Source organism: Opitutaceae bacterium TAV5 (genome assembly GCA_000242935.3).
Lineage (GTDB): Bacteria > Verrucomicrobiota > Verrucomicrobiia > Opitutales > Opitutaceae > Geminisphaera.
In genome coordinates this window covers 1,375,823-1,490,285 of record CP007053.1, presented here as the reverse complement: position 1 = coordinate 1,490,285, position 114,463 = coordinate 1,375,823, and the positions used below count along the sequence as shown (strand labels likewise).

100 protein-coding genes and 1 tRNA gene (2 of these 101 cut by a window edge) are annotated in these 114,463 nt (G+C 63.8%); 47 read left to right on the top strand and 54 right to left on the bottom strand.

Features of this window, described 5'->3' with window-relative positions; genetic code table 11:
- Nucleotides 1-937 carry the 5' portion of a signal recognition particle gene (locus OPIT5_06825; protein ID AHF89976.1) on the bottom strand. Its footprint begins 425 nt before the window's first position, so the window shows 937 of its 1,362 coding nt (coding positions 1-937); it begins with the start codon at nt 935-937; its stop codon lies beyond the left edge, outside the window.
- Between OPIT5_06825 and OPIT5_06820 the strand changes: the two genes are divergently transcribed.
- Nucleotides 936-1,316, top strand: a complete 381-nt coding sequence (locus tag OPIT5_06820) for a hypothetical protein (GenBank protein ID AHF94156.1) — start codon at nt 936-938, stop codon at nt 1,314-1,316. The two genes, OPIT5_06825 and OPIT5_06820, sit on opposite strands and share 2 nt — an antisense overlap.
- Here OPIT5_06820 and OPIT5_06815 read toward each other — a convergent pair.
- Genes OPIT5_06815 through OPIT5_06805 form a run of 3 tightly spaced genes read right to left on the bottom strand, consistent with a single transcriptional unit; the run spans nt 1,304 to nt 3,549 of the window.
- Nucleotides 1,304-1,960, bottom strand: a complete 657-nt coding sequence (locus tag OPIT5_06815; GenBank protein ID AHF89975.1) for a glycerol acyltransferase — start codon at nt 1,958-1,960, stop codon at nt 1,304-1,306. The genes OPIT5_06820 and OPIT5_06815 overlap by 13 nt on opposite strands.
- 36 nt (nt 1,961-1,996) lie before the next feature.
- A complete protein-coding gene (locus OPIT5_06810; protein AHF89974.1) occupies nt 1,997-2,935 on the bottom strand; it encodes a phosphatidate cytidylyltransferase in 939 nt (312 codons plus the stop codon).
- Nucleotides 2,932-3,549, bottom strand: a complete 618-nt coding sequence (locus tag OPIT5_06805; GenBank protein ID AHF89973.1) for a membrane protein — start codon at nt 3,547-3,549, stop codon at nt 2,932-2,934. Before OPIT5_06805 ends, OPIT5_06810 begins: the two co-directional genes overlap by 4 nt.
- 287 nt (nt 3,550-3,836) lie before the next feature.
- Between OPIT5_06805 and OPIT5_06800 the strand changes: the two genes are divergently transcribed.
- From OPIT5_06800 to OPIT5_06785, 4 genes are all read left to right on the top strand, one after another.
- Nucleotides 3,837-6,515: a hypothetical protein gene (locus tag OPIT5_06800; GenBank protein AHF89972.1), complete on the top strand. Its 2,679-nt coding sequence runs from the start codon at nt 3,837-3,839 to the stop codon at nt 6,513-6,515.
- 66 nt (nt 6,516-6,581) lie between these two features.
- Nucleotides 6,582-7,379 carry a flagellar motor protein MotA gene (locus tag OPIT5_06795; GenBank protein AHF89971.1) on the top strand — a complete coding sequence of 266 codons (798 nt, stop codon included), beginning with the start codon at nt 6,582-6,584 and terminating at the stop codon, nt 7,377-7,379.
- The gene (locus OPIT5_06790) at nt 7,376-7,849 is read left to right on the top strand and encodes a hypothetical protein (protein AHF89970.1); all 474 of its coding nucleotides are present in this window, start codon (nt 7,376-7,378) and stop codon (nt 7,847-7,849) included. Before OPIT5_06795 ends, OPIT5_06790 begins: the two co-directional genes overlap by 4 nt.
- A 124-nt stretch (nt 7,850-7,973) precedes the next feature.
- Nucleotides 7,974-8,873: a hypothetical protein gene (locus tag OPIT5_06785; GenBank protein AHF89969.1), complete on the top strand. Its 900-nt coding sequence runs from the start codon at nt 7,974-7,976 to the stop codon at nt 8,871-8,873.
- 41 nt (nt 8,874-8,914) lie between these two features.
- Here the strand turns inward: OPIT5_06785 and OPIT5_06780 are convergent, their stop codons facing one another.
- On the bottom strand, nt 8,915-9,493 hold the full coding sequence (locus tag OPIT5_06780; protein ID AHF89968.1) for a hypothetical protein: 579 nt from the start codon (nt 9,491-9,493) through the stop codon (nt 8,915-8,917).
- A 119-nt stretch (nt 9,494-9,612) separates the two neighbouring features.
- Complete coding sequence (locus OPIT5_06775; GenBank protein ID AHF89967.1) at nt 9,613-9,984, bottom strand: dUTPase; 372 nt, start codon at nt 9,982-9,984, stop codon at nt 9,613-9,615.
- 211 nt (nt 9,985-10,195) lie between these two features.
- Between OPIT5_06775 and OPIT5_06770 the strand changes: the two genes are divergently transcribed.
- The 5 genes from OPIT5_06770 (at nt 10,196) to OPIT5_06750 (ending at nt 15,275) form a co-directional block, all read left to right on the top strand.
- A complete protein-coding gene (locus tag OPIT5_06770; protein AHF89966.1) occupies nt 10,196-11,437 on the top strand; it encodes a hypothetical protein in 1,242 nt (413 codons plus the stop codon).
- Nucleotides 11,438-11,506: 69 nt separating this feature from the next.
- Complete coding sequence (locus OPIT5_06765) at nt 11,507-12,424, top strand: hypothetical protein (GenBank protein ID AHF89965.1); 918 nt, start codon at nt 11,507-11,509, stop codon at nt 12,422-12,424.
- 134 nt (nt 12,425-12,558) lie between these two features.
- Nucleotides 12,559-14,013, top strand: coding sequence for a hypothetical protein (locus OPIT5_06760; GenBank protein ID AHF89964.1), 1,455 nt, complete (start codon nt 12,559-12,561; stop codon nt 14,011-14,013).
- Nucleotides 14,014-14,123: 110 nt separating this feature from the next.
- Nucleotides 14,124-14,555 (top strand): hypothetical protein, encoded by a 432-nt coding sequence (locus tag OPIT5_06755; protein AHF89963.1) that lies wholly within the window; start codon nt 14,124-14,126, stop codon nt 14,553-14,555.
- A 117-nt stretch (nt 14,556-14,672) separates the two neighbouring features.
- A complete protein-coding gene (locus tag OPIT5_06750; GenBank protein AHF89962.1) occupies nt 14,673-15,275 on the top strand; it encodes a membrane protein in 603 nt (200 codons plus the stop codon).
- 123 nt (nt 15,276-15,398) lie between these two features.
- On the opposite strand, the gene OPIT5_06745 is transcribed toward OPIT5_06750, so the two are convergent.
- Nucleotides 15,399-15,815, bottom strand: coding sequence for an NUDIX hydrolase (locus OPIT5_06745; GenBank protein AHF89961.1), 417 nt, complete (start codon nt 15,813-15,815; stop codon nt 15,399-15,401).
- Nucleotides 15,816-16,355: 540 nt separating this feature from the next.
- Here OPIT5_06745 and OPIT5_06740 point away from each other — a divergent pair.
- A complete protein-coding gene (locus OPIT5_06740; GenBank protein ID AHF89960.1) occupies nt 16,356-17,090 on the top strand; it encodes a hypothetical protein in 735 nt (244 codons plus the stop codon).
- A gap of 294 nt (nt 17,091-17,384) precedes the next feature.
- Here OPIT5_06740 and OPIT5_06735 read toward each other — a convergent pair whose 3' ends face one another.
- Nucleotides 17,385-17,705: a hypothetical protein gene (locus OPIT5_06735; protein ID AHF89959.1), complete on the bottom strand. Its 321-nt coding sequence runs from the start codon at nt 17,703-17,705 to the stop codon at nt 17,385-17,387.
- 352 nt (nt 17,706-18,057) lie between these two features.
- Between OPIT5_06735 and OPIT5_06730 the strand changes: the two genes are divergently transcribed.
- The 6 genes from OPIT5_06730 to OPIT5_06705 all read left to right on the top strand — a co-directional run bounded on the left by OPIT5_06730 (nt 18,058) and on the right by OPIT5_06705 (nt 23,815).
- Entirely contained in the window at nt 18,058-19,383 is a 1,326-nt protein-coding gene (locus tag OPIT5_06730; protein ID AHF89958.1) for an ammonium transporter, read from the top strand.
- A gap of 48 nt (nt 19,384-19,431) precedes the next feature.
- Nucleotides 19,432-19,770 (top strand): nitrogen regulatory protein P-II 1, encoded by a 339-nt coding sequence (locus OPIT5_06725; GenBank protein ID AHF89957.1) that lies wholly within the window; start codon nt 19,432-19,434, stop codon nt 19,768-19,770.
- Nucleotides 19,771-19,796: 26 nt separating this feature from the next.
- The gene (locus OPIT5_06720; protein ID AHF94155.1) at nt 19,797-19,919 is read left to right on the top strand and encodes a hypothetical protein; all 123 of its coding nucleotides are present in this window, start codon (nt 19,797-19,799) and stop codon (nt 19,917-19,919) included.
- 83 nt (nt 19,920-20,002) lie between these two features.
- Complete coding sequence (locus OPIT5_06715; GenBank protein AHF89956.1) at nt 20,003-21,433, top strand: ammonium transporter; 1,431 nt, start codon at nt 20,003-20,005, stop codon at nt 21,431-21,433.
- Nucleotides 21,434-21,481: 48 nt separating this feature from the next.
- Nucleotides 21,482-21,820, top strand: a complete 339-nt coding sequence (locus OPIT5_06710) for a nitrogen regulatory protein P-II 1 (GenBank protein AHF89955.1) — start codon at nt 21,482-21,484, stop codon at nt 21,818-21,820.
- Nucleotides 21,821-21,925: 105 nt separating this feature from the next.
- On the top strand, nt 21,926-23,815 hold the full coding sequence (locus OPIT5_06705) for a sodium/hydrogen exchanger (GenBank protein ID AHF89954.1): 1,890 nt from the start codon (nt 21,926-21,928) through the stop codon (nt 23,813-23,815).
- A 106-nt stretch (nt 23,816-23,921) separates the two neighbouring features.
- On the opposite strand, the gene OPIT5_06700 is transcribed toward OPIT5_06705, so the two are convergent.
- Together OPIT5_06700 and OPIT5_06695 are read right to left on the bottom strand one after the other, a co-directional pair.
- The gene (locus OPIT5_06700; GenBank protein ID AHF89953.1) at nt 23,922-24,323 is read right to left on the bottom strand and encodes a pilus biogenesis protein; all 402 of its coding nucleotides are present in this window, start codon (nt 24,321-24,323) and stop codon (nt 23,922-23,924) included.
- A 5-nt stretch (nt 24,324-24,328) separates the two neighbouring features.
- Entirely contained in the window at nt 24,329-24,574 is a 246-nt protein-coding gene (locus OPIT5_06695) for a hypothetical protein (protein ID AHF89952.1), read from the bottom strand.
- A 190-nt stretch (nt 24,575-24,764) separates the two neighbouring features.
- Here OPIT5_06695 and OPIT5_06690 point away from each other — a divergent pair, with 190 nt between their 5' ends.
- Entirely contained in the window at nt 24,765-24,926 is a 162-nt protein-coding gene (locus tag OPIT5_06690) for a hypothetical protein (GenBank protein ID AHF89951.1), read from the top strand.
- Nucleotides 24,927-25,074: 148 nt separating this feature from the next.
- Here OPIT5_06690 and OPIT5_06685 read toward each other — a convergent pair whose 3' ends face one another.
- The 4 genes from OPIT5_06685 to OPIT5_06670 form a co-directional block, all read right to left on the bottom strand.
- Nucleotides 25,075-25,797 (bottom strand): phosphoglycerate kinase, encoded by a 723-nt coding sequence (locus tag OPIT5_06685; protein AHF89950.1) that lies wholly within the window; start codon nt 25,795-25,797, stop codon nt 25,075-25,077.
- Nucleotides 25,798-25,870: 73 nt separating this feature from the next.
- The gene (locus OPIT5_06680; GenBank protein AHF89949.1) at nt 25,871-27,598 is read right to left on the bottom strand and encodes a single-stranded DNA exonuclease RecJ; all 1,728 of its coding nucleotides are present in this window, start codon (nt 27,596-27,598) and stop codon (nt 25,871-25,873) included.
- A 268-nt stretch (nt 27,599-27,866) separates the two neighbouring features.
- A complete protein-coding gene (locus tag OPIT5_06675) occupies nt 27,867-30,416 on the bottom strand; it encodes a protein-export membrane protein SecD (protein AHF89948.1) in 2,550 nt (849 codons plus the stop codon).
- Between the two features lie 130 nt (nt 30,417-30,546).
- Nucleotides 30,547-30,921 carry a preprotein translocase subunit YajC gene (locus tag OPIT5_06670; GenBank protein AHF89947.1) on the bottom strand — a complete coding sequence of 125 codons (375 nt, stop codon included), beginning with the start codon at nt 30,919-30,921 and terminating at the stop codon, nt 30,547-30,549.
- Between the two features lie 100 nt (nt 30,922-31,021).
- Here OPIT5_06670 and OPIT5_06660 point away from each other — a divergent pair, with 100 nt between their 5' ends.
- Nucleotides 31,022-33,004 carry an arginine decarboxylase gene (locus OPIT5_06660; protein ID AHF89946.1) on the top strand — a complete coding sequence of 661 codons (1,983 nt, stop codon included), beginning with the start codon at nt 31,022-31,024 and terminating at the stop codon, nt 33,002-33,004.
- Nucleotides 33,005-33,196: 192 nt separating this feature from the next.
- Here OPIT5_06660 and OPIT5_06655 read toward each other — a convergent pair whose 3' ends face one another.
- The gene (locus OPIT5_06655) at nt 33,197-33,967 is read right to left on the bottom strand and encodes a hypothetical protein (protein AHF89945.1); all 771 of its coding nucleotides are present in this window, start codon (nt 33,965-33,967) and stop codon (nt 33,197-33,199) included.
- Here OPIT5_06655 and OPIT5_06650 point away from each other — a divergent pair.
- A complete protein-coding gene (locus OPIT5_06650) occupies nt 33,951-34,055 on the top strand; it encodes a hypothetical protein (GenBank protein AHF94154.1) in 105 nt (34 codons plus the stop codon). The two genes, OPIT5_06655 and OPIT5_06650, sit on opposite strands and share 17 nt — an antisense overlap.
- Before the next feature lie 333 nt (nt 34,056-34,388).
- Nucleotides 34,389-34,796 carry a hypothetical protein gene (locus OPIT5_06645; GenBank protein AHF89944.1) on the top strand — a complete coding sequence of 136 codons (408 nt, stop codon included), beginning with the start codon at nt 34,389-34,391 and terminating at the stop codon, nt 34,794-34,796.
- Nucleotides 34,797-35,016: 220 nt separating this feature from the next.
- On the opposite strand, the gene OPIT5_06640 is transcribed toward OPIT5_06645, so the two are convergent.
- The 4 genes from OPIT5_06640 to OPIT5_06625 form a co-directional block, all read right to left on the bottom strand.
- Nucleotides 35,017-35,139: a hypothetical protein gene (locus OPIT5_06640; protein ID AHF89943.1), complete on the bottom strand. Its 123-nt coding sequence runs from the start codon at nt 35,137-35,139 to the stop codon at nt 35,017-35,019.
- 109 nt (nt 35,140-35,248) lie between these two features.
- Entirely contained in the window at nt 35,249-36,052 is an 804-nt protein-coding gene (locus OPIT5_06635) for a hypothetical protein (protein ID AHF89942.1), read from the bottom strand.
- Nucleotides 36,053-36,181: 129 nt separating this feature from the next.
- The gene (locus OPIT5_06630; GenBank protein ID AHF89941.1) at nt 36,182-37,903 is read right to left on the bottom strand and encodes an ABC transporter substrate-binding protein; all 1,722 of its coding nucleotides are present in this window, start codon (nt 37,901-37,903) and stop codon (nt 36,182-36,184) included.
- A gap of 130 nt (nt 37,904-38,033) precedes the next feature.
- Complete coding sequence (locus OPIT5_06625) at nt 38,034-38,882, bottom strand: hypothetical protein (GenBank protein ID AHF89940.1); 849 nt, start codon at nt 38,880-38,882, stop codon at nt 38,034-38,036.
- A gap of 155 nt (nt 38,883-39,037) precedes the next feature.
- Here OPIT5_06625 and OPIT5_06620 point away from each other — a divergent pair, with 155 nt between their 5' ends.
- The 3 genes from OPIT5_06620 (at nt 39,038) to OPIT5_06610 (ending at nt 42,624) form a co-directional block, all read left to right on the top strand.
- Nucleotides 39,038-39,817, top strand: coding sequence for a beta-lactamase (locus OPIT5_06620; protein ID AHF89939.1), 780 nt, complete (start codon nt 39,038-39,040; stop codon nt 39,815-39,817).
- A 256-nt stretch (nt 39,818-40,073) separates the two neighbouring features.
- Nucleotides 40,074-42,413: a sodium/hydrogen exchanger gene (locus OPIT5_06615; protein AHF89938.1), complete on the top strand. Its 2,340-nt coding sequence runs from the start codon at nt 40,074-40,076 to the stop codon at nt 42,411-42,413.
- Nucleotides 42,414-42,547: 134 nt separating this feature from the next.
- A tRNA-Arg gene (locus tag OPIT5_06610) sits at nt 42,548-42,624 on the top strand.
- Nucleotides 42,625-42,675: 51 nt separating this feature from the next.
- Here OPIT5_06610 and OPIT5_06605 read toward each other — a convergent pair.
- The 9 genes from OPIT5_06605 to OPIT5_06565 all read right to left on the bottom strand — a co-directional run bounded on the left by OPIT5_06605 (nt 42,676) and on the right by OPIT5_06565 (nt 55,874).
- Nucleotides 42,676-44,745: a protein-xanthan lyase gene (locus OPIT5_06605; GenBank protein ID AHF89937.1), complete on the bottom strand. Its 2,070-nt coding sequence runs from the start codon at nt 44,743-44,745 to the stop codon at nt 42,676-42,678.
- Between the two features lie 17 nt (nt 44,746-44,762).
- On the bottom strand, nt 44,763-45,797 hold the full coding sequence (locus tag OPIT5_06600) for a lysophospholipase (GenBank protein ID AHF89936.1): 1,035 nt from the start codon (nt 45,795-45,797) through the stop codon (nt 44,763-44,765).
- Between the two features lie 31 nt (nt 45,798-45,828).
- Nucleotides 45,829-47,319, bottom strand: coding sequence for a protein-xanthan lyase (locus OPIT5_06595; GenBank protein AHF89935.1), 1,491 nt, complete (start codon nt 47,317-47,319; stop codon nt 45,829-45,831).
- Nucleotides 47,316-48,287 carry an N-acetylneuraminate lyase gene (locus tag OPIT5_06590; GenBank protein AHF89934.1) on the bottom strand — a complete coding sequence of 324 codons (972 nt, stop codon included), beginning with the start codon at nt 48,285-48,287 and terminating at the stop codon, nt 47,316-47,318. Before OPIT5_06590 ends, OPIT5_06595 begins: the two co-directional genes overlap by 4 nt.
- A gap of 23 nt (nt 48,288-48,310) precedes the next feature.
- Nucleotides 48,311-49,429 (bottom strand): hypothetical protein, encoded by a 1,119-nt coding sequence (locus OPIT5_06585; protein AHF89933.1) that lies wholly within the window; start codon nt 49,427-49,429, stop codon nt 48,311-48,313.
- Nucleotides 49,430-49,434: 5 nt separating this feature from the next.
- On the bottom strand, nt 49,435-50,718 hold the full coding sequence (locus OPIT5_06580) for a hypothetical protein (GenBank protein ID AHF94153.1): 1,284 nt from the start codon (nt 50,716-50,718) through the stop codon (nt 49,435-49,437).
- A gap of 89 nt (nt 50,719-50,807) precedes the next feature.
- Complete coding sequence (locus OPIT5_06575) at nt 50,808-52,976, bottom strand: hypothetical protein (protein ID AHF94152.1); 2,169 nt, start codon at nt 52,974-52,976, stop codon at nt 50,808-50,810.
- Between the two features lie 46 nt (nt 52,977-53,022).
- Nucleotides 53,023-55,242: a hypothetical protein gene (locus OPIT5_06570; protein AHF94151.1), complete on the bottom strand. Its 2,220-nt coding sequence runs from the start codon at nt 55,240-55,242 to the stop codon at nt 53,023-53,025.
- A 62-nt stretch (nt 55,243-55,304) separates the two neighbouring features.
- Nucleotides 55,305-55,874, bottom strand: a complete 570-nt coding sequence (locus tag OPIT5_06565; protein AHF94150.1) for a hypothetical protein — start codon at nt 55,872-55,874, stop codon at nt 55,305-55,307.
- A gap of 176 nt (nt 55,875-56,050) precedes the next feature.
- Between OPIT5_06565 and OPIT5_06560 the strand changes: the two genes are divergently transcribed.
- The 3 genes from OPIT5_06560 to OPIT5_06550 all read left to right on the top strand — a co-directional run bounded on the left by OPIT5_06560 (nt 56,051) and on the right by OPIT5_06550 (nt 59,735).
- On the top strand, nt 56,051-57,217 hold the full coding sequence (locus OPIT5_06560) for a hypothetical protein (GenBank protein ID AHF94149.1): 1,167 nt from the start codon (nt 56,051-56,053) through the stop codon (nt 57,215-57,217).
- 137 nt (nt 57,218-57,354) lie between these two features.
- Nucleotides 57,355-58,704 (top strand): cytochrome BD ubiquinol oxidase subunit I, encoded by a 1,350-nt coding sequence (locus OPIT5_06555; GenBank protein AHF89932.1) that lies wholly within the window; start codon nt 57,355-57,357, stop codon nt 58,702-58,704.
- A 2-nt stretch (nt 58,705-58,706) separates the two neighbouring features.
- On the top strand, nt 58,707-59,735 hold the full coding sequence (locus tag OPIT5_06550; protein ID AHF89931.1) for a cytochrome BD ubiquinol oxidase subunit II: 1,029 nt from the start codon (nt 58,707-58,709) through the stop codon (nt 59,733-59,735).
- A 383-nt stretch (nt 59,736-60,118) separates the two neighbouring features.
- Here the strand turns inward: OPIT5_06550 and OPIT5_06545 are convergent, their stop codons facing one another.
- The 3 genes from OPIT5_06545 to OPIT5_06535 form a co-directional block, all read right to left on the bottom strand.
- On the bottom strand, nt 60,119-61,093 hold the full coding sequence (locus OPIT5_06545; protein AHF89930.1) for an alcohol dehydrogenase: 975 nt from the start codon (nt 61,091-61,093) through the stop codon (nt 60,119-60,121).
- A gap of 156 nt (nt 61,094-61,249) precedes the next feature.
- A complete protein-coding gene (locus OPIT5_06540; protein AHF89929.1) occupies nt 61,250-61,882 on the bottom strand; it encodes a superoxide dismutase in 633 nt (210 codons plus the stop codon).
- A gap of 70 nt (nt 61,883-61,952) precedes the next feature.
- Nucleotides 61,953-62,522: a dCMP deaminase gene (locus tag OPIT5_06535; GenBank protein AHF89928.1), complete on the bottom strand. Its 570-nt coding sequence runs from the start codon at nt 62,520-62,522 to the stop codon at nt 61,953-61,955.
- A 158-nt stretch (nt 62,523-62,680) separates the two neighbouring features.
- Here OPIT5_06535 and OPIT5_06530 point away from each other — a divergent pair, with 158 nt between their 5' ends.
- Both OPIT5_06530 and OPIT5_06525 read left to right on the top strand, forming a co-directional pair.
- Nucleotides 62,681-62,950: a translation initiation factor IF-1 gene (locus OPIT5_06530; GenBank protein ID AHF89927.1), complete on the top strand. Its 270-nt coding sequence runs from the start codon at nt 62,681-62,683 to the stop codon at nt 62,948-62,950.
- Between the two features lie 28 nt (nt 62,951-62,978).
- On the top strand, nt 62,979-63,962 hold the full coding sequence (locus tag OPIT5_06525) for a tyrosine recombinase XerD (protein AHF89926.1): 984 nt from the start codon (nt 62,979-62,981) through the stop codon (nt 63,960-63,962).
- A gap of 248 nt (nt 63,963-64,210) precedes the next feature.
- On the opposite strand, the gene OPIT5_06520 is transcribed toward OPIT5_06525, so the two are convergent.
- Nucleotides 64,211-65,470, bottom strand: coding sequence for a 6-phosphofructokinase (locus OPIT5_06520; protein ID AHF89925.1), 1,260 nt, complete (start codon nt 65,468-65,470; stop codon nt 64,211-64,213).
- A gap of 229 nt (nt 65,471-65,699) precedes the next feature.
- Between OPIT5_06520 and OPIT5_06515 the strand changes: the two genes are divergently transcribed.
- Nucleotides 65,700-65,882 carry a hypothetical protein gene (locus OPIT5_06515; GenBank protein ID AHF89924.1) on the top strand — a complete coding sequence of 61 codons (183 nt, stop codon included), beginning with the start codon at nt 65,700-65,702 and terminating at the stop codon, nt 65,880-65,882.
- Here OPIT5_06515 and OPIT5_06510 read toward each other — a convergent pair.
- Genes OPIT5_06510 through OPIT5_06500 form a run of 3 tightly spaced genes read right to left on the bottom strand, consistent with a single transcriptional unit; the run spans nt 65,840 to nt 67,755 of the window.
- On the bottom strand, nt 65,840-66,280 hold the full coding sequence (locus tag OPIT5_06510; GenBank protein ID AHF89923.1) for a protein tyrosine phosphatase: 441 nt from the start codon (nt 66,278-66,280) through the stop codon (nt 65,840-65,842). The two genes, OPIT5_06515 and OPIT5_06510, sit on opposite strands and share 43 nt — an antisense overlap.
- Nucleotides 66,281-66,298: 18 nt before the next feature.
- Nucleotides 66,299-67,357 (bottom strand): arsenic resistance protein ArsB, encoded by a 1,059-nt coding sequence (locus OPIT5_06505; protein AHF89922.1) that lies wholly within the window; start codon nt 67,355-67,357, stop codon nt 66,299-66,301.
- On the bottom strand, nt 67,354-67,755 hold the full coding sequence (locus OPIT5_06500; GenBank protein ID AHF89921.1) for an ArsR family transcriptional regulator: 402 nt from the start codon (nt 67,753-67,755) through the stop codon (nt 67,354-67,356). The genes OPIT5_06505 and OPIT5_06500 overlap by 4 nt, the downstream gene beginning before the upstream one ends.
- A gap of 235 nt (nt 67,756-67,990) precedes the next feature.
- Between OPIT5_06500 and OPIT5_06495 the strand changes: the two genes are divergently transcribed.
- Genes OPIT5_06495 through OPIT5_06485 form a run of 3 tightly spaced genes read left to right on the top strand, consistent with a single transcriptional unit; the run spans nt 67,991 to nt 70,172 of the window.
- The gene (locus OPIT5_06495) at nt 67,991-68,944 is read left to right on the top strand and encodes a transcriptional regulator (protein ID AHF89920.1); all 954 of its coding nucleotides are present in this window, start codon (nt 67,991-67,993) and stop codon (nt 68,942-68,944) included.
- A 36-nt stretch (nt 68,945-68,980) separates the two neighbouring features.
- Nucleotides 68,981-69,316, top strand: coding sequence for a hypothetical protein (locus OPIT5_06490; protein ID AHF89919.1), 336 nt, complete (start codon nt 68,981-68,983; stop codon nt 69,314-69,316).
- A gap of 49 nt (nt 69,317-69,365) precedes the next feature.
- A complete protein-coding gene (locus OPIT5_06485) occupies nt 69,366-70,172 on the top strand; it encodes a short-chain dehydrogenase (protein AHF89918.1) in 807 nt (268 codons plus the stop codon).
- A 285-nt stretch (nt 70,173-70,457) separates the two neighbouring features.
- Here the strand turns inward: OPIT5_06485 and OPIT5_06480 are convergent, their stop codons facing one another.
- Nucleotides 70,458-71,015: a TetR family transcriptional regulator gene (locus tag OPIT5_06480; protein AHF89917.1), complete on the bottom strand. Its 558-nt coding sequence runs from the start codon at nt 71,013-71,015 to the stop codon at nt 70,458-70,460.
- 107 nt (nt 71,016-71,122) lie between these two features.
- Between OPIT5_06480 and OPIT5_06475 the strand changes: the two genes are divergently transcribed.
- The 3 genes from OPIT5_06475 to OPIT5_06465 all read left to right on the top strand — a co-directional run bounded on the left by OPIT5_06475 (nt 71,123) and on the right by OPIT5_06465 (nt 74,407).
- Nucleotides 71,123-72,154: a hemolysin D gene (locus OPIT5_06475; protein ID AHF89916.1), complete on the top strand. Its 1,032-nt coding sequence runs from the start codon at nt 71,123-71,125 to the stop codon at nt 72,152-72,154.
- Between the two features lie 7 nt (nt 72,155-72,161).
- Entirely contained in the window at nt 72,162-73,790 is a 1,629-nt protein-coding gene (locus tag OPIT5_06470) for a DSBA oxidoreductase (protein ID AHF89915.1), read from the top strand.
- 344 nt (nt 73,791-74,134) lie between these two features.
- Complete coding sequence (locus OPIT5_06465; GenBank protein ID AHF94148.1) at nt 74,135-74,407, top strand: hypothetical protein; 273 nt, start codon at nt 74,135-74,137, stop codon at nt 74,405-74,407.
- Nucleotides 74,408-74,518: 111 nt separating this feature from the next.
- On the opposite strand, the gene OPIT5_06460 is transcribed toward OPIT5_06465, so the two are convergent.
- On the bottom strand, nt 74,519-75,688 hold the full coding sequence (locus OPIT5_06460; GenBank protein ID AHF89914.1) for an AraC family transcriptional regulator: 1,170 nt from the start codon (nt 75,686-75,688) through the stop codon (nt 74,519-74,521).
- Between the two features lie 148 nt (nt 75,689-75,836).
- Here OPIT5_06460 and OPIT5_06455 point away from each other — a divergent pair, with 148 nt between their 5' ends.
- From OPIT5_06455 to OPIT5_06425, 7 genes are all read left to right on the top strand, one after another.
- Complete coding sequence (locus OPIT5_06455; GenBank protein AHF89913.1) at nt 75,837-77,336, top strand: hypothetical protein; 1,500 nt, start codon at nt 75,837-75,839, stop codon at nt 77,334-77,336.
- 32 nt (nt 77,337-77,368) lie between these two features.
- The gene (locus tag OPIT5_06450) at nt 77,369-78,061 is read left to right on the top strand and encodes a hypothetical protein (GenBank protein AHF89912.1); all 693 of its coding nucleotides are present in this window, start codon (nt 77,369-77,371) and stop codon (nt 78,059-78,061) included.
- Between the two features lie 11 nt (nt 78,062-78,072).
- Nucleotides 78,073-78,942: a hypothetical protein gene (locus OPIT5_06445; protein ID AHF89911.1), complete on the top strand. Its 870-nt coding sequence runs from the start codon at nt 78,073-78,075 to the stop codon at nt 78,940-78,942.
- Nucleotides 78,943-79,016: 74 nt separating this feature from the next.
- On the top strand, nt 79,017-81,491 hold the full coding sequence (locus OPIT5_06440) for a hypothetical protein (GenBank protein ID AHF89910.1): 2,475 nt from the start codon (nt 79,017-79,019) through the stop codon (nt 81,489-81,491).
- A 126-nt stretch (nt 81,492-81,617) separates the two neighbouring features.
- The gene (locus OPIT5_06435) at nt 81,618-82,427 is read left to right on the top strand and encodes an anchor protein (protein ID AHF89909.1); all 810 of its coding nucleotides are present in this window, start codon (nt 81,618-81,620) and stop codon (nt 82,425-82,427) included.
- Nucleotides 82,428-82,485: 58 nt separating this feature from the next.
- Complete coding sequence (locus OPIT5_06430; GenBank protein ID AHF89908.1) at nt 82,486-83,886, top strand: hypothetical protein; 1,401 nt, start codon at nt 82,486-82,488, stop codon at nt 83,884-83,886.
- 426 nt (nt 83,887-84,312) lie between these two features.
- Nucleotides 84,313-85,746, top strand: coding sequence for an integrase (locus tag OPIT5_06425; protein AHF89907.1), 1,434 nt, complete (start codon nt 84,313-84,315; stop codon nt 85,744-85,746).
- A gap of 44 nt (nt 85,747-85,790) precedes the next feature.
- Here the strand turns inward: OPIT5_06425 and OPIT5_06420 are convergent, their stop codons facing one another.
- Nucleotides 85,791-86,012: a hypothetical protein gene (locus tag OPIT5_06420; protein ID AHF94147.1), complete on the bottom strand. Its 222-nt coding sequence runs from the start codon at nt 86,010-86,012 to the stop codon at nt 85,791-85,793.
- A 139-nt stretch (nt 86,013-86,151) separates the two neighbouring features.
- Between OPIT5_06420 and OPIT5_06415 the strand changes: the two genes are divergently transcribed.
- Nucleotides 86,152-86,880, top strand: coding sequence for a hypothetical protein (locus OPIT5_06415; GenBank protein ID AHF94146.1), 729 nt, complete (start codon nt 86,152-86,154; stop codon nt 86,878-86,880).
- Between the two features lie 18 nt (nt 86,881-86,898).
- Here the strand turns inward: OPIT5_06415 and OPIT5_06410 are convergent, their stop codons facing one another.
- Nucleotides 86,899-87,057, bottom strand: coding sequence for a hypothetical protein (locus OPIT5_06410; GenBank protein ID AHF94145.1), 159 nt, complete (start codon nt 87,055-87,057; stop codon nt 86,899-86,901).
- Between the two features lie 107 nt (nt 87,058-87,164).
- On the opposite strand from OPIT5_06410, the gene OPIT5_06405 reads away from it, so the two are divergent.
- A complete protein-coding gene (locus tag OPIT5_06405) occupies nt 87,165-88,958 on the top strand; it encodes a hypothetical protein (protein ID AHF94144.1) in 1,794 nt (597 codons plus the stop codon).
- Nucleotides 88,955-89,836 (top strand): serine peptidase, encoded by an 882-nt coding sequence (locus OPIT5_06400; GenBank protein AHF89906.1) that lies wholly within the window; start codon nt 88,955-88,957, stop codon nt 89,834-89,836. Before OPIT5_06405 ends, OPIT5_06400 begins: the two co-directional genes overlap by 4 nt.
- Nucleotides 89,837-91,174: 1,338 nt before the next feature.
- On the opposite strand, the gene OPIT5_06395 is transcribed toward OPIT5_06400, so the two are convergent.
- The 4 genes from OPIT5_06395 to OPIT5_06380 all read right to left on the bottom strand — a co-directional run bounded on the left by OPIT5_06395 (nt 91,175) and on the right by OPIT5_06380 (nt 93,628).
- The gene (locus OPIT5_06395; GenBank protein AHF89905.1) at nt 91,175-91,384 is read right to left on the bottom strand and encodes a hypothetical protein; all 210 of its coding nucleotides are present in this window, start codon (nt 91,382-91,384) and stop codon (nt 91,175-91,177) included.
- A 187-nt stretch (nt 91,385-91,571) separates the two neighbouring features.
- Nucleotides 91,572-92,222: a hypothetical protein gene (locus OPIT5_06390; protein AHF94143.1), complete on the bottom strand. Its 651-nt coding sequence runs from the start codon at nt 92,220-92,222 to the stop codon at nt 91,572-91,574.
- 111 nt (nt 92,223-92,333) lie between these two features.
- Complete coding sequence (locus OPIT5_06385) at nt 92,334-92,738, bottom strand: hypothetical protein (GenBank protein AHF89904.1); 405 nt, start codon at nt 92,736-92,738, stop codon at nt 92,334-92,336.
- A gap of 44 nt (nt 92,739-92,782) precedes the next feature.
- Nucleotides 92,783-93,628, bottom strand: a complete 846-nt coding sequence (locus OPIT5_06380) for a hypothetical protein (GenBank protein ID AHF89903.1) — start codon at nt 93,626-93,628, stop codon at nt 92,783-92,785.
- 837 nt (nt 93,629-94,465) lie between these two features.
- On the opposite strand from OPIT5_06380, the gene OPIT5_06375 reads away from it, so the two are divergent.
- Nucleotides 94,466-94,699, top strand: coding sequence for a histone H1 (locus OPIT5_06375; protein ID AHF89902.1), 234 nt, complete (start codon nt 94,466-94,468; stop codon nt 94,697-94,699).
- Here the strand turns inward: OPIT5_06375 and OPIT5_06370 are convergent.
- The 11 genes from OPIT5_06370 to OPIT5_06320 all read right to left on the bottom strand — a co-directional run.
- Nucleotides 94,696-95,508, bottom strand: coding sequence for an integrase (locus tag OPIT5_06370; protein AHF89901.1), 813 nt, complete (start codon nt 95,506-95,508; stop codon nt 94,696-94,698). The genes OPIT5_06375 and OPIT5_06370 overlap by 4 nt on opposite strands.
- Nucleotides 95,509-95,531: 23 nt before the next feature.
- Entirely contained in the window at nt 95,532-95,885 is a 354-nt protein-coding gene (locus OPIT5_06365; GenBank protein ID AHF89900.1) for a transposase IS3, read from the bottom strand.
- 203 nt (nt 95,886-96,088) lie between these two features.
- Nucleotides 96,089-96,499 carry a hypothetical protein gene (locus OPIT5_06360; protein AHF94142.1) on the bottom strand — a complete coding sequence of 137 codons (411 nt, stop codon included), beginning with the start codon at nt 96,497-96,499 and terminating at the stop codon, nt 96,089-96,091.
- A gap of 73 nt (nt 96,500-96,572) precedes the next feature.
- Nucleotides 96,573-97,220, bottom strand: coding sequence for a hypothetical protein (locus OPIT5_06355; GenBank protein AHF94141.1), 648 nt, complete (start codon nt 97,218-97,220; stop codon nt 96,573-96,575).
- Nucleotides 97,217-97,804 (bottom strand): hypothetical protein, encoded by a 588-nt coding sequence (locus OPIT5_06350; protein ID AHF94140.1) that lies wholly within the window; start codon nt 97,802-97,804, stop codon nt 97,217-97,219. Before OPIT5_06350 ends, OPIT5_06355 begins: the two co-directional genes overlap by 4 nt.
- A gap of 214 nt (nt 97,805-98,018) precedes the next feature.
- Nucleotides 98,019-98,459 (bottom strand): response regulator receiver, encoded by a 441-nt coding sequence (locus OPIT5_06345; GenBank protein AHF89899.1) that lies wholly within the window; start codon nt 98,457-98,459, stop codon nt 98,019-98,021.
- Nucleotides 98,459-99,190: a hypothetical protein gene (locus OPIT5_06340; GenBank protein AHF89898.1), complete on the bottom strand. Its 732-nt coding sequence runs from the start codon at nt 99,188-99,190 to the stop codon at nt 98,459-98,461. Before OPIT5_06340 ends, OPIT5_06345 begins: the two co-directional genes overlap by 1 nt.
- Complete coding sequence (locus OPIT5_06335; protein AHF94139.1) at nt 99,160-99,783, bottom strand: hypothetical protein; 624 nt, start codon at nt 99,781-99,783, stop codon at nt 99,160-99,162. Before OPIT5_06335 ends, OPIT5_06340 begins: the two co-directional genes overlap by 31 nt.
- A 25-nt stretch (nt 99,784-99,808) precedes the next feature.
- Nucleotides 99,809-101,566 carry a hemin-binding protein gene (locus OPIT5_06330; protein AHF89897.1) on the bottom strand — a complete coding sequence of 586 codons (1,758 nt, stop codon included), beginning with the start codon at nt 101,564-101,566 and terminating at the stop codon, nt 99,809-99,811.
- Between the two features lie 90 nt (nt 101,567-101,656).
- Nucleotides 101,657-108,325, bottom strand: coding sequence for a hypothetical protein (locus OPIT5_06325; GenBank protein AHF94138.1), 6,669 nt, complete (start codon nt 108,323-108,325; stop codon nt 101,657-101,659).
- 98 nt (nt 108,326-108,423) lie between these two features.
- Nucleotides 108,424-114,463, bottom strand: partial view of a filamentous hemagglutinin gene (locus tag OPIT5_06320; protein AHF89896.1) — the 3' portion only. Its footprint extends 4,961 nt past the window's final position; only the last 6,040 of its 11,001 coding nucleotides appear in the window; the start codon falls outside the window, past its right edge — the gene reads right to left on this strand; it ends in the stop codon at nt 108,424-108,426.

Below are 114,463 nucleotides of genomic sequence, written 5' to 3'. Positions count from 1 at the left end.
CCTTTTCGTCGATGACTTCCTGGGCCTTTTCGACGAGCGAGACGACGTCGCCCATGCCGAGGATGCGGGAGGCGAGCCGGTCGGGATAAAAGGTGTCGAAGTCGGCGGTCTTTTCGCCGGTGCCCACAAACTTGATCGGGACGCCGGTGATGCTTTTGATCGAGAGGGCGGCGCCGCCGCGCGCGTCGCCGTCGAGCTTGGTGAGGATGAGGCCGGTGAGCTGGAGGGCTTCGTGGAAGGTGCGGGCGACGTTGACGGCTTCCTGGCCGAGGGCGCCGTCGGCGACGAGGAGGACTTCGTCGGGCCGGATGCGTTCGCGGAGTTTTTTGACTTCCTCGATGAGGTCGTGGTCGATCTGGAGGCGGCCGGCGGTGTCGAAAATGATGGCGTCGGCGCCGGCATCGCGGGCGGCGGCGAGACCGGCGGCACCGATGGCGGGGACGTCTTTCGAGACGCGGTCGGCGTAAAAACCGAGGTCTTCCTGTCTTGCGAGGATCTCGAGCTGGTCGATGGCGGCGGGACGATAGACGTCGCAGCCGACGACGAAGGGTCTGGCGTAGCCGCGTTTGGCGAGGAGTTTCCCCAGCTTGGCGGTGGAGGTGGTCTTGCCGGAGCCGTGCAGGCCGACCATGAGGATTTTTATCGGGCGGGCGGCGGAGAGCGCGGTGGAGCCTTCGCCGAGGAGGCGGACGAGTTCATCGTGGATGATCTTGACGATCTGCTGGCCGGGCGTGACGCCCTTGAGGACGTCCTGGCCGACGACCTGTTGTTGCGCGCGTTCGACGAATTCGCGCACGACCTTGAAGTGGACGTCGGCGGAGAGGAGCGCGGTGCGGACTTCCTTGAGGGCCTCGGCCATGTTCTCGTCGGTGAGCTTGCCGACACCGCGGAGGTGGCGAAGGGCGTTGGAGAGTTTGTCGGTCAGGGATTCGAACATGATGGAGTGGAATGGATTGGAATTTCTGAAAAATGACTGGGAGCAGAAAAAAACGATCGGGAATGAAACCGGAACGGGTGCCCGCGGCGCGAGGCGGTCGCGGCGAGGCGGGAGATTAAAGGGGCACAAAAACAGGTTCTTTGCGATTTTGGCAACGCTTCAACCGGGGCGGCGGTTATCGGCCAAAAAACAGGGAGGCGGCGAGCGCCACGAGGAGGAGGACGGTTTGCAGGGCGAGGCTGGCGAGGAAGGCACGGACGAGGCGGCGGGTGCCGCGCCAGCGGTCGGCAAGGGTGCGTCCGGGGCGGCGGGTCCTGGCACCGAGGAGGTGCCCCAGCGCGGCGATGCTTTCGTCGAATTTGGAGTTCAGGGCTTGTGAGCCTCGAATGAGTGACGGGTCGCCTGGCTCTGGAGGGTGGCGAAACGGGCCTGGAGGTCGGTCTTGAACGTGGTGCGGTTCTCCTGCCAGGGGAACGGGGTGTCGACAAAAACATCCACGAAAAACGGGACGGGTATCCATTGGCCGCGGGCCATCGAACGGCCGAGGCCGTGCATGTAGACCGGGATGATCGGCACGCCGGGATGCTCGCGCCCCAGGTGCCAGACGCCGGACTTGATGGCGGAGAGCTGTTCGGGTTCGCCGCGCGTGCCTTCGGGAAAAATGATCAGGATGTCGCCGCGCCGGAGCGCTTCGTGGCAACCGGCGAGCGGGTCGAACTGGCGCGAGGCGGCGCCGCGCGGCACGGGAATGATGCCGACGAGGCGCGTGGAAAACCAGGCGAGGAGGCGGTTGCCCGTCAGGAAATAGTCGGCGGCGGCGGCAGGGCGCACGCGCAGCACGCGCGAGACCGGGAACAGGGTGTAGAGGACGAGGATGTCGAGGTGGCTGTTGTGGTTGGCCACGACGATGGCGGGTCCGCGCAGCGGCAGGCGGCGGCGATGGCGGACGTTGAGGCCGAGCCAGACCAGCGTCACCGGCCAGGCGACGCCGAGGATGAAGAGCAGGCGCAGGAGGCGGTTCATCGGATGAGGGGCGACGGACGCGGAGGTGTAGCGAAATCAGTAATACAGATAGCGCAGGAAATGAAAGAAGAGCGGCGCGGTGTAGGTGAGCGAGTCGAGCCGGTCGAGAATGCCGCCGTGGCCGGGGAGGAGGTCGCCGCTGTCCTTGACGCCGATGTCGCGTTTGACGGCGGAGACGACCACGTCGCCGACGAAACCGGTGACGCCGATCAGCAGGCCGGAAGCGAGCGACCATTGCCAGTTCATGGGAGTGAGCACGGGGCCGAGGACGCCGCCGAGCGCGGTGGTGGTGGCCGCGCCTCCGAGGAAGCCGATGGTGGTCTTGCCCGGGCTGACTTTCGGGACGATCTTGCCGCGGCCGAGCGATTTGCCCCAGAGGTACTGGGCGACGTCGTTGGCCTGCGTGAGGACGACGAGGTAGAGGACGAGCAGGGGGCCGTTGCCCGCCGCGCCGCCGACCGCCGTCCCGGGCAGCACGATGAGAAATGCCATGTGGCTGAGGCAGTAGACGGTCGTCATCAGCCCCCAGTGGAGCGTGGCGGCGGAGCGGAGAAAGCCCTGCGTCTCGCCGATGAAGACCATCCGCATGGGCAGGAAGAGGAACATGTAGATGGGGATAAAAATGATGAACATCCCGTACCAGCCGTCGTAAACCCACCAGTATTGCACGGGGATGGCGAGGTAGGCCCAGAGCAGCGTGAGATGGTCGGCGCGGCGCGTGGGGACAAGCGTGAGGTATTCCTTGAACGCGAGGAAACTCACGAAACCGAACACGACGACGGAGACGGTGTTGTTAAACGTGATGGCGACGGCGAACACGGCCACGATGATCCACCAGGTGCGCACGCGCAGGGTAAGTTCGCGCCAGTCGCGCATCGGGTGGCGGCGGGCGAGAAGGGCGATGGTGATCGTGGCCGCGACGAGTACGAGGCCGACGGCGCCGAAGGCGGTCCAGAGGGTTTTTTCGGGTGTCATGAAGAGGAGGGGTTCCGGGCGGCTTCGGCGAGGGCGCGGCGGGCGCGTTTCAGGCAGGTGGCGACGAGCAGCACGCCGACAACGGCAAAGACCCACGGGCTCCACGCGAATGCCCGCGGCCAGCAGGCGATCACGAGGGCATACGCCCCGAAGACGAAGGCGCGGTCGCTCTTGCCCATCGGTCCGTCGTAGCGGCGGCTGGCGCCGAGGGTGAGCCCTTGCAGGCCGATCATTTCCGTGAGGGCGGCGAGCAGGACGCACACGAAGACCAGCCACGGCACGCCGCCCGGCAGCCAGGCAAAGGGGAGATAAAGCGCGGCGTCGGAGGCGACGTCGGTCGTCTCGTTGAGGATGGCGCCGAGCCGGGATTTTTGTCCGAACTCGCGGGCGAGCATGCCGTCGATGGCGTTGAGCGCCATGCGCACGAAAAGCACGACGGGCAGGACGAGCAGCACGAGCGGCCGCGGCTGCCAGACGACGAGCAGCCCGGTGGCGACGGAGAGCGCCATCGCGCCCAGCGTGACATGGTTGGCCGTGACGCCGCTGCGGAAGAGCAGCCGCGCGAGCGGCCGGAGCAGCGCCTGGAAGCGGGGTTTGAGTTCGTAGATGGTCATGGACAGAGGCTGCGGCAAGGAGGCCGGGGACAGGACGAAACCGGGAAGTACAATGACGATGACATGGAGGAGGCGACCATGTGTTTCCCAAAAGCCAGTCGTTCGCAATCACGGGAAACAGGTTTGCCGCGAAAGAGGAGAGGTTGCCTCCCCGGGGTGGCGCTTCCCGGATGCGCGGATGGAGGATGCCCGGGAACGTGCTGCGCCGTTGCGGAGAGGCGGAAAGGGTGCGTATGGTTTCGGCTCGCCGCCGCCGGTTGGGGCGATTTCCTCAAAAAGCCTTTCTCATGATGAATTGCCTCCGCATTGCCGTGTTGTCGTCGCTCCTCGTTTCGGGGATCGGGAGCATGCGCGCGGCCGAACCGCTTTTCAAACCTGTGCCGCTCGTGCCGACGCCGGCCGCGGCGGGGCCTTTGCTGGTGGAGGAATCGGGCGCGCGCCGGGCGCTGGCGATGGGTTTCCCGGCCGTGGCCGCGGCGCTCTACGACGAACTGATCGCCAACACCCCCGACGGGCCCCTGCGGGAATCGTTGCTGCTGGAACTGGCGACGGCCCGGCTCGACGAGGGCCGCGTGGACCTCGCCCGGGAAGCGCTGGCGAAATTCAGGAGCACGCCCACGCCCACGTCCCGGTTTCTCGCGGCTCTCGTGGCGGTGCGGGAGCGGCGCATGACCGAGGCCGGGCAGATGCTGGCCTCGATCAATCCCGCCGATCTTCCCGCCGACGAGCGCGGCTGGTGGCATTATGCCCAGGGCCTCGTGGCCGAGGCGGACAAGGATTTCGACAAGGCGGCGGCGGCCTTCCAGCGCGCGATGGAGGTGGCGGTGTCGGACCAGCAACGCGCGCGTTTTATCCTCTCCCGCGAGCGTTCCCGCCTCGAAGGCGGAGCGAAAGTGACGCAGGAGCAACTCGAGCAACTCGAGGAATCCGTCGAAAAATACCAGGGCCGCTCGATCGGCTACGATTACGCGCGCCAGTACGCGGTGTCGCTCGCCCAGGCCGGCAACAAGTCCGCCGCCCTGGCGTTCCTGCAGACGCAGCTCGCCTCGCTGCCGCTTTCCGAGCCCGCCGTGCGCGACGACTACCTGCTGCTCACCGGGCTGATCGCCGGAGCCTCCGACCGGGCCGGACGCGAGGCCCTCGACAGCCTCGTGACCCGCGGCGTCAACCGCGACAAGCAACGCGTCGCCCTGCAGCTCCTGGCCGCCGCCGCTTCCGATGGCGGCGACGGAAAGTCCGGCGCGGTTTCCACCTCCTTCATTTCGCGGCTCGATGCCTGGATCGCCGCTTCCGGCACGCATCCCATTCTCGAAGACCTCTATCTGGTGCGCGCCGAGGCGGCGCTGGCCATGCAGGACTGGGCGCAGGCCGAGGCCAATGCGAAGGCGCTGGTGGACCGCTTCCGGAATTCTCCGCTCAAGGCCGCCGCGCTCATGCAACTGGCCGCGGTTTCGTGGGATCAACATCGCTACCTCGCCGCTGCCAGCTATGCCGGCCAGGCCCGCGAGGCGACCGCGAAGGACGACACCCCCTCGCGCGCCGCCCTCGGCGTGCTGGTGGCCGAGGCGTACTACCGGGCCCAGGACTATCGCAGCGCAGCCGGCGCCTACGCCGCCGCTCTCGAACAGGTGCCGGCCGGCGTGTCGGCCGGCGGGCTGATTTTCCAGCAGGTGATGTCGGAACTGGAGTCCGACTACCCCGACCGGCTCCGGCGCGCGCAGGACCTCGCCGACCGCATGGCTTCCGATCCGCGTTTTGACTCGCTCAGCCGCTGGCGCACGGAGTGGAATCTCGCTCTCGCCCTCCAGCGCGAAGGCCGCGTGGCCGACGCCCTTGCCCGGGTGACCCGCCTGCGCAAGAGTTACGAGACCGACGACAAGCGCAGCCCCCGGGTCGCCGCCAGTCCCCGCGCCCGCCTGGCCTGGCTCGAAGCCCGGCTCGCGCTCGACGCCGGCCAGCCCGAACTCGCCCTCGAACTGGCGCTCGCCATCCCCAACGCGCTCGACGGCGTGGATGAAACCCTGCGCAACGAAATCCGCGCGCTCGGCCGCCTCCTCCGCGCCGAAGCCCTCTTCGCCCTCGAAAAGCCCGACGAGGCCATCGTGCAACTCGAATGGCTGCGCAAGGACCATCCCGATTCCGACGCCAAGATGCGCTCCTTCATCGTCGAGGCCGATTATTACGCCAGGGTCGGCAAGCTCCAGGATGCGCAGGCCCGCCTCATCCGCCTCGCCGACGATTACCCCAAAAGCCAGAACTACGCGCCGACCGCGCTCTACCAAGCGGCGCTCCTCGCCGCCCGCCGCGGACAGAAAGCCCACATCGAGGAGGCCAGCCGCCTGCTCAAGCGCCTCGTTGACGATTACCCGTCGAGCAATCTCGTTTTTTACGCCTGGATGAAGCAGGGCGACCTCGCCCGCGAGATCAACGCCTTCCCCGTCGCCCAGCTCGCCTATGAAACGCTGATCAACAATTACGGCCAGCATCGCGACGTCCATGCCGCGCAGCTGGCCCTCGCCATCTGCCATCGCGAGCAGGCGGCGTCCACCGATGTGTCGCATTACGAAAGCGCGCTCACGATTTTCGAGCGGCTGCGCGACCTCGTGGCCGCGCCTGCCGACCTGCGCGTCGAAGCCGGATTCCAGCTCGGCGACATGCTCGCCAGCCGCGCGAAAACGGACGAGGACATCGAACGCACGCTCCGCGCCTGGTGGGTGGTCGAGGATGCTTTTCTGCTCAACGAGGAACGCGCCGCCGCGCTCGGCCCCCGCGGCCGTTACTGGATGAGCCGCCTGCTCGATCGCAAGGGGCAGGTGCTCGAAGCCGCCGGCAAGCAGGACGAGGCGCGGCTCGCCTGGCAGATGATCATCGACAAAGGTTTGCCCGGCGCCCGGTTTGCCCGCCAGCGTCTGGACGGCCCGCGCCCCGCGCCACCGTCGCCTTCCGGCGCGGCGTCCTCGTCATAATATGTTCCCGGCCAACTGCCACCTCTCCTCGCGAACCCCGGAATCCGGTCTCAAATTTCCTTAACCATGGATGGTTTTCACCTCAGTCTTCTTGCCCGCGGCGGCCCCATGATGTGGGTGCTCCTGCTGATGGGCGCCCTCGGGCTCGTGCTGTTCATCGAGCGCACGCTGTACCTGCATCGCGGCCAGATCCGCTCCACGGCGTTTGTCGACGGCATCAAGAACATCCTCGCCAAGCGTCGGCTCGTCGAGGCCGTGACGGTGTGCGAGGAGGCGCCCGGCCCGGTCGCCGCCGTGGTCAAGGCCGCGCTGATCCATGCCGACGATGACGAGACGCGGATGCGCTACGCCGTGCAGGATGCCGCCGTCATCGAGCTGCCCGCGCTCGAACGCCGGCTCGGCTCCATCGCGGCCATCGCGCAGATCGCCCCGCTCGTCGGCCTGCTCGGCACGGTGCTCGGGCTCACGGCGACGTTTCACGCCTTCATGCAGGGCGGCGAATACGCCACCGCCCGGGCGCTCGCCGGCGGCATGTGGCAATCGCTCATCACCGCCGGCGCCAGCCTCGCGCTCGCCATCCCCGCGCACCTCGCCTTCCACCTTCTCAACGGCCGCGTGCGCTCCATCGTCCGCGACGTGGAGTGGGCGGGCAACGAAATCATGCGGTATCTGCTGATCGAATACAAACGCGACCAGAGCGCCCCCGTATCCGCGGCCGCCGTACCGGCGTCGCCGGCCGCGTCCGCGCCTTCCGCGGCGTCCGTCCGCTCCGGTGCTCCGTCGGCTCCGGCGGATGCGGCGGATGCGGCTTCTCCAACCCCGAACCCGGCCGGCGGCTCCGCCACCGAGCCTCCCGTGATATGATCACCCGCCCACTCGATCTCGCCAGCCGCATGCGAGGCGTGCCGCGCAGCTTCGATGCGTTTTTCTACGTCAACATCGGGTTGATCCTGCTGTTCTTCGGCCTGTTCGGATCGCGCTTCGTGCTGTCGCCGGGGCTGGCGACGGATTTCCGGCTCCCGGAGGCGGCCAACAGCCTGGCGGGGGCGATGACGACGGATGTCGTCATCGCCGTGCCGCGCGACGACATGGTGCTCGCCGAGGGTGAGGTGCGCAGTTTCGACCAGCAGTTTCGCGGCTGGTTGCGGGCCCGCGTGGGCGACCGCACGGATGCGCGCCTGCTCGTGCAGGCCGGCGCTCCGGTTTCGGCGCATGAGCTGGCGAGGATCTACGCCATCGCCGCCGAGGCCGGTTTCGCCAGCGTCCTCCTCGCCGCCGAGCCTTCGGAGGAAACCGGCGCCCCCGCCGGGTCCGGGTCCGGAGTAAAACCATGAGGAGCGCGCGCCGGCAACGTGGCATGGGCTTCCAGCCCATGAGGTGGCACGGGCTTCCAGCCCGTGATTCCGGAGCACATGGCCAGGAGGGCCATGCCACGCAAACCTCACGGGCAGGAAGCCCGTGCCACGGCAACCCCTGCAAGACAATCCCGTGAGTATCCGGAAAAAAATTACCGGCGCCGCGACTCCGGCCACGGGGGGCATCCGGGCGGATATCCTGCACGAGCGCGGGCTCGTCTGGCCGCGAATCGGCGCCGTGGCGCTGGCGGCGATGGTCCTCGCCGGCATCGCGGCCATGCTGCGGTTTCCCGCCGCCGGCTTGATGACGCCGTTGCCGGCTGATGCGCCGCGCGCGCGTGGCGAACGTGCCGGCACACCCGCCTTCACCCTCCGGTTGCGCGGGGAAGGGGAAGCGCCGGCGCTGCGCGACCAGATCGCGCTTTTCGACCCCACTCCGCTGTTTCTTCCTTCGCCGCTGAGCAGTGCGTACCTCGTGCCGCCGCGGGAAACGGGCGGCGACGAAGACGTGGCGGCCTTCGGGCAGGAGCCTCCGCTGTTTGTCTACAACATGAACGCGCTGAACCTCCCTTTGCCGGGCCGCCAGCCGTTGCCGGCCGATGCCCGCGCCTGGCTCGCCTCGCATCCGGCGCCGGATCTGTACCGCGGTCTCGGCCAGCGCGATGCGAGCGACTTCGGCGGGACCGCGTTCAACGCACCGTTGCCGGAACGGCTGGCCGCGGTGGAAGCGGCAAACGCGAGTGACGGGCGCGTCGTGGCCCGTTTCGATATCCTGCGCGATCCGGGCGCGGGGGTAACGCGTTTCCCGCCCGGAGCGGGTTCCTGGGAACCGGCGGCGTTTCTGGTGAAGGTGGAACCTGCGGGGCTGGCCGGGATGCCGCAGGTGATAAAAAGCTCGGGCAACGCCGAGCGTGACGAGTGGCTGGCCGGTTATCTCGCCAGAACGGCGTTTCTCGGCGCGCGGCTGGCGCCGGGATTTTACGAGGTGAGGGTGGGTCCGTAGAAACCGGAAGCGGCGGCGAGGCCTGCGTCCCCCCCGCGCGCTCAGGAGAGCGCTTCTTTCACGAGGCCGGCGATGGCGGGCGGGAGGTCGAGCCCGAGGGCGGCCTGCTGCGCGGGCGGGCTGAGTTTGCGCCAGCTCTTGCGGAGGATGTCCACGAACTTTTCCCGCGTGTAGTCGGCGTGCTGTTCGGCAAAGGCGCCGATCTCGTTTTCGAGAAACACGAGCACGGCGGCATCCTCGAGGGCCTGGGTGCCGGGGTTGGTTTTCAGGCCGGTCTTGGAGACCCAGGTGCGCACATCATCGGCTTCGGCGGCGGACACCCCGGCGCGAAGCAGCAATTCGCGGGCGCGGTCGGCCTGCTTCACGTAGAGAGAGCGGCGCCAGGCGAGATAACCGGGTTTGTCCATCGGGAAAGAGGCGCGGGGCACGCTCCACCGTTCGAGGTGCTGGCAACGGGCGGCGAGCCGCAGGGCAGGGGAGGCGTCGGCGACGAGGCGGATGACCCAGGCCTCGATCCGGTCGGCATACACCAGCTCGGCGGCGCGCCCGTCGGGCCGCCGGGCCGGGTCGGCGTTGTGGGCCTGGTCAATGAGTTCGCGGGCGTGGTCGTAGGCGGACATGGGAACGTGCAGATTTTCGATTTTCGATTTCTGATTTTCGATTGGGCGCTACCGCGTCGTTTTCCGTCCGGAGCGGCAGCTCCATCAATCGAAAATCCAAAATCCAGAATCGAAAATCCTCAGATGTGTTTCGAGTCGTCGGCGTCCTTTTTCGCGTAGCCGGTTTCCTGGCGCTGGTGATTGACCTGGTTTTTTTTCAGGTAGGCCTGGTAAACGTCGTCGGCGCTCATGCCGAGCGTCTGCGCGAGCGAGACGAGGAAGTGGAACAGGTCAACGACCTCGACGCGGGCGTTCTGCTCGTCGAATTTCTGGTACTTGGCCCACCACTTCCACGGTACGCTGTCGATCAGTTCGGCGGTTTCCTGCTGGAGGGCGCGGGTGTAGTTGAGCACCCATTTGGCCTTTTCCTCGTCGGAGGCGGGCGGGAGTTTGACGCCGATGCGCGTGTTGAGCGCATCCTGCATGTGGAAGATTTCTTCGAGTTTGTCCATGAGTATGAGTGGGTCGCGGGAGAAACGCCGACGCTGCAACGCCGCATCCCCGGTGGCAAGCCCGCGCCCGGTCGTGCAAACGCCTTTCGGATTGAGCCGAGGCCACTTTTCCCGAAAGTCCGTTTCCTGGCATCCCGTTTCACTTCCGGGCGCCATCGACTCTTTTTTGATCAATCCACCATTGCACCCGCTCCGTTTCCATTTTCATACCATGAAGCCCATGCGTTTCCTCGCGTCGCTGCTGACCGCCCTCCCGATCATCTCGTCGGCCGCTTTTGCGCAATCCACCGTGACCACCGAAAAGACCGTGGAGACCGCGCCTCCCCAGGTGCAGACCCGCACCTGGGAAAAGGACGGCAAGACGATCACCGAAACCGTCACCACCTCGACCGTCCGCGAGGCCGTCGGCGCCACGAAGACATACCGCGCCGCCATCATCGCCGCCAACCGCGCGGGGCGCGACTACGACAACAAGCTCCCCGTGCTCGAGGACCTCGTCTCCGCCCGCATCGCCGACCTCGGCATCATCACGATCTCGCGCGAGGTGGCCGTCGATGCCGCCCGCAAGTTCGACCCCGCGCTCGCCTCCTCGCCCCGCCCGGCCGACAGCCTCGACACGCAACTCTCCAACCAGACTTCCGCCCTCCGCCTCGCGCAGGGGCTCGGCGTCGATTACCTCGTGCAGGTATCGCTGACCAGCGTCGGCAAGACGCAGCGCTCCATCAAGGCCTACGGCAACGAACTCAACAGCACCGAGTGGACCGCCCTTGTCACGTACAAGATTCTCGACGGCACCACCGGCGGCGCGCTCACCGGCGACACCGTCCGGGCTACCCGCGCCGAACAGGCCATGGCCAACACCGGCATCGTCATCGACGGCATCCTCGACGGACTGTTGCTCGATGCCTCGCAGCAGATCGCCGAGGGCCTGCGCGCCCGCATCGCTGCCAACCGCATCGCGCCGCCGCGCGCCGCCGCCGGACTCGTCACCCTGACCATCGCGCCGGAAGCCGCCGACGTCTACATCCCCGACGTGCGCATCGGCGAGGAGAACACCGTCACCCTCTCCGGATCGAAATACAAGGTCACCCCGCTCAACGTCACCGTCGAGATTGACGGCGTGACGGTCGGCACCGCCCCCGGCAAGGTCCAGGTGCGTCCCGGTTTCAGCAAGCTGCGCCTCACCCGCGAAGGTTTCCGCCCGTGGGAACGCACGATCAACGCCGTCGACGGGCAGACCCTCACCGCCGCCCTCGCCATGGACGACGCCGGCTACGCCCGCTGGGCCGAGACCACCGCGTTCATCAACGACCTCAAGAACGGCGCGAAACTCACCGACGCCCAGGTCAAGGCCATCGAAGGTCTCGCCAGGATGTTCGAACAAAGCGGCTTCAAGGTGGATACCGACGAAAACTTCAAATTTATCGTTCCCGGCACTTACACCGAACACTGAGCCGCAGGTCGCGTCCCCGGTCACCCGCTTCACTCAAGCCTCGTTCCGAAACCACACTCACCCTTCGCCATGAAGTTATCATCCGTCCTCGCCCGTTTCCCTGCCGCCACCGCCCTGGCCCTGGCGGCAGCGGCGCCGGTTTTCGCGCAAAACGCGCCCGCTGACGCTCCGGCTGCCGCCGTTTCCGCCGCCGTCGCCCAGCCCAAGGTCATTGCCGTCAGCAAGGTCAAGGCCAGTTCCTCCGTCGCGGCGGCTGCCGCCCGCAAGAAGATCTCCATGGATCGTGTGGTGCAGGCGCTCGACAGCCAGCTCATCGACCGTCTCCAGGCCACGCGCAAGTACCAGGTGATCGCCCGTTCCGACGCCGATTCGCTCATCGAGGAAGCCGGCGCCACCGGCCGTGCCTTCGATTTCGGCAACGCCGACTACCTGCTCGTCGTCACGGTCGACGATTTCCAGGACGTGACCCAGGAAGCGCGCTTCGCCGCCCTCGGCACCAGCGCCAAAAAACGCGTCATCCGTCTCTCCGCCGTCGGCAAGGTTTACGATGCCAGAACCAACCGCATCGTCGAAACCGCCAACTTCCAGGAACAGAATCTCGATACCGAGGAAACCGTGGCCAACATCACCACGGACGGCGAACTCTCCGATGCGCTGCTCGTCGGCATGGCCCGCAACATGGCGGAAAAAATCGCCCGCCGCGTGGTCGATATCGGCTACCCGGCGCGCGTCGTGGCCCGCACCGGCAAGATCGTGACGCTCAACCGCGGCGACGGCACCGGCATCGAGCCCGGCCAGCTCTGGGAGGCATTTGCGGTCGGCGACAACCTCGTCGATCCCGACACCGGCGCGAGCCTCGGCCGCGAGGAAGTCCCGGTCGGCAAGCTCCGCATCATCCGCGTCAATCCGCAGACCTCGCTGGGCGAAGTCACCGGGGAAGACCTCGGCATCGCCAAGGGCGCCGTCCTCCGCCGCGTCGAGAACTGAAAACCGGACCGGAAAATCTGCCCACGAAACACGCGAAAGGACACGAAAAGGAAAGAGAGCTGCGAAGACGCAGAGCCAAAATACCTGCCATGCCGAAGTTTTTCCGATCGGGATTCTTTCGTGTTTTTTCGTGTATTTCGTGGGCGCTCTTCCTCGCCGGTTGCAGCACCTACACCGAAAAGTCGTCCGGGCGCGACGCCGCGTACCGCTCCGGCAACCTTGCCTCGGCCGTCTCCCGGGCCGACGCCGACGCCGCCAAAAACAGCGACAACAAGGACACGATCCTCTACCGCCTCGAACAGGGCGCCATCCTCCGCGCCGCCGCGCTCGCGCCCGACGCCGCCCCGGAGGCCGCCCGCGATTACCTCGCCCGCTCCAATGCCGCTCTCGATGCCGCCGAAAAACGCGTCAACGGCTACGAGGCCGCCGCCCGCGTGAAAGTCGGCTCCGAACTCGGCGCCCTCTTCACCAACCAGGCCAACACCCCTTACCGCGGCCGCTCCTACGACAAGGTGATGCTCAACACCCTCAAGGCGCTCAACTGGCTGCAACTCGGCGACAGCGACCGCGCCCGCGTCGAGCTCAACCGCGCCCTCCAGCGCCAGCGCGACGCCGTGGAGGAAAATGCCCGCCGCATCGAGGAAGCCGAATCCGCGGCCCGCGCCGCCGCCCGGGGCCAGACCACCGACGAACAGGGCCGTGCCGCGCCCGCCTACGATGTGGACCGCGCCAAGGCCGACCCCTACACCGGCGCCTCGCTCAACCGCATCGCCGCCTCCGCCGAATCCGCCGCCGCGCTCCAGCCCTACGCCGACTACGTGAATCCGTTTTCCGTGCTCCTCGACGGGCTCTATTTCGCCGCCTGCGGTGTGGACGGCGCCGATCTCGAACGCTCCCGCAAATCCCTCGAACGCGTCGCCGGCATGGCGCCCGGCAACGCCTTCGTGCGCGCAGACCTCGCCGACGTCAGCGCCGGCCGGCGCCCCTCGGGCGTCACGTATGTGGTTTTCGAAACCGGTTCCGGCCCCTGGCGTGACCAGGTGCGCATCGACATCCCGCTCTTCATCGTCACCAACGCGATCTCCTATGTCGGCGCCGCCTTCCCTGAACTCAAGTACAACGGCGGCTACCTGCCCGCGATTTCCGTCGACACGACCGATGCCGCCGGCTCCTCCGTGACGCCCGCGCTCGTGTGCAGCATGGACGCCGTCGTCGCGCGCGACTTCAAAAACGAGTGGCCCGCCATCGTCACCCGCACCCTCATTGCCACCGCCACCCGCGCCACCCTCGACGCCGTCATCCAGAAGCAGGCCAAGGACGAGTTTGGCGACGCCGGCCGGCTCCTCACCCAGCTCTTCACCTCGATCACGCAAATCGCGATCAACATTGCGGATACCCGCACCTGGCGCAGTCTGCCCAAGGAGTTTTATTACGCCCGCCTGACCACGCCCGCCGACCGCGTGCTCGTGATCAAGGCCGGCAACCAGGCGCACCGTATCCAGGTCGGTCCCGGCGACGTCACGGTGGTTTATGTCAAGAGCATCGCCGCCGGCACACCGCTTCTTGTCAGCCAGTTTCAACTGAAGTAGAAAAAATAACCTGAAATAAAAACGATCCGGAGTCTCGCCCTGCTGTCATTCCTGCGTCACAACTTTGCAACGTCTCCCTGCGGAGAACTGTTCCAACGAAACGTAACCTCATGAAACGCATCCCCCTCCTTCCCCTGCTCGCCTCCTCCACGGTGGCCTTTGTCGCGGCCTTTTTCGGGCCCGGCTGCTCCAGCAGCGTCAACACGGTGCAACGCGCCCAGCCCGAAGCCCACCCCGATTACGTGGACGACCAGCGGATCATCACCGATTCCTCGCTCGCGCGCGCCCTTGCCACCGTGTCGGTCAACCAGACCCACGTCAGCGGCAACCTGTTAAAAATCCAGGTCACGCTGGAAAACCGCAAGAACGACCCCCGCACCTTCCGGTACAAATTCGACTGGATCGACGAGAACGGCATGCAGATCGACAGCGTCAGCGGCTGGCGCGTGATCATGTTGCGCGGTCGCGAGGTCAACGCCGTCTCGGCGGTGGCCATCTCGCCCCGCGCCGTGGATTTCCGTCTCAAGCTCGAAGAAACCTGAAGTTTTTTTGCCCACGAAACACACGAAAAGACACGAAAACCAGTCATCTGATTGCAGGTATTTTTTTCGTGTCTTTTCGTGTGTTTCGTGGGCTCCCTTCTGAATTTTTCCATCATCATGAACAAATCCATCCGTCTCCCGCTCGCGTTCACCACGCTGGCCGGCCTGTTCGTTTTCGCCGGCTGCTCCAATAATGCGCATTACGTCGATTCGAAGGGACCCGACACGATCGTCTCGCTCAACCAGATCAACATCCAGGACTTCAACCAGGCGGCGGACGACCTCGTGGCCGACATTCTCGTCTCCGGCGTGCTCGAGCGCGCCCCGACCCAGCCCGCCGTCATGGCCATCTCGCGGATCACCAACGGCACGAGCAACAACTTCGACATGGATTCCCTGACGAAGAAAATCCGCACCTCGCTGCTGCGCTCCGGCAAGGTCATCACGACCACCACCCTGGCTTACGGCGGCGCCGAGGACCCGCTGGCCAAGGACCTCGCGCAGCAGAACCAGTTTCTCGCCGGCGACAAGCAGCAGTCGCCGAAACCGTACTACACGCTTTCGGGCAAGATCATCGAGGACAAGGCCAAGGCCAGCGGCGTCAACCAGGTGACCTACTCCTTCCAGCTCACGCTCACGACCGTGCAGGACGGCCTCGGCGTGTGGGAAGGCGAGAAGCAGATCACCAAGCAGGGCAAACGCGCCTCGGTCGGCTGGTAAAGGGGGAGCGGCGGCATTCCTGCCGCTGCGACGAGGCGCGTCAGCGCCTCGCCGTCCGAACCGGCGACGCGTTGCGTCGTCAGCAGCGGCAGGAATGCCGCCGCTCCGTCGGGATACCCCGGGTTATTGCCGCTTCCGGTACGCGCGGACGATCGGCTCGTCGGCTGCCGGCATGTCGAGCGAGGCGAATTCTTCCGGCAGGATCCAGCGCACCGCGGCGTGCTCGCTGGACTGCGGATCGATGGCCGGCTCCGCCAGCCTGGCCACAAACGGGATCAGGCGAATCACCACCGTGCCGTAATCATGGACGGCTTCCGGCAGACGCTCGCCGGGTACGACCTCGCAACCGAGCTCCTCGCGGCACTCGCGCACCAGCGCCGCTTCGGGTGTCTCGCCCGGCTCGATCTTGCCGCCGGGAAATTCCCACTTGCCGCCCAGGTGCTTGTGCGGCGGCCGTTGTGCGACAAAGACGCGCCCCTCGCGCTCGATCAGCGCGCACACCACGGAAACGACAGAAGAAGCGGAAGCCGGAGCAGACATACCGCATTCGCTATCCCGTCCCGTCCGTATCGCAATTCCGGAAATGTCTTTCGGGGCCGCTGTCGCCGATGTTTTCCAGGGAGGTTCTGAAAATTCATTTTTGAACAGAAGGAAACGAAGAGAACGAAGATGAAACAAAGGAGACTATGAATTATACCAGCGTCCCGAATGTTTTTGATTTTACACCAAGGCCGCAAAGGACGCGAAGAAGGTAACTGGCAATCCTTTGCGCTCTTTGCGGCCTTTGTGTAAAAATCTGAAGGCTTTGGGACTTTGGTATTAAAAGTCATTTACTGAAAATATATTATGAAAATAAGCGACAAACGCCCTTGGTTGTTCTTCGTTTTCTTTGTTACCTTCTGTTCAATTTTCAGGAGTTCCCTCTATTTTAAACAAAAGACCGCGAAGTTTCAGGCAACCTGTCCTTCGCGCTCTTCGTGCAAAAATCCGGAGGCTTTGGGACGTTGATACAAACCCCGGAATTTTTGCTTTTTCTTTCGTGTCCTTTCGTCTGTTTCGTGGGCATCCTTCCCGGCGCACATGGCCAGCAACAGCAGCAAAGATGACTCCCGGAGCTTCGTTTCCCGCATCCAGTTCGTCGGACGCGGCGGTGGTCTGGTCAAGACCCTGCGCGGCTTCGACAAGTCGCGTCACACGGTGCCCGACGCCGTCAACAGCGCGACCCAGGGATTTTTCGCCCGGCTCTGCGTCGCCGAACTTTCCGCGGAGGCCGAGACCTTTTTCCAGCGCACCCGCGCCGCGCTCGGTTACAAGCGCAAGGACCTCGCCCTCGACGTCACTCCGCCCGCCGCCGTGCTTGCCGCCAGGGACTTCACCTTTGAAATCGGCTACGACCTCGCCGCCGACTCGCCCTCCGATTACACGGTTACCCGCACTCTCCACAGCCTGCGCAACAGCGAGCTCGTGCACCTCGCCGAATTCGACGCCCTCTTCGCCGCGCAATTTTCCGCGCTTTCTTTCACGCTGCGCAAGGGTGTGCGTGTGGAGGCTGTGATCGACGCAGTCGAATCGCTCGACGAACCCGACGCCGGCCGGCCGACGGAAGCCGCCGCGTTGCGCGTCGATTATCCCTCCGACTGCGGCCACTGCGTGCTGACGGTGGAGGGCGTGGAAGCCGAAGTCGTCTGTGAAGGCGCCACGCTCGAAATGCGTTTCCCGCGCGCCGGTTCACCGGCCGAGCTCGTCGCCGCCTTTGCCGCCGTGCGCGCCGCTTTCAGCCTTACCCGCAACACCGCGCTCGCCGGCTTGCTGTGATCCGGAAAACCGGGGCGCCTGCGCCCGCAGCCTGTTCCGCGGGGAGGGGGGGAGGCAGGCCCGTGGCGATGCCTGTAAACGAAGGAGGCGGGCCACCACCCACTGGCGACCCGCCCGGAATTCGTAGCAACCGTTGGCTGAGCCTTGCAGGAGCCGGCAAGCGCAGCGTTCACCAGAATCACCGGCAAGTCTCGGCAGTCGTTGCAGAGGTTCAATGGTTAAACAATCTGCTCACACCCTGTTCACCATAATTTATGAGATAACCTGCTTTTTCCGATTAAATTAAAAAGATATTCACATCCCGGATTTTTTCCCGCCGGCGGAGGTCCGGCGAGGTCCGGGCGGAGCATGGATCCGGAGCAGGTATTCGGCCAGATTTCGCAAGCTCGTACGGCGCAAGCCCTCCCGCGCCACAATCTCCCGAAAGGGCGACGCCACTTCCGAGCGTTCGCGGTAATAATCCCACAAGTCGTTATCCAGCAATAATGAGGCGCCATGGATATCGCCGCCGCTCCCGGCGAGGGTCGTCCGCACCCGGTTTTCCCAGTAACGGCGCTCCTCGGGATTGGCCTGCAGGTAATCGAAAACGGTCTGTTCGGTGCGGTTGAGACTCATGACGGCGGCGGTGTGGTACGCGGGAAGCGCCTACCATCCGGTAACCTCCGTCCCGCGTCCATCCCCGGTTGAAGAAATCTGTGGTGCGGCGCGACGGAACCCTGTGATACCGGGCTTCAATCGGGTATTTCCGGGCAGGCAGGAAACAAATTGATCATCCTTCAAGATATTTAAAACAAGCATCTTGCCATATCGTTTCCGGCCACCTCCCGGGGGCAAAACCAATAACCCGTTTCATTTGGCACACCCCCTGCTTTTGGATGCACCGGACAAAGACTCAGAATACCATCTGAACACCTGCCTGCCAACAAACCCAACCTACACACATACTATGAAGCATTGGTCTCTATCCATGACCCGCATCCTCAAGATGGTCTCCGTCTGCGGATTGCTGGCCTTGATCAGTCCGCTCTCCGCACAGGAAGCTGCCGCGGCGGAAGCCCCCGTCCCCATCAGCGCCGGCGATACCGCCTGGATGCTCACCAGCACCGCGCTCGTGCTCTTCATGACACTGCCCGGCCTGGCGCTCTTCTACGGGGGACTCGTCCGAAGAAAGAATGTGCTCTCCGTCCTCGCGCAGTGTCTCGGCATCGCCGGACTGACCGCGGGGCTCTGGTGGGCGGTCGGTTACAGCCTGTCGTTCAGCGGCGACGGCCAGTTTATCGGCAACCTCGACATGGCATTCCTGAAAGGGATCTACGGTCCCGATCCCGGAAAGATCGACATCAACTATTCGAGCACGCTGGCCGGCGTGCCCGAGACCGTCTGGGTGATGTTCCAGTACACGTTCGCGGTCATCACGCCCGCGCTCATCGTCGGCGCCATCGCCGAGCGCATGAAATACGCCGCGGTTCTCGCCTTTGTCACCGGCTGGCTGCTCCTCGTGTATTTCCCGTTTGCCCACATGGTCTGGGGCGGCGGCTACATCGGCGAGACGCTCGGTGCGATCGATTTCGCCGGCGGTCTGGTCGTCCATATGTCTTCCGGTTACTCGGCCCTCGTTCTGGCGATCATCCTCGGCCCGCGCCTCGGCTACGGCAAAGAGAAGATGGCCCCCCACAGCATGGTGCTCTGTATGATCGGCACCGCCATCCTGTGGGTCGGCTGGTATGGTTTCAACGCCGGCAGCGCCGGTGCGGCCGACGGCCTGGCGGGCAGCGCCTTCCTCACGACCACCCTCGCGGCGGCCATCGGCGGCTTCGTCTGGGCCGGCCTTGAATATTTCATCAAGAAACAGCCCTCCGTCCTCGGTTTCTGCTCGGGCATTGTCGCGGGCCTCGTGGTCATCACGCCAGCGGCCGGTTTCGTCAGCGCCAACGGCGCGATCCTCTGCGGTATCGCCGCCGGTGTGATTCCGTTCTTCGCCGTGGTTTATCTCAAGAAGTGGATCGGCTATGACGATGCACTCGACACCTTCGGCGTTCACGCCGTCGGCGGCACGGTCGGCACCCTGCTGACCGGTCTCCTCGCTGTCGAGGACATCAACGGCGCGGCGGGCGGCATGGCATTGCTCGGCAAGCAGTTCATCAGCGTCATCATCGTGCTGGTCTGGAGCGTGGTCGCCACCATCATCATCGCCTACGTCGTCAAGGCCACCATCGGTCTCCGCCCGACGCCCGAAGTCGAAACCACCGGTCTCGATATCAGCGAACACGGCGAAGAAGGCTACGTCGACTGATCTTCACCTCTCACATCACACCCGCATCGAGAATATCACCTGTTCCCAATGAAACTTATCATCGCCATTATCAAGCCGTTCAAGCTCGAGGAAGTGAAGGAAGCCCTGGCCGCCGTCGGCATCGAGGGCATGACCGTAACCGAGGTCAAGGGCTTCGGCCGCCAGAAAGGCCACACCGAAATCTACCGCGGCAGCGAGTACACGGTGGACTTCCTCCCGAAAGTGAAAATCGAAATCGTCGTCGGCGACGATGTGGTCGCCAAGACCGTTGAAGCCGTCGTCAAGGCGGCCAAGACCGGCAAGATCGGCGACGGCAAGGTCTTCGTCGTCCCCGTCGAGGATGCCATCCGCATCCGTACCGACGAACGCGGCGACTCGGCCGTCTGAACTGTTCCCGGCAAATACCGGATAAAATGCACCGGCGGACCTTTCGGGGTCCGCCGGTTTTTTTGCGGGTTTTGCAAGACGCCCCGGTGAAATCCGGAACCGGAAAACGACGGATCCCGGAAACCGGAATTTTCCATCCGATCGCCTGATCCAGGTTCATCTTGCGCAAGTCGGGCCGAAACTCGCCGGCACGCCCAAGTCCTTGGCATCGCAGTTGCTGGAAGTATTGTTGATGAACCTCTCAAACCTCACCTGCAAGCTGCGTCTCGTCCTTGCCGGCGGCTTGCTTGGCCTGGCCGCTCTCGTTTCTCCGGCCGCCGCCGACGAACCTGCCCCGCCGGCAGCCGGTGCGCTTCCGGCTCCGACGCTCGAGCAGCGCATCGCCGACCTCGAAGCCTACGTCAACAACAGCGCCCGCACCGAAGGCGTGGCCTCCAACGTCTCCGGGCCCGGTCCCGGCCACAACGCCTGGCTCATGACGTCGTCGGCCCTCGTTCTCTTCATGACACTGCCCGGTCTGGCGCTTTTCTACGGCGGACTCGTGCGCAGGAAAAACGTCCTTTCCGTCCTCGCGCAGTGCCTGGGCATCGCCGGCATGGTGACGATCCTCTGGTGGGCCGTCGGCTTCAGCCTCTGCTTCGCTCCCGGCAATGCCATTTTCGGCGGGCTCGATTTTGCCTTTTTCAAGGGCGTGGATGGCAACCCGCACACGCTCGACTGGGTGTCGGAAAACGTCTTCGCCATCTTCCAGCTCACGTTCGCCATCATCACGCCCGCGCTCATCGTGGGCGCCATCGCCGAGCGCATGAAGTTCACCGCCATCCTCGCCTTCATCGCCCTGTGGATGTTCGCGGTCTACTTTCCCCTCGCCCACATGGTCTGGGGCGGCGGCCTGATGGCGGGCGCAGACGGCTCGATCAAGGCGATCGACTTCGCCGGCGGCACCGTGGTGCACATGTCCTCCGGCTGGTCCGCGCTCATCCTCTGTATCATCCTCGGCCCCCGCCTCGGGTTCGGTAAGGAAAAGATGGCGCCGCACAGCATGGTGCTCTGCATGGTCGGCACCGGCATGCTCTGGGTCGGCTGGTACGGCTTCAATGCCGGCAGCGCCGGAGCGGCCGACGGCATCGCCGGCAACGCCTTCATGACGACCACGCTCGCGGCCGCCATCGGCGGCTTCACCTGGGCGACGCTCGAATTTTTCACCCGCAAGCATGCGTCCATCCTCGGCTTCTGCTCCGGGATCGTCGCCGGCCTGGTCGTGATCACACCCGCCGCCGGTTTCGTCGATGCGACCGGGGCCGTCATCTGCGGCGTGCTCGCCGGCATCGTGCCCTTCATCTTCTGTGTGAAACTCAAGGCCATCTTCGGTTACGACGACGCGCTCGACACCTTCGGTGTCCATGCCGTCGGCGGCACCCTCGGCTCGATCCTCACCGGCATCCTCGCGACAGACAAAGTCAATCCCGGCATCACCGATCTGCTCCCCGGTCTCGTCGGCGAGCAGATCAAGGCCACCCTCGTCACCATCGTCTGGAGCGTGGCGGCCACGGTCATCATCGCTTTTGTGGTCAAGGCCGCCATCGGTCTGCGCCCGACGCCCGAAGCCGAAACCACCGGTCTCGATATCAGCGAACACGGCGAGGAAGGCTACACCGCCTGATCTCCCGCAATTGCCTCCACACCCGAATCACACATCCGGAATCTTCTGATGAAACTCATCATTGCCATTATCAAACCGTTCAAGCTCGAGGAAGTGAAAGAGGCCCTGGCCGCCGTCGGCGTCGAGGGCATGACCGTAACCGAGGTCAAGGGCTTCGGCCGCCAGAAAGGCCACACCGAAATCTACCGCGGCAGCGAGTACACGGTGGATTTCCTCCCGAAAATCAAGATCGAGATCGTCACCGGCGACGACATCGCCGGCAAGACCATCGACGCCATCGTCAAGGCCGCCAGGTCCGGCAAGATCGGCGACGGCAAGGTCTTCGTCGTCCCCGTCGGTGATGCCGTCCGCATCCGCACCGACGAGCACGGTGATACCGCCATCTGATCCACGCCCTGCGAGTGCAGTTCCGTCGGCGGACCTTTCGGGGGCCGCCGGTTTTTTTTCGTCCGGGTTGCGCTGCGGTTTGACAGCGCGACCGCGCGCAACGTGTTGTGCCTTCTGCCGCTGCCTGCTGTCCGCCCGCACCGGCAATCCCGGCGACGGCCACACTTTTCTCCCGCTTCTCCCGCCCGTTTTATGGAACACGACATCTCGCTTATCACCACCATCGCCTTCGGCTTCGCCGCCGCCCTTTTCTTCGGGTTGCTCGCGAAAAAGGTCGGCCTCTCTCCCATCGTCGGTTACCTGCTCGCCGGCATCGCCGCCGGTCCGCACACGCCCGGTTTTGTCGGCAACGTCCACCTCGCCTCGCAGCTCGCCGAGATCGGCGTCATCCTGCTGATGTTCGGCGTCGGCCTGCACTTCCACCTGAAAGACCTGCTCGCCGTGCGCAACATCGCCATCCCCGGCGCGCTCGGCCAGAGCACGCTCGCCACCCTGGCGATGATCGGCATCGCGGTGCTCGCCGGCTGGTCATGGACGCAGGGGCTGGTCATCGGCATCGCCGTGTCGGTGGCCAGCACCGTCGTGCTGCTGCGCGTGCTCATCGACAGCCACACGCTGGAGACCGCTTCCGGCCATGTCGCCGTCGGCTGGCTCATCGTGGAGGACATCATCACGGTGCTCGTTCTGGTGGTGCTGCCCGCCGTGGCCGTGAAAACCGGGATCGACGGCGCTGTCGATGCCTCCGCCGCCGAAGGCGGCAAGAGCGTCTTCTGGACGGCCGGCATCGCCATCCTCAAACTCGTCGCGCTCGGCGCGCTCGCCGTGGTCGTGGGTTCGCGGTTCGTGCCGTGGGTGCTGATGCGCGTGGCCCGCGTGCGTTCGCGCGAGCTGTTCACGCTGGCCGTGCTGGTGATGTCCATCGCCATGGCCACGGCGGCTTACGCGGCCTTCGGCGCGTCGATGGCGCTGGGCGCGTTCATGGCGGGCATGCTCGTGGGCCAGTCGAAATTCAGCCACCAGGCCGGTTCGGAACTGCTGCCGCTGCGCGATGCGTTCGCGGTGCTGTTTTTCGTCTCCGTCGGCATGCTCTTCGATTTTCGTTCGGTGATGGAAAGCCCGGCGCTGCTCGCGGGCGTGCTTCTCGTGATCCTGGTGGTGAAGCCGGTGGCCGCGTTCATCATCGTGCTGGTCTGCCGGCACACGGTTCACACCGGACTCGTCGTGGCGGGCGGCCTCGCGCAGATCGGCGAATTTTCTTTCATCCTTGCCGAAGTGGCGCGCTCGCACGGGCTCATCCCCGGGCAGGCCTACTCGCTGCTCGTGGCCGGCGCGATCATCTCGATCAGCCTCAATCCGATCCTCTTCAGACAACTGCTCTCGATGGAACCGTGGATCGAAAAACACGCCTCGTGGATGCGCTGGCTCGGGCGGCGCAACGACGCGCACGGCGCCGCGATCAACGCGGCCACTCCGCACGGCGAGCAGGCTCCGGCGGATGCCATTGTCGTCGGCCATGGCCCGGTCGGGCAGGCCGTCACGGAAGTGCTGGGGCAATTCGGGATCAGGCCGCTCATCATCGAGATGAATGTCGATACCGTGGCCGAGCTCCACAACCGCCACCAGCGCGCGCTCTACGGCGACGCCACCCGCAGCGAAATCCTCAAGGAAGCGGGACTGGCCAAGGCGCGCTACCTCGTCATCACCACGCCCGAACCGGCGGTGCGCATCGCCATGATCACGGCGGCCCGCGAAGTGAATCCCGACATCCGGATTTTCACCCGCGCCCGCTATCTCGGCGAACACGTGGCGCTGCGCGAGGCGGGGGCGACGGTGATCTGCTGCGACGAACTCGCCGGCGCGGCCGGTCTCGCCGAGTCGCTGCTCACCGAGATGAAGACCCCGCACGACCAGATCGAGCGCGAGGTCAGCCGCATCCGCGCCGACTGGGGCCCGACGATTCTCACCACGCTCAACAGCGACACGCCGGTGAAATGAGGCGAGGCCGGGTGCGCCCGAAGTGATGTCAGCCAGCCGGGGGGCTACAAGGACCCGGAGGGGTTTGGCCTCGCAGGGGCGTACGTGAACCGCTCCCCGCTTCCGGTCACGTGCGCTTCAGGAATGCTTCGGGAGAAAGCGCGGGCACCGGAGAACGGCGAAAGTCTTTTACATTGCGAGTCACGATATAATCCACGCCGGTCGCTTGTCCGGCTGCGACCTGCAGGGCATCTTCGAAATCCCGGACCGGCAAGGCGAGTGCGACATGAGCCTCCGCAGTCCCGCACGGGCATACCTCCATATGGCGAAGCAACGCCTGCAGGAAATCATGCACGGCAGCGGCATTTCCCGCACGGGCGCCGATGTAGTGAAGATTGGCCAAGGTGTGCCATGCCAGAAATCCGCACCCCGGATTGGCTTCGCACCAGTCGATGACGGCCTGGCTGTCATCGGCCAGATGCGCGCGATCCAGCAAAACATCCAGCAACAGATTGGTATCGATCAACACCCTCATTACCGCACGTGCTTGTCGAGCAGGAAGGCGAGACGGGGATCATCGGCAGCGGCTGCTTTGTGCGGGGTGCGCAGGCTGCCGCGCCAGCGCGCTGCCGTGGAGGGAGAAGCCGAACCGGCCGTCGCAGCCAGCCGTTCGAAATGGGTCTCCACCAGGCCAGACAAGGATACGCCGCGCCGCCGGGCCACTGCCTTTGCGCGTCCGATCACGCGGCTGTCTATGGACAGGGTGAGCTTGGTTTTCATACGTGTAAATCTGTCCTGTACGTAGAGCGAGTCAAGGCAGCGACAGGACGCGCGACGGGGTGCTGCTCAAACCGGTGTCAGCGGCGGTAATACCTGTGACGCGAAGGCTGTTGATTTTACACAAGGATCGCAAAGGCCGCGAAGGAGATAGAGCGATTCAAATAAAGCTGTAGCCGTTTTTTAACCACGGATTTCCTGGAGCACCCGGGCTCCAGCCGAAGGGAGAAGAATGGCCACGAAAAACACGAAAAAACACGCCGCGCATGAAATCCTCCATCGCGCTTATAAGCGCGCGGGAGGTTCCCGCCGGGCAGAAGGGAATTTTGTGCTTTTTGTGGCTATCCCGGTTTGAAAAAGGCCGAAATCGACCGCCAATGAACCGGATTTTTTGCCGCAAAAGAGCGCAAAGGTTTTTTTGGCAGGGAAACTCTCCACGGCGCTTATAAGCGCCACGCAACGCTTCACAAGCATGGGGATCTTTGCGCCCTTTCGCGGCAAAATCAGTCCACGTTGGCCTTGATGCCCGATGGCTGCACCGGCAGCCCGGCGGCGTAGAGGTGCGACACGTCGCCCAGCCCCACGCAGCGCGGCACGGCGAGGCCTTCGCCGCGTTCGTCGAACAGCACCGTGGTCACGCTGCTCGGCGGCAGGAAAAAACCGGCCCACATCACCGGCAGCGGCACCGCCAGCAGGTGCGCCAGCCAGGTGAGCCCGAAGCCGCCGTGGCAAAACACCGCCACCTTCTCGCGGTTGCCCGCCTCCACGCGATACACGCCGCCGGCTGCGCCGCCCGCGTCCTCGCGCCGGTAGCCGAGCCCGGCGACAAACGCATCCGACCCGGCGCCGAGCGTTGCGAAACCTTCGCGATATTCCGCGGCGGAGAGGGGAGGAAATTCCGGCCAGTTGCGCGTGGTCGGCTCTTTCTGCCATTGGCGCAAGGTGTATCCATGAAGGTCCCACGGCGTGCTTTCGCCGAGCACCTCCTGGGTGATGCGCGGCCACGGCAACTCCGCCGTCCAGGGCAGGACAACCGGCTCGATGCCGAGCGCATCGGCGGTGTAGCGGGCGGTGTCGCGCGCGCGGCCGAGCGGCGAAGTGTAGATGCGGTCGAGCCCGAGCCGGGTCATGCGCACCGCCAGCGCCTGCGCCTCGAGATGGCCGGCGGCAGTGATGGTGTTGTTCGGATAATCAGGATCGGCGTGACGGATGATGAAAAGCCTCATGAGGCCAGACAGCGTGGAGGCCGGAAGCGCCGGGCTCCAGCCCGGCTTTCAGGCGGCACACGCCCGCGCTCCGTCACATCGGCTCGGCCTTGCGCCAGTCCACGAGTTCGAGCTGGAGCAGTTTGCGATCGTGAAAATGGTTCCACGCCAGGCGCACCGCGAGGTCGATGGGCTCGCCGGTCGGCGGCAGGTTGTGCGCGAGTTTCCATGCCACGCCGAAGAGGCGCCGGCCGCGGCCGTCCTCGAAATGAAACCGGTAGTGCAGCAGCTTGAACACGTCCGGACGATGCGTGAGCACCACGCCGCGCACGCCGAAAACCGGCTCCGGATTGGCCTGCCCGAAGGGATGCAGTTTTTCCAGTTCGTCCATGAACGTCTCGCGCACCTGCTCGGGCGTGAGCCAGGCGGAGATCGTGAGCTTCGGCTCGGTCAGCGCGCCGCCGACCTGTTGCAGGACGGCTTCGGCAAACTGCGCGCGGAATTCCGGCAGGCGGGTTTTGTCGAGCGCCACGCCCACGGCCATCGGATGGCCGCCCCAACTGGCGAGGTGCTCCGCGCAGACGCCGAGCGCATCGACGAGATTGACGCTGTCGATGCTGCGGCCGGAGCCCTTGGCGAGATCGCCCTCGCTGCCGAGCACGACGCACGGGCGGTTGTACTTGCGCGTCACCCGGCCGGCCACGATGCCGACGACGCCGGGGTGCCAGCTTTCGCCAAAAAGCACGATGCCCGGCGAATCGAGAAAAAGACTCTCGATCATCTGCTCGGCCTCTTCGGTGATCTGGCGCTCGATGTCCTGGCGTTCGCGGTTGAAAGCGTCGAGCTGGCGCGCCGTTTCCTCGCAGAACGCCACGTCTTCGCTGAGCAGGAGCTCGACGGAAAGCGCGGCGTCGGCGAGGCGGCCGCTGGCATTGATCCGGGGGCCGAGGCGGAAGGAAATGTCCACCGGCATGAGCGCCTGTCCGGCGCGGACGCCGGCGACTTCCATGAGCGCGCGAACGCCGGGGCGCGCCGTCTCCTGGAGGATGCGCAGGCCGTGGCGCGCGATGATGCGGTTTTCGCCGGTCAGCGGCACGAGGTCGGCCACCGTGCCCATGGCGGCGAAGTCGAGATAATCGCGCAACCTGACGTCGAGCGCGCCCGGATAGTTCTCCTTGCGGAGGAGTTTCACGAGCCCGTGCGCGAGCTTGAAGACGAGGCCGACGGTGCAGAGGTTGCGCCACGTTTCGTCGTGCGGGGTCGGATACACGTGCGGGTTGATGAGCAGCGCGTTTTCGAGCAGCCGTTCCTTGGTCTGGTGATGGTCGATGACGATCACGTCGGCGCCGAGGCGGGTGAGCCAGGCGACTTCGTCGTGCGAGTTGGTGCCGCAGTCGAGCGCAATGAAGAGCTGCGGCACGCCGCCGGTTTCGATCGCGCGGTCGATGGCGCTGCGCGAGAGGCCGTAGCCGTCCTCCATGCGACGCGGCACGACGAAACGCGGGCTGGCGCCGAAGCGGCGGAGCAGGCTGACGAGGAGCGCGGTGGAGCTGACGCCGTCCACATCGTAATCGCCGAGGACGGTGATCGCGTCGCCATTGACGAGCGCCTGGTGCAGGCGGGCGGCGGCGGCTTCCAGATTATGCAGGAGAAAGGGATCGCCGAAGGATGCGAGCGCGGGGTTGAGAAAACGGTCCGCGGTTTCCGGGTCCGTGATGCCGGAGCGCGCGAGCAATTCGGCGATGACCGGGGAGACCCCGGTTTCGCGGCCGAGCGCGGCGAGTTGCGCGGGGGGGAGGGGGGGGGAGTAGATCCAGCGCATCAGGCGGACGCCTCCTTTCGGGGGGACGTGGCACGGGCATCCTTGCCCGTGGACGGCGCGAAGCGCCGCCTTCCGGAATCACGGGCAGGATGCCCGTGCCACGTTGCAGACGGAGAGGCAACGCACACGGGCTGGAAGCCCGTGCCACGATGCGGGCGTGACGCCCGCGCCGCTGCGGCGCCGGCGGGCACGGGCCTTTCGCCCGTGCTCCGGTGGATCACGGGAGAAGTCATCACTCTCAAGGTTGTTACCCCGGTTGTCGCCGGCCTCACCGGGAGACCTTGCTGGTGGCTTCCCAGTCGTAGGCGGGGCGAGTGTCCTGATGCTTCTCCACGTTCTTGCGGTCCCCCTTGTGCCACCAGTAGAAGACTTGCGACGAGATGAAGATCGCCGAGAAGGTGGCGGTGACAATGCCGACCAGGAAGGTGAACGCGATGTCCTCGAGCACGCCGCCACCGAAGAGGAAGAGCGCGAGCGCGGCCAGGAAGGTCGACGACGCCGTCATGATCGTGCGGGCGAAGACCTTGCTGATGGCGGTGTTGACGATATCGCGCAGGTTGCCGGTGGGATTGAGCTTCAGCTCCTCGCGGATACGGTCGAAGACGACGACGGTTTCATTGATCGAATAGCCGGCGATGGCCAGAATCGCCGCCACCATCGGCGCCGAGAAATGGTGCCCGAAGAGGACGAAGATGCCGACTGTCATGAGAATGTCGTGCAGCGAGGAGAACATCGCGCCGATGCCGAAACCGAACTCGAAACGGAAGGCGATGTAGAGGAGCGTCACCGCCATCGAGGCGAGGATCGCGATCAGGGCGTTTTTCTTGATTTCCGCGCCGATGGAGGCGCCGAGGTGGTTGGTGCCGATCTGCTCCAGCCCGGCCTTCGGGTACTTCTGCACGAGGGCCTGGAAGAGGTCGCCGGATTTGCCTTCGCCGGTCTCGATCTTGAGGATCTCGTTGCCGCCGCCGATGGGGGAGACGTAGGTCGGGATGACCTCGCCGGTGCCGATGGCTGCGGCGACCGTGCGGATTTCACCCTCGTCGATCTTTTCCTTGAAACTGACGCTGATCACGTCACCGCCAACGAAGTCGATGCCGTAGATGTTCTGGCCCTTGTAGAGGACGACCGAGAGGCCGGCCAGCACGATGATCCACGAGCCGACGAAGGCGACCTTGCCGTACTTCACGAAATCCACGTGGATATCCTTGATGATGCGGCCCATCGGGAGCTTCTTGAGGATGCCGCCGTCGACGAGCACTTCCATGACGAAGTGGGCGGTGATGAGCACGGAGAAGAGCGTGGAGCAGACGCCGATGGCGAGCGTGACGCCGAAGCCCTTGATCGGGCCGGTGCCGAGCCAGATCATGATCGCGCAGATGAGAAGCTGCACGAAGTGGGCGTCGAGAATCGTCCAGAGCGCCTTGTAGAAGCCGGCCCGGTTGGCGGCGGCGAGGGATTTGCCGAGTTTCAGCTCCTCGCGCATGCGCTCGAAGATGAGGATGTTGGCGTCCACCGCCATGCCGATGGTGAGCACGATACCGGCGAGGCCGGGCAACGTCAGCGTGGCGCCGATGCTGGCCATGAAGCCGAAGATGATCAGGACGTTGAGCGCCAGCGAGCCGATGGCGATGACGCCGCCGACCGTGTAGAACGTGACCATGAACGCCGCCACGAGGATGACGCCGATGATCGCGGCACGGATGCCGCTGTCGATGGCGTCCTGCGCGAGCGAAGGGCCGACCTCGTACTGCTCCTTCACCTGGAGGGGGAGATCGAGCGGGTTGTTGAGGACGTTGGCGAGTTCGAGCGCCTCGCGCTGGGTAAAGGAACCGCTGATGGAAGCGCGGCCGCCATCGATGGCCTTGGTCACCGAGGGAGCGGAGTAGAGCTTGCCATCGAGCACGATGGCGAGGCGGCCGCCTTCGCGACCGGCGCGCTGGCCGCCTTCGGCGATCTCGCGCGTGACTTGGGCGAACCGCCTGCCGCCCTCGTCGGTGAAGTTGAGCGCGATCTGGAAGCGGCCGATTTCGTCGATCGTGACGAAGGCGCTGGCCACGCCGTCGCCCGTCATGTCGGGGCGCTTCTTGATAAAGAGTCCGTCGGGATCGTAACCGCGGCCGTCGTCCTCGACGTGCATGATCTCGTAGCCGACGGGCGCCTCGACGCCGGGGCCGGGGATGATCGTGGGGTGAACGGTGCGGAACTCGAGAAGCGCGGGCTTTTTCACGCTGTCCACGACTTCGGGATTGTCGCGGGTGTTGACGCCGGCGAGCTGGACCTCGATGCGGCGGTCGCCGACGGCGCGAATGACGGGCTCGGTGACGCCGAGGCCGTTGATGCGGCTGTCGAGAATCTCGATGGCCTTGGCGAGCTTGCTGCCGCGCTCGCTCTCGGGCGACTGCTTGAGCGCGTGCTCGTCGGCCTCGAGGGTGAAGGCGACGCCGCCTTTCAGGTCGAGACCGAGCTGGAGGCGGCTCTTGGACTTCTTGAGCAGATGATCGAGGAGGATGTTGTTACGTTTCTCGACATTGCGGAGCGAACTTTCGAGGCGCACGTCGGGGAAATACTCCGAGGCAAGGTCGATGTTGCGCTGGTTGGCGATGTCGCGCAGGGCCACGAAGACCGAGGCGGCCTGCCCGTCGGCGTGGCGTTTGATCGCCTCGTCGACGAGCTTCCGGAAGTCGGCGTTTTTCGAGGACGCCTGGGTCGGGACGTAGCTCGCGAAGTCGCGGTCCTTGAGCGGTGTGAGCTCGTAAACCGCCCATCCGGCGATGGCGAGGCTGAGGAGAAGCTTCCACAGGTTGTGTTTCAGCATGTTGGTTTTTGGTTTGTTAAAAAGAGCTGCGCCAGCCGCGGAGGGAGGGGGGGGCGATTTAAGTCGATATAAATCGATTTAAGCCGATTTACGCCGGTGGAGGGCGGGAGGCGGGGGGCAGGGGGGCGGGTTATTTGCCGTCCGAAGCGCGGCGGACGACCGTCTGGACAAAACCCTTGGCGATCTCGACCTTGGTGTTGTCGGCGATGCGCACGATGAAGCGGTCTTCCTTCTTGCCGGTGATCTCGCCGTAGATGCCGCCGGAGGTCACGATCTCGTCGCCGGCGCCGAGTTCGGAGATCATTTTCTGATGCTGTTTCTGCTTCTTGCGCTGCGGGGCGATCATCAGGAAGTACATCGCCACGAGCAGGAGAATCGGGAACAGAAGCGTGAAACCGCCGCCGGGACTGGAAGGCTGGCCACCGGGGGCGGCACCGTCGCCGGCGGGGGCGGCGGGAGCGGAAGTCGTCTGGGCGATGAAGAGCGAGTTGGAAAACTGAGTCATTTTCGGCGTTGCGTGTTGATGTGTTTGAAAAAAGAAACGTCGAGATAACCGTGTCCGCCGCTCAGAACGCAAGCCATAACCCAGCCGCCATTTCCCAGCCTTGAAAAGCAAACCCTCTTCCGCCTGGTCAGCCGAACGCTCCGAAGAACTGTACGGCTTCAAACGCTGGGGTGCCGGCCACTTCGGGGTCGATACCGACGGACTCGTCACCGTGCAGCCGCTGGCCGACGCCCGCTCCATCCGCATCCTCGACGTGGTCGATGAAGCCCTCGAAACCGGACTCAAGGCCCCGATGGTCATCCGTTTCCAGGATTTGCTGCGCCACCGCGTCACCCAGCTCAACGACCTCTTCCGCCAGGCCATCAAGGAGGAAGGCTACAAGGGCGAGTACCGCGGCGTCTTCCCGATCAAGGTCAACCAGCTCCGCGAGGTCGTGGACGAGATCATCGATGCCGGCAAGGGCTACAACTATGGCCTCGAAGCCGGCTCCAAACCCGAGCTCATGATCGCCCTCGCCATGCACGAGGGGCACAACCGCCTCATTATCTGCAACGGCTACAAGGACCTCGACTACATCCGGCTCGCGCTGATCGGCCGCAAGATCGGCAAAAAAATCATCATCGTGGTCGAGCAGCTTTCCGAGGTGGATGACATCATCGCCATCGCCGGGGAAGTCGGCGTGAAACCCATGATCGGTTTCCGCGCCAAGCTCCAGACGCGCGGCGAGGGCAAGTGGTCGTCCTCCACCGGCGACAACGCCAAGTTCGGCCTCAACACCGCCGAAATCCTCTTCGCCTGCGAAAAACTCCGGAAAGCCAAACTCTCCTCGGCCCTCCGCCTGGTGCATTTCCACATCGGCTCGCAGGTGCCCAACATCCTCACGATCAAGAACGCCGTCATCGAGGCCTCCCGGTTCTACTGCCAGCTCCACAAGATGGGTTTCCCGATGGGCTACCTCGACGTGGGCGGCGGCCTCGGCATCGACTACGACGGCTCGCGCACCAACTACGAATCATCGATGAACTACACGATGGCCGAGTACGCGCGCGACGTCGTCGCCAACGTCCGCGACATCTGCGACGGCGCCGGCGTGCCCGTGCCCGATCTCGTCAGCGAATCCGGCCGCGCCGTCGTCGCGCCGCACTCGATGCTCGTCGTCGAGGTGTTCGAGCGGATCAACAAGCGCGAAACCCTCGGCCGCCAGCACCAGCCCAAGGAAAAGCACAAGGTCGTCACCGACCTCGAAACCCTCCTCCGCAACCGCAGCAAGCTCGGCAAGCAGGAACGCTTCCATGACGCGGTGCAGGCCAAGGACCAGGCGTTTTCGCTCTTCAACCTCGGCTACCTCGATCTCGAAAACCGCGCCGCCGCCGAGTCCATTTTCTGGCAGATCTGCGAACAGATCGCCGGCGAGCTCAACGAAAACGGCTACATCCCCGAAGACCTCCAGGAACTCAAGACGCTCCTCGCCGACCAGTACGTCTGCAATTTCTCCGTCTTCCAGTCGCTGCTCGATCACTGGGCGCTCAAGCAGCTCTTCCCCATCGCGCCGCTTCACCGGCTCAACGAAAAACCCACCGTCAACGCCACGCTCGTGGACATCACCTGCGACTCCGACGGCAAGATCAACAGCTTCATCGACCTGCAGGATACGCGCGATTACCTGCAACTGCACCCGCTCAACCACAAGCCCTACTACCTCGGCGTCTTCCTGACCGGCGCCTACCAGGACATCATGGGTGACCTGCACAATCTCTTCGGGCGCGTCAACGAGGTGCACGTCTTCCTCGAGGAGGACGAGCCCAACGGATTCTATGTCGAGGAGGCGCTCGCCGGCAGCCGCATCTCCGACGTGATCGAGGGCGTGCAATACCAGTGGGAGGAACTCTGCCGTCGCATGAAGACGCAGATCGACGCCGCCACGAAAAAGGATCTCGTCAAACCCCGGGAAGGCGTGCGCATGACCGAGTACTACGAGGAGCAGATGCGTTCCAAGACGTACCTCAACATCACCCGCTCCCGCCGCAAACCCCCCGGCGCGGTCCTGACGCCGAAAGCGAAAAGCCGGCGCGGGAAAAAATAACGGAGCGGCGGCATTCCTGCCGCTGCATTGGCCGGGCGGGTATTCGAATTGTGGAGACCATCACGCCCGGTGCGGCGCCGCGACGACCGCCTTCCCTGCACTGTGGTGCTGTACAGGGCGAGGCGCGTCGCGCCTCGTCGCAGCGGCAGGTACCGAGGCCGCAGGCCGACAGCCTGCCATGCCGCCGCTCCCTCACTCCGCCGCCGTACTCCCGTCCACGATCCGCAGCCAGACGAGGCTCTCGCGTTTCTGCACCTTCTCCTTGCCGTCGGCAGCCCGGCTCGCCTCCTCCCGCGTGAGGCCGCCGAAGACCATCCATCGACCCGCCGCCATCTGCGCGCGCGAGTCCACTTCCGACGACGCAAACACCCCCTGCACCCCTTCGCCGGTTTCGACAAAACCCGAGAGCACCGCGTGCCACACATTGAAGGCCACGTCGTAAGAGGGCTGTGTCTGCGCAGCTTCTCCCGCGTGGTCCCCTGCCGCCGCCGGCTCCACCCGCCGGGCAAACGCGTACAGGCGTGTGCCCACCTTGCGCGGTGTGCCGGCCAGCGGCACGCCCGCCGGCGTGCGGTCGATCACCGTGACCTGCTCCTGCCCCGCGGCCAGCCCCGGTTGCAGCCGCACGCGCAGCCGCAAACCCGCCGCCAGCATTTCCGGCGTCGGCGCGGATGGCGGCTTTTTCCCGTCAGCCCCGTCCGCCGCCTCCCGGTTGACCAGCAGCGCCTCCAGCCAGAACGCCGGCCCGCCCCACTTCTCGCCCTCTTTCGCGAACCGGCTGGCAAAACGCTCCAGCGTCACCGGCGGCCCGGCAAACGGATCGGCCGCCGCCGGGTTTCCCGCCGTCTCGCCGCCGGCCGCCCTTGTTTCCGGAACCGGCAACAACGCCAGCACGCACATCCCCCACAGCGGGGCAATTTTCAGTTTCATGCCGAAAAGCCTGCGGTTGACCGCCCCCTTCATGCAAGCTCTCCATCCGCCCGCTCCGCATGCGGAAAAAAACACCGCCTGCGCCCGCATTTTTTCGCAAAACCCGCTTGCACCCGCGTGACGGCAGTATCTGGTTAAAGGCGTTCGCCGATCAGTACCGATCAGTAAAACTCGTCAAAGTCTGGGTCAGTTGTGTTTCAGGTCTGAAGACGTCGGGATTGTTGCGAGAGTCTTCCGTGTTTCCGTCAGTGAGTGACTGCAAGGACGCCGGGTAAGGACCAGGCGCTCCTCCAGGCCGGAGAAAGAACGCAGAGGCAGGCCGCCCCGCATGCCTGCGCGCGCGGCTCCGGCCGACGGGGACGGGAAGAGGGCACGCGTTATGCATTACCGACGTCGGGTCACCATCAACCGCAACCGGTGCATCTGCACCAGGTCAGGAAACTTCATCACTATTATGAAACTCTCCGATCTCCTCGCCTCCCGCAAGACACTCATTCGCCTCGCCACCCTCGCCAACATGGCTTGGGCCTGGCAGACGATCAGCCGCTTCGCCGGCCGCATCGCGGTCGCCCGGTTGCAGGGCATCGTGCGCCTGCAAGGCGGTCCGGAAGACGACCCCACCCAGGCCACGCTCACGGCCGTGACCGGCAGCCAGTCGGTGATCGAGGAACATTTCACGGACGGCGATATCATGGAAATGGCCGAAGCCGTCTTTCTCGCCACCGATGGCGGGGAGCACGACATCACCTTCGCGCTCGAGGAATTCGCGGAGCATTTCCTGCCGCCGCTTCGGGAGGCGTTTACCCGGGCCCACGTCGCCATCGATCTCGACGAATCGCCCACCGGATACCAGCCGCACTGAGCGCTGATTCCGGTTTTACACGAAGATCGCAAAGAACGCGAAGATACTGAAAAACAAACCGTTGTGTCCTTCGTGATCTTTGTGTAAAAATCCCGAAACCTTGAGATGCCGATAGTATCCGCGTATCGGGCAAAGCGACAGCCTGGCAGATCCGGAAAACTACCCTGAAAAATTGTGCGCGGAAGCGCATGATTTCCCTCGGTGTCGATGCGTTCCGGATTCAACCCGGGATGGCCACAAAAAACACAAAATTTCCTTCTGTCCGACGAGAATCTCCCGCGCGCTTATAAGCGCGATGAAGGATTTCATGCGCGGTGTGTTTTTTCGTGTTTTTCGTGGCCATTCTTCTCCCTTCGGTTGCGGCACAGCCGCCCCAGGTAACCCGTGGTCAAAAACGTTTTCGGCGGCGACGCGTTCCCGTAAAAAGGTCCGGAAACCCGAAGCGCCGGATTTCACCCGCCGCCGAGCGCCTCGCGCAAGGCGGCCAGTTCCGTGCGCAATCGCGTCACTTCGGCCTCGAGCGCAGCCAGCCGCTGCTCCGTTTCCGGCGGCAAGGCGGCAGGCGACGCTGCGGCTGCGCCTGGCGAAAGGGTGATCCGGGCAGCCGGCATCCCGGCGACATCCGCATCGCTGCCGGAAAAATCGGTGCCGACGCCGGCCGGTTCTCCGGTGAGCAGTTGCGCCCAACGGGCTTCCTTCTGCCCCGGCTGGCGCGGCAAACGACGCACGAGTGGACCGGCCGGACGCGCCGCCATGTCGGCCAGCAACGATTCCACTTCGTCCGCGCCGGAGAGTGGCGGGTGCATCCTCGCGGCGCGGGTGCGCAACTCGGCCGTGGTCTGCGGACCGCGCAGGAGCAGTTCGGCCAGCACCGCCCGCGCCGCCGTTTCGAGCGGGTACACCAGGTCGAGCGTCTGGCGAAATTTCGGCACGCGCGCATCGGCGCCGGCGAAAAGCGCCGCGAGCCGTTTTTGCCGCAAGCCTTCCAGCGCCGCCTCCACTTCGGAGGCCGAAACCGTGAGGACCGGGGCGCGGTTGTTGCGCTGGTTGCAGGCGTTGACCAGGGAGTTGAGCGTCAACGGATAGACGTCGGGCGTGGTCAGTTCCTTTTCGATGAGGCAACCGAGTGCCCGCGCCTCGAGCGGGGCCAGCGGCGGTTCGGAAGGGAGCGCGGCTGCGACTGCCGGCGCCGCGGCAACGTCGGGGGAAGGATCGGCGGGCAAGGAATCGGCGGGCAAGGGCGTGTCGGCGTTCATGCCCGCGATAGTCGCGAGGCGCGCCGGGGCTGCGCAAGCGGCAACGAAACAAAGGCGGGAAAGGAGGCGTAACCCGCGTGATGTCCAACCGGAGCGGCGGCGTCCTCGCCGCCGCTCCGGAAAAACCGGTCAGCGGCCGGTGGGGCGGCCGAGTTCGCCGAGAAGCCAGGCGCGGGTGCCTTCCTGCTGGTTTTGCGCCTCGATGGTTTCACTCAGGCGCTGGCGGAGCGTGGCGTCGTTGCGCGTTTCGGCCGCGAGCAGTCCGGCTTTGTCCGCGGTGGCGGAAACGGCTGGCTTCGGGTCGGCTGCCGTTTCGCTGGCGGCTTCGGCCCCGGCTGCCTTCGCTGCGGCGATCCGTTTGCCGGAATGGTCCACGAGTTCGGCGTAGGCGGCGAGGATGAGATCCTGGCGCCCGATGTTGATACGGGAAATATGGGCGAGGCGGGCGAGGTCCTGGCGGACGGCGCCGTCGAGATCCGGCCGCAGGAGCGCCTTGTACGCATCGACGGAGCCGGAGGGTTGCACGAGGGTGTTGTTGGCGTTGTCGAGGATGCGCTTGGTGTTGGCGCCGATGATGGGGATTTCGAAGCCGTCCACATAACCGACCGTGCGGGGAAGGAAGGGGACGACGAAGGGCGGCGGCGTGACGCCGATGACAGAGGGAAGCCAGTCGCTGAGTTCGGTGAACTTCGTATTGCCGGCTTTCGACGTGATGTAGTGGAGGAAGTCGATGGCGCGTTCGCGGTGTTTCGAGTCGCGGTTGATGCCGAAGGTGAGGCCGACGTTGGTGGCGGCTTCGGAGGGGAGGCCGAGGACGTTGCGACCGTACTTCGAGTGGGAAGGCGAGGGGATGGGGATGTCGAAGACCTTGATTTCGAAGTCGGCCTGCTGGCGGAAGGAGGGAGCGTCCCAGCTGCCGGTGGCGATCATGAGAGCGTGGCTTTGCAGGAAATAGAAGGAGGCGTCCTCGCGGGTGATGGACATGTAGCCGGGCTGGAGGAGGAGGCCGACTTCGCGGTTGATGGTGAAGGCGTCGGTGATGGCGGGGGTGTCGAGGGTCCAGTCGCCACGCAGGTAGCTGATGCCCACGTCGGCGGCCTCGGATTTCATGGAATAGTTGCGCAGGGTGGCGCGGGCCATCTTCTGCGTCTGGCTGGTGACGAATTTCTGGATGAGCTGGGGCCCGTTGGCCTTGGAGCCGGCGACGGGGATGACGTCCACCTTTTTCTCTTTCGCGTAGGTTTCGACCCGGTGGCAGACGTCGAGAAATTCGTTGAAGTTACGGGGCGCGGGCGTGTCGCCGAGAATGCGTTTCCAGAGGGAGACGTTGTAATAGACGCGGACGGTGAACATGGACATGCCCACGCCGTAGTATTCGAGGAGGTTGGGGCGGTAGGCGAAGCCGCCGGTGAGACCATCGACGAAGGTTTCGCGCCAGATGGTGTTCTCGAGTTCGGTGCCCTTGTTGTAGGGGTTGGGGCGCTCGACGAGGTCGGAGAGGGGCTGGAAGAAGCGGGCGAGCATTTCGTCCTCGCCGGCGCTGAGGCGGCCGAGCTGGAGGATGTCGGTGGCGGTGCCGCCGATGAGCTGCGTCTGGATCCACTGGGCGTAGGTGCGCTCGGGGATGGCGAGCTGCTCGACCTTGACGCCGGGATGGAGCTTTTCGTAATCGCGGGCGAGCTGGTCGAGGGCCTTCCGCAGGCCGCCTTCGAGCTGCCAGTGGGCGAAGCGGATGATTTCGCCGCCGGAGGCTTCGGCGCGGTTGCGGGAGAAGACCTTGAAGAGGGCGAAGGTAAAACAGCCGAGGAGAAGGAGGAGGCCGATGAGGTTGGAAATGGAGGAGCGGTTCATTTGAGGGACAAGCTGCCGGAATCAGGCTTCGGCGGCGGGTGGTGCAGGCGGGTTGTCGGTGGCAGGTGGTTTCGAGTGGCGGGTTGTCGCGGCCAGTCCGGAGCGGACAGCCCGTCGGCGTTGCGGCTTTTCAGGCGGATTTTTGCGAAGGGGGGGCGGAGCGCTCTTCGGGCAGCGCGTCGCGGATTTCCTGGATCATGAGACGGCGGTTGTCGCGGAGGAACTCGGCGAGGAACTTGTCGCTGTACTGCCGGGCCACGGGGTTGCGGCCGAGATCGCGGGCGAGCTGCACAATGCTCACGTAGACGTCCGCACGTGTAATGGTGCGGCGGATACCTTCCTTCTCGGAGGCGAGGTAGTGGTTGAGGATGGAGGTCTTGTCGAAACGGTAGCGCTGGCCGACCTGGGCGAGGAGAAAGTGGAGATCGCGGCGGCTGTCGCTCGTGACGAGCTTGTCGGCCTGGCGCCCGTAGTCGTCGTAGAGGGCGCGGCGGCGGTCGTCGTTGATGTCGGGGGCGTAGAGTTCGATGATGCCGAGTTTGACGAGGGCCTGTTCGGCGAGGGGGTGGGAGGGGCTGAGTTCGCGGAGCTTGCGGTAGTGGGCGGTGGCGGCGGACAGGTCGGGCGGGGTGCGGTGGGCCTGTTCGAGCCGGCCGAGGTGATAGCGGGCGATCAGGCCGAGATCGTCGGTTTCGCCGGTCCTGATGATGTCGTTGAGCAGGCGGGCGGCGCGTTCGACGTTGGAATCGGTCTTGGGCTGGACGAGGAGGAGGGTGATGGCTTCGCCGAAACGGGCTTCGCGGCTGTCGGCATGGGTGAAGGCGGCCCGGGCTTCGCTGACCAGGCCCATCGACGCGGCGCGCCAGGCGTTTTCGAGATCGGGGCCGGCGGGGGCGTCGGTATCGGCGCGAAGCGCCTGCGTCCAGGAGCAGGCGGCGGTCAGGAAGACGAGAACGACAAGGGGTGTGCGGGAGCGCATGGTGAGGAAAACAGAAAACTCCGGTGTGCCGGAGGAGGGTCAAGGGGATTTTGCAGGTTGCGATTGTTTGCAGATCGCGGGGAGGGGCGGGGGGAGGGCGCCGGAGGCGTCGTTTCGCTTGCGGGTGACGCCCGGCATGCCTGTCATCCGGAGGCATGGAGATCGTATTTCTGGGCACGGGCACATCGCATGGCATTCCGATGATTGCCTGCGACTGTCCGGTCTGCACCTCGGAGGATCCGCGCAACCGGCGCACGCGTTCCTCGGTGCATGTGGTCATGGACGGGTTGCGCATCCAGGTCGATGCCGCGCCGGAGTTCCGCCTCCAGTGTGTGCGGGAGAACATTACCGATATCGATCTGTTCATCCTCACGCACGGGCACGCCGATCATGTGGTCGGCATGGATGACCTGCGGCGTTTCTGCGACCGGCGCGAGGGCCAGGCATTGCCGGTTTATTCGACCGACGAGGGGTTGTCCCGCGTGCTGGCGATCTTTCCGTACGCGATTGTGGAGCGTCCGGTGACGGCGGGTTATGCCGCCTTCCGTCTCGAGGTGATGCCGCCCGTGCTGGAGTTCCCGCAGGGCACGATTGCGGCGACGCCGTTGCCGCACGGGGGCGTCAACACCCTGGGCCTGGTGTTCACGGAGCGGAGCAGCGGGAAGCGGTTTGCTTACTACACCGATTGCAAGCGCGTGCCGGCGGCGGCGCTGGAGCTGGCGCGGGCGGCGGATGTGGCTGTGCTCGACGGCCTGCGTCCGCAACCGCATCCCACGCACATGAGCATCGGGGAAGCGCTGGCGGCCGCCGGCGAACTGGCGGCGCGGCGGACGTTGCTGACTCATATGGCGCATGCCGTGGAGCATGCCGCCACGGAAGCCTCCCTGCCCGATGGTGTGTCGCTGGCGTACGACGGATTGCGGCTGACGCTGTGACGGCCCGGCCGCCGTGCCCGGGAAAAGAGCAGCCGGAGCGGGGCTGGTCCGGGATCAAAAACGAAGCCGGTTCCGGCCCGCCGGAACCGGAAGGGTTTTTTATACAAAAAAATAACTGCGCGTTGACAGGACCGGCGCGGAGGAGGAGTGCTTTCAGCCTGCCGATGCAGACCTGACATCCAGGGAGCAACAAGAACTGTCCACCGGAGGGGGTCCGCGTAGGTGCGAAACCGCAATTCCGCGTCCTTTTTTCCGCATGGAGCATTACAATCTTATAAAAGACCTCGGTACCGTGCTGCTGGCCGGCGGCTTGGCCGGCATCATCTGCAAGCGGCTCGGGTTGTCTGCCATTGTCGGCTACCTGGTGGCCGGCATGGTGATCGGCCCGCACACGCCGCCGTTTTCGCTGATCGCGGAGGAGGAGCGGATCCGGGAGCTTTCGGAGGTGGGCCTGGTGTTCGTGATGTTCGCCATCGGCCTTCACCTGAGCCTGAGCAAGCTGGGCAAACTGGGCCTGGCCACGATCGGGGCGACGTTCCTCGGAGCGTTTTTCATGCTCAACTTCACGCTCATCCTCGGGCACTTCCTCGACTGGACGGCCATGCAGAGCATGTTCGTGGCGGCGATGCTCATGGTGTCGAGCTCGGCGGTGATCGCGAAGCTGATGCAGGAGTACAACCTCAATCACGACCGGGCGGCGCAGATGGCGCTGGCGATCACGATCGTGGAGGACGTGGTGGCGGTCATCATGCTGACGCTTCTCGTCAGCCACGAGACGGGCGGCGGCGGCGTGGGCGGCGTGGTGGGAGTCCTCGGTGCGTTTGTGGTGCTGCTGATCGGCGGCGGCCTGCTCCTGATGCCGCGCCTGCTGCGGCGTCTGGAGGCGAAGGGCGACCCGGAAATCCAGACGGTGGTGGTGGCCGGGTTGTTGCTGATCATGGCATTCCTGACGATCAAGGCCGGCTATTCGCTGGCGCTGGGTGCGTTCTTGTTCGGGGCCGTGGTTGCCGAGATGCGGCAGAAAAACGCCATCGAAAAATCGTTCGAGAGCATCCGTTATCTGTTCAGCAGCGTGTTTTTCGTCTCGATCGGCATGATGATCAACCTCGAGCAGCTCAAGGAGGTGTGGCTGACGGTGCTGATCCTGTGCACCTTTTCGCTCGTGTTCCGGCCCATCGCCTGCGGGTTCGCGCTCATCCTCGTGGGCATCTCTCCGCGGGAGGCCCGGCGCGGCGGCCTGTTGCTGACGCCGCTGGGCGAGTTTACGTTCATCATCGCGGCGGCCGGCATCGGCGCGTCGATCCTGCCGAGCACGTTTTATCCGCTGGCGGTGTCGCTCTCCGTGCTCACGGTGCTGGTGACGCCGATCCTCAACCGTTACGCGGAGCCGATCCTGAAATTTGCCGACTGGGTGGAGCCGCGGTGGGTGACACGCGCCATCACGGCCTATCACGGCTGGCTGAAACAGCTCCAGTCGCGCCCGTCGCCCGCGCTGGCGTGGAAACTGATCCGGGGCCGCGCCTTCCAGGTGGGCATCGAGGTGATGTTCGTTTCCGGGCTCCTGATCTTTTCCGGACAGATCCTCGCCGCGCTGGAAAAGTCGGTGGTCTCGGAATGGCTTTCCGAACGGACGTTCCGTTACGTCTTCTGGAGCGTGATCGGCATCGCGGTGCTGGTGCCGCTGGTGGCGGTGTGGCGCAATCTTTCCGCGATGGCGCTGATCCTTGCCGAGGCGCTCGGTGGCACGGGAAGCGACCGCAGCCTGCCCAAGCGCGTGCTCGAGCACGGTTTCAAGGGCGCCGCCGGGCTGGGCATGCTGTACTGGCTGTACGCCATCCTGCCGGTTGCGGCGCTGCCGGGCTGGGGCTGGGCGGTCATTGCCTGCGTCGCGGTGGTGCTGGCGGTGGTGTTTTCCAACCGGCTCATCTACTGGCACAGTTCGTGGGAACATTCCGTGCAGGAAGTGCTGGCGGAGGATTCGCGCCGGCCCGAGGAGGTGCGTGCGGATGCCCGCGTGGCGCTGGACGAGAGCCTGGGCGCCTGGAAGCTGCGGCTGGAGGAATGCGTGGTGCCCGACGCCGCGAGCTACGCGGGTCACACCCTGGCGCAGCTCTCCATCCCGGCGCGCTTCGGCTGCTCGGTGCTGGAAGTGGAGCGCAACGGCCACCTGATCACCGGGGCGGGGCCGGACCTGCGGCTCTATCCCGGCGACAAGATCCTGCTGCTGGGCGCGCGCGAATCGCTCGATGCGGTGCATGTGTTTTTGCAGGCGCGCAAACCGCACGCATCTGCCGACGACGAGTTTGGCGGTTCCGTGCTGGAGACATGCGTAGTGCCGACGACGTTACGGGGAGGGCGGACGTTGGCCGAATGGCAGTTCGCGCGGGATACGGGCGTGCGCATCGCGGGTATCCGGCGGGGGGGCGAGCAGATCCTCACCCCGGGCGGTTCGCAGACGCTGGAGCCGGGAGACGACCTGCTGGTGGTCGGCTCGTTGGGCGAGTTGCGGGCGTTCCGCCAATGGCTGAAAAGTGCGGCCAGCCCGGCTCCGGTTGCCGAAGCCGGAGGCGCGACGGAAGTGGCGACTGCCGGTTAGGGAGTGTGGAGAGGCACGGCCAGGCCGGCGCGGGTTGATCCGGAGAGCTTCCTGCTGTCCGGGCCAACTTCGGCTTGCCGCCGCCGCCCGCACATGGCCTCTTTGTCGGCGTGCCGTAGGGCACCTGCCAAGATGCACCCGTAGCTCAGTTGGATAGAGCATCCGCCTTCTAAGCGGATGGTCGTGGGTTCGAGTCCCGCCGGGTGCGCCAGGGTTTTTCAGACCAAGCCACATCACGCTTCCTCCTTTTTTGGAAAAACAGTCACATCGGAAAAGGAAGAAACGCGCCCAGCGTTTCATAAATCAGCTGGCAGGCGGCGGCGCGCGGAAGAGGTTCGGAGCAGCGCAGACCGAGAGCGCGCTTGGCGGATTCGAGGGGATGTGTCGCCAGGTTACGCCCGCGAAGGATTGTCCGCAGTTTTGCGGCAAATTCGGCCAAGGTGACGATGGTGGATGATTCCGGATCGTCCGCGGGCAAGGCATGGACGACCGTAGAGGCGGCAAGGGAAGCGTCGTGTGCACCGGCTCCGGCGAGAAGACTTTCGAACGACTTCACCCAGCAGGTCGCCGTGGCCGGGGTCAGCGGTGCATGGGGGCGGGCATCGTAGGTGGCAAAAAATCCCTTCGTTCCGAGGTATTGCACGGCGGGTATCCACGGTTCGGGCGAGGCAGGGTCCACGTCGTTGAAAAACGAGATCATCACGCGGCGGTCGGCGAGTCCGCGCAGGAGCTGATCGGGATCGAGTGCGGCGGGGGTGGTGTCATGTTTTTGCGCGAGCGCGGCGGCGAGGCCGGCGGCCTCACCGGTTTGCATCCAGACGGGTTCGAGGCGTATTGGTCCCCAACCTACATGCGAGGCGGAGAGCGCGACGGGAACGAGGAGATTGTCCAGACCTTGGGGCAGTAGCGTGCGGTAGGGGACTTGCGCAGGGCGCGATTCTTCGGCGAGGAAAAAAATGCCGTCGGGATGCGCTCCGGGACCGGAACTGCGTTCGAGGCAGGCAACAGAATCGATTGGCCAGTCGGTGGTAGCGATGCTGTCGGGGTGAACCGGCGTGCGTGCGTTGGCATGGATGCGGGCCAGGGCGGGAACGGGAAGCGCGTCATGCTCGGTGAACACGTAACGGCCGACGAGTCGGCGGGCTTCGCGGACGTAGATTTCGTAGGGGAGGTTTTGGTTGTCGATGAACTCGTCGGCGGCAAGGCCGTAGTCTTTCCAGTAGTCGCGGTCGCATTCGCGGGCGGCGGGATCGTTTTGGTAAAACCAGAGGAGGCTCAACATGGTGTCGAGGTAGTGGCGCGAGATGCGTTCGCGTTCGGGCCAGTCGGCGGCGGGGTATGCGTTGTGCGGACCGATGAGGCGTCCGCCGTTCCAGCCGATTTTTTCGTTGGGGATGTTGGGAACGACGTTGGGGCGGTCGGCAATGACGTTGGGCAGGCTGGGGACGTAGCTGCCGTTGCCGGCTTTTTTGTGGGCGTCGGGGTCGTAGTTTTTGGGTTTTTCGATGGGGATGCGGTTGGCCGGATTTTTGGTGAGAATGAGTCGGTAGTTGTAGGCCATGACAGCGGAGTCGCCTTCGCCGGTGCTGTCTGGCTGGCGGAGGGGGCCGGTGGCGTGGGGGAAGCTGCGGAGGTTGAGGCGTCCGGCGACAGCGTCTTGCGGGAAACGGGTATGTTCGGGTGTGTGCGGGCGTTCCGTGGAGTAGATGACGCCGGCGTGGGGTTCGTTGTAGTGGGAGCGCGGTTCGCGTCCGATCTGACAGGGCGCGCCCGCGGCGGCGGCGAGGTCGCCTTCATAGGTGGCGTCGGCAAAGGCGTGGGCGGTGATGCGGAGATTCTGTGGCGCGGGCGTCTCGCCCGCACCACTTTTCGGATGTAGTTCTGTTATCGTTACAGAGACGAGGTGCGTGTTTTTGCGTTCGGCATCGGATACGTAAAAACCTTTGAGCACGGTAAGATTTTTTTCACGGGCGACCATTTGCTCGAAGAGCATTTCGGCGACGCGAGGTTCGACCTTGGGGCGTTCGATGTGCGCGCGGCTGTCGGGATTGGGCAGTGCGGCGCGGTGTTGCGGCGAGTTTTCGCCGTAGGTGTTGCGGTAGTATTCGGCGGCTCCTGTAATCATCTCGGCATAGAGCGGGGACCGCAGGTAATCACATGGCGTTTCCCAACCGCCCGCACCGCTGGTGATGAAGCCGCCGAGGTGTTGCGTGTGATTGACGAGCACGACGCGCAATCCTTCACGAGCGGCGCGAACGGCGCAGGCGATGCCGCCAGGCGTGCCGCCGATAACGGCGAGGTCGCAAGACTCGGTAATCCTTTCGGGTTTCATACTATTCATGATCAGATTTATTGGACATGGTCATTCCGGGCATTCCAGATAACCGACAGGCGTTGTGCTAGTAGATGCCCCATCACGGCATGGCCGGAGGGTGAAGGGTGCAGCAGGTCGGTCGAAAGGAGCGTGATATCGGGGAGCAGGTCAGCTCCTTCGATGATGTGAAGATCAGGATCACCAGCGTTGGCGACGAGTTCTCGAAGAGCAGCGTCGAAACCGCGCATGCGCTCAAAAATCTCATTTACGCCACGGGCATGGTGAGAACCGTTGCGGAAGCAAGTGATGAGCACAACCGGCTTGTCCGGATGTCCGGCACGCAGCGTCCGGATGAAGACTCCGGCCCGGCGTCTGAAGTCGTCGAGGGTGAAACAATGCCGCATGTTTACGCCCAGTTCAGCGGTAATGATGCGGATATTTTTTCCCGATACGAAATATGCCGCCGCCTCGGGTTCGATATGGCAGGCACCGGCCAGACCTTTGCCGAAAACATCCCAGTGAAGAAGGCGCGCGGCGTGATAGATGTAGCCGGCATGGTGTGCGTGAGTGATCGACGATCCGTAGGCCAGCCAACTCATTGACGGCTTTTCATTGGCGGCGGGGGGACGAACAGGATGGCCGAAGGTTTCTATGTGGTGGAACAGATAAGAGCCGCGTCCTGGTATGATGCGCCATACGCGAGGAGAAAAGCCCCCGGAGTTCAGGGCGTCGTCGGTCGCTTCCGCCATGCGTTCGGACGGAGTGAGATGAAGCGTGGTCGGGACTCCTTTGGGAAGGCGGTGGGCAGGCTGCATGAAGGGTGCCCGTTGCAGAAATGATCCCTGGAACACCGCAACCTCGCCATCGGCTTCCTCGCACGAAAGCGTGAGGAAAACATTGGTTGCGGGAGTGACAAAGCGGAGTTCCATGCCGCATGAGTCCGAGGCCACCATGCGACCGTGTTCGTTCAGGGCATGGCGGACTGTGACCGGATAACGCGGGAGTTGCCAGCCGTTGGCCCGGGCCTCGGGAAAGGCGTTGTGAAATTCGATATCAGGGAGCGTGGTCATCGATGTCGTGGGATGGTGAGGACGCAGACGGCTACGCGGGCATCAAAGAGACTCCCTGTTGTTCGAGAAATTCCTTAAGCGAGTTTACCGCGAGACTGGTAAGTGAACGATTGTGACGGCGGGCCAAGCTCAACGCGAAGCCGGCGCTTTCGCCGATGTGCATCCAGACGGGTTCCAGACGAATGGTGCCCCAGCCGACGTGGCTGGCGGAGAGGCAGGTGGTGACGAGAAGGTTGTCGAACTCGTGCGGGAGCAGGCATCGGAAGGGGATTTGCGCGGGACGGGTTTCGGCGGCGAGTAGCAGTTTGCCCTCGTGGTCGCTGCCGGGGACGGTGGCCGTGGTGCAGGCGTGGGAATCGAGCGGCCATTCGGTGAAGGCGATGGCATCGTCATGCATGCGACCTTCGAGAGCGTCATGCTCGGTGAATACATAACGGCCAACGAGGCGACGGGCCTCGCGGACATACATTTCCCAGGGGAAGTGATCATTGTCGCTAAACTCGTCGCGCGGCAGTCCCCAGCGGCGGGCTTCGTCGCGGATGCCGACGGGCACTTCGGTGTCGTTTTGCAGGAACCAGAGGAGACCGAGCGCGAGGTCGCGGTGGCGCTCCGCGATGGTCTGGCGCACGGGCCAGTTTGCGTCGGGGTAGCCGTGATTGCCACCGATGAGGAGCGGGGCGTTCCAGCTTGTTTTGTGATTGGGGAGTCGGTTGGTGAAACGCCAGCGGTCGCGCAGATCGAGGAAAATGTCGCGTTCGTAGCGCGCGGGTTTTTCGACGGGAATCGAGTTGGCCGGGTCGCAGGTGAGACAGACGCGGAAGTTGTAGGCTTGAATGGCGCGGTCGCCTTCGCCCGTGCTGCCGGGAAGCAGCGGGCCGCTCGTCAGCGGGAAATGGCGAAGGACGGGAGGGGGCGAGGAAGACGTGTCGGGCGCAGGTGGATGCGGGAGAGTTTTGGTGTAAATGAGTCCGGCGTGGGGTTCGTTGTAGTGAGCGCGGCTTTCGCGTCCGGTGGTCATTGTTGCACCTGCGAGCGCGGCGAGGTCGCCTTCGTAGGAGGCATCGACGAAGGTTAAGGCGATAATTGTCTGATGCGGGGTGGGCGGGGTGCGATTTTCAGAAAGGGGGGCAATGGTAACGGCGTGGATTAGCCGATTGTTACTCAAGGTATATTCAACGGAAACCGGGATTTTCCCGCGAATGAGTGTGATGTTGTCTTCGGCAGCAACGAGAGATTCGAAGGTGGATTCCGCCATATGAGGTTCATAGCCATGGGAACCAGATGGATAGTTCCCTTTAATGCGTTGGCGGATTTTGTCGAAGAGAGGGGATCGGGAGCCGTCATACAGTGTATCGAAAACTCCGAGACCGTTGCTCATCATTCCTCCGATGTGATGGTGGTGATGGACGAGCACGACGCGAAGTCCTTCGCGCGCGGAACGGATGGCGCAAGTTAAGCCGCCGGGTGTGGCACCAAAAATGAGTAAATCCGTGGTAATTGAGATCGGATTGGCAGGGGTCACGACGTGAGTGCAGCAGAAACGGGAATAGCGCTGCTGGACGATTGTTGTTGGTCGCAAATGAAGGTGGTTTCCTTCCACTGGGGCCAAGTGGCGTCGAGTTCGGCATGGAGCCGTGGAATATCGGATACAGGAACAGTGGCAAGCGGGAGGCGCATGGGGCCGAGATCAAGATCGAGTGCGAGGGCGGCGGCTTTGAGAGCGGCGAGTCCACCGAATCGTCCAAAGATCGAAATGCAGTCGATGAGCATGTCTTGCGCCCGCCGGGCTTCGTCAAGTTGACCATCATCCCAACACTGGAGGACTTGGCGGAGGAGCGGGCAGAGGATATTATAGGAGCCGCCAATGAAGCCACGCGCGCCCATGGCAAGCGCACCGAGAGACATTTCATCCTTGCCGTAGAGGACGGCGTAACGGCCTCCGTCGAAACGGAGAGCGCGACTGTAATCCATGAGATCAGCGTCGGTATATTTGATGCCGCCGAGCGTCGGGATCTTTTTCTGTGCTGCGGCGAGGAAATCGACGGCTTTGATTTTCAGTCCGGGCGAGGCGGAGTTGTGGTAGTAGTAAAACGGCAGCGCAGGCGCGGCGGCAGCAATGGCGGCAAAGTGTGCGACGAGCGCGTTCATGTCGCGCGCGGCGTAGGGCGAGGGTGTGACGGACGACACGCCACTCGCGCCGATTGCCTGCGCATGGCGTGCGAGGTCAATGGCGTCCATCGGACTGCCTGAGCCGACGTGGACGATCATGGGAACGTCGGCAGGGAGGATGTCGCGCCAGGCTTCAGCGATTTGTTTGCGTTCGGCGACAGTGAGGAGCTGGCCTTCGCCCGTGCCACCGCAGAGATAGAATCCTTGGGCACCGCGGCGACGAAGAATGTCTGCCTGGCGACTGATGAGCGCAGTGTTGAGCGTGCCATCAGCATGCAGCGGCGTGAGCGGAGCGACCATTCGGATGTCGAGTGTGTTCATTGGGAAAAGTGTTTGGTGATGGTTTAGCCGAAGGGAATCTCGGCGATGCGGGCGCACATGAGGTGCGACGCTTCAGGGCCACCGAAGCTGCGAGTGTGGTTGTGCAGGAAGTTGTAGCCGCTGTAGAAAAGCCACCAGGCGTTGTCGTGGCGGACGAGACTGCGGGCTGGCATAATGATACAACAATCGGCTTCGCCCTCGCGACCGCGCGGGAGCCAGGGCGTATTCCGGTAGGGTCGCCGCCAGGTGACGCCGTCATCCGAAAAACAAAGCTCCACGTCGATGGTCTGCGCGGCGCAACGGTAGTGGCCGAGCAAGCCCACCCTGCCGCGGTCCGTGTGCGTGACCGTGAGATAATAGAACTGGAGATCAGCCGGGTCGGAGGCGTCGGGCCGGATCTCGCCGACCGGGCCGTTCCATGTCAGCCCGTCGGCGCTGACGAAACGACGGATGAACCGTCGGTAACCGACGGCGTTGTCATAGGCGACATAGCCGGGGTCATTTTTGCCGCCCGGCATCGGCTCGACGACGGCGGTGTAGGCTTCGAAGCTGCCGTCAGGGAGCTGATAGACGGTGGTGGCGTCGTTGACGACTTCGTGCGGAAGCGCGGCGGGTTCGTTGGCGGGCCGCTCCGCGTGGAGGTTGCCCGCGACGGTGAGGCCGTGCGGCACGTCGTTGGGCGCGACGGCACGGTCGTGCGGGTGGTAGAAGCAGGCGCGGTGTGGGTTGATCACCATGTAGTGGCGACCGTCCGCACTGTCGGCTGCGAGGTAGCGAGTGACACCAGGAAATCGGGTCCAAAAGTAAATGCGATGGGCGCCGTCCTTGAGCCGGAGATGCTGGGGCTGGCGCGGATTCCATCCATCGGGGAAATTGCCGACCGAAAACGGCGCGGCGGTATCCGCCGGACCGGAGGAAAGGACGGCGCGCGTGTGCCGCATGGCCGCCGGCTCGCGCACGGGTCCGTCGGCGAAACAGATGTTGCGGCCGCCGTTCTCCTGGATGTCGAACCAGAGACGCCACTCGTCGCCGCTCCCGGCCGGCTCCGCATCGGCGCTGAAGTTGATGATGCGGCCGGGAATGGTCTCGGGAGAGATGATGTTTCCGAATTTTTCCCAAGCGGATGGAGAGAATGAGGACATCGGGTTTACGAACGAAGCGACGCGCGCCGGCGGCGCAGGCGGCAGGCGGGGACGGCCGCGCACAGGGCGATCAGCAGAACCACCGCCGAAGGCTCGGGAATGGCGACCGCCAGCAATCCGTCGCCGCTGAAGATGTTGCCGCCGAAGATGTCGTTGAGCTGGCTGGCGGTGTAAATGCCGGCGGTGGCGCTGACACTGGTGGTCTCGTTGGTCAGCGCGCCGATGAACTCGGTGCCGGCGAAACTCAGATCGACCGTGGAGTTGTTGGTGAAGAAAAGCGTGGCGGCGTCCGCGATGGACGCGGCGTTGCCCAGGAAGAGCGTGGCGGTCTGCACCCGGACGTTGCCGGTGCCGAAGTTGCCGGTGATGCCGGTCGCCATGATTCCCGCCTGGACTTCGGTGCCCCCGGTGTAGGTGTTGCTCCCGGTAAGGATCTGCTCGGCGGCTCCGGTCTTTTGGATGGCCAGGGTCGCATTGACGCCATCGGCGACGAGGCCGCCGTAGCTCGTGCTGCCGCTGGCCGCGTTGAGGGTGAGGACGCCATTTACGATAACGTCTGGGGTCGCATGCGTCTTCGTCTGCACCGTGCCGGAGGCACCGGCGAGGCTGGCCGCGGTGATACCGGTGGTCAGCGATCCGCTGGGCGTGGTGGCCGAGGTCGCATTCATCTGCGCGATGTTGAGCGTGCCTCCGTTGAGCGTGATGGTGTTCAAGGTGGCACTGGGCGTGCCCAGCCCGCTGCCGGTGCCGCTTCGCACGTTCAGGTTGAGCGTTGAGTTTGCGGCGATGGTGGTCGCGCCGGTGACGTTAAGGGACCGCAGGCGACCGGCCGCGCCGTAAATGGCTTCGCCAAAATTCAGCGTGCCGCCTTGCAGATCGATGCCGCCGATGACGAGGCCTAGAGTGAAATTGTTATCGCTTGTATGGCCACGGAAGGTCAGCGCGGCGCTACCTGATTTTGTCAGGGTGCCGTTGATGTTATAGGTGTAGGTGCCGGAGCCAGCGCGCCACAGCCAGTCTTGGTCAAGGGCAACGTTGAAATGGCGCACATGGCGGTTTACGTTGATGAGAACATCACCGTAACCCGATGGAGTGACGATGTCGTCGGTGGTGTCGGAGCTGGTCGACGATGGGGCCACGTTGCCCGCCCAGTTGGTGCCGGCGTTATAAGCGGCTCCGACTGAAGCGGTCCACTGGAAGTCCGCCGCCCGTCCGACGGTGGTTCCTGATACGAGAACCGAGGCAAGGGCGACAATGGGAGCCGCCCGATGGATATATGGTGTTTTCATGGTATGCGTTGATTTGGGATTGGGATGCCGGGGCCGGGATTCACAGTCGCTGGAGTATGCGGTATCTTTCCTTCATGACGGCTGAATGCTCAGGGCTTAACTTCAAGCTGGGTGATCGAATAAGGCTCGATTTTGATTTCGATTCGGCCGCCTTCGACTCGCGTGTTGCCGCTCGACTCAATCGGCGGCCGGGGCAATCCGGCCAGTTCCGGCCAGCGAATGCCACCGATCCGGACCACACCCCGGTCGCCCCAGGATGAAACATCCAGCGTCAAGGGCCGCGCCACCGCGCCGCGATTGACCAAAGTGACCAGCAGGTGCGCGCCGTCCTGGGAGGCGAGCAGGTCGAAGAGGGGGCGTTGCGAGGCGGCGGCGGGCGCGGTGATCCCGGTGGCGAGCATGTTGAGACCGGCGTGGCGGGAGAGTTGCTTCATGGCGTGGCCCGAGGGGCGCACCACGTAGCGGTCCCGGTAGATGTGTTGCTCCGGCAGGCCGGCGGGCGGCGTCTCGCTTTTTTTCCAGATACGGAAGCGACCGGTCTTCTCGTCAAAATACTGGTCGTAGGAAATCATGCCAAAAAAGGGCGACTCCAGATCGTGGAATGTGAGGTTGTCCATGTCGGGAACCTTCATGCCTTCCATCCAGTTGGCGGCGAAGAGCAGGCCGTGGGCGGGGGTGTGGATCACGTTGTGATTCCAGGTGTGATACTTGAAGACGCTGGTCTCGTTGCCCGACATCCTGATCTTGTCGAAGCCGGCCGAGCGGATAAGCTTCAGGTGCGCCTGGGTGTTCATCGCCCAGTTGAGGGTGCCGCAGATGAAGCGTTCGAGGTCGCGTTCGCCGCCTTTTTCGGGACGCCAGTGGTTGCCCCACGGGTAGTGGGCGGAGAGGTAGTCAACGTGATCGATGACGCCGTTCTTCGCCAGTTCCCGGCACAACTCGACGGTCCACTTGTTGCCGGTGACGGTGATGACGGCGTCGGGGTTGTAGGCTTTGATGACGGGGATGAACGCGCCGGCGATGGCCGCGTAGTTTTCGACGCTCAGCAGCGAAAAATCCTCGTTGCCGATCTCCCAGTAATGGATCGCGCCGGGGGGCAGGGTCGCCACGAAGCGTTCGAACGCGGCCTTGGCCTCGGGCACGCGGTTTTCCCCGTAGAGGGCCGGGTTTTCCGCTTTTCGGCGGTTGTCGGTGATCGGGCGAATCTCGCCGTCGGCGTCCTGAAAGAACTGGGTGTTGACCTGAAAGTTCATCTCGAAGCCGTAGGAGAGGCAAAAATCGAGCACGTCATTGAAACGTGGATACCACATGTCGCCATAGTAGGCGCGGCGTCCGGGGAACGCCTTGATCAGCTTCGCCAGGGCCTCGGGACCCTCGGTAAAATACTGGTGGGTGGGCATACCGCCGGGGAAGCGGAGCACGCGCACGCCGGATTCATGGAGCGCGGCGGCGAATTCGCGGCGGCGGCTGTCGGGGTCGCTCTCCGGCAGGGTGCCCTTGTAAATGCCCGCATAGCGGAACTCGGCGTTCAGGCCGAAGAGTTGTTCGGAGAGATGGGGCTTGGCGACGGCGGAGGTGATGACGGCTTCGATCGGGCTGGCCTCGGCCAGCATCTCCAGGACGGTGGGACGCGCCGTCACGATGATGCGGTCGAACTCGGCGTTGCCCGCCGCCTTGAACAGGCCGCACTCGACGCGGAAGGCGACGGCCCCGGGCGGCAGGGTGAAGGAGAGTTCATGGCTGTCCCAATTGCCGTCCTTGATGCGCTCGATCTCCTGCCACTGGTTGAGCGTTTCCTTGACGCGGAGCAGGTGCCCGTCGGCGGTGCGTCCGAGCGTTTGGCCGTCGGCGTCGAGGAAGCTGACCATCACGCCCGCGCCGCCCTGGTCGTCGCTCAGCACCTTGTGTCGGAGCCAGTAGGTGACGCGGTAGCTGCGCGAGGGTTCGGCGGGGTCAACCCGCACGGTCTGCGCCAGAAAATTCTCCGCCTGGCGCAGCCCGGCGGGCACCGTGACGGAGAGGAGGCTGGCGGATTCGAAGCCACCGGGGACGATCCTGGCCTCGACGTCAGGACGGACGTGCGGGATGTAGTGGCTGGCGCCGTCTTCGAAGTCTCCGTTTTTGAGGAGATTGTCCGGCAGCAGGTCGAACTTCGCGGCGAGCGCCGGGTCGGCGGGAACCTGTCCGGAGACGGAGCAGGCCAGCGGGAGCACGGCGAGCAGCGCGGAGCGGAGGAGGCACGAGGCCCGGGAGGACAAGGGACGGCGAACGGACATGAATGCGGTGGTGAGGGTGGTTACGTGCTCAGTTGAGCGGGAGAGTCAGGTGGCTGAACGAGTAGCCGGGGGCCCGGACGGTGAGGGTGTTTTGGGCGAGCGTCGCGGCGCTCCCGAATTCGACATGCTCGGGCGTGCCGAGGGAGGGGGCGGCGAGGGTTTTCCAGCGGACCGTTTCGGCGTCCCCGCTCCGGAGACGGCCTTCGAGGCCGTTCAGGCGAATCTCGTGGGTCTGGCCGACGCCGCTCTCGTTGGCGACGCTGACGAGCAGCGAGTCGGGCCGCTGCGAGACGACCACGGCGTGGTCGGCGTGGAGAATCTGCCCGGTCGCGTGGCGGTGCATGACGGCCATGACCTTTCCGTCGAGCGGCAGGACGTAGCGGTGGCCCTCGGGGTTGTCCGCCATGTAGTAAATCCGCGCAAACCAGGTGCCGTGGCCGTAGCCGTTGCGGATGAGGTCGTGAAACACGATGTGGTTGAAGCGGGTGATGAGTTCGGGCCAGACGGCGGCCTCACCGAGCGCACGGCCCATGGAGTGTTCGAGCGGGATGCCGGTGATGCCTCGTTTGCCGCCTTGGGTGATGTTGTATTCGGTGAGGGAGAGGCGGGTGTTCACGAGGCCGGCCTCGGCGAGGCGCCGCCGCCAACTGTTGTGCATTTGGCGGAGATTGCCCCACGCGGCGATGGTGGCCTTGTAGAGGTTTTCGCCGGTGTCGCGCGGACCGCCGCCGCCGCCGGTGAGATACATGTGGGTGGAGGCCTCGGCCATGTCACCCATGCCGTTTTTGACGAGTTCGGCAAAAACGGCGTCGGCCCAGGAGTGGTCGCGCCAGGTGTCACCGTCGGCGCAGAAGGCGAAGCGTGCGTCGGGCGTGACCGCGCGAATGGCATCGTAAAAGGAGCGGCATTGGCGGACGTAGGTGGCGGGCCTGAATTTACTGCGGTCCTCGTTGCCGAATTCCCAGAGGACGTCGATGCCGAGCGCCCTGGCCTTGAGCGCCAGCCGGGCGGCGTGGGCGGTGGCCGCGCTCATAAAGGAGGCGTCCACGTCCTTCATCTCCGGCGCGATGTCGATGGCGTCGGCGCCGCCATCCAGTGACTGCGCGATCTGCTCGGCGGAGAGGGAGGAGTCCTTCACCCGCCGGTCGAAGGGCGCGAGCTTGTAGGCGCGGTCGGTCGCGGCATCATACCAGGTGCCGATGTTCAACTGGTAGATGGCGGTGACGCCGAGTTCCTTGCAGATGCCGAGAAAGTAGTCGTCGTTGGACCAGCGGTATTCCGCCGCCCTCGGGCCCCTGGCGAAGTAGGGGGCTTTGTCCATCTTGGCGAAGGCGGCGATGGATTTGGGCGAGATGTCGCTATACCAGTAAACCCAACTGCCGCCGGGGAAGCGCAGCGAGGAGGGGTTGAGCGAGCGCAGGGTCGAGACGAGCTCGGCGCGGCGGGCGGGGTCAGTCATGCCGTCGGAGTAGCCGCGCTCGAAGTAGGCGATCTGGTAGCCGTTGGCGTTGGGATTGGCCGCCCTGACCGCACCCGGTACCAGATCAACTCCCACCCTCTTCAGGTTGGACACCTTGGGTGTTAGCGGCGCATCGGAAGATGCCCGGGCCGAGACAATATCGAAATGGCCCGAGATGCCCGCAGTCAGGGACAGCTTGTTGACGCTGTTGAGATTTTTGACGGGGACATTTCCCGCGAGCGTCTGGCCATTGACCAACAGCCGAAAGCTTTCGGGGGTCGTCTTGACGAACTGGACACGCACCGTCGCATCCGAAGAAATCGGCGCCTTGATGTAGCGCTTCCAGTCGTTCCAGCGGCCGTCATCCCCGGAGGTCCACGCATATTCCTTCGACGGGCGAATCAGGATGGCCACATAGGCATGGCTGGCCAGATCCTCAACCCGCAGCATAATCCGGCCGTCCCAATCCGGGGATGGTTGGATGACCACTTCCAGATCGGTCGGATAAGGGGGCACGTTGAAGAGCCGCTCCACACCCACGTTGGTCTTCTTTTCATTGCCCGATATACGCAGGCGCCCGTCCACCACCTCGGATCGGTCGCGAGGGCGCACGGCCAGTCCGCCCTGGTCCCGGTTGTCGAAGTTCTTTGCCTCCCACGTGGGATCGTCCGGGGATTTCTGAGCGATTGAAAACGGAGCAGGAAAAATCAGCAACCAACAGCAAAAGAAAAAAAGATGACGGATGGAATGGTTCATTCGTTTATATATCATGAAATAGGGGTCGATCATGGTGGGGCAGTCCTGAAGGTGCGGCACCTCCGATTGCGGAACAGTCGCACGGAGAACCATGATCACCTGAACGCATAGGGTTGCCTATAGTCTGCCGGCATCAATTTGACATGGCCGTCGACAAACAGGTAGTTCCGTCTCAGATCATGATTGCTTGGCTCTTGATCCCACATGAGAGGGGCTTGTGAAAGCGGGACCGGATTAAGAGCCCCTTCCCAAGCGGGGGTGCCGCTCAGCATGGGGTCGGTGATCTGCTGCCCGCGATATTGAAACTGAAAATCATAACTGCTCCCATGATACGGTGCCGCGAAACCTCTGGTGAGAGATATATTGTCCCGCGGGCACTTCCAGAGTTCTATGGGATTGGGATTCGTATTGCCCCACCGGTAGCGTGTCGCATCGTTTCCGACAATATACGGATTAAGCAGCGGCACCAGCTTGCGAATGTTATCATAGAAACTTGGCGTTCCAGTGAAATCCGGGATTCTATTCTTGTTGTCATTTGCATAGAGAGCAAAAGCCGTCCCCAGGCTGCGGAGATTGGTAATGCACTTGGCCTGAGCCGCCGATTTGCGCGCCATGCCTGCCACCGGAATGATTATGGCCGCCAGAATGCCGATGATGACTATCACGGTGAGTAACTCGATCAGGGTAAAACCTCGAAAAGCGTCGGCACCGGCTGACGATGTGGCACGTGGAGAAGGCGGGAGGAGTGATGGGGATATTTTCATCGGGTCATGAAGTTGGCAAAGATTGGAGCCGTTCGATACTTTCCAAAAGAGCAATTGCGTGGTATCTGGAAGATACCATGAAAACCGCGGCAACCTCCCGTGTCATCCCCCCTTCACCCCGTCGTCCCTGGCAATCGCTGTCATCGCAGATCGCTGAGCATTTGCGCGAACGGCTGCGGGATGGGGAGTGGAAGGGGCAACTGCCCGGCGAGCGCGTGCTGGCGGAGCAGCTCGGGGTGAGCCGGCGGACGGTGCGGGCCGCCCTGGAGGAACTGTCGCAGGACGGCTGGCTGGCGGAACGCAGCCGGCAGGGCACGCAACTGCGCAAAAAACGCAGGCGCGGTGCCGGCGCTGGCGAAAGCCCGCGGTCGGTGGGACTGTTGCTGCCGGTGGAAATGGACGAGCTGCGCCACCGCACCATCCTCTGGATCGACGACGTGCGGCGCATCCTCTACGGACGGCAGGTCGGGATGCATGTTTACCAGAAAGGATTCGCAACGAGCGTGGCGACGATGGCGTTTTTCCGGAAACTTACAACGACGGTGCGGCACGATTGCTGGGTATTGCCGTATTCGAGCCCCGCCATGCAGCAGTGGTGCGTCGTCAACCGGGTGCCGGCGGTCATCGTCGGCACACTACACGAAAAAGGGAGTCTGCCCAATGTGGATCTCAACTACCGCGCGGCCTGTCAGCATGCGGCGACCCAGTTGCTGAGAATCGGACATCGTCAGGTCGTCATTGTGCTCGACCGGCAGGAGCGGGGCGGCGATGTCGAGAGCCGGCTCGGTTTCTTCGAAGGCGTGGAAAAGGCGGGAAATACGGGAAAGGCGAGAGTAACGGGTGGTGATGACGCGGCGGTCGCCAGCGTGGCGTACCACGACGGAACGGTGGCCGATCTGTGTCGGCTGGCGGATCGTTTGCTGGCCCGGAAACCGCGTCCGACAGCGTGGCTGATCGCGTCGCCGGCGTGTTTTCTGACGGTGATCATGCATCTGCTGCACCGGGGCGTGCGGGTGCCGGAGGAGGTGTCGCTGGTTTGTCGTGACGCCGACCCCTGGCTGGCCAGCGGAGTCCCGGAGCCCACGCGCTACGTGTTCGACATCCGCTCGCTTGCCCGGCAGGTGGCGCGTCTGGCGCAGAAGGTTGCCAGCGGTCATGCGGTCGTGGAGTCGGTGGAGATCATCCCCGACCTGGCGCCGGGGAAGACGCTGGCGCCTCCGGCAGGTGCGGAAGCCACCGGTTGAGCCCGGTCGCGAGCGCGCCGGGCATGGCGCGTGTATTAGCACGGCTCCGGCGGCCTGCCTGGTTTACTGATACCTGGCGGACGACTCGCGCAGGCGCTTGCTTGCCGGAGCGGCGGGGTTTCGTTGGCGCCAACGTTATGGACGATCTCACCGCCGCCCGCGCCACGATGGCGTTTTCACTGGGCTTTCACATCATCTTCGCCGCGATCGGCATGACGATGCCGCTGTTCATGTCGGCGGCGCACTACCGGTTTCTCAAAACGAAAGATGCCGCGTGGCTCGAACTCACCCGGATGTGGATGAAGGGCGTGGCCATCCTCTTCGCCGTCGGCGCGGTGTCGGGCACGGTGCTTTCCTTCGAACTCGGGTTGCTCTGGCCCGGTTTCATGCAACATGCCGGGCCGATCATCGGCATGCCGTTTTCATGGGAAGGGACGGCGTTTTTCCTGGAGGCGGTTGCGATCGGGTTGTTTCTCTACGGCTGGAAACGGATGAAACCGTGGGTCCACTGGGCAACCGGGCTGGCAGTCGGGATCACCGGGTTTGCTTCGGGGATTTTTGTCGTGGCCGCCAATGGCTGGATGAATTCCCCGGCGGGCTTCGACTGGATCGACGGCGCGGCACACAACATCGACCCGGTGAAAGCCATGTTCAACCGGGCGTGGCTGCACCAGAGCCTGCACATGCAACTCGCCGCGCTCCAGGCGGTGGGTTTCGGCGTGGGCGGCATCCATGCATTTCTCTGGCTGCGAAGCAAGGCGCGCGGGAGCGCAGGCGAAGGGGTGTGCGGCGTCCACATGAAGGCGCTGAAAATCGCCATGACCTTTGGCGCCGTCGCTTCCATCGCGCAGCCGTTCGCAGGGCATTTTGCGGGGCAGCGTGTGGCGCAGCTCCAGCCGGCCAAGCTCGCCGCCATGGAGGGGCATTTCGAGACCGGCCGCCGTGCGCCGCTCTATATCGGAGGTATTCCTGATGTGGATACGCAGACGATGAAATGGGGGATTCCGTTGCCGGGCTTGCTGAGTTTTGTAGCTCACGACGACTTTGACGCGGAGGTCACCGGGCTGGACCAGTTCCCGCGCGAGGACTGGCCGCCGGTGGTGATCACGCATGTCGCCTTCCAGGTGATGGTCGGCATCGGCACGGCGATGGCGGCACTCGGGGTGTTGTTTTTTATATTTCTGAAAAGGCGGCGGTTTCCCGGCTGGTACCTGAAAGTGCTCGTGCTGTTCGCGCCGCTCGGAATGGTGGCGATCGAGGCGGGATGGATTGTCACCGAGGTGGGCCGGCAGCCGTGGATCGTTTACGGAATCCTGCGGACCAAGGATGCCGTCACGCCGGTGCCGGGCATGGTTTATCATTTTTATCTTTTCCTCGGACTCTACCTCGCGCTCGCGGCGGCGACGGTGTGGCTGTTCAAACGCCAGATCCAGGCCGTGCAGAGGAAATTCGAGGCGCCGGCGGCAAGCGCGGGAGGGAGGCGCTGACCATGATCGACATTCTCATCTTTTTCATCGGCGCTTCGCTGCTGTTGTACGTGCTCCTCGGCGGATCGGATTACGGGGCGGGGATTCTGGAACTCCTGCCCGCCGGACGGCTGCGCGAGGAGCAGAAGCACGTGATCAACGAGGCGATGGGGCCCGTATGGGAAGCCAATCATATCTGGCTGATTCTCGTCGTGGTGATTTTGTTCAACGGCTTCCCGACGATTTTCACGACGCTGATGGTCGCGTTACATATCCCGATGCTGGCGCTGCTGGTGGGGATCGTGGTGCGGGGCACGGCGTTTACGTTTCGCCATTACGATGCGGTGCAGGAGCCGAAGTCGCAGCGGGTGTATACGCTGCTGTTTGGCATATCGAGCCTGTGGACGGCGTTCTGGCTCGGCATCATCGCGGCGAGCCTCAACCGCGGTATCATCAATCCGGATGCGGACGAAATTTTTGAGGCTTACATCGCGCCTTGGTGGGGAGCGTATCCGCTAGCGGTCGGGTTTTTCGTGGCGTGCATCTTTGCATTTCTGGCCAACGTTTACCTGATCGACGAAACGGAAAACGCGAAGTTGAAGCGGCGGTTTGTCCGGCATGCGGCGGTGTTCAACTGTCTGGTGATCGTGGCGGGCGGGCTGGTGTTTGCGGCGTCGTCGGCGTTCGAGCGCGAGAGCCTGACGGCGGCGTTCCTGGCGCGACCGGTGCTGATGGCGGTCATGGCGCTGGCGACCTTGCTGTTCGTTGTCCTGTGGGTTTCGATACGCAGGCATCACGTGGTGCTGACGCGCCTCGTGGCGGGCGGTCAGGTGACGCTGATCCTGCTCGGCTGGTGGCTGCTCTACGCGCCCAACGCACTGATCACGGCGGAGCGTCCGCTGGGTTTTTACGCAGAGGCGGCGCCGCACGCGACGCTGGTGCAACTGGTGATCGCGTTGCTCGTCGGCAGCCTGTTCATTTTCCCGAGCCTGTTTTTCCTGCTGCGGGTTTTCAAGGTGAAGCGGGACGGGGCGGAAGAAGGGAACCACTGATGGATTTCGCCAACGGCCGAAATCTCGAGAGTGAAGCTGCGACTGATCGTCGCAGCCGGGAACTGCAGGCGTCCGCCAGAGCATTTTTTTTAAAATTGCAGCCGTACAGGATACTGAAAACAGAACCACGGATTGCACGGATTTTCACGGATAAGAAGGAAGCGGCAAGGCATGGTTTGAATCCGTGATAATCGGTGAAATCCGTGGTTAAAAAACGACTACAGCTTTATCTGAACCGCTCTGATCGCGGACCGATTTTCTGAAAAAGTAAAATGGCCTGCGATCAGCAGGCCCCGGCAGTGTGTCCCGAAGGCGATCAGCCGGAGGGGACTTTGAAGACTTCGCCTGTTGGCGAAGTCTGTTAGCGGTTCCAGAAACAACGATTACTCCTGCGGGATCTTCACCACGACGCGGCCGCGGATCTGGCCGTCGAGGAGACGGGCGGCGGCGGGGATGGCTTCGGCAAGCGGGACTTCGCTGGCGAGCAGCGCGAGTTTTTCCGGAGCGATTTCACGGGCGAGTTGTGCCCAGGCGGTTTCCTGTTCGGAGCGGGGCGTGCGCACGGCGTCGATGCCGAGCAGCGAAACATGCCGCAGGATGAAGGGCGCGACCGTTGACGGAAAATCGAGCCCTTGCGCCATGCCGCAGGCGGTGACCACGCCGCGATAACGGGCGCCGGCGCAGACGTTGGCCAGCGTGTGGCTGCCGACGGTGTCCACCGCGGCGGCCCAGCGTTCCTTTTGCAGGGGTTTGCCGGGAGCGGCGAGGACGGCGCGGTCGATGACCTCGGCGGCGCCGAGGGATTGCAGGTAGGCGGTTTCGGCGAGGCGTCCGGTCGAGGCGATCACACGGAAACCGCGCGCCGCGAGCAGCAGGACGGCAAATCCCCCGACCCCGCCGGAGGCGCCGGTGACGAGCACGTCGCCGGCGGCGGGTGTCACGCCGGCGCGTTCGAGCGCGTTGACGCAGAGCATCGCGGTGTAACCCGCCGTGCCGATGGCCATGCAGGAGGCCGGCGTCAGCGGAGCGGGGATCCGGAGGAGAAGGCTGGCGGGGACGCGCGCCTTTTGCGCAAGCCCGCCCCAGCGCGTCTCGCCGACGCCCTGGCCGTTGAGAAACACGGCGTCGCCGGGCGCGAAGGCGGGCGCGGTGCTGGTCTCGACCGTGCCGGCGAGATCGACGCCGGGCACCATCGGGAAGGTGCGGACAACGGGCGCGCGGTTATGGATGGCGAGCGCGTCCTTGTAGTTGAGGGTCGAGTACGCGACACGCACGGTGACTTCGCCCGGAGGGAGGTCGGCCTCGTCGAGGCGGGTCAGGCGGGCGGTCGTGCCGGTGTCGGTTTTTTCAATGAGAATGCCGGAAAAGGACATGCGGGAGAGCCTGGCCGGCATGTCAGGCCGTGTAAACAAAACCGGGAGGAGGCGGGGGCGGAGACGGTTGCGTCACAAAAAAACGCGCCGGAAAAAATCCGGCGCGTTGGCGGGAAGGAAGGTTGCGGGAACCGGGGAAACTCAGGCCGTGGCCTTGGTGTACTTTTCCTCGGCCGCATCCCAGTCGACGACGTTCCAGTAGGCGGCGATGTAGTCGGGACGGCGGTTCTGGTAGTTCAGGTAGTAGGCGTGCTCCCAGACATCGAGGCCGATGACGGGTTTGCCTTCGAGGCCGGCCACGGCCTTGCCCATCACGGGGCTGTCCTGGTTGGCGGTGGAGCCGACGGCGAGTTTCTTGTCGGGCGTGACGACAAGCCAGGCCCAGCCGGAGCCGAAGCGGGTGGCGGCGGCCTTGGCAAATTCTTCCTTGAACTTGTCGAAGCTGCCGAAGGTGGACTCGATGGCCGCGGCGAGCTTGCCCTTGGGGGCGCCGCCCTTGCCGGGGCCGATGCTTTTCCAGAAGAAGCTGTGGTTGGCGTGGCCGCCGCCGTTGTTGCGGACGGCAGTGCGGATGGACTCGGGAACCTTCGAAAGGTCGGAGATCAGTTCGCAAACGCAGTCGGGACCGGTGATGCTGGCCGAGGCGAGAGCGTTGTTGAGGTTGGTGATGTACGTCTGGTGATGCTTCGTGTGGTGGATCTCCATCGTTTTGGCATCGATGTGGGGAACGAGCGCATCATAAGCGTAGGCAAGTTTGGGAAGTTCGTAGGCCATGTGTAGTTAACGGGTTTTATTTTCTTTATGAAGGAAGAGAGGATTCAACGTGTTCCGGTTCCGGCGGGCGTCAACTGTCCTGCTCATGTTCTTCGCCATCTCCGGGCGCGGGACCGGTGAGCGGAAGAGCGCCGCGTTTTTGTCGGAAAAAGGCCTGGAGAAGCTCGCGGCACTCGGTTTCGAGGACGCCGCCGGCGGTGATGGCGAGGTGGTGGTTGACGCGGGGCAGGGCGTTGAGATCGGTGGCGCCGCCGAGACAGCCCATTTTGGGGTCGGGGACGGCGTAGCAGACGCGCCGGAGGCGCGACATGAGGGTGGCCCCGGAGCACATGGGGCAGGGCTCCTTGGTGACGTAGAGGGTGCAGTCTTCGAGGCGCCAGTCGCCGAGGGAGGCGGCGGCCTGGGTCAGGGCGAGCATTTCGGCGTGGGCGGTGGGATCGGCGGCGGACTCGACGCGGTTGTGGGCGGCGGCGATGACCTCGCCGTTGCGCTCGATGATGCAACCGATCGGCACTTCATCCTTGCGCCAGGCGTCGATGGCCTGATTCCAGGCGAGCGACATGAAAAAAACATCGTCCCGCGCGAGTTGCGAGGGGAAGCGTTTGTCGAAAGGACAGTCCTGGCGGGCGGGTTTGACCATGTGCGGCGGCGGGCGGGAGGAGGTGGCGGAGAGCGATGTTCGGGTCGATATCCGAGTAAGTTCTTGACCGGAGGCGTGAAGGTATGGCTTACATGTACCTTTTCCAGCTTAACTGCGCATGATCGAAACTCTTATTCGCGGCCATATGGCCAACCTGTATGTCTGACGGCAAATCGATTGAAGTTGAAGGCAAGATCGTGGCTGTCCTCCCCGGCACGATGTTCAAGGTGGAACTGGCCAACGGCCACGTGGTCCTGGCCCATATTTCGGGCAAGCTGCGCAAGAACTTCATCAAGATCGCCGCGGGCGACAGTGTGAAGATGGAAATGAGCCCCTACGACCTGGAGAAGGCGCGCATCACCTACCGCATGCGCGACACGCCGCCTCCCGGCTATCGCCAGCAGCAGGGGCCGCGCCGCCGGCGCTGAGGCCTGGCCGGGAAAGGAGCGACGGCGCATGACGGGCGACCCGGTCGATCCCCCCCTCCCCCCGGTCCCGGACGGATTGCCCGAAACCCTGGCGGAGCCGATCACGGATTTCGGCAACGCGCTCACGCTCGAGCGCGGGCGTTCGGACCGGACGCTGGAGGCTTACGAAAGCGACTTGCTACAGTGCGCGGCGTTTCTGCTGCGCAAAAAAAACGTGCGCGACTGGCGCGCGGCGACGGGCGCGGATGCGATGGACTGGCTGTATTCGCTCGACGGGTACGACTACAGCGTGGCGAGCCTGGCGCGGAAGCTGTCGGCGCTGCGGATGTTTGCCCGGCATCTCGTGCGCGAGCGGGTGCGGCCGGACGATTTTACGGAGTTGTTGCAGGGGCCGAAGCTGGTGCGGCGCGTGCCGGGCACGCTCAATGCGGAGGAGGTGTCGCGCCTGCTCGCCGCGCCGGCGGGCGGGTCGCCCCACGCGCTGCGCGATCGGGCGATCCTGGAGCTGTTTTATTCGAGCGGGCTGCGCGTCTCGGAGCTTTCGGGGCTGACCTTGCAGCAGATCGACCTGGAAAACGGTTTTCTGCGCGTTTTCGGCAAGGGAGCGAAGGAGCGTGTGGTGCCGGTGGGAGGCAAGGCGCGCGATGCGGTGGCGGTTTACCTGGAATCGGGGCGTCCGCATTTCGTGAAGGCGAAGACGGGCAGCCCGCTTTTTCTCAGCGAACGCGGCACGGCGATCTCGCGCAAGATGCTCTGGGTGCTGGTCAAGAAATACACGAAGGCGGCGGGCATCACCAGGCCGGTGAAGCCGCACCTGCTGCGGCATTCATTCGCGACACACCTGTTGAGCGGCGGAGCGGATCTGCGGGCCATCCAGGAAATGCTCGGCCATGCCAATATCGCGACGACGCAGATCTACACGGCGGTGGAAGAGCGGCGGCTGGTGGACCAGCACGCGAAATTTCATCCGCGAAACCAGGGAGGGCAGGGGACGCCGGAGAAGCCGGCTTGAGGGGGGAGGGGCGTCCGGAGAAATCCGGAAAAAATGAAACGGGCCGGTTGTAACTGTTGAGTGACGACAGCGTGTGATGGAGCGGCGGCATTCTTGCCGCTGCTGACGACGCAACGCGTCGCCGGTTCGAGACAGTGACGGTGGAGGCACCGGGCGAGGCGCTGACGCGCCTCGTCGCAGCGGCAGGAATGCCGCCGCTCCGTCGCTAAACGGACACGGGCCGGTCATCGGCCCGTGTCACCGGCGGGTCAGAGTTCGTAGGCGGCGAGCTTTTTGTCGACGCGGACTTTTTCCAGCTTCGCGAAGGAGGGGAGGCCGTTTTCGTAGGGAACCGGCGTCTCGCCCTGGATGAGCGGAGTGGCGTAGCGGACAAACTGGTGGTTCATGCTCACGCCGTCTTCGTTGATCCACTCGCGGGGGAGTTTTTTGACGCCGTTGGCGATGTCGCTCAGGGGGGCGAGCGCGGTTTCGCAGGTATAGTGGTCGGTGTCGCCACGGACGAGGGTGACCATGACGTCGGTCTCGCCATTGACGGCGGCCTCGACGGCCTTGGTGCCGGCGAGGTAGGCCTCGTCGGCGTCGGCCTTCGAGCCGGCATGGGCGGCGGCGCGCTGGGCCATGCCGAGCTTGACGGTGCGGGCCTTGACGCCGGGCAGGTTTTGCTCGACGAGGCTTTGCAGGTAGTCGGCGGCGCCCCCGAGCTGGGAGTGGCCGAAGGCGTCGGTCTTGTCCTCGGCGGAGATATAATTGCCGTCGGCGTCGACAAGGCCTTCGCCGACGACGATGAGACAGTATTTCTCGCGCTTGAGGACGCGCTGCACGTCGGCGACGAACTTCTCCGTGGTGAAAGGCACTTCGGGGAGGTAGATGAGGTGCGGGGCGTCGTGCGGATGATCGCGGCGCTTGGCGAGGGCGGCGCCGGCGGCGATCCAGCCGGCATTGCGGCCCATGACCTCGACGATCTGCACGAGGTCGTGCTGGCCCATGGCCTCGTTGTCGCAGGCGATCTCACGGACGGTCGTGGAGATATACTTGATGACGGAGCCGTAGCCGGGGCAGTGGTCGGTCACCGGCAGGTCGTTGTCGATGGTCTTCGGGATGCCGATGACCCGGAGGTCATAGCCCTGCTGGGCGGCGAGCTTGGAGATCTTGTCGGCGGTGTCCTGGGAGTCGTTGCCGCCCGCGTAGAAGAAGTAGCGGATGTTGTGCGCCTTGAAAACTTCGAGCACGCGATCGAAATCCTGTTGTTTCTTGAGTTTGTAGCGGCAGGTGCCGAGGGCGGCGCCGGGCGTGTAGCGGAGGCCGCGGATGGCCTGCTGCGATTCGGACGCAAGGTCGATCAGGTCTTCGTTGAGGATGCCGAGGACGCCGTTGAGCGTGCCATAGATTTCCTCGATGCATTCGTGGTTGAGCGCTTCGGAGACGACTCCGGCGACGCTGGCATTGATGACGGCGGTGGGGCCCCCTGATTGCCCTACCAGGACATTTCCTGTGAGTTCTTCGGCCATGCTGTTTGGTGTGTTAAGTGGATGCGGATTGGGTGCGGACTGCTGAGAAACGTTAAAGGGCGGAGCGTGTCGTGCGGGCGGAGAGAGTGGCAAACCCAAATTTCAGAAGACGCGGATGAGAGACCACGCAGGCGATGCTGTCGCCCGGGTCACAGTGCGGGCCGGTACGGCCCCCGACGGCGCGGAATGATGTCTTTACCTCACCAATGGCGACAACGTATTCAGTACCATGAAAATCCGCCGCGCCGGTTTCCCCGAAGCGGCCGACACCGAAGAGATGTTCACCGGATTTCCGGGAAAGCTCCGGGCCGGCCGGGTGATTCCGGCGCTCTGGACGGCAGGAACCCTGCGGCTCTTTGGCATTTCCGGCTATGTGCGGAGCCTTCGGCCTTCCTTCAACCCGGCGGCATAGGCTTCGAAGACGAGCCGGATCCGGTCGCGCACGTGGCGGAACTCTGCGAGGATTTCCTCTCCGGTGCCGGTGGCTTGCGCGGGGTCGGGAAAGCGCCAGTGATGGCGGTTCACCTGGCCGGGAAATACCGGGCAGGCTTCGTCGGCGAGGCCGCACACCGTGATGACCGTGGTGATGGTCCGTTCGACAAATTCGCTCATGTGCTTCGGACGATGCGACGACAGGTCGATGCCCGCCTCGCGCATGACCTGGAGGGCCAGCGGATGGACCTGGCCGGCGGGCCTGGAGCCCGCGCTATGGACCTCGACGAGGTCGCCGGCCGCCGCGCGCAGGAAGCCCTCCGCCATCTGGCTGCGGCAGGAGTTGCCCGTGCAGAGAACAAGAATGTCTGGTTTCATATTCACGAAGAGATGATGTTATCGGGGCGAATTGTCGGGGAAATGCTTCCTCAGCCGCAGCGCCACATGGACGAGGCCGACAAGCACCGGGACCTCGATGAGCGGGCCGACCACGGCGGCGAACGCCACGCCCGAACCGATGCCGAACACCGCAATGGCGACCGCAATCGCCAGTTCGAAATTGTTCCCCGCCGAAGTGAAGGCCAGGGTCGTCGCCCGCGAATAATCCGCTCCCAGCCACTTCGACATGGTGAAACTCACGCCGAACATGACGGCAAAATACAGCGTCAGCGGAAGCGCGATGAGCAACACGTCCGCCGGCAGCGAGACGAGGGTGTCGCCCTTGAACGTGAACATCACGACGATCGTGAACAGCAACGCGACCAGCGTGAGCGGCGAGATGCGCGGCAGGAATTTTTTCTCGAACCACTCCGCCCCCTTGAGCGGGATGAGCGCCGCACGGCTCAGGACGCCCGCCGCGAACGGGATGCCGAGATAAATCATCACGCTCCGGAAAATATCCGCCATCGCCACCGGCACCACCACGCCTTCCATGCCGAACCAGGGCGGCAGCACCGTGATGAACAGCCATGCGTAAAAACTGTAAAACAGGATTTGTGCGATGCTGTTGAGCGCGACCAGCGCGGCGGCGTAGTCGTTGTTGCCCCTGGCGAGTTCGTTCCATACCAGCACCATCGCGATGCAGCGTGCGATGCCCACGAGGATGAGCCCGACCATGTAGTCCGGATGGCCGCGCAAAAACACCACCGCCAGCAGAAACATCAGCACGGGGCCGACCAGCCAGTTTTGCACCAGCGAGAGGGCGAGGATGCGGCGGTCGGCAAGGACCCCGGGCAATTGCGAGTAGCGCACCTTGGCCAGCGGCGGATACATCATCAGGACGAGCCCGATGGCGATGGGCAGGTTGGTCGTCCCCGCCGTCATCGGCGCGAAAAACGCCTCCGGGTCAGTGACGACAAAATGCCCGAGCAACACGCCCAGCCCCATCGCCGCGAAAATCCAGACCGTCAGGTAGCGGTCGAGGAAGGACATGCCACGCGAGACGGAAGGATTCATGCGCGGGCAACACCGGCGGATTGCGCGGCCTGTTTGCGGGACAGCCCGCAGCAGGCAATGGTTTCGTCCCCTGTCAGCCGGGCGCGAACCCTGGCCTGCCGCGCGTTGTCGCGGATGACGAGCCTGTCCCCGGCGGCGCAGTCTTGCAGGCAGGCGAGATTCGCTTCGAGTTCGCGCGGGCGCTTCACCGGCAGGCTGTAGATCATCCAGTTGGCCTCGCGTCGCACTTCCACCAGGCCGCGCGTTTTCAGATAATTGAGATGCCGGGAAACCTTCACCTGCGGTTCGCCGAGGATTTCCTGGATGTGGCAGACGCACAACGGACCCGAACACAGCAGATTCAGGATGCGCAACCGGGTCCGGTCGCAGAGGCACTCGTAGATTCTGATCAGCTCCATGCTGCAAACATTCGGATATACGAATATTCGTCAATGCGAATATTGAAAATGCCCCTTTCCGTCCATGAGGACGGCGACCGGGCTTGAGGGAGGTCCGGAGCGGGGTCAAAGAATGGCGACGGGATCGCCCGGCGCGCACGGGCACACTTTCTGCCGCGGATCATCGGGGCGCGGCGGGCGTGGCGCCGATCGGCGGGGCATTGCCTTCTTCCGTTTTCTCCCGCACAACGCGGCGATGAACCGGGTGGACCGTTTGTTGGCCCAGATCCTTTTTTTGCAATCCAGGCGTGTGGTCACGGCCGGCGAGATGGCCGGCCACTTCGGCCTGAGCGTTCGCACGATCTACCGGGACCTGGCGGCGCTGGGAGAGGCGGGCGTCCCGATCGTGGCGGAGGCGGGTGTCGGTTATGCGCTGAGGCGCGGTTATCTGCTCCCGCCGGTCAACTTCACTCCGGGAGAGGCCGACGCCCTCGCGGTCGGCGGGCTGCTGGTCGAGCGCTTTACCGATGATTCCGTCGCCACGCAGATGCGTTCCGCCGTGGCCAAGGTGCGGGCGGTGCTTTCCCGCGGCGACCAGGACCGGTTGTCGCGGCTGGAGCGCGCCCTCGCCACCACGGCCAGCCCGCCGCACCCGGCGCAGGCGTCGCTCGACCTGATCCAGCGGGCGCTGGCGGGCCGGCAGGTCCTGCAGTTTCGCTATCAGGGAGCGGGCCGGCATGAGCCGGAGCCTCGCACGGCCGAGCCGCATGGCCTGATCCATTACCTCGAACGCTGGCACCTGATCGCCTGGTGCCGGCTGCGCCGCGCGTATCGGGATTTCCGGACTGACCGGATGAGCGAGGTGCTGGCCACCCGCGAAAATTTCATTCCGCGGCCGGATTTCGATCTGGCCACGTTCATGCGGGAAACGATGCCCGCGCCGACCCTGAAAGCCCGCGTCACGTTCGCCCCGCTCGCGGCGGACCGGGTGAAGCGCGAATGGTGGCAAGGCATCGTCGACGAGAAACCCGTCGAGGGCGGCACGGTGTTTACGCTGGCCGCGGTGGAATGGGAACGGCTCGCGGGCTGGCTGCTCTCCTTCGGCACCGCGGCCACCGTCCTGGAACCGGCCGCCCTGCGAAAACGGCTCGTGGCCGCAGGCGCCGCGGCGGCGAACCATCACAAAATGAATCCCGGCAAAGCATCCTGACACAGGGTTGTCAGTCGCCGGTGATAGGATGGGGGCATGTCGATACCGCTCTCACTGCCACCGCTCCTCGCTGCGTTCGTTGCAGCCCACAACCGCCACGACAGCGCGGCCCTCGCCGCCTGCTTTGCCGACGATGCGCACGTCCGCGACGAGGGGCATGACTACCGGGGCCGGCCGGCGATCGAGGCATGGTTCGAGGACGTCGGCCGGAAATACCGCCCCGTGCTGGCGGTGAGCGAGGTCTCGACGCTCGACGGCGACACCGTCCTTGCCGGTGACGTTTCCGGCGACTTCGAGGGCAGCCCCGCCCGGCTGCGTTTCCGGTTTACCCTGGGGGGCGACACGATCACCCGCCTCCATATCTCGCCCTGAACGGCAAATCCTCTCCGGCGACCACACGCGAATCCGTATTCCAAATCTTATGACAAAACAGGTTTCCCGATACTCGATCGATCCGCATGAATTTTCCGGGATGCGCATCCTGGTGACGGGTGGAACCAAGGGCGCGGGCGAAGCCATCGTTCGCCGGCTTGCCGCCGCCGGCGCCAGGGTTGCCACGACTGCCCGCTCCGGCCTGCCGGATGGCCAGGAGCCCGCGCTCTTCGTGCAGGCGGATCTCGCCACCGCGGCAGGAACGACGAAGGTGGCCGGGACCGTCATGCGGGAATTCGGCGGCGTGGATATCCTCGTCCATAATGTCGGCGGCTCCGCCACTCCGGGAGGCGGCTTCGCGGCCGTGACGGACGAGCTTTGGCAGCAGGAGCTGGAGCTCAATCTCATGGCGGCGGTCCGTCTGGACCGGGCGCTCCTCCCGCAGATGATCGAGCGCGGTGCGGGCGTGGTCCTTCATATTTCATCCATCCAGCGCCGCCTGCCGCTGCATGAATCGACGACGGCGTACGCGGCGGCGAAAGCCGCGCTCTCCACTTACAGCAAGGTGCTGTCGAAGGAAGTCGGCCCGAAGGGGATCCGGGTGACCGCCATCGCCCCGGGCTGGATCATGACGCCTGCATCCGAGGCCATGGTCGGCAGGCTGGCGGCTCATGCCGGCACGGACGAGGCCACCGCGCGGCAGGGCATCATGAATGCCTTGGGAGGGATCCCGATCGGGCGTCCCGCCTGGCCGGAAGAAATCGCCGAACTGGTGGCATTTCTCGCCTCCGGGCGGGCGGCGTCCATCCATGGCAGCGAATACGTCATCGACGGGGGAACCATACCGACCGTCTAGACGCACCGAGGGTTACCTCACCTCACAAGAAACCTCGGTTTTATCACAGAAGTTTTTATTGAACAGAAGATGAAAAGGAAACGAAGGCCCGCTGGCAGACGGAAGATGATTGGGTGAAAGAGACTTTTTTCCCGAGGGAAAAGGTTCCGGAGGCGGGACGGGTTACGGGTACTGGAGCGCCTTCGTTCCCTTCTTAACTTCTGTTCAAAATTCTGAATCACACGTTTCTTCCCTCATTCCCCGCCCCGCCGGATCCCCGCGCTTCTGTGCGATGGCGTTGGCACCTCAACGCTGCGCCAGTGCAAGCGCGGCGGTTTTGCCCGATTCGAGAATCCGGTCGGAAAGCGCCGGGTCGGTCACCGTCCGGGCCAGTTGCAGGCTGCCGACCAGGAGCGCGAAGATCGCTTGCGCGGTCTCCGGCTTGGGATCCGGCAACAGGGATTCGATGTGGGCGAGCATCCGTTTCAGCTTGCGGGTGTAGATCGCGCGCGTGGGGCGGGCACGACGGCCGATCTCCGCGCCCAGGGCCGCGACCGGACAACCCTTCTCGGGATGCGCCCGATGCTCGGCACGCAGGTAACGGGAAATCAGGCCCTCGATCCCACCCTCTTTCGTTTTCTCGACCGAGCGGCGGAACAATTCGTCCATGCTCGCCCCGATGGCTTCGCCGACCAGTGCTTCCTTCGAGGGGAAATGACTGTAGAACGCGCCATGAGTGAGACCGGCGTCGTTCATCAGCGTCACCACGCCGACGCTGTCCAGACCCTCCTTGCGAAACCGGGCGGCCGCGGCTTCCACCACCCGCCGGTGAGACTTTTCCTTATGATCCTTTTCGTAGCGCATGATTTTTCAGGGTGCCGTTGTTGTATGATGAGGATAATGTAATCCGGTTGACGGGAGCATTTCGAGACGATTCTTCTGATGCGATGAAATATGATGACCATAATGCAATGAGCGGAAAACGCCGCCGCCCCGTGCTGGTGGCGGTCGCGTTGTTGCTTCTCGTCGCAGCGGGGATCGCCGGCATTCGCTGGTGGCGGGAGGGGCGGTTTCACGAGACAACGGACGACGCCTTTGTCGCCGCCGACATCACGCCGGTTTCCTCGCGGGTGCCGGGCACGCTGGCGAGTGTGGCGGCGCGCGACAACCAGCGGGTCCGCACCGGCGACGTGCTCGCGGTGATCGACGACCGCGATTATCGCGCCGCACTCGCCCGGGCGGAGGCCGTCGTGCAGCAGGCGGAAGCGAGGCTGGAAAACCTGGCGGCGGCGGCCGACCTGCAGGCGGCGGTAATCGCGCAGGCGCGCACCCGGATCGCTTTCACCGCGGCGGAAAAGCAGCGCGCCGGGTCGGATGCGATCCGGGCCGGCCGGCTGGTCGCGGGCAACGCCTTGTCGGAGCAGGATTTCGAGGAGCGGAGCGCGACTGCGGCCAAGGCGCGGGCCGATGAGGACATGGCACGGGCGGCCCTGGTGGCGGCGGAGCGGCAACTCGCGGTCATTGCGACGCAGAAGCACGAGGCGCAGGCGACGCTGGCCGGTGCGGAGGCCGATGCCGGGCAGGCGCGGCTCAATCTGGAGTACACCACAATCCGCGCGCCCGTTGACGGGGTGGTCGGGAACCGCCAGGCGCGGGTCGGCGCTTGGGTGGCGGCCGGCACGCGGCTGCTGGCCATCGTGCCGGCTGAGGGACTGTATGTGGAGGCCAACTACAAGGAGAGCCAGATCGCGCGCATGCGGCCGGGCCAGCGTGCGGTGATCGGGGCGGATGTCTGGCGCGCCGCGAAATTCGAAGGACGGGTGGAGAGCCTCAGCCCGGCGACCGGCGCGGAATTTTCCCTGCTGCCGGCGGAAAACGCCACCGGCAATTTCACCAAAATCGTCCAGCGCGTGCCCGTGCGCATCCGGCTGGAGGGGAGCGCCGCGGAGCTGGGCCTGCTGCGGCCGGGGCTTTCGGTCACGGTCAGCGTGGATCAACGGTAGCCGCTCCATGAAAACGGTCGACCTTTCCGCGATGCCCGAGAGCCGGAAGCTGCTGATTTTTGTGCTCATGGCGCTCGGGCAGTTCATGGCGTTGCTCGATATCCAGATTGTCGCCAGTTCCGTGGCCGAGATCTCGGCGGGGCTGGGAGCCGCGCCCGACGAGGCGTCGTGGATCCAGACGGCCTATCTCATGGCGGAGATCGTGATGATCCCGCTTTCGGGCGTGTTGTCGCGGGCGTTTTCCACGCGCTGGCTGTTCACGCTTTCGGCGGCGGGATTCACGCTGACCAGCCTCGGCTGCGGCCTGGCGACGAATATCGGGACGATGATCGTGATGCGGGCGATCCAGGGATTTCTCGGCGGCGCCATGATTCCCACCGTGTTTGCGACCGGCTTTGCCCTGTTTCGCGGGCCGAGGCAGGCGATCATCTCGGCCGTTCTCGGCATGTCCGGCGCCCTGGCGCCGACCATCGGTCCGACGCTGGGGGGATGGATTACGGAGACCTGGTCGTGGCACTGGCTTTTTTTTGTGAACATCGTGCCGGGCATCATCATCACCGGCACCATTCCCTTCCTCGCCCGGGTCGACGAAGCGAACCCGTCGCTGATCCGGAAATTCGACCTCGCCGGGCTCGGCCTGATGGCCGTCTCGCTGGCGTCGCTCGAATACGTGCTGGAAGAAGGCTACCGCTGGGGGTGGTTCGACGATCCGGACATCCGGGCGCTCGCGGTGCTGTGTCTGGTTTCCGGCGGGCTGTTTGTCTGGCGCAGCCTGCGGCACGCGCATCCGGTGGTGGATTTCCGCGCGCTGAGGGATCGCACGTTCGCGATCGCCACGCTCTTTATCTTTATCACCGGCTTCGGTCTTTTCGGCGCGGTGTATGTGCTGCCGTTGTTCCTGGCGCGGATCGCCGGATTCAACGCATTGCAGATTGGCCAGGCGGTGTTCAGCGCCGGGCTGGCGATGGTGCTGGCCGCGCCCTTCGTATCGCGGTTGTCCCGCCGGGCGGACCCGCGATTGCTGATCGCCGCCGGGCTCGGCCTGTTCGCCTTTTCCCTGTGGAAGATGACGCCGCTCACCTCGGCGTGGACCGGGCGGGAGCTGTTCTGGCCGCAATTTTTACGGGGCAGCGCCATGCTGCTGTGCATCGTGCCGGCGACGAGCATGGCGTTGGGTTCGGTGTCGCCGGAGCGGCTGAAGATGGCCAGCGCGCTGTTCAACACCCTGCGCAATCTCGGCGGCGCCGTCGGTATCGCGTGTGTGAATACGTGGCTGAACAGCCGGACGAACCTGCACTGGCTGCGGCTGAACGAGAACCTGCAAACCGGGAGCGCCGGGGTCGGCGACTGGCTGGCGCAGGTCGGCGGCCACCTGCAAATGGCGGCGGCGGACCCGGCGCTGGCCGGGGAGCGCGCGCTCGGGACGCTCGCCCGCCTGGTCCGTCGCGAAGCGGTCACCCTGGCCTTTGCCGACGTGTTGTGGCTGATGGCGTGCCTGTTTGCGTTTGCGCTGTTGCTCGTGCCGCTCATCCGCCGCCCGCCGGCTCCCGCGAAAGCGCCGGGGGGGTGCATTGAGCTCACCTGCGTTTGCCTCGCCGGAAATGCACCTGGCCGCATAACCAGGCGGATTGATTAAAACGGTGTGCACAACCGAGCGGCATCACAGGAAGGGAGAGAAGAAGGGGAACGGAACCAGTGTATCGATCGTTTTGCTCGCTCAGGGAGGGCAGGTGTTTCAAACATTCCGCCGAGCGGTGACCTCGCACGCCAGAGCGTGCTCGCCGGCGCCGATGTGCTCGTGGTCAACACTAACAATGGCTGGTTCGGCGAGGGTGGCGCGGCGCAGCAGCACGCGTCCAACTCCGTGCTCCGCACCATCAAGATGCGGCACCCCGTCCTGCGGCCGGCAACAGCGGCTGGAGCGGCTGGATCGACGAATACGGCGCCATCCGCGCCGAGCTCATCCGCACCGCTGACGGCGTGGTGCACGCGCAGGTGCGGAGCAGGGATACCGACCGGGGCCGGAGTCGCGAAGGCGGCGGCGAGCCCGGCACCATCTATTTCCGCGGACACACGACAATCGACGTCCCGGTCGACTCGCGCTGGACCGGGCAACCGAGCGTGTATGTTCGCTGGGGAGACTGGTTCGTCGGCGTCTGCGCGCTGATGGCGGCGCTCGACTGGCGGACGCTACGCACACCGGGCCCGGCAGCCGCCCGCGCCGCGACCTCGCGCTGGCAGCGCGGCCACTGAACATTCAGCAGCCGTGAGACGACCTGACGCTTCTTCTGCGCGCCTTCGCGATGGATGTGCCATCCGTGATCAAGATGCCTCTGCATCAGGGTAATGTCTGCAACCTTCATATCAACGCGCTGTAATTTTTTTCCGATACCGCAACGGGGAGACGCCCAGGCGGGCGCGGAAGAACCGCGCCATGTATTCGGGCGACGCGAAACCCGATGCGTCCGCCACCTGCGGGATCGGAAGCGTCGTCTCGCGCAGCAAATCCTTGGCCCGCGTCAGGTGCATGTCGCGGATGTAGTCGGCGGGGCTGCGCTCCAGCGTCTTTGCAAACCGCTGTTCCAGCGCCCGGCGCGAGATGCCGGCGTGCGCCGCCATGTCGGACACTTGCACGGGTTCGCCCGCATGTTGTCGCGCATAGGCAATGGCGGCGCGCAACACCGGATCGGCAATCGCCATCACATCGCTCGATTGTCGAGTCTTGATGCCGGGCGGCGGAATCAGTTCACGGGGTGGCTTGCGAAGCGGCCTCTTTTTTCCACGCGCCATCAGCCCGTCGAGCATCCGTGCGGCCTGATGCCCGATCTCGGCTCCGGGATGAATGATGCCCGACATCGGGATGTGCGAAATCTCCAAAAACACCTCGTCATCGGAAGTCATCACCAGCGCCACCTCCTCGGGCATTCGCAGCCTGGCGAGATGGCAGGCATGAACCACCTCGCGCCCTATCGCCCACGAAAACAGCCCCACGGGTTTCGGCAGTTGCTCCAGCCAGCCGGCCAGCGCCTGAATATTGAGATTCCAGTCGGCCACGCCCCACATGCGATCCTTCACATTGATGCTGAAAAATTCACCGCCGCCCTGCCGCACGCATTTGCAAAACTCCCCCATGACACCCGCGTCAAAGTCGTTGCCGTCAAGGTGGAGATATCCGAAGTTCGCATATCCGCGCTCGAAATAATACTCCGCCACCATACGCGCGCAGGCGTCGTGATCCGTTGTCACGGTGGGAAAAGCAAAATCGGGAAACGTGACCGGCGAGACGTTGACCACGGGAATGCCGAGCGAGCGTATTTCCTCCGCCATTACGGGATGCTTGATGTCGGCAATCACACCCTCGCCCTCCCAGCCCGCGGGCGGGCGGATGATCTCGTTGGCACTGTGCGGCTCCAAAAAAACCTGCCAGTAATTGCTCTTGCGCAGGTAACGATTGACGCCTTCGAGGATGGAGCGCGCCCACATGGTGGAGGTTTCAACAAGCAGGGCAACGCGGGGAAAATCAGTGGCGGGCATGATGCTGGAAGGGAGTTGGAATGCGGCAGGAGGTGCAACGCAAAAAGCCAGAAAATATGCGCAAAACTACTTTTATCTAAAGCGCCTGTTTTGATAATATGGAGGGACATCTTTTGTCCCCTTCGCTCACGTTCGCCGCCGCCACACCATGACCATCAACCTGACCGATTCTCACGAGGCTTTGATAAATCCCGGCATGGGCTGGGTGCTGCACTATTACGACAACTGGATCGACCTCTACGGCAGCGACCTCGCGCCGTCCGACACAGTGAGTGATTTCCCCGGTCTCGGCGTGTGTTACCTGCGCCTGCCCTGGTCGTGGCTGCAACCGGAGGAAAACCGCTTCCAATGGAGCGTGCTCGACACGCCGGCGCAGCGCTGGATACGCGAAGGCAAACGCATCGCGCTGCGCGTGTCGGCCTGTGAACCGGGCGAGGAATACGCCACGCCGCGCTGGGTGCAGGAGCAGGGCGCGCCCGGCCTGCGTTTTACGGCGGGCAGGGTTATGGATGACGGCGCGTGTTGGGAACCGGATTACGGCCATCCGCTGTTTCTCGAAAAACTGGAGGCATTCGTCGCCCGTCTCGCCGCCCGCTACGATGGCGCGTCGTATCTGGATTTTGTGGACATCGGCTCCTACGGCGCGTGGGGCGAGGGACACCGTTACTGGAGCACCGGCCAGCCTGTTTGTGGAAAAACACTACTGAAACATTTTGAAATTTACCGCCGCCATTTTCGCAAAACCCGACTCGTGGTGCCCGACGAGGTTTTTGAGCCAAAATCGGAGCAGGACGGACGCGATGCCGCTGCCGACGGGAGGGGGAGGGGGAGAGGAGGGGCCGCGCGGGTGAAGGATTACTGCGTGCGCAACGGCATTTCGCTGCGCGACGACAGCATTGGCGTGTTCCCTTTCCGCAAGGAGGCGGTGGCGTGGGCTGACGAGATTTTTGCGGATCGTCCGGTCATTCTCGAATCCGAGCACTACGGGGTGGGCCGTCATGGCGGGCATTGGCGGGGCGGGCAGGAATATCTGGATGCGGTTGCGACGTATCATGCCAGCTACGCATCCATTCACTGGTGGCCGCGGGAGTTTCTTGAGGACAACCGGCCGCTGATCGACGCGATCAACCAGCGTCTCGGATACCGCATCCTCCCCAAAAGTATCACGATTCCGGACACGATTCGTCTCGATCAATGTTTTACCTGGGCCGGCCAATGGCGCAATGCCGGCGTGGCTCCGTGTCTTCCGGGCGGCTTCCCCTGCCTGACGTTGAAGGATGCCGCTGGTGGCATCGCCGCCGTGTTCGTGGACGATGCGTTTGACCTGAGTTCACTGCCATCGTCCGGCGGCGCAGCGCGGGGCAACGTGATGCCCGGCTGCGTTCTGCCGCCCTTCATGCGTGCTGGCAGGCACGACGTATACCTTTCCGTTGGCGACCGCACCGGCTGCCCCGTCATTGCACTTCCACTACAACACGGCGACGGGGAAAAACGCTACCGGATCGGCGCCATTGAGGTTTGTCCGCTGATCAACGGCGCGAAGCGTGCCTGTGTGCCGCAAAACGGACGTTTCCCCATCGAGGATTTTTACGGACGCATGAGCCCCGGAGCCCCTGCTCCATCGGTGAGCCACGGGCGTTGCTGGTGAGCAATAATTACATGCGCGAAAAGCCAGAAAATATGCGCAAAGTGACTTTTATTCACTCTCCCCATTTTGATATAATCATCAGCATGAAATCTGCTTCCCCGCCCCTGCAGTCACCTGACAGGCAGAAGCGCCAGACCGGCGCCTTCACTCTCGTCGAGTTACTTGTCGTCATCGTCATCATCGGCATCCTCACCGCCATCACCATTCCCGTCACCGGGCGTGTTCGCGAATCGGCGCGAGCCGTGAAATGTCAGTCCAACCTCCGGCAGATTGGCACCGCCATGTTGCTTAATGCCTCCGAGAACAAAAACCAGATCACCAAGCACAACTACGGTAACAATATCTACTGGTCACATGAGTTGCGCCCCTACCTCGTTAATAATCTCTCAGGTGTCATGGGGCGTCGTATCAATCTTTTCTGCCCTACGTTTGATGCGTTCGAAGGAGTCAAGAATGTGGCCGCACTTGGTTACCTGTGGAATTCAACATTCAGTGGTGTAAAAATAAACTCAGTGGACCCGTCACGATCGGTCATCGTTTGGGAAGATGAAAACACACAAGCTTGGGATGGTACAGGCCCCACTGGTTTTAAAGTGGCAAGATTCAAATTCAGACACAACGACCAGCTCCATCTCCTATTCGTGGACGCTCATGTCCAAAGAGTAAAAAAAATCGGACCAAACTATAACGGCTTGGACTACCCGGAGTTCATCTGGAAACCCTGACCCTCCCCCCCATGCGCATTGTTTTCCTACCGCGTATCCTTTTCCCGATTACGATCTTCATATTTGTGCTCTCCCCATTGCATCCCGACGCGCTTGGTGCGGGGAAAAAAAGAGCGAGCGCGTCCAAGGACGACGAAATCGTGATGATTAACTGGAAGTGTGACGATCCGAACCCGGGCAAACAGGCCAGGGATGCCGCCCCGTCCGGCAAAGACGGGATCGTCAGTGGCAGGATCACCGGCGGCATTCCCGGCATTTCCGGCACCGCCTTCAGTGGTTTCACGAACGAAACCAGCACCGTTTCGCAGGACATCGGCCAGCAATGGCCCGACCGCTTTGCGCTCCAACTCTGGCTGCGCAATCCCGGCAACGCCGCTGTCAACGTGATCGCCGTTGGCGGCTCCACGCAAAACGCCTCCCGCCTCTGGCAGCTCCAGGTCAGCGGGCCGGACGCGAACGGCCAGCGCACCATGACCCTCGTCTGGCAACTGCACACCGGCCAGTGCCAGACCTTCACCAGTGCGCCCTTCAAATGGGAGAAAAACACCTGGCATCACCTCGCCCTTTCACGCTTCAACGTGTTCATCCGCTGCAAGGAACCCGGACAGAAAAAGGAATTCGGAGAACGGGGAGCAGGCTTCCGCGTCTGGCTGACTCCAGCCGGCGCCGATGAAGTCAAATTCCTCTTCGGCGGCACGACGTCGCGCGCGCTCATGAAACCCAACGACAAGGACGCCCAACTGTTCACGGTCGGTGCAACCCGCCCCGGACGCCATAAGGAGCAACCCGGCGGCTGTTTCGGCGGCGACATTGATGAAATCTCCCTTCAACTCGGCAGAGCCCTTTACGAAGCACATCTCAACCCGGCGCTTTCCCCCTGACCCTCCTCCTTTGTTCCCTGTTTTCCGCAATCTGTCATATAAAAACCAATACAAACATTCCCTTTGCATTGCTCATGAAACCAACCCGTCACCTCATCCGCCATCTTGCCATGCCGGTCCTCCTCCTCCTCCTGATCCTGATATCCGGGAGCCTTGCCAACGCGCAACCAGCCCCAAACCCGCAAGCGTCCCCACCCACCCACCCGCCTGCGTTCTCGCTCAAAGCCAGCGCATGGAACGATATCCAGATTCGGGACGACACCGGGAAAACCCTCCTCATCATCGGAGGCTTTGTGCTGAAATCCAAACCTTCCGCCAAAACCACCGGAGGCAAAATCCGCGAGATAACCACCGACGACGGCCAACCCGCCGTTGAAATCACCTACACCCTGACAGCGACCGGAGCCGCCAAAAAGGACGACACCCCGCTCCCCACCCTTACCGGATTGTTTAAGCAAAAATCTGGATACGTGGACATCACCTGGACCCTGACCAACGTGCCCGCCGACGCCAGCATCGGCATGAGTGTGTTTGAACGCACCCTGGCTCCGGAACTCGTCCGCCTCTCCCCCGTTCAAGCGGGCGTCTGGAAACGACACCCCAAAGGTGGTCAACCTCAGGAATATCTCGACGGCAGGGTCGCTCGTTATCGCTTGGGCGAACGCATTCTCTCCATCGCCTTTGATCCGGCGGCCAGCACCACGCTTGGCAAGGACACCGATCCCTCCGAGCGGACGCAGCACATCCGCCCGCTCCCTGAAACGAAAGATTCCACCACCCACATCGCTCGCTGCGCGATCATCCTTAGCCCCGCCGATCATGCCGCCGAACTCGTTACCGCCCGCTGGCACGGCCGCCCTGCCGCCATCAAAACCGGCACCCCAAACCTCTATAACTGGTGGGAATCCGTTCCCGGCGCGCCTGCCGACAAACAACCCGAGCTCACCCTCAACGCCGACATTGCCAACACCAGCGACGCCACGCGCACATTCATCATGAAATATTGGATACGCGATTTCTCCGGAGCTTACGTTTCCCGCAGCACCCGCGAAATCACCCTCTCCGCAGGCGAACTGAGCAGCGAACGCATCCAATTCCGTCCCGCCGCCGAATCTCCTGATCCCACCCGCGACATCTTCTTCGCGGAAGTTTCCCTCTCCGACAAAACCACTGGCGCGGAACTTGCCTTTGCCCGCACCCACCTCGCCCTCCTTCCCCCGTACGAATTCAAGGGCACCTCGGCGGACAGCCTCTTTGGCCTCTCCGCCTACTGGCCGATACCCGACGAAGCCTCCGCGCAGCGCGTCATGGAACGCATGGGCGTGCGCTGGTATCGCCTGAGCGGACGCGAAGGCAAAAACCCCGGCTACAAACACATCACCCCTATCCGCCACACCCACCTGCCCAAAGGCGGCTACGTAACCGACCCCGCCAAAAACGATGAATGGATCCGCTCCGTGCTCCAGAACTGCGTGGACAACGGCTATCCCGTTTGGGAACCCGGCAACGAAATGAACTACGGCACCACCACCATCGGCATGGGTGATGTCTTGAAACAACAGGCACGCGAACGACGCGTCGACGGCTACATGAAGTGGCTCGAAGCCATCCGCCGCGTCCAAAAAGAAATGGGACCGCCCGCCACAAACATAAAAATCCTCAGCTTCGGCCTCGCCGGCATGGATGTGAATTTCACCAACGCCATCCACGCCGCCGGAGGCTGGCAATACCTCGACGGCCTCGCCCTCCACCCCGGACGCGGCAACTACGCCGCCGACTATCCCATCTCCGATTGGGACACCTGGCAGACCGGTGCCTACGGCAACTACTGGAACTACTACGGTTCCGTCCGCACCGCTGCGCAGCTCATGAAAAAATATGGCGAACCCGGCAAACCCAAGGAACTCTGGCTCACCGAAGTTTACGCCCTTACCTTCCCCAATCACTACTGGTCCGACACCATGCGACGCAGTGCGGAAAATACCCTGCTCTCCCTCGCCCTGGCCATGGCCGAAAATGTCAAGGCCGTCATGTGGTATCAACTTTTTGATACAACTCATGCCGACAAACTCGGCATCAACCCCAAGGATCGCGAATACTACTTCGGCCTCATCCAGCGCGACCTCAGCTTCAAACCCTCGCTGCTCGCCTATGCCGCCGCCGCCGAGGAACTCGACCAGGCAAAATTCGTCCGCTGGATACATTTTCCGAAAAACGCCGCTGGCGATGAAAGCAAATCCCGCGGGCTCCTGTTCACCACGCCGCGCGGCCCTCTTGTCATTCTCTGGGATCGCACCGACGGCTACGTCCTCACTGACGCCGTGGGCAAAGACTACATCTCGCCCGAACCCTGGATCGACGAATGGCGTTCTCAAATTCCCGTCACCCTACCCGTTGCCTCCGGACAAAAAACAGTGACGACGATCAACAGCATCGGCCAGAGACGAACGTATCCATTTTCCAATACAGGCACGAACGCCGTCATCGAACAAAAACTCACCGGTACCCCACTCCTCATCTACGGCCTCGATCCCGGCCGCCTGCCTTGATGGTCCCCCCCCCCGGCGGGGAGCGGGGGCTTTCTCATCTATTTCAATCTCACCATCGAAGACTCACGAACAATCCACCCACCAATAATCCACCCATCCGCAACTGCAACCCATCGTATAAACATCATGAAAACCCATATCAAAAACCGGCTCATCTGCGGCTCCTACCTGCGCCCGCTCGCATTTGTGTTCGCATTCATCACCGCCGCCGCCACGACGCCCGCCGCTGTGGTGGCCAGCTACGACTTCGAAGGAGCGAACCTTGCCGCCGCCCTGACATCTCACACCGCTGCCACCGGTATCGACGCCTCGGACGTCGTGCTCAATAACAACAGTTCAAACAGCAGCATTCTCACGCTAACCAGTCCCCTCACGTCGCAAGCCCTGGTTGCCTGCCCAGGCGCCAGACTAACTGCATTCAGTTTTTCCAGCGCGCTCACCAACGCATCGTATGTCTCCTTCAAAATAAAAGTGAAGGAAGGTTATACCCTTTCACTGGATTCCTTCGCATTCGAAGCCGCGTCAGGCGCGACTAGCGGGACAGGCGGCGTCCGGGCTTTTTACCTGCTTTCTTCGGTCACCGGATTTGAAGACGATACCAGTAACATTCTGAAACAGGATTGGGCAGGGGACAACGATGGTGTTACCGGCACACTAAAAGCCAAGGGCTCAGCCGGTCCATTGGGAGCTTACAGCGTCACGCTTACCGATCCCGACTTTAACAATGCGTTCCAGAATTTCACATCTGGCGAGGAGGTCGAATTCCGTCTCTATTTCCAGACCAACGGAACCAATATATCCGTGGTTTTCGACAACGTGGTATTCAACGGCACCATCACCGCTGTTCCCGAACCCGCCGCGATTTCCCTGTTCGCCGCACTTGGCGCTGCCGCCCTTGGTCTTGTCGTGCGCCACCGTCGCAAAAATCGTGCCTGAACTCCTCCCGCGTCCCTCCCCCCCGGCTTCCTCCGTAGTCCAACTTTTTTTGAGTTTCATGCAGCCAAACAACGACCTCGTTCCTCTCCTCATAAAGAACAACTGCACGCCGCTTGCGCGCCTTCGGACTCGCTCCGCCCGCGAAATTTCCGACTCTCCCTGGAGCATCGGATGCGAAGTGCTGGACCGCGATTACGCCGACTTTTCGCAATCTGGCCCGCACCTCGGCGAACTCGGAGCCAAATACGTCCGCCTCCAATGCGGCTGGGCCAAATGCGAACCGGCGCCAACCGGCGACTATCACTGGGGCTGGCTTGATGACGTCGTGGACGCATGTCTCGCCGCCAGCGTCCAGCCCTGGCTGCAAACCTCCTACGGCAATCCTGCCTATCCCGGCGGCGGCGGCATCGGACTCAGCGAAGGTTTGCCCACATCGCCGGAAGCCCTCGCCGCCTGGGATCGCTGGGTTCGCGCACTGGTAATGCGTTACGGCGACCGCGTGAACACATGGGAAGTCTGGAACGAACCCGAGAGCTGTCAGCGCACCACCCCGGCTGATTACGCCACTTTCTTCATCCGCACGGCAAAGGTCATCCGCGACGCGCAACCCGGCGCGCACATCGTGGGCTTTGCCACCTACATCCTGGAGAAAAAAACCTACGCGCTCGATGGACTCCGAATCATCGTGGACGCCAGGGCGGCGGACTTGCTCAACGAAATCAGCATCCATTCGTATCCACATAATCCTGACGACCTGATTGACCTCGCGGACGAATTCGCCTGCGCCGTCGCACACATGGCCCCGCACATCAAAATCCGTCAGGGCGAATGCGGCGCGCCCTCCGCCTGCGTCCCGATCATGGCCCTCAGCGGACACTTTTGGAACGAACGCAAACAAGCCGCATGGAACCTGCGCAGCCTTCTCGTCCACCACGCGCACGGTTACCCCATGAGCCTCTACCAGCTCTCCGACATGTATTATGAAAAGCGCGCCGGCGCGCTTCACGAAGGCTGGAACCCCAAAGGCCTGCTCTGCCTGCGTCCCGACAAGACCGTGGCCTACCGCAAACCCTCCTACTTCGCCGCCCAACACGTGTATTCCCTGTTGGACAACACCTGGCCGCTTCGACGGCTGGAGCCGTTGGAACGTCAATATCCCACCCGCTCCACCGCTTTTGCCTGGACGCGGAAAAACGACACGTCACCGGCGCTTGTCTCCTGGTGGCGTGCCGACGCCCCGCCTGAATGCGTTCCGGGCGATTTGAAAATCGATCCGATTTGCATCACCGCTCCCGCTGTGTTGAGCAATCCGGTGCTGGTGGACTTCGTGAGTGGCATCGTTTTCACGCCTCCGGCTGGCGCGGGCCGCGACACCGCCGGTTCCTGGTCCAACTTGCCCTGTGCCGACAGTCCCCTTGCGCTGGCCGAGCGAGATGTGCTCCCGTTGCGTGAGCTCTGACGGATGCCCCCTCAATCGGAGATATGGGGGCAGATTGTTTTAAGCGCCTCCCCTCCGGGCAACTCAAACCGAGGAGACAAATCGTCTTCAGCATAACCAGGCGGATTGATTAAAACGGTGTGCACAACCGAGCAGCATCACAGGAAGGGAGCGAAGAAGGCGAACGGAACCAGTGTATCGATCGTTTTGCTCGCTCAGGGGGGCAGGTGTTTCAAACATTCCGCCGAGTGGTGCCCGTTTCATAATTTGCTGATTATAAAAGGGGGTGCCCGGGGCGGGACTCGAACCCGCACGCCCTTTCGGGCAAGAGATTTTAAGTCGGCGTTATGGATAGGGACAGCCTCGTGAGATGTCCGCTTTTTCGGCAAGCATGTCCGCTTTGTCGACTCGGCGAGACAACGACTTACGGGGAAAAGTCGTCCCATCATGAAAAAGTCGCTCGAAAACGAAACCACCCGGCAAAGTCAAAAAAGTGGGCAAGAAGTGGGCAAGAATTCCGCCGCCCCAACCACCACGCATGGCAGCCTCGCCCGCTTGAAACAGCGCATTCAGCGCAACACCCGGAAATACTATGGGGCCGATGCGGCGCCGCAATACCTCATCCGGATTCAATGCCGTCGGCACCGCGAATGGTTTGAGCTGGGGGCCGATCTCGACGCCGCCGCGAAACTGGCGCGTGAAATCGATCAACACCTCCGGTTGCATGGCTGGGATGCGACACGGAAAAAGTTCAAGCCGGCGTTTGAGTCGGAGCTCTGTGACCTGACGGTCGGCGGTTACATCGCAATCGTAGCCCAACACGGTCAGCTTCATCCCATGACGCTCAACGGTTATGCCGCGCTGTTCCGCCGGATCGCGGCGAGCATCCGCGGCATCACCCTGACCGGAACCGACAAATACACCGGTGGCCGAAAGCCGTCCAAGTGGCGCCAGATGGTTGACAAGATTTTGCTCAACACGATCACGCCCGAGCGGGTGGTGGAATGGCGCGACGCCTACGTGGCCCGTCGGCCGGCGGGGACCGAGGCTCGCGTGCGCGTCGAGCACACCGCGAACAGCTTCATTCGCAACGCACGTTCGCTCTTCGCCAAACGAGTGCTCAAGCGGGTGCTCACGAAATGCCCAAATCTCGCCTTGCCTGACCCGCTGCCGTTTGCAGGTGTCGAGCTTCTGTCGGAGCGGGAGTCGGATTTTTTCTACATCTCGGAGGTGGATGCCAAGCAACTGATCGAGGACGCCTTCAAGGAGCTCTCGGGAAATCAGATCATCATCTTCATTCTCGCGATTGGAGCCGGGATGCGGCGCAACGAAATCGACAAGCTGCCGTGGTCGCATGTGGACCTGCCTTCGGGAACGGTGACGGTGGCGCCGACCAAATACAGCCGGCTGAAAAGCGACTCCTCGGTTGGCAAAATTCAATTGGAGCCGCGCTTCGCTGAAAAACTGCGCGAACATGCCGCGGAGAATCGCGGCGAGTTCGTCCTGCCGTCCGTTGTGCCTGCGAGGCAGGATTCGCCACTGCGCCATTACCGTTGCATGAAGGACTTCACTGCGCTCTGCGCGTGGTTGAAGACGAAGGGAATCACACGCTCCGTGAATCGGATTCACACGCTGCGGAAAGAGTTTGGCTCTCACATCGCGCAACGCCGCGGGATTTTTGCGGCCAGTTCCGGCCTGCGCCATTCCACGATTGGCGTCACCAGAAAGTTCTACGTTTCGAGCAAGATTGATCCCACGTCTTTCTTCGCTACCGAGACAGCCACGGCCGCGGCCGCGCAGGATGCGACCAAGCTTGTCGAGTTGCTGCAAAAGGCGCTTGAACAAGGGGCGATCAAACTTCCGGTGGCACCGGCAGCCTGAGTTGCCGCCGTTCCAAGGAATGGGAACAGCGGCGAGTCCGCCGGCTACATCAAGCCGGCCTCGTGGAACGAGTGATATCCGACGCCGTTCGGATCGGCTTCCGGGTCGCCGATGATGACGTGGTCCAGAAGCTCGATTTCGATGATCTTGCCGCCTCCCGCAAGACACGGGTCACACGGATATCGGCTGTGCTGGGAGTCGGGTCGCCGGAGGAATGGTTGTGTGCGACGATCAAGGAGGAGGCTCGCTGTCTTGTCGCACACCAAGAATACGCGTTCGCCGCATCGATTTCCGATGAGCGGGAAACACTTCTAGTCGCACTAACTCGATTTACAGAAGCCGAACATATCTCTTTAAATCAAAAGGATGAATGTAAGTGCTAACTTCTTTGGGGAAGTGTGACCGATGACGATATGCCATCTCTGTCTCAATGAAGCGCATTTGTGCCGTTCGCACATAATCCCTGAGTTTCTCTATTCCTCGCTCTACGATAAGGACCACCGTTTCATTGAGCTTTCGGAAATTGCCGAAGGCGGAAAACTGACCAAGCCACAAAAGGGCCACAGAGAAAAACTCCTATGCGAGAGATGCGAATCTCGCATCAATCAGTTCGAAAAACATGCGCGGAGGCTATTTGTCGATCCACTCCCCCCCTGTATGGAAGGATCGCAGCGTTTTAGGGCCCACCCTCGCTTGGACTACACTTTGTCGAAGCTGTTTTTTCTTTCGATCCTATGGAGGGCATCTGTCAGCAGCTTAGATATGTTTCGACACGTGCGTTTGGGCAGGCACGAGGACATTATCCGGAGAATGATCCTTAGCAGAGATCCAAGAGATACGGAGACGTATTCAGTTGTTCTTTTTGCGCTGAAATTCGATGGGGATCACTTCAGGGATTTTATGGTTGAGCCGACTTATATGAGGGTAGAGGGGCGCCGCTGTTACCGATTTGTCATGGCCGGATTCGTAGTCCTGATTTTTGTCGCCAGCCTACCGCCTCCGCAGCCCTATCCACGACTTGCGCTGTCCCCGACGTCCCCGATCAAATCGTTCGATTCGGAACTTCAGGAATTCAAATTTCTCAGGGTTGGTTGGGACGCCGCAGCAGCGGTAAAAATAGACGGCGACCCATAACACCGATCCTAGATGGTTTCAGTTAGTCATAGCTGAGTTCGCCATGATTGCGGGAAAATTCATCCGCGAGGTTCCGAGGGACTTGTTGAACCTCTGGCCCTCGGTCAGGCTGGGTGGCGGGCCGGCCCGCGCTGCGAGGATGATCGCATCGCATTCTCTGTATTTGACCAAGGCCATGGCGAAGAAGCCGCGAGCGATCCTGCGTAAACGTCAGTCCTCAGAGAGAGTTCGCTTGCTTGTGTATAGCCTTTCGGCACCCTTTTCATCGTGAACGCACGGTTATCATGGCTCAGCCCAAGGCATGGGATTCAATCATGAATCGTGCGGCGGTAATCATTGGGGTCAAGAAGGCGGGCCAGCTGCCCGAGCTTAAAGCGGCGCTGGCCGGGGTGCAGAAAGTCGAAGCTTGGGCCAGTTGTCACGGTTTCGGTGAAGACGACGTCATCACCCTGACGGACGAGAAAAATCCAGTGACGGCGGGGGACATCAAGAAAGCCGTCAAAAAATTGGTGGATCGCGACAACGTGGAGCAGCTTTTCATCTATTTCGCCGGGCACGGCGTGAATCTTCATTATAGCGAATATTGGCTGTTGAGCGACGCCCCCGAAGACACGCAGGAGGCCGTTAATGTGGCGGGATCCGTGCAACTCGCAAAGCGCTGCGGGATTCCGCACGTAATCTTCTTCTCTGACGCGTGTCGCACGGCGCCCGAAGGCATTCAAGCGCAGGCGATCCGTGGGAGTGAAATCTTTCCCAATCAGGTTCGCGGGGGTCCGCAAAAGGCGGTGGATGTTTTTTATGCCTCTCTCCTCGGTGAGCCCGCGCTGGAAATCCAAGACAAAACCGTGGCGGCGGCCCATTACGATTCGCTCTATACGAATGAACTGGTTGAGACGTTGGGAGGCCAACGTAGGACGGTGCTTACATCCGATAGTGTGTCGAAGCTCTATTTGCGCCCACAGCCTTTGAAGCGACATCTCACAAAAGAGGTGCCGAAGCTCGTTCAGGCAAAGCTCGGTTTGAATACGCCCCACTCTCAAACACCTGATGCGGAGATTTTATCTGACGAATTTGCCTTTCTCCAAGAGTTCAACGGCCTGTTGCCCCAAGGCGACGCAACGCCCGGAGGCCCACCGGCTATGCCGCCTGATGCACCGACCAAACCACCAATGGCAATGTTCGCTGATCTCAGCGCGATCGCATTGCAAAGCGCGCTCAAGTCCTCGTGGGGGGAGGGCAGAAAGGCCATCGTGAACGCCTTGGGCGATCAAAGGGCACTGGTCGCCAGACACCTATCGAAGGCCTTTGAACGTGAAACAGAGAACTTCGGTCCGACCCACTTCGAAACTGGATGTGGTTTCAAACTACGCGGGGCCGAGATCGTCAGCGCTTGGACGGCGTTACCGGCCTGGGTCCAGCAACTCTCGCCGAAATTGGTCCGCGTGGGGCTCGAGAAAGAGCCCGCAGCCAACGTTCTGATCGAACTCGCCGAGGGGCGTGCCGTCCTCATACCCGCAATTCATGGCTTTATTGTCTCGTTGACCTTTGAGAAGGGCGAACTGCGCAACGTCGTTTACGAACCTTCCGACACCAGCGAACGATGGAGAGAGTATGTCGAACGTCGCGAAGAGTTGACCGCACTCCGGGCAATCATTGCGTCCTCTGTTCGCCGGGGCGTATTCCGACTGGAGCGCGACGATGCGGATAAACTGACCGAACGCATCCGATACCTGAAAGGTCTGGATCCGACCCTCGCATTGTATGCAGCGTATTCGTATCATCGGCTGGGAAACCCCAAGATGATCCGTCGCATGGAAGGGTATCTGCGCGACGATCTTAACGTGACGCTCTTCGACCTCAACCTGCTTGCCGAGCATCGGCCGGACGATCGTCTTGGGGTGAAGCGCTACCCATTTGTGCCCTTGCTGGCCCAAGGCTGGTCGCTCCTAGGCGCCTTTGACGCTTGGACACCTCGGCTCGAAGCGCTGCGTCCGCACGTCATCAACCAATCCCTCTGGACGCTTTTTGATAAGGCCGCGCTCCCTCGGTTACGTGAAACATTAATGGAGAAGTTATGACGAAGAAACTCGTATTCATCCACGGTCGATCCCAGCAGGGGAAAGATTCTCTGGCGCTCAAGAAAGAATGGATCGCCTCGTTCCGCGAAGGACTCGCGAAGCAAGGTTTGCAGCTACCCATCGATGAAGCGGCCATCCGTTTCCCTTATTACGGCGACACCCTCGACCAACTCGTAGCTGGGGCCGACCCGGCGGACGCCGCCAGGGTGGTCATCCGCGGTGACTTGAGTCCGACCGAACGCGATTACATCCGCGCTCTGCTTGAGGAAATACGCAAAAAAGCGGGTATCACCGATGCGGAAATTGATGCAGAGATTGCTGCGGAGGTTGTCGAACGGGGTCCGCTGAATTGGCCTTGGGTGCAAGCCATCTTGAAGGTCATCGATCGCAAGGTCCCCTTCGGAAGCAGCGCTTCGGTCGCGCTCTTTACCAAGGACGTTTTCGATTACCTCACCAAAGGCGGTATCCGGGACATCATCGAAACTGGGGTGATCCAAGCCATCCAGCCGAACGAGCCCACCGTGATCGTTGCCCACTCGCTGGGAACCATTGTCGCCTATAACATTCTGCGGCGAGAGGGAAAAAATCTCCAGTGGAACATTCCCCTTTTAGTCACCGTCGGTTCGCCGCTTGGTGTGGAAAAGATCCGCCGGTCGATTGCGCCGACCACCTATCCAGAATGCGTGAATGCTTGGTTTAATGCGTTCGACAAGCGTGACGTCGTAGCCCTTTATCCGCTGCAAGATCCCCACTTCATGGTGGGAAAAGTTATCATCAACAATTCGGACGTGAAAAACCATACCGAGAACCGTCACGGTATTGCTGGTTATCTCGACGATCCGGTGGTGGCGAAAACGATTTACGATGCATTGCTTTAATCGTGTGCAACTGGGATAAGCGCCTCGTTCTCCGACAGCGTGGCGAGCCGGAACCGGGACGCCAGTCGTGCGATGGCGCCCTACGCCGATGGCTCGGGCCAAGTTTGGGGCTGCAAGACGTGAGGACACTTTCGTTCGGTGATTCCGAAGCCGAACCATTCCTTCGGGCTTGCGACTACTTGCTTGCGGCGTGTGTTGATTTCACCCGTCGGGCAATTTCCGGCGACGAGATTCCGGTTGAGATTCGCGAAGCGGCACACCATGGACTTGGTCGCATGTTGACTCAGGCAGCTGGATTGGGCCAGGGCAGTGCCGATTTGGAGTTCCAGATTGGAGGAATTATGGCAGCCGACCGCTGGATAGGGTCAGTCGCGAAGCCCTTTCTGCCTCGTTAATTGGGTGGAGACAACGCAACCAGTCGTTATGCCTGCATACAAGCGTCAGCACTTTCTTCCCTCTGTATATCTGAAGAACTTTTCGCCTGACGGATCTCGGAGCACTCGCGATTCCAAAGTGTGGCGGGTCGATCAAACACGGTGCACACTTGTGCCAGTCCAGTCTCAATGTGCCGGCGACTATCTTTTTTCCAAAACGGCCCCGCAGAAGTCAGAGGAAGAGTTCCAAGAGTTCGAAAAAGGATACGCTGCTGCTTTGACAAAAATTTGGTGTGATGGCGACCCCACGGTCTTCGAATACTTCGCGCTGATTTTAGCGGCATTCGATCTTTATACCCGCAATATTGTGCATGAGAACCGCACGGGGCTTGAGGGAGTTCAAGCCTATCAATTTCGCATAGTCAGTTTTATAAATCGACTTATTGTCGGGAATTTCGGTGCAGAGGCTCTGCCGCTATCCGAATTGTTTGAGCGACTTAAACAAACTTGGGGGGTGCGTTTATTTCGAACGCCAACCGGCCGTGAAATTATCACGTCGGATCACCCGGTCCTCTGCTTTACGTGGGGTGCAGGAGAGACGATCGATTTTCTCCTGTTACCGGTCACACCTAACGTATGCGCGGTAGTCTTCGACAAGCGCACCGCGCGTCCGCAGGGTAACACACTGGTCGAAACGGACGGCGTTCATCTAGTTGAAGCCTTGGCGTCACACTGCCATAGCTGCATTTATGCAGCCAGCCAACCAAGCGAACAGGCAATCGACGCATTTCGCCGTCTGATCAACAGGCGAGTTATTCCTCGCACGGTGACAGATGCCGAGAAATGGTCGCTGAATCTGACCGTTCCACCGCGTCCCGATATTTTCAGCTTCATCCGTCCGTTTCACGGCTGAGCATGGCTGGCCACACCGTTTCATACATCAGACCGTTTCTTAGGGTCGGACTCATTTTATAAACTCACGAAGGCGGGTGTTGATGACCTTGATGTCGATCTCGGCGCCGACGACGGTGGCACGGGCCTTGGCGAGTCGGACCTCGGCCTGCATCAACTCCTGCTTCAAGCGGGAGAGTTCGTCGGTGCTGACCGGCGAACGTGAGGTCCGGCCGGAGGCGGGACGGTCGGTTTGGAGGGCTTCCGTGTTTCCTGTATTCATGGCGTGATGGGCCGGCGAAGCCGGCGGTTGATTTTTGGGTGACGTGATTTCAACCGGCCTGACATGACCGGTTCGGGATGACTCCAAGCCGCCCTCCCCTCGATTACAGCGGCGGGCGTCTGCCCAAAATGCGGCAACCCGCCTGTCGGAAAAAGGAGCGGCCAGGTGGCCGCTCCTCCGGGCGCGATCAATCCAGCGCGAAATGTTCGGCGACCGTCTCCCGGTCGTCGGAGTCGAAGCGCTGCGCGAGGTAGTAGGCGAACAAACCGGCGACGAGGGAACGGCGGATTTCGTCGAGCCTTTGCACGGCGGAATCGAGATCGACGGGCCGGCCGGCGAAGAGGCTCGCCACAAAGCCGGCCACGCCTTTCTCGCTCGATGAACGCGGAGTCGTGTCGAGCGGGCCGGGTTTGGCGAAGTCGAGCGCTTCGCGGAGCCGTTCGCGCGGATTGTTGGCGGCGCCGAGAAACCACCGGGCATTCTTGTCGCCGGCGCGCTCGAAGGCGGCGCGCAGATAGTCGTAGCTGAATTCGCCGTGGTTGAAAGCAAGCAGCACGGCGCAGAGGTCGCGGCGGAGGGTCCAATCTAGGGCGAGCAAGTCGGACACGTCGGCCAGCATGGTGCCTCCTGTGTAGAGAGAAATCAGGATGGAGCGTGCGCGAACCGCCTGGCCGTGGTCGTGGCCGGCGATGGCGGAGGCGAGTCGCTCCAATGCGGGTTTGGCGGCGGTCACGGCGTCGTCGGCTTCACGCGCTGCCGTGCGGACGGCCGCAAAGAATTCATTCAGGGCGGCCTTGCGGTCGGCCTCGTCGGAAGGGGGGACGGAATGTGAGTTCATTGTATTGAGAATGTGGAGTGTGGGAGTGTGGTGGCACGGATGAGGGCCTACCGAAAAAGGGACAGGCGGGAAAAAAGGGGCGGCGACGGTGCGCCGCCGCCCCGGTGGAGATCAGTATTCCGCCCGTGTCGGTTGGGGGCCGCCGAACGTGCGCGCCGCGAGCGAATAGATGTTGTTCAGGGTAATCTCGACGCGGTCGCCCATGGCGTTGACGGCAACCGCATAGCCGACGAGGTAGCGCAGCTTTTCCGCACCGGTTTCCAGTATCACCGCGACGGAGTCTTCCGCGAGGTGGCCGGAGAGTTCGGCCATGAAGTCGATTTCCTCGTCCTGATCGAAGTCGTAGTCCGGGAAGGCACCGTCGTCCGACGGATCGGGCAGCAGTGCGAAATGTCCGGGATGGTCTTTGGAGTTGGAAATCACCTGCACGCCCCGATGCTGCGCCCACGATTGGAACGCGACGTGGTCCTTGACCCGGAAGTAATTGGTGCGCGAAGCGCAATAGTAGTTGGACATAGTAAAAAGGGGGCGCGGCGTCGCCGCCGTGCCCGTTGAGGGTTTCAGTTGCGGGCGAACTCGTCGGCGAGGGACCAGAGGGCCTTGTTGAGCCGCTGGCCTTCATTCAGGCCAGAGACGGGGCGGGTGCGGTTGCGCCGGAATCCGGCGCCCTCGGTATGCCCGAGGTAGCGGTCGCCCCCGCGCATCAAGTGCTCCTGAACCACGTTGAAGGTGGTCCAGAGATCAGTGGCGGCGTCGCCGTAGCGCACCGGGGCAATCAGCTTCTCGGGTTTGAGGAACTGCGTCACCGGCTGGGTGGCATCCCAGCGCAGAGTCAGCGCCCGGCGGGCGAATTCGATCCGGGACGCCTGCGAAAGCTGCACGCCCTGCCACCGGGCGACGGCCTCCAACATGCGCGGGGTGCTCTCGGCCACGGACTGCGCGGCCTTGGCGAAAGCGTCGGCGGACACGTCCACATGCCGGATGGAGACGTGCGCGAAATCCGTATCCGCCACGGTCAGCCCGTTGCGGCAAACCAAACGGTAGAGGCCGGCGTCGATGCGGTAGGCGCGGCTGCCGTCGTGCGCGTTTTGCAGGATCATTTCCGGGCGGGTGGAGCCGACCTGAAGCGCACCGGCGTCCAAGTCGTCGCGGCGGGCGAAACGAAGCTCGTGCATCTGGAAACCGATGCGGTCCTCCAGGCGCACGCGCTGTTCGGAGGCCTTGACGGGAAGCCACCCCTCGGCGCCAAGCAGGGCAACGACCTGCGCGGTGGACACAAAGGTGTAGCGGGCGGAAACACCGGGGCGGGCGTGCTCGGCGAACACCGAAGGAGCGGCGCGGCGGAGATCATCGGAAGACAGCGCCTGAAAGGCGCGGGAGGGTGAAACGATAGCGGACGTATTCATGATGTTGTGGGACTGATGCGCCCCAACGAGGGCGCGGGGAGTAGCGGGCCGCGCTACGCGGGCCCCTACCGGAGCCGAACCGAAAAATCGGCCACCCCGGAGGGACGCCGACGTGAAGCCCCGTCCGCACAAGGTGGAGAGCGAAGCGGACCTTGAGGCGCGGACGGGCGGGAGTGCGCAGCGCGACGCCCGCCAGCCGGTGCAGGGGCTAAACTAAGGCTTCCCTCTGGGTGTGGCTTTGCTGACTGCGGATGCGTGAGCGGCGCGCAGAGAGCGAGCACCGCAAGCCCAGCGGCGTTTGAGCGTCTAAAAATGGCGGGCGCAGCCGGCTGACTATCCCTGTCGGTCGATCACGCGCAGGTGCGGTCGCGGCGTGGAGGCGGGAGGCCGTGAGCGAAGGGAGGAGTCGGCGCCGCCGTGAGTGTGGCAAGGCCGCCGGTGTCGTGGACGGATGCTTGCGGACGGAAACGATCCTGACGAAAGGTCGTGCTTGGACGACGTATCGCCAGAGGCGGCCGGCAAACGGGAGGCAAGCCGTCTCCGACCGCAGCGAGAAGGCCGTTAGCCGCAACATAGCGACCGCACCGAAGCGGGAACCGCTGGAAACATTCCGGCCTCCGCCGGCATCGGGGCGTTGCGGGGTGTCCCCGCTAGAATGGGGAGGGCGAGACCCAGGCTCGACCGCGGGGAAAGGCGTTTCCCCGGATGGAGAATCGGCCTGAAATGTAACAATAGAACGTTTGCGAGGCCCGTTACTTGATTGTAACTAAACCGTCACCATCGCCCCTTGTTTTGACGGCTCAGCCGTTTGGGGTGCAGCCAGAGCATTCCGTTTCCATGACAAAGAAAGCCAAAAACCCAGCTCAACCCTCCAAGGCCGAACAGGCCGTCGAGACAGCGCAGGCACAGGTCAAAGCCGCCAAGACCGCCTTGAAACAAGCCCGAAAGGGACTGAAAGCCGCGAAGGCGGCTCGCAAGGCCGCGAAATCCGCGAAGCCGGCGAAGAAACCGAAAAAGACCAAGAGCTGGGCTTGCCTCGATTCTTCGGACAGTCGGTTAAGGGATAATTAGTTTGTATGTTTCAATGCGGATTCAAACGCAACAGGGCTTTGGTATCCAAGGCTGGAGTGGAGCCGGGTGCGGTTATAAAACGTCTCAATATAATCGAAGATCGCGGAGCGAGCCTCGGCTTTGGTGGCGAAGCGGCGGTGGTAAACCACCTCGTATTTCAGGCTGCTCCAAAACGATTCGATGAAGGCGTTGTCGTAACAGTTTCCCTTCCGGCTCATGGAGGCCACGCAGCGACGCGCGGCCAAGGCGGAGCGGTAATCACCGCTGGCAAACTGGCTGCCCCGGTCCGAGTGCACGATCAACCCGGGCGCGGGTTTGCGCTGGGCAAAGGCCATTTGCAGGGCCGCCACGGCCAGCCTGGCGTCCAGGATGTCGTGCATCGCCCAGCCAACGATCCGACGCGTATAGACGTCGAGCAACGCGACCACATACAGCCAGCCTTGGCCGGTCAGCACGCAGGTCGCATCGGTGGCCCAGGCTTGGTCGGGACGGTCGGCCACAAAGCCACGCAACCGGTTCGCGGCGATGGGGTCGCCATGACGGCTGTCCGTGGTGGCAACTCGGTATTTGGAGCGCTGCCGTGCGTGCAAACACTCCTGCCGCATCAGCCGGGCCACGCGCTTGCGACTGATCCGACCACCCAGCGCCCGTGTCATGCGCGGACTGCCGTAAGTCTTTCGACTGCGCGTAAATTCCTCACGGATTTGCTGCCGCAACGCCCGGTTTTGCCGCTCGCGCGGTCCGGGCGCATGACGCCGATCCAACCAGTCGTAATACCCGCTGCGCGAGACCATCAGAGCTTCGCACAGCCAGCTCACTTTGTATTCGCCGCTCATGCGTTCGATCCGGGCATACCTCTCGGCGGCTGTTCGCAGAGGATGCCCAGCGATTTTTTTAAGACTTCACGCTGCTCCAACAGCTTCGCGTTTTCCTCGCTCAATCGCCGGATCTGCGCCTGCAGCTCCGCCACCTGCGGCACGGGCTTTTCCGTCGGAACGGTGCCGTGCTCGGCACCGTTCCGACGGACCTTGGCCCACCGGTATAACAACGGCGCCCTGATCCCCAGTTCCGCGGCGACCTTCGCTGCGCTCCGGCCGCTCTGCCGCCACAACGCCAATGCCTCCTCTTGATATTCCTTGCTGTAAGTCGCACGGCTCCTCGCCGGCTTTTCCAATTGGGTCTTCATCTGTGTTTCCTTTCGCTTTTGACCCTCAACCCCTGTCCGTCAATTCGGGGCAACCTCAAGCTGATCCTTTCACCGGATCGGCACGGTTCGTCCATGCGCAGTGACTTGAATGGACGGGAAAACGATCCGACCCAGTCAGCTTCGGACCGATTCTATCCTCATTCGCTCCCTGAGCTGGGTTCGCCTGTTTATCCAAAGCCCCTTTATCCGGGCTGGCCTGATTCCAGATCGTAGAGCATCCGCCAGATACGGTCGAGCTCGCCACGCTCGACCACCTGCAAAGGCGTCGATCCGTCGAAAGCAGAGTTGGGCTGTTTCAGCCAGCGGCCTACTTGCGCCGGCTCCATCACACGAGCCAGTCCATCGAGGAGGCGATCCATCTCCACCAACGCCTTTTCCTGTTTGGCCGACGGCGGTTCGCCCTGACTCCATTTCGCCACCGAGCGAGGCGAAAACCCGGTCAACCGCACGAGCAACGGCTGGGGCAGGCGGAAGGTGTTTCGATAGTGCTGGAGCAGACCGGAGTAATCATGCGCCCCGCGGTGGGCGAAACGGAACGTGCCGGCCAGCGCCGGCCTGGCAGAACGCTTCCTGGTCTTGAGTGCGGTTGCCATAATTATGCCTGTAATAAAACCTGCATTTTTGCAGGATTCAAGCTCTCAGCCTCACCCCCAGCCGGCCGCCCGTTCACGGTTTATCGGGCCGAAGCAGCCGGATGTTCTCCTGGAGCAGGATCGCAAGGACTTCGGGGTCGTCGGCCAGTTTCCCGGTTCCCGTCGTGATGTGCAGCTTCCCGGAGCCGACGCCGGGCTTGTCGAAAAGAGCGACGCAGCTTTCGGGGGTGTTCAGTCGCGAGGTGTAAACAAGGCCGTCGAGGTCGTCCTTGTGCAGCATGATCGCTTTCGCCCACGCTTGGGTGCAGGCGTAGGGAGCCCGGAAGGTGGCATCATCGGCGGCCATTGCGCGGAGGGTCGAAGCCTTGCGGACATCGAGCACGCGGAGCGGATTTGTATCCATGATAGAAATACGTTTCCAGACACGTTCAGCCAGCAGCTTCTCGGGCATCGACCGGGCCTTGACCGGCTGGTCCTGAAGTTCCTGGCCGAAGCGTTCCCAAAAGGCGGTTTCCTTCCGTTCCGCGATGTAGAGGACGCCGAACGGCTGGTCCGGGCGGCTGAATCGCGCTTCCTCGCTCCACGACCAGTCCGCCTCCGGGGCATCCTCGTGCGAAATGCGCCAGAAGTCGCCGTGCCAATCCTCGACGACCGGGCCGAGATCGCGCTCCGAAAAGTCCGCCGGCGGAAGCCTGGGGTCGCCTCGCTTCGGCATGTTCATTCCGCAGTCAGCCGGCGCAGCGCGCGATGAATGGCGGTCCCGGCCTCGGGGTCCTTCGCCCGGACCAAATCCATGAGGCTCCGGTTCCCCAGGGAACCGCGAGGCGTGAAGATGAAATGAAGCGCCGGGGCGCCGTTGCCGAGGCCCTTGACGATGTCGGCGGCCCAAGGCGCCGGTTTCCGCCCCTCGAACTGGTCGAGCGGAAACACAAAGGGGTCTGTTTCGGCGGGCCGGAAGGCGATCACTTCTCCGCGGTCCTTGAGCCGGTGCAGAGTCGAGCCGGGAATGCCGAACCGGGCCTGCACGGTCGCCGCCTGGCCCATGTGCTCCCAGTTCTCGCGGACGAGTTCGGCGATGGCCGCATCGCCCTGGATGCGGAGCACCTGCTTGGTCCACTCGGGCCGCGATGTGGTTTGGTGCAACTCTTGGCGGACCGCGCTGCTGAGCAACTGGACCAAAGTAGCCATGCGGGTTTTTTCCGGGATCAGCATGGCGATGCCATTGATCACGATCTGGTATTTTTTGACCTCGGCCCCGACTTCGGGTTCGAGGTCAGTATCTCGGTAAACCGTGGATTGGGACATGTCTTCTATATGAGAAGAGACTTACCATTTGTCAAGTCGGAGGCAGCATCATGCTTCGTCGTCGGTGCATCCAACCGGTCCAGAGCCGCCCCCAAACTGCGCATCAAAACCTCCAAACTATGAGGAGGTTCCATTTGTTCCACCCTGGCAATGGCAGGTTGCTGGGACGCTTCCAAGGCAGCGGGCCGGGCTGGTGTTTTCATTGGCCCCCTCCTCACTTCCGCGCCGCGCCGCGGACGAAGGCTTTCAGATCGGCGTGGTTCTCCGGCGTGAGAAACAGGAAAGGCACGTCGAAGGTTTCGTAGCGCTGCCGTTCGATGCCGGTGATCTCCTCGACGCCGATGGCGAGGATAGTGTCCGCCCACCCGGCTTCGCGCAAGGCGCGCACCACGCGCAGGCCAGAACCCTCCGCCGACTGGTGATGATCGACGATGACCACGTCGAAAGGGGCGGACTCCGCCTTTGCCTTTTCCGCCAGTGCGACCGCCTGCGCCGCGTTGTCGGCGTAGGTCCACACACAGTCCACGTCCTGCATCAGATACCAGGCCACCTTGCGCGACAGCCAGTGGGACTCCACGTAGAGCAGGCGCAAGGGGGAGACTCGGGAATGAGCGGCGCCGACGGCGGCGTCAGGCTGGCGGGGCGGTTCATTCATCAGGCGGTCTTCGGTTCGGCTTCGGGGAAAAAGATCGCCGCATTGTCGGCGTGGTCGTGGACGCCCTCGTCGGCCAGCGACTGCAAGATCGCCAGCAGGAGTTGCGTCTGCCGTCCCAGCTCGGAGAGCTGGTAGTCGCGGTGACGCGGGTGCTGGGTGCGGGTGCGTTCGACCAGCCCGCAATACATCAGCAGGTGCAGGCAGGCACCGACGCTGGCGCCGGGCAATGCTTTGACCCAATGCACGAACTGTTCGCCGGCGAACTCTCCCGCGGGCAACTGCGCGAGCAGCGCCATCGCCCCGCGCAGGCGCAGCAGCCGGCGAACGACCCAGGCACCGCCGCGCCGTCCACCGCAGCCGTTGTCCTGACGCGCAGGGGGAAGTGATTTGCGACACAAGGCGTCGAGCCGCCGGAGTTCGGTCTGCAAGATGTCCAGCAACCGGCCGCCCTCCGCGGTCAGCGTGCAGGGGCTTCGTTCCCTGGAGCCGTCCGACTCCAGCCGTTTGAGCAGACGGGCGCGGACCAGCAGTTGGACAAGCTGGGTGGCGGTCCCCGTCCCCAAACCGGGAACCAGGCGGGACAGGTCGGCGGGACGGCGCGGCCGCGCCCGGAAGCGGCGAAAGGCGAGCAAATAGTTCCGGCGGCGCAACAGGTAATCGAGGGCCTTCCAGAGACTCACAGCGGGCGGCTCATTTCCCCTCACCCTGCGGCCCTCCGGTCGCGACCCCATACGTCCACCACCGGGGCTTTGAGGAAGAGCTTGAGCAGGCGGAGCAGATCGTCGTCGTGCACATGGATGGCGACCAGGCGCAGCAGCGTCTGGTAGGACCCGCGGTTCATCATGCCTCCTCTCCCCTCGATGTCGAAGGCGTCGAAACCGTAGCTGCCGCTGCGCACGGTCGCTCGCACCGCAGCCAGCGTGCGCACATGCACCGGATCATTTTCCGAGCAGACTTCGGACAGCACCGCGTCCAGCACCAAAAACAGCGCCGTGTGGACGACGCGGTCCTTGAGGAAGAGCATCAGCCGGGGCCGGTGCAACTGGCTTTTGATGAAACGCGACACGGTGCCGAGCCGGTAACGCCGGCTCTCCAGCTCGTGCTGGAGCGTGTCGATGAAAGTGCCTTCGCGGGCGGAAGATTCCCGCGGGCGGGGTTTGCAGTCGGCGAGCATGGCGGCCAGCACGAAGTAGCTGGCCGCGCCGAGCACTTCGCGGCTGCACAGGATCGGGTAAAGAGGCGGCCCCGCCTTCGACTTGGGCGCAAAGGCAGCCACGGAGTCCGGACACACCGACCGGAGAAGCGGAAGCGTATTGGCGATCATGGCGAGGGCGGGGCGAAGGGTTTGCTCAGAAACTGAGCGAGGCGCGGAGATGGAACGTCGTGTCGTTCTTCTCCGTGAGGTTCGGGTTGGCCGAGTTGGCGTCCCTCAACGCGACACCGAAGGCGGCGCCGACCGAAAGGGTCTGGCCGTAGCGGTAGTCCAGGCCGGCCCCGAAGGAGGCGAGCTTCACGTCGGGCGAGCCGTCGGATTCACCATAGCCGTAGTCCAAAAAGAAATACGGCGAGAGCTGGTCGCGGCCGGGGAAGAGCGCGACGGAGGGCAGGCGCAGCTCGTTGCGGAACACGAAGCCGCGGTCGGCGGCGCCGTCGTCGGTGGTGTAGCCGCGGGTGGCATAAAAACCGCCGGGGGCGACCTGCTCGGTGTCGGGCAGGTCCGCGGAAGAGAGCGTGCCGCTGAACTGCGCCACCCAGGTGAGGCGGCCGCCGAGCTTGGTCACGCGGGTGACGTCGAGCGAGCCATAGACATACTTGGCGTCGCGCCCGCGCAGTTCCCATGCGTCCTCGTCGGTGCCGGGGTTGGCCTTGATCTTGAGGTCGAAGCTGGTGGAGCCGAACTTGTCGGGGATTTGATGCGCCCAGCCGGCGACGAACTGGAGCACATCGGCCTCGTTGCTGCCGAGGGGGATTCCGAGCAGGTAGGTCTCCTGCTTGTTGCGCTTGAACTCGACGCCGAAGGTCAGGTCGCCGAGGTAGTGGCCGTCGAAGAGGTTTGAGACCGCCGTGCGGTAGAGGATCGGCACCTCGAAGGTCGTGCTGTCGGTGCGCAGCGTCAGGCCGGGCAGGAGGTCCTGCTCCTGCCGGGTCGCCACGTAGTTGCCGAGGATTTCCAGCGCCTGACGGGGAGCCAGAGGAATGGTCACGCGGCCCGAATGGCTCAAGTAACGGGGACGGTCATCCTCATCGAGGGTGATGCTGCCAGGCTTGCGCCAGAAGTCGGTGTCACCGGTGAGCTGATACGAGATCAACGTGTTGTTGAGCGGCTTCAACACCGCGGCCGCGCCGAGGAAGTAGCGGTCTTTTCCGGTCGAACGCGTGCCAGTGTTGGAGTAGCCGGCAAAGACCTGCCAAGGTTTTAGCTCGGTGACGGTCAGTTCGAGGTTGCTGGTGCCGAGTTCGTCGCCGGCGGCGAAGGTGCCCTGCACCTGCCGGTAGGGGTTGCGGTTGAGCCAGTCGAGATCCTCCGAGAGTTTTTTGGCGTCGATGCGCTCACCGCCCGTCAGCCGCAGGTCGGATTCGAGAGGACTGGCGACGGCGCCGTTGACCTCGACCTTGCCGAGACGGAACTCGACCACGCGCAGTTGCAGCGTGCCATCGGTGGCGTCGTGGGGCGGCAGCGTCACCGAGACGAAGGGATGACCCGAGTCACGGTAAATCTTGGCGACGGCGGCCTGCGCGTCGCTAATGAGCTTGCGGCTGAGCGGACGGCCAACGAAGGGCGCGAGCGCCTGCTTGAGCGCGGCGGGATCGGCGGCGCCGATGTCGCCGATCTGCACGCCGCTCGCGGGCGAGCGGCTGGCGCCTTCGGCGGGGCCGAGCAGGCGAATACCGGAGACGGTCGCGCCGAGCGGCGTGGCGTCAGTCGAACCGGGCTGGAGGCTTTGCTGGTCGAGTTGCAGGGCCGAGCCGGCGGCAGGCCGAGGCGGAGCGGGCGGCTCGTTGCGTTCGATGACTTGAGCGTGGGTCGAAGCGACGCCGAGCGTGAGGAGGAAGGTGGCGAGGGCCAAGGGCCGGACGCCGCGTTGGGTGGCAGGTGTGAGGTTCATTAAAGTTTACGGAAGAAGGTGAAGTTGAAGGGAGGGGGCCATGCGGGCGGCGGGGCGTAGATCGCCCCCGCCGCCCGCACGGAAGACAGCTCAGAGCGAGCTGACGCGGATGTAGGGGCCGAACTGGCGGAGGTTGTCGGGGTCCACGCCGTTCGAGGGCTCATTGGTGAGCGAGCCGGGCGCGGGCGGCGGGGCCACCTCGTTGACGAGGCCCTGTGTGCGCTCGGCGGCGTTCTCCGAGGAGGTGTTCGCCGAGCCGCCTTCGATGACGCGCGGCGTCTGCTGAAACACGACGATGCTCTGGATCACGCTGCGGGCGATCTGGTCGGCATCCTGGCCCTCGAAGGCCGGGTGGTTGGCGATGATGTCCGCAATGTCTTCCACCGTGGGAATCCCCGGTCCGACCGGGATTTCCGGGTCGGTCGGGCCAACGGGCGCGGTCGTCACCGTCAGCGCCGTCGCGTTGCCGGCTGCCTGCGCGAACGTGTAGTTTTGCGCTTCGAGCCCGCCGCCATTGATGGCGTAGACGCCGGGCGCGCTGCTCACATCCGCCGGGCTGGTCCAGGTGAGCGAGCCGGTGGTCGCGGTGGCGAGGGTTTCGTCGGCCACGAAGCCGGTCACGCTGCCGGTGAAGGCCGGATTGGCCGCACCTTGCACGCGGCTGGCCGCGTTGGCGAGGTAGGTGAGGACGGCCTTCTCGATCGCCGCAGTGGCCGCGAAGGTCGCGTCGGCGAGGACGTAGTTGTTCCCGTCCGTTCCTCCGAGGGTGTAGAGGCCGGCCACGTCCTTCGACTCGCCCGCGTTCTGGTCGGCGTAGGCCGCGGCGAGCGCCACGGTCACGGCGTCGGAACCGATCAGGCCGGCGAGGCTGCCGTGCGTGAGCACTTCGATGGCGGTGGTGCCGTCATAGATTTTGCTCGCGGCGACCGTGCCGGACGTGCCGAGGGTGATTTCCTTCGGCGTGATCGAAGCCGTGCCGGTGAAGGCCGCACCCGCGAGGGTGTAGTTGCCCGCGTCCGCACCGCTGGTGGCGTAGGTGCCGGTGACAGTCTTGCCGGTGCCGGCGTTCTTGTCGCCGTAGGCGGCGGCAAGCGTGAGGGTCACGGTGTCGCTGCCGATCAGGCCGGCGAGGCTGCCGTGCGTGAGCACTTCGATGACGGTGGTGCCGTCATAGACTTTGCTCGCAGCGACGGTCCCTTGCGTGCCGATGGTCAGCGTAGCGGGGGTGATCGTGGCCGTGCCGGTGAAGGCGTTGCCGCTCAGGGTGTAGTTGCCCACGTCGGCACCAGCGATGGCGTAGAAGCCGGTGACTCCCTGACTGCCCGCATTTTTGCTGGCGAAGACGAGGTTGCCGAGCGTGAGGGCGACGGTGTCGCCGTCGATCAGGCCGGCGAGCGCGCCGTGGGTGGCAGCAGTCGCGTCGGTGGTGCCGTCGTAAACCTTGCCGTTGACGGTGCCCTGCGTGCCGATGGTCAGATCCTTCTGGCTGATCGAGGCGGTGCCGGTGAAGGCCACCGCGCCCGGAGCGAGGACGTAGTTGCCCGCGTCGTTGCTGGTGAGAGCGTAGCTGCCGGTGACACTCTTGCCGTCGCCCGCGTTCTTGTCGGCGTAGGCGGCAGTGAGCGCGAGGGCCACGCTGTCATCGTTGACCACGTTGGCGAGAAGGCCGTGGGTGAGGATTTGGATGTCGGTGGTGCCGTCGTAAACCTTCGTCCCAGCGACCGTGCCTTGCGTGCCGAGGGTCAGCACGCGGGGCGTGATGGTCAGCGAGCCGTCGGTGTGGCCGGTGGCGGCGAGGCGGTAGTTTTCCGCGTTGTCGCCGATGAGGCTGCCGATGGTCAGCGTGTAGCTGCCGGCGTTGAGCAGAGCGTCGAGCGTGACGGTCGCGCCAGCGCCGTTCTTCACGGCGAGCACGCCGGTGACGGTGTCGGCGTCGCCGCCAATCAGGCCGTTGAGCGTCCAGGTGATCGTGCCGGGCGTGTCGCCGTAGCTCCAGGTATAGGGGGAGCCGAAGGCGTAGGTCACGTCGGTGAGCACAGCCTGCACGGTGAGGGTGCCGGGCACGTAGCTGATCGTGTAGTTGCCGAGGCCGCTGCCGACCGCATCGCTGACGGTGATGGCGTAGGGGCCGATGGCCGCGCCGGCAGCCGCGCCGTCGCTGGCGAGGGTGGCGGAGGTGACGGCGTCGTCGTTCTTGAGGCCGGTGACGGTGAACTCGGTGCCGGCGAAGGTGAACGCCTGGCCGTGGTCCTTGGTCTGGTTGCTGGCGGTGACGGTCAGCGCGGCGGGCGTGACGGTGAGCGCGCCGGGCGTGTAGGTGATGTCGTAGTTGGACAAACCGCTGCCAGCGGCATCCGAGGCGGTGACGGCGTAGGCCGTGCCGCCGTTGACGCCGGCAGTGGCCGCTGCGCCGTCGCTGGCGAGGACCACGCCGGTGACGGCGTCGGTGCCGTAGAGCTGGCCGGCGGTGATGCTGAAATGCGTGCCCAAGAGGCCCGCCAGCGTGTATGCCTCGCCGTAAACCTTGGTCAGGTTGCCCACGGTCAGTTCGAGCGGAGCCCGGTTGACTGTCAGCGAGCCGGGCGTGTTGCCCTCGGCTGCGATCCGGTAGCCGGAAGCGTCGTCGCCCACGAGGCTGCCGATGTGTAGAGTATAGCTGCCGGCATTGAGCAGGGCCTGCGCCGTCACGTCGGTCCCTCCTTGCCGGATGGCGAGCACGCCGGTAACAGCGTCGCCTCCTTCCACGCCGTTCAGCGTCCAGGTGATGTTGCCGCGGTTGTCGGCGCCGTAAACCCAACTCGTGACCGCGTTGCCGGAGAAGTCGTAGGTGACTTCCTGCGCGGCGGCACCCGCCACCGTGAGCGTTCCGGGCACATAGGTGATGGCGTAGTTGGAGGTGACATTAACCGGATTTTCCGTTCCCCGACCGCGAAGGATGAGCGCATTGGCTCCGACGATGTCGTAGGTGCCGATGGCGGCATCGGCAGCGAAGCCCGCGCTGGAAACGGCCAACTGGTCAACGACCTCTCCGTTTTTCAAGCCCTCGGCGCTGGCGAGCCATGCCGCAGTCGCGCCTTCTTCCAAGCTGGGAGCGCCGAGGAGGGCGCCGAAGTCCTTCGGCAGGTTGACAAGCGTAAGCGTCAGGGGGGCCTTGTTGATCGTGAGCGCTCCGTCGGTGTTGCCGGTGGGCAAGAGGTAATACTTGTCCGAGTCGGCGCCGGTGAGGCCGCTCAACGAGAGCGAATAGGTTCCGGCGTTGAGCAGGCTGTTCCAAGTCACAACCTGATTGGAGCTGTTTTTCACCTGCAAGACGCCGGAGACGGCGTGCGTCGGGTCGAGTGTGAGGGAAAGAGCTGCGGATAGGGTGTAAGTGGGCTGACCGGCCGCGTTGCCGTAAACCCAAGAGAACGGACTATCGAAGAAGTAGTTGAGCGGTGTGGCGATCGGTTCCGGCCCGCCCGTCACGGTCAAGGTGCCGGGCACGTAGGTGACGGCATAGTTCGCAGTAACGTTGGTGGAGGTTCCACGGCGAATAGAAAGGAGCGGATTCGTCGCCTGGGTAATAGGATAATAGCCGTTAGCAGCGGAACTGGTGAATCCGAGGCTGGCCAGGGTGAGGCCCAAAATCGTTTCCTCGTTTTTCAGACCGACCGCATTCGCTATCCAGGCGAGAGCGCTCGAACCGGAGACACCAGCGATGTTGGTTCCCTTGGTCTTCTCCTGATTCACAAACGTGATCACCAAGGGCGCGGGAGAAATCGTCAGTTGCGCGGTCGTATTGCCTGTATCGGAAATCCGATAGTTGGCCGCACCTTCGCCGGTCAGGCCGGCGATGACGAGGGTGTAGGAGCCCGCGTTGGTCAGGGCGCTGAGGCTTACGCGGGAGCCGTTGGCGTTCTGGAGATTGACCACACCGCGCACAGTATCGGTGGCGTCGCCTTGCAGGCCGTTCAGGATCGCAGTGAGGCCACCGGCACCAGCGCCATACACGAGGTTCAAGGTGGGCTGGGAGAAGGCATAGGTTACGGGTCGCCAGACTTCGTCCACGTTGTAGCTGCGGCTGCCGAAGACTTTCAGCACCGGGAAGGGCGATAGAGAGCCGGGAGCCACCCATTGGCTTGAGTCAAACCCGGTAAAGCTAGCGAAATTAGCCAGTTGCGATTTGGTGAGCCCAACAAGGTTGGACTGCGTGCCATACGCTTCGCTGCCGAACGCGTTGTTCGATGTCTGCGTGGTTTCCCAATAACTATTCCGGACGACGCCATCCCATTGCGTCCCGACCAAGGCTCCGACGAAGGATCGTGTGCTTGGAGTTCCTGCTTCGTGTATTTTTCCGGTGAAGAAGGACGATTCGATTGTCCCCAGTGACCAACCAACGAGGCCACCGACGCCCGCGGAGGAAGGATCGGGCGTAGTGAGGAAGCCTACCTCTATGTCGGTAGCGACAAAAGAATTTCGGATGGTTGCATCGGCCAAATACCCCACTAATCCCCCGACGCCGGGAAAGCTATCGGCCGTATGGACTGTGATTGTAGTGCCAAATACATAAACATTATCGAGGACGGCTTGGGCGTCCACATAACCGGCGATGGCACCGGTCGTGCCACCTCCTGTGCCACCACGAATGGTTCCACCGACCAAACCAAAGTTTTTGATCGTGGCCTCACGAACCACAGCAAAAAGCCCATCATAGTGTGAGCCGGTAACTGCTCTACCGAGGTAGATATTTGAAATTACATGCCCCTGCCCATCGAACACCGGCGCGGTAAAGCCGATGTAGCTACTATCGTCACCGATCGACTGGAAGCCTTCGAAAGTTCCGCCGACATTCCACTCCCAAGTCTCGCTCGCGTCGATGTCGCGGCCGAGTGCATAGCCGAAGCGGCCGGATGCGAATGCAGTCTGTCCCGCACGCGCGCCCGAGGTGTTATTCTGGATATTCTGGAGGTCGTAGATGTTGTTGACGAGCATAAGCGCGGTCCACGGGGTGCCGGCGCCGATGTTGGGCGCGAAGTTCTCGGTGGGCGCGACATAGCTCTCGCTGTTGACGTTATAGCGCACGCTCTCGTCGAGCGCGGTGTTGACGGAGGGGTTGAAGAAGATCGTGAGGCCGCCGGTGGCGGTGACGAACCTGCCCTCGGTGATGGTGACGGTGCCGGTGCTCTTGCCGCTGTTGTCGGCACGGAGGATGACGGAGCCGGAGCCGGCGTTGATGTCGGCATTGACGATGACGTTGTTGTAGGCGCTCAACTCAAGGCTGTTACCGCTGCTCCATTCGAGGGCAGCAGCGACGGTGATGTTGCCGGCCTGTTCGCCGGGGCTGCCTTCGCCGCCGGTGGTGACGAGGACATTGGCGGAGCCGAGGGCGGCGATGAGATCGGAGGCACGGAGGATGGAGCTGTTGCCGGTGGGGGTGAAGGTGCCGCCGGTGAGGCTACCGTTGGACGTGGCGCTGCTGCTGATCGTGATGTTATAGGGGTCGAGGAGAAGCGAGCCGGTGGCGCCGTGAGTGGAGCGGAGGTCGGCGGTGCCGGTGTAGGCGAGCAGGTTCTTGCCTGATACTTCGGCAAAGCCGCCGTCTCCGGTGAGGCCGAAGGCTTGGGCGGAGAGGTGGCCGGCGTAGGTGGTGAGGTCGTCGGCCCACACGACGATGTCGCCGCCGCTGCCGGTCAGGCCGTCGGCGCGGAGGAGCGAGCCTGCCTCGACCGTTGTAGTGGAGGCGGTGGCGAGGGCGTGGTCGGCGAAGTTGTTGGCGGGGTTGATGCCACCCTGGTAATCGCCGCCGAGGAGAATTTTTCCGCCAGTCGCCCCCGAGGCGTCGAGAGTGGCGGCGGATTTGACGGTGATCGTGTCGCCCGTGGCGATGATCGAGCCGCCAGCCTTGGCGGCGGAGGAGGCGTCGATGTTGCCGGCGAGCTCGACGGTGCCGGTGGAGCCGGCATCGAAGACGATGCGGCCGCCGGAGAGGTCGAGGTTGGTGGCCTTAATGATACCGGCGGTGTTGCCGGCGAGGGCGTAGATGTTGCCGCCCTGGGCGCGCAGCTCGGCGGCAGCGGCCTCAATCACGCCGGAGTTGATCGCGGCGGTGTCGGACCCACCGATGCGCACGGTGAACCTGCCGTCGTTATGCGCGTAGTCGCGCACGAGCACTTCGTAGCCGGCGGCGAGCGCGGCGGTGCCCCTCGGGGCGGTGAGCGATCCGGTGTTCTCTACGCGGCGGGCGATGAGGGCCACATCACCGCCGAGGGAGCCGATCTTGCCGGCGTTGATCACGACGGCGTCGCTGGCACCGGAAAAGAGGAGGTCGCCGCCCGCGAGGAAGGCGGAGTTGGAGACGTCGTGGGTGGAGGCGATGAAGGAGCCGCCGGTGTTCACGCGGCCTTCGCTGCCGACGACAATGCCGGCCTGGTTGACGAGGAACACGCTGCCGGTGGCGGTGAGCGAGCCGTCGATGTGCGAAGGCAGCGCGCCGGTCACGCGGTTGAGGGTCGCGCCGGAGCCGTTGGCGAAGTGCACGCCGGCCTCACGACCGATGGAGAAGCCGCCCCAGTTGATGATCGCGGCGCGGGAGCTTTGGTCGATCTGGAGGTGGTTGGGACCGGTCTGCGAAATGGTGGCAGAGCCGGAGACGACCTGGCCGCCGGTGGGCAGCGCGGTCGAGGCCAAGATGTCGGCGGGGAGCGTGCCGGCAATCAGAGTCGTGAAGGTGAGCCCGGACAGGAGGCAGGCGAGTTGTTTGCGGTATTTGCGGTGGTTCATGATTGGGAGTGCGGCGAAGTTGCGCAGATGAAGTTGAGGATCGGGTCCGAGTGGTGGGTTTGGTTATGGATTGGAATTCAGGCGGGAAAAAATGCGGATCAGAGCTGGCTGACGCGGGGGCTGCGGGGGATGCCGTCGCCGGCCTCGATGTCACCGCCGTAGCCGATCACCTGGATGGTGAAGGTGGACGGGACATCCTGCGGCGCGGTCTGCGGCGGGGGCGTGAAGGTCTGCTGGGAGATCGCGGACGTGGCGGCGGAGGCGGCGGCAATGGCGCCGGTGTTGATCGCAGTGGAGGGCACGCCGAGCGAAGCGCCGCCGACCTGGATGTTGTCGGCCCCGCGCACGGACTGCGCAGCCACCACGATGTTGCCGCTCACACGGATGCCGGCGTCGCCCGCATCGACGGTGCCGCGCGGGGCCATCAGGTAAACGTCGCCGGGCTCGCCGCCCGCGCTGCTGATGAGCGTGCCGATGCCGCTGCCGGCGGTCTCGCCGGTGAACTCGATGGTGAAGCTGCCGCTGGCCGCATCATAAACGATGCGGGGCGGCGGGGCCACGGCGGCGGTCTTGGCGCCCTTGCCGGCGTTGATGTCCCCGTTGGACGACCAGATGACGATGTCGCCCCCGCCGATGGCGAAAACGCGGGACTGGTTCACGACCATGTCGCCATCGAGGAAGATCGAGACGTCGCCGCCGCGCAGGGCGAGGATGCCGAGCTGGTCGGCGGTCTTGAGCGCGGAGATCGTCTTGCCGTTGCTGGTGATGCTCGCCGTGGAGCTGAGGTCGGGGCCGACGACGGCAAGGCCGCCGTCGATGGAACCGCCGGGGACCATGAGGTCGATGCTGCCATCGTAGATGGACTTGATCTGGCTGTAGCGTAGCGAGAGATCGCCGGCGTAGGGGGTGACGTCGCCTTCGTTGAGCAGGGCGTAGAAGCCGTTGTGCCAGGCGTTACGCTGCTGCTCGGTGATTGTCGGGTCCTGGAAACGCGCCCAGGCACCGGCGAGGTCGAGCGAGGCGTTACCCGTCTGCTCACGCATGTAGGCGAGCAGGTCGTCGGCATAGAAAAGCGCGGAGAGGGCGTCGAAGCCGGGGTTGTATTTGGTGGGCTCGTCGCTCTCGGCGGCAAAGGTGCCGACAGCGGCCAGCTCCTTGTAGAAGACTTTCCGCACGAAAGCGGCACGCACGCCGTCCGGCAGGTCCTGAAAGGCCAGCCAGGCAGCGGAGGCATCGAGGGTGTCGTCGCCGGTTTTTTCCCGCATGTAGCCGAGAAGGTCCGTGGCGTAGTTGCGGATGCCGGCGATGCGGTTGGCGGGGTCGAGGTAGAGCGAGGCGAAGGCGGCGTAGTCGGGACCACCCGCACCCGCGCCGACGGTGAGGGCGATGTCCGCGCTCTGCGTCTTGGAGAGATACGGGTTCATCTGGTTGCCCACGGCCTGGATGCCGGCGCTTTTGTTGAGGTCGAGGTGGCGGCCGGCGGTGACTTCGAGGCGGCCGGGGCCGCCGACGCTGATGACGTTGCCGTCGGGCCAGCCGCCGAGGCGCAGGACGCCCTGCTGGCGGATGTCGCGCCCGGCCTGGACGATCGTGGTCTGGTCGTCGGTGAAATTCTGGCCGAAGAACAGAAGGTCGATGATGTCGCGCCCGGCACGGATATAGGTCGGCTTCGGCATGACGACGCTGAAGGCGGCCTGCGCGTAGCCTGGGTTCCATTGCCCGTCGATGTCACCCTCGCGGGCGTAGATGCGGACGGGGTTGGCATCGTCGGCGCGGTAGAGGCTGGCGGAGTGGCTGAGGGCGCGATCCACCACGCCGGTGTAAGCAGGCAAGGGCTCGCGCAGGCGCAGCGCGAGCTCGTCCCAAGTCGCCACCGGCCGAAGCGCCGTGGGCATGGCGGTCGGGTCGGCGTCCGACATGACGAGGCCGTAGCCTTGATCGTAGAAGTTGGTGGTATTGGTGAAAGCCAGCGTGTCGAGGTCGATGGAGCCGGCGGCGAGCAGATTGAGATCGCCTCCGGCCTGCGGGTAGAGGAGGACCACCGCGTCAGAGCCGTTGCCGATCCGGATGTCTCCGTTAAAGGCCACGGCCTCCACGGTGCCCGGATAGAGCATGGACATGAACCCAAAGAGAACTCGGCTTTGCTGCCCGCCGGTGCTAAAAGAAAAGTTGGGGGGCGTGGACACGACTCGACCTGGGGCCAGACCGGAGTATCCCTTCAGGCGAACATCACCGGCGATCGAGGAGACGGAGAACGCACTGTCGTCGGCGTAGGTCGAGAACAACGCCGACAGGCGGGAGCCACCGACGCCGAAGAGAGTTGGGTTGAATACCCAGCCGATGTCGGCATCGCCGCGGACGACGATGTCGTAGGAGCCTTCGCCGACGGCGAAGATGTTTTCGAGGAAGTAGCGGTTGTTGGTCCGGGTGGAGCCGCCGGCAAGCCGGTCCACGCGGTCGGTATTCAACGGAGCGCCGACGAGGCTGCCGCCGATGCGAAGCCCGGCGTCGCCCTTGCCGTTATAGAAGATGCCACCGAGCACATCGCCGCCGGTGGTAATGCGGATGTCGCCGCCACCCCAAGTTTCGAGCACGGCGTTGGCGGGCGTGCCGGTTACGCGGCCGCTGGTGGGAGCAACGACTGTCATTGAATCGAGATTGCGGCCGGCGCCGATCGCGATGTCGCCGCCGCCGAGCGTGCCCACGCCTTGGCTGAATGTCGTGTCACTCCAGCCACCGGTTGGCAGGTCGATGCCCCAAGCCGGCTGCGTGGTGTAGGCGGTGCCGGCGGCATTGAGCGCGCCTCGGCGCCACTGCCAGTCGGTGACGAGCTGGTTGCGCACCACCTGCCGGCCGTTGCTCTGGCCGCCGGTGTTGCTGAACAGGGTCAGGTCGCGACCAGGGCCGCGCACATCCCGGCCGGCGGCGATGCGGATGGAGCCACCGCCGCTGTTGCCACCATCGGTGGCTTGGGCGCGGCGGCCGGCCGTGTAGAGGTAGCCGTCGGAAAAGTCGTTGAGCCGGGTCCAGGTGGAGAAGTTGGTGCCGCGCAGCATGAGGGCGTCGAGCGTGGCGATCTCCCGCTGGCCGGTAGGTTGCCGGTAGCGGACAAAGGTGCGTTTCAGTTGAACATCGCGGGCAGCGCGCACGTCGATGTCACCGGTGCCGGTGGCGACGGAGCGGAGGATGCGCACATCGCCGGTGTCGGCGAGGTTGAAGAGCGGCTGGACGGCGAGCGGATCAGCGGACGCGAGGTCCGAGCCGCCCACAAGACGCAGCGACCACGAATGCGGCCGCGAGTCGAGCGCGGTCAGCGATTCGTTCAGCACCAGATTGCCGGCGGCGCGCAGGGTAAGCGTGCCATAGTCGCCCGCAGCGGAGGCGGACAACGTCCAGGGGGACTGCGCGGGAGCGACGGAGTCGTAAGGGATGGGTGCTCCGAGAGCGAGGTCGCCCTCCGAGCGAACTTCGACGCCGGTGACGAGGTGGAAGGCCGCGTCATCGGTCCGGCCAAGGCGGGCGAGCGTGGCGTCCTTGTGCGCGGCGAGCCAGGCGGTGGTGTCGGCCCGGATCGTATTGATGAGGGAGGAGTCGATAGTGGCGACATCGCGCGTGACGGTCGCGCCGGTGACGTAATCGGTGACGACTGCGGTGGAGACCGCCGGGAGATCGTAAATGCGCACGGCTTCGGCGTCGATGCGGCGGGCACCGGTGATGGTGCCGGAGGCGTCGGTGAGGCGGTAGTCGCTGGTTGTCTCGTCGAGCCCGGCGCGGAGGGTGACGAGGCCGCCTTCGCGGGAGCCGATCACGTCGATGGACGCGCCAGCTCGGAAGGCGAGGTCGCCGCCCGCGCTGACGAGTTCCACGCGCCCGCCCTGGCCGTCGGTGGCGATGGCGGAGAGCCGTGCGCCGGAGGCGACCGTGAGATCGTCGGCGGCGATCAGGCGGATGGAGCCGGGCTTGGCACCATCGGCGATGAGCGCGGCATCGGACGCCACGGTGAGGCTGCCGGAAGCGGCGACGATTTCCAACTCGTGGGTGCGGGTGGTGCCATCGACGGTGAAGTCGCCGGAGCGGAGGTTGAAAGCGCGTTTTTGCGCGAAGCCGCCGGCGTTGAGCGAGGCGTTGAGGCCGGCGAAGTCGGCCACGGTGCCGGCGTCGAGCGAGAAGGAGCCGCCGCGGGCCGTGCCGAGGAGGACGAAGGAGCCTTCGGGGGTGGTCACGGCAAGCGTGCCGGCGTTGCCATCGGCAGAGCCAGCGGAGACGTCGAGGAGCGCGCCGGTCTCCACGATAACGTTGCCGGTGTGCGAGACGAGGGAGAGAGTGCCAGCGGGCACGGTGCGGGTGACATCGAAGAAAGTTTCGACGCGACCGGAGGCATCGAGCGTGCTACCGGCGCCAATGAGCAGGTCTTCGACCGCGTCGAGCGAGAGCGAACCGGAGCGCAGGTCAATGCGGCCGGCGTCCACCGCGACGGTCCGGCCAAAGAAGGAGACGCTGCCACCGAAATCGGCCTCGGTCGCAGGCGCGGCGGCGGAGCGGCCGGCCAGCGTGAGCGCGCCGCGGGTGACAAGACCGTGGGTGGCGTTGCCACTCGCGGAAATGCGCGGGGCGGTGACGGTGACATCGACCGGCGCCGCCTCCGTGCCGACGGCTAGGCTGCCAACATTCTCGAAGCGCAGGTCGGCAGCGGTGAGAGCGACCGAGCCAAAGCCGAGCAGACGGCTTTCGCCAGCAGCGAGCGTGAGAGTGTCAGCGAGGACGGTGAGGGAGCCCGCAAGTGGGACATTCTCGGTGAAGGCGTTGCCGCCGGTGTTGCGCAGGGTGACGGACTGGCCGCGCAGGGTGACATCCTCCGCGCCACGCTGCACGAGCGCCGCGCCGTCGAGGATCAACTCGGCGAAGAGCGGGTCGCCCGCTTCATCGGTCAGTCCGAGCGCGGGCACGTCGTAGAAGTCGATGGCGCCGTAGCTGCGCAGGACGAGGCGGGTGGTGTCGGCGAAGCCGGCGAGCGTGTCGGCGCCGACGATGAAACCGCCGGCGCCCTCGGGCGCGCCGCCCAGGCTGATGACACTGGAGGCGACCTCCAGCGAGGGGGCGCGCAGCGCGGCGTCGCCCGAAATCACGGTGTCGAAGGTGGCGTCAAGGAGGATGGCGCCGGAGGCTTGCAGGGAGGCGCCGCCGCCCACGGTGAGCACGCCCAAGGTCGGTCCCTCGGCGGCGGCGACATCGACGCGGGTGAGGTCGAGCGCGGCGTTGGACACGCCGACAAAAGCGCCCATGCCGGTGCCCCGCGCCGCCTGCCCTTCGTCCGGCATCGTGCCGATGCGGAGCGGCAGGACTTCGCCCGTGACCGCACCCTCGGCGCGGATGACGCTACCCTCGGCCAGCTCGATGACGCCGGTGCCCTCCAACGCCTCGCCTGCGATGACGGTCTTGGCAACGAGCAGGACCTCGGGCGCGACCAGGGCGGATGCCTCGTCGTTGGCGACGAGCACGCGCTCGGCGACCGTGGCGATGACGATACCGTCTTCCGTGACGGTGCGGGTGCCGCCGAGCAGGAGGCTGCCGGCCCCGAAGCGCGAGAGGGCCGCGCCGTCGAGATTGACACTGTAGTCGTCGAGCGGGTTCGCGCCGGAGGCGAGGACGGCGATGGAGTCGGCGGCGATGTCGATCAGCGCGCCGCGACCGCCCTCGCCCGCTCCCGTGCGGGCAGAGCCCTCCAGACCGAGCGAGCGCCGGGCGTTCAGCACGAGCTGGCCCGCGTCCACCGGGAGGCGTTGGATCAGTTGATCGCGATTGGCCGCGTAGGCGGCGAAGAAGGCGTTGCCGGTGTGCTCGGTGTATTCGGCGAAGTTCCGAACCACGCCGGCCGGCATGACGTTGAACGTGGAGGCTCGGCTGTCGCGCGTGCCGGTGAGCGAAGAGGCGAAGTAACCGGAAACCAGATACGAGCCGTCGGGCCGGGCATTGGCGGTGCCGACGGGCAGGTCGCTGGAAGCCTGCCGCACGGTCACGCGGAAGGCGCCCGGAAGCAGGGCATATTGGGCCGGCAGCAGCGTGTAGTAGCCGGCGGCGAGGCCGGGCACACCGGAGAGCCAGACTTGGGAGCCGGCGTCGATCCCGGCGGGCGCGAGC

What these genes read in the sequence shown, in the direction of transcription:
- OPIT5_06820 (AHF94156.1), top strand. Translation starts at nt 936, where the DNA reads ATGATGGAGTGGAATGGATTGGAATTTCTGAAAAATGACTGGGAGCAG.
- OPIT5_06815 (AHF89975.1), bottom strand. Translation starts at nt 1,960, where the DNA reads ATGAACCGCCTCCTGCGCCTGCTCTTCATCCTCGGCGTCGCCTGGCCG.
- OPIT5_06810 (AHF89974.1), bottom strand. Translation starts at nt 2,935, where the DNA reads ATGACACCCGAAAAAACCCTCTGGACCGCCTTCGGCGCCGTCGGCCTC.
- OPIT5_06805 (AHF89973.1), bottom strand. Translation starts at nt 3,549, where the DNA reads ATGACCATCTACGAACTCAAACCCCGCTTCCAGGCGCTGCTCCGGCCG.
- OPIT5_06800 (AHF89972.1), top strand. Translation starts at nt 3,837, where the DNA reads ATGATGAATTGCCTCCGCATTGCCGTGTTGTCGTCGCTCCTCGTTTCG.
- OPIT5_06795 (AHF89971.1), top strand. Translation starts at nt 6,582, where the DNA reads ATGGATGGTTTTCACCTCAGTCTTCTTGCCCGCGGCGGCCCCATGATG.
- OPIT5_06790 (AHF89970.1), top strand. Translation starts at nt 7,376, where the DNA reads ATGATCACCCGCCCACTCGATCTCGCCAGCCGCATGCGAGGCGTGCCG.
- OPIT5_06780 (AHF89968.1), bottom strand. Translation starts at nt 9,493, where the DNA reads ATGTCCGCCTACGACCACGCCCGCGAACTCATTGACCAGGCCCACAAC.
- OPIT5_06775 (AHF89967.1), bottom strand. Translation starts at nt 9,984, where the DNA reads ATGGACAAACTCGAAGAAATCTTCCACATGCAGGATGCGCTCAACACG.
- OPIT5_06770 (AHF89966.1), top strand. Translation starts at nt 10,196, where the DNA reads ATGAAGCCCATGCGTTTCCTCGCGTCGCTGCTGACCGCCCTCCCGATC.
- OPIT5_06765 (AHF89965.1), top strand. Translation starts at nt 11,507, where the DNA reads ATGAAGTTATCATCCGTCCTCGCCCGTTTCCCTGCCGCCACCGCCCTG.
- OPIT5_06755 (AHF89963.1), top strand. Translation starts at nt 14,124, where the DNA reads ATGAAACGCATCCCCCTCCTTCCCCTGCTCGCCTCCTCCACGGTGGCC.
- OPIT5_06750 (AHF89962.1), top strand. Translation starts at nt 14,673, where the DNA reads ATGAACAAATCCATCCGTCTCCCGCTCGCGTTCACCACGCTGGCCGGC.
- OPIT5_06745 (AHF89961.1), bottom strand. Translation starts at nt 15,815, where the DNA reads ATGTCTGCTCCGGCTTCCGCTTCTTCTGTCGTTTCCGTGGTGTGCGCG.
- OPIT5_06740 (AHF89960.1), top strand. Translation starts at nt 16,356, where the DNA reads ATGGCCAGCAACAGCAGCAAAGATGACTCCCGGAGCTTCGTTTCCCGC.
- OPIT5_06735 (AHF89959.1), bottom strand. Translation starts at nt 17,705, where the DNA reads ATGAGTCTCAACCGCACCGAACAGACCGTTTTCGATTACCTGCAGGCC.
- OPIT5_06730 (AHF89958.1), top strand. Translation starts at nt 18,058, where the DNA reads ATGACCCGCATCCTCAAGATGGTCTCCGTCTGCGGATTGCTGGCCTTG.
- OPIT5_06725 (AHF89957.1), top strand. Translation starts at nt 19,432, where the DNA reads ATGAAACTTATCATCGCCATTATCAAGCCGTTCAAGCTCGAGGAAGTG.
- OPIT5_06720 (AHF94155.1), top strand. Translation starts at nt 19,797, where the DNA reads ATGCACCGGCGGACCTTTCGGGGTCCGCCGGTTTTTTTGCGGGTTTTG.
- OPIT5_06715 (AHF89956.1), top strand. Translation starts at nt 20,003, where the DNA reads ATGAACCTCTCAAACCTCACCTGCAAGCTGCGTCTCGTCCTTGCCGGC.
- OPIT5_06710 (AHF89955.1), top strand. Translation starts at nt 21,482, where the DNA reads ATGAAACTCATCATTGCCATTATCAAACCGTTCAAGCTCGAGGAAGTG.
- OPIT5_06695 (AHF89952.1), bottom strand. Translation starts at nt 24,574, where the DNA reads ATGAAAACCAAGCTCACCCTGTCCATAGACAGCCGCGTGATCGGACGC.
- OPIT5_06685 (AHF89950.1), bottom strand. Translation starts at nt 25,797, where the DNA reads ATGAGGCTTTTCATCATCCGTCACGCCGATCCTGATTATCCGAACAAC.
- OPIT5_06680 (AHF89949.1), bottom strand. Translation starts at nt 27,598, where the DNA reads ATGCGCTGGATCTACTCCCCCCCCCTCCCCCCCGCGCAACTCGCCGCG.
- OPIT5_06675 (AHF89948.1), bottom strand. Translation starts at nt 30,416, where the DNA reads ATGCTGAAACACAACCTGTGGAAGCTTCTCCTCAGCCTCGCCATCGCC.
- OPIT5_06670 (AHF89947.1), bottom strand. Translation starts at nt 30,921, where the DNA reads ATGACTCAGTTTTCCAACTCGCTCTTCATCGCCCAGACGACTTCCGCT.
- OPIT5_06655 (AHF89945.1), bottom strand. Translation starts at nt 33,967, where the DNA reads ATGAAGGGGGCGGTCAACCGCAGGCTTTTCGGCATGAAACTGAAAATT.
- OPIT5_06645 (AHF89944.1), top strand. Translation starts at nt 34,389, where the DNA reads ATGAAACTCTCCGATCTCCTCGCCTCCCGCAAGACACTCATTCGCCTC.
- OPIT5_06640 (AHF89943.1), bottom strand. Translation starts at nt 35,139, where the DNA reads ATGGCCACGAAAAACACGAAAAAACACACCGCGCATGAAATCCTTCAT.
- OPIT5_06635 (AHF89942.1), bottom strand. Translation starts at nt 36,052, where the DNA reads ATGAACGCCGACACGCCCTTGCCCGCCGATTCCTTGCCCGCCGATCCT.
- OPIT5_06630 (AHF89941.1), bottom strand. Translation starts at nt 37,903, where the DNA reads ATGAACCGCTCCTCCATTTCCAACCTCATCGGCCTCCTCCTTCTCCTC.
- OPIT5_06625 (AHF89940.1), bottom strand. Translation starts at nt 38,882, where the DNA reads ATGCGCTCCCGCACACCCCTTGTCGTTCTCGTCTTCCTGACCGCCGCC.
- OPIT5_06620 (AHF89939.1), top strand. Translation starts at nt 39,038, where the DNA reads ATGGAGATCGTATTTCTGGGCACGGGCACATCGCATGGCATTCCGATG.
- OPIT5_06615 (AHF89938.1), top strand. Translation starts at nt 40,074, where the DNA reads ATGGAGCATTACAATCTTATAAAAGACCTCGGTACCGTGCTGCTGGCC.
- OPIT5_06605 (AHF89937.1), bottom strand. Translation starts at nt 44,745, where the DNA reads ATGAAACCCGAAAGGATTACCGAGTCTTGCGACCTCGCCGTTATCGGC.
- OPIT5_06600 (AHF89936.1), bottom strand. Translation starts at nt 45,797, where the DNA reads ATGACCACGCTCCCTGATATCGAATTTCACAACGCCTTTCCCGAGGCC.
- OPIT5_06590 (AHF89934.1), bottom strand. Translation starts at nt 48,287, where the DNA reads ATGAACACACTCGACATCCGAATGGTCGCTCCGCTCACGCCGCTGCAT.
- OPIT5_06585 (AHF89933.1), bottom strand. Translation starts at nt 49,429, where the DNA reads ATGTCCTCATTCTCTCCATCCGCTTGGGAAAAATTCGGAAACATCATC.
- OPIT5_06580 (AHF94153.1), bottom strand. Translation starts at nt 50,718, where the DNA reads ATGAAAACACCATATATCCATCGGGCGGCTCCCATTGTCGCCCTTGCC.
- OPIT5_06570 (AHF94151.1), bottom strand. Translation starts at nt 55,242, where the DNA reads ATGATCGACCCCTATTTCATGATATATAAACGAATGAACCATTCCATC.
- OPIT5_06560 (AHF94149.1), top strand. Translation starts at nt 56,051, where the DNA reads ATGAAAACCGCGGCAACCTCCCGTGTCATCCCCCCTTCACCCCGTCGT.
- OPIT5_06555 (AHF89932.1), top strand. Translation starts at nt 57,355, where the DNA reads ATGGACGATCTCACCGCCGCCCGCGCCACGATGGCGTTTTCACTGGGC.
- OPIT5_06550 (AHF89931.1), top strand. Translation starts at nt 58,707, where the DNA reads ATGATCGACATTCTCATCTTTTTCATCGGCGCTTCGCTGCTGTTGTAC.
- OPIT5_06540 (AHF89929.1), bottom strand. Translation starts at nt 61,882, where the DNA reads ATGGCCTACGAACTTCCCAAACTTGCCTACGCTTATGATGCGCTCGTT.
- OPIT5_06535 (AHF89928.1), bottom strand. Translation starts at nt 62,522, where the DNA reads ATGGTCAAACCCGCCCGCCAGGACTGTCCTTTCGACAAACGCTTCCCC.
- OPIT5_06530 (AHF89927.1), top strand. Translation starts at nt 62,681, where the DNA reads ATGTCTGACGGCAAATCGATTGAAGTTGAAGGCAAGATCGTGGCTGTC.
- OPIT5_06525 (AHF89926.1), top strand. Translation starts at nt 62,979, where the DNA reads ATGACGGGCGACCCGGTCGATCCCCCCCTCCCCCCGGTCCCGGACGGA.
- OPIT5_06520 (AHF89925.1), bottom strand. Translation starts at nt 65,470, where the DNA reads ATGGCCGAAGAACTCACAGGAAATGTCCTGGTAGGGCAATCAGGGGGC.
- OPIT5_06515 (AHF89924.1), top strand. Translation starts at nt 65,700, where the DNA reads ATGAAAATCCGCCGCGCCGGTTTCCCCGAAGCGGCCGACACCGAAGAG.
- OPIT5_06510 (AHF89923.1), bottom strand. Translation starts at nt 66,280, where the DNA reads ATGAAACCAGACATTCTTGTTCTCTGCACGGGCAACTCCTGCCGCAGC.
- OPIT5_06505 (AHF89922.1), bottom strand. Translation starts at nt 67,357, where the DNA reads ATGAATCCTTCCGTCTCGCGTGGCATGTCCTTCCTCGACCGCTACCTG.
- OPIT5_06500 (AHF89921.1), bottom strand. Translation starts at nt 67,755, where the DNA reads ATGGAGCTGATCAGAATCTACGAGTGCCTCTGCGACCGGACCCGGTTG.
- OPIT5_06495 (AHF89920.1), top strand. Translation starts at nt 67,991, where the DNA reads ATGAACCGGGTGGACCGTTTGTTGGCCCAGATCCTTTTTTTGCAATCC.
- OPIT5_06490 (AHF89919.1), top strand. Translation starts at nt 68,981, where the DNA reads ATGTCGATACCGCTCTCACTGCCACCGCTCCTCGCTGCGTTCGTTGCA.
- OPIT5_06485 (AHF89918.1), top strand. Translation starts at nt 69,366, where the DNA reads ATGACAAAACAGGTTTCCCGATACTCGATCGATCCGCATGAATTTTCC.
- OPIT5_06480 (AHF89917.1), bottom strand. Translation starts at nt 71,015, where the DNA reads ATGCGCTACGAAAAGGATCATAAGGAAAAGTCTCACCGGCGGGTGGTG.
- OPIT5_06475 (AHF89916.1), top strand. Translation starts at nt 71,123, where the DNA reads ATGAGCGGAAAACGCCGCCGCCCCGTGCTGGTGGCGGTCGCGTTGTTG.
- OPIT5_06470 (AHF89915.1), top strand. Translation starts at nt 72,162, where the DNA reads ATGAAAACGGTCGACCTTTCCGCGATGCCCGAGAGCCGGAAGCTGCTG.
- OPIT5_06460 (AHF89914.1), bottom strand. Translation starts at nt 75,688, where the DNA reads ATGCCCGCCACTGATTTTCCCCGCGTTGCCCTGCTTGTTGAAACCTCC.
- OPIT5_06455 (AHF89913.1), top strand. Translation starts at nt 75,837, where the DNA reads ATGACCATCAACCTGACCGATTCTCACGAGGCTTTGATAAATCCCGGC.
- OPIT5_06450 (AHF89912.1), top strand. Translation starts at nt 77,369, where the DNA reads ATGCGCAAAGTGACTTTTATTCACTCTCCCCATTTTGATATAATCATC.
- OPIT5_06445 (AHF89911.1), top strand. Translation starts at nt 78,073, where the DNA reads ATGCGCATTGTTTTCCTACCGCGTATCCTTTTCCCGATTACGATCTTC.
- OPIT5_06440 (AHF89910.1), top strand. Translation starts at nt 79,017, where the DNA reads ATGAAACCAACCCGTCACCTCATCCGCCATCTTGCCATGCCGGTCCTC.
- OPIT5_06435 (AHF89909.1), top strand. Translation starts at nt 81,618, where the DNA reads ATGAAAACCCATATCAAAAACCGGCTCATCTGCGGCTCCTACCTGCGC.
- OPIT5_06430 (AHF89908.1), top strand. Translation starts at nt 82,486, where the DNA reads ATGCAGCCAAACAACGACCTCGTTCCTCTCCTCATAAAGAACAACTGC.
- OPIT5_06425 (AHF89907.1), top strand. Translation starts at nt 84,313, where the DNA reads ATGAAAAAGTCGCTCGAAAACGAAACCACCCGGCAAAGTCAAAAAAGT.
- OPIT5_06415 (AHF94146.1), top strand. Translation starts at nt 86,152, where the DNA reads ATGACGATATGCCATCTCTGTCTCAATGAAGCGCATTTGTGCCGTTCG.
- OPIT5_06410 (AHF94145.1), bottom strand. Translation starts at nt 87,057, where the DNA reads ATGGCCTTGGTCAAATACAGAGAATGCGATGCGATCATCCTCGCAGCG.
- OPIT5_06405 (AHF94144.1), top strand. Translation starts at nt 87,165, where the DNA reads ATGGCTCAGCCCAAGGCATGGGATTCAATCATGAATCGTGCGGCGGTA.
- OPIT5_06400 (AHF89906.1), top strand. Translation starts at nt 88,955, where the DNA reads ATGACGAAGAAACTCGTATTCATCCACGGTCGATCCCAGCAGGGGAAA.
- OPIT5_06395 (AHF89905.1), bottom strand. Translation starts at nt 91,384, where the DNA reads ATGAATACAGGAAACACGGAAGCCCTCCAAACCGACCGTCCCGCCTCC.
- OPIT5_06390 (AHF94143.1), bottom strand. Translation starts at nt 92,222, where the DNA reads ATGAACTCACATTCCGTCCCCCCTTCCGACGAGGCCGACCGCAAGGCC.
- OPIT5_06385 (AHF89904.1), bottom strand. Translation starts at nt 92,738, where the DNA reads ATGTCCAACTACTATTGCGCTTCGCGCACCAATTACTTCCGGGTCAAG.
- OPIT5_06380 (AHF89903.1), bottom strand. Translation starts at nt 93,628, where the DNA reads ATGAATACGTCCGCTATCGTTTCACCCTCCCGCGCCTTTCAGGCGCTG.
- OPIT5_06375 (AHF89902.1), top strand. Translation starts at nt 94,466, where the DNA reads ATGACAAAGAAAGCCAAAAACCCAGCTCAACCCTCCAAGGCCGAACAG.
- OPIT5_06365 (AHF89900.1), bottom strand. Translation starts at nt 95,885, where the DNA reads ATGAAGACCCAATTGGAAAAGCCGGCGAGGAGCCGTGCGACTTACAGC.
- OPIT5_06360 (AHF94142.1), bottom strand. Translation starts at nt 96,499, where the DNA reads ATGGCAACCGCACTCAAGACCAGGAAGCGTTCTGCCAGGCCGGCGCTG.
- OPIT5_06355 (AHF94141.1), bottom strand. Translation starts at nt 97,220, where the DNA reads ATGAACATGCCGAAGCGAGGCGACCCCAGGCTTCCGCCGGCGGACTTT.
- OPIT5_06350 (AHF94140.1), bottom strand. Translation starts at nt 97,804, where the DNA reads ATGTCCCAATCCACGGTTTACCGAGATACTGACCTCGAACCCGAAGTC.
- OPIT5_06345 (AHF89899.1), bottom strand. Translation starts at nt 98,459, where the DNA reads ATGAATGAACCGCCCCGCCAGCCTGACGCCGCCGTCGGCGCCGCTCAT.
- OPIT5_06340 (AHF89898.1), bottom strand. Translation starts at nt 99,190, where the DNA reads ATGGGGTCGCGACCGGAGGGCCGCAGGGTGAGGGGAAATGAGCCGCCC.
- OPIT5_06335 (AHF94139.1), bottom strand. Translation starts at nt 99,783, where the DNA reads ATGATCGCCAATACGCTTCCGCTTCTCCGGTCGGTGTGTCCGGACTCC.
- OPIT5_06330 (AHF89897.1), bottom strand. Translation starts at nt 101,566, where the DNA reads ATGAACCTCACACCTGCCACCCAACGCGGCGTCCGGCCCTTGGCCCTC.
- OPIT5_06325 (AHF94138.1), bottom strand. Translation starts at nt 108,325, where the DNA reads ATGAACCACCGCAAATACCGCAAACAACTCGCCTGCCTCCTGTCCGGG.